The sequence below is a fragment of the Pseudohongiella sp. genome (assembly GCF_040877505.1).
Lineage (GTDB): Bacteria > Pseudomonadota > Gammaproteobacteria > Pseudomonadales > Pseudohongiellaceae > Pseudohongiella.
Genome location: NZ_JBBDNQ010000032.1, coordinates 1 through 115343, shown reverse-complemented (window position 1 = coordinate 115343; position 115343 = coordinate 1). Strand labels below are relative to the sequence as shown.

General features: G+C 56.0%; 106 protein-coding genes (1 of these 106 running past the window's edge). 52 read left to right on the top strand and 54 right to left on the bottom strand.

The annotated features are described in order from the left end of the window. Positions 1–927 carry the 5' portion of an AMP-binding protein gene (locus WD071_RS11750; RefSeq protein ID WP_368048573.1) on the bottom strand. Its footprint begins 585 nt before the window's first position, so 927 of the gene's 1512 nt are visible here — the first part of the coding sequence; its start codon is at positions 925–927; its stop codon lies beyond the left edge, outside the window. 228 nt (positions 928–1155) lie between these two features. On the opposite strand from WD071_RS11750, the gene WD071_RS11745 reads away from it, so the two are divergent. Then, positions 1156–2502: a serine hydrolase domain-containing protein gene (locus tag WD071_RS11745; RefSeq protein WP_368048572.1), complete on the top strand. Its 1347-nt coding sequence runs from the start codon at positions 1156–1158 to the stop codon at positions 2500–2502. A 32-nt stretch (positions 2503–2534) separates the two neighbouring features. Here the strand turns inward: WD071_RS11745 and WD071_RS11740 are convergent, their stop codons facing one another. From WD071_RS11740 to efp, 4 genes are all read right to left on the bottom strand, one after another. Then, positions 2535–2909: a VOC family protein gene (locus tag WD071_RS11740; RefSeq protein ID WP_368048571.1), complete on the bottom strand. Its 375-nt coding sequence runs from the start codon at positions 2907–2909 to the stop codon at positions 2535–2537. Between the two features lie 3 nt (positions 2910–2912). Beyond that, positions 2913–3227, bottom strand: coding sequence for a hypothetical protein (locus tag WD071_RS11735; RefSeq protein ID WP_368048570.1), 315 nt, complete (start codon positions 3225–3227; stop codon positions 2913–2915). Positions 3228–3326: 99 nt separating this feature from the next. Beyond that, positions 3327–4301 (bottom strand): EF-P lysine aminoacylase EpmA, encoded by a 975-nt coding sequence (gene epmA, locus WD071_RS11730; RefSeq protein ID WP_368048569.1) that lies wholly within the window; start codon positions 4299–4301, stop codon positions 3327–3329. Positions 4302–4343: 42 nt separating this feature from the next. Continuing rightward, complete coding sequence (gene efp / locus WD071_RS11725) at positions 4344–4913, bottom strand: elongation factor P (RefSeq protein WP_368048568.1); 570 nt, start codon at positions 4911–4913, stop codon at positions 4344–4346. A gap of 130 nt (positions 4914–5043) precedes the next feature. Here efp and epmB point away from each other — a divergent pair, with 130 nt between their 5' ends. Both epmB and WD071_RS11715 read left to right on the top strand, forming a co-directional pair. Beyond that, positions 5044–6063 (top strand): EF-P beta-lysylation protein EpmB, encoded by a 1020-nt coding sequence (gene epmB / locus WD071_RS11720; protein WP_368048567.1) that lies wholly within the window; start codon positions 5044–5046, stop codon positions 6061–6063. A gap of 98 nt (positions 6064–6161) precedes the next feature. Then, positions 6162–8216 (top strand): EAL domain-containing protein, encoded by a 2055-nt coding sequence (locus WD071_RS11715; protein WP_368048566.1) that lies wholly within the window; start codon positions 6162–6164, stop codon positions 8214–8216. 56 nt (positions 8217–8272) lie between these two features. Here the strand turns inward: WD071_RS11715 and parC are convergent, their stop codons facing one another. Continuing rightward, positions 8273–10525: a DNA topoisomerase IV subunit A gene (parC, locus tag WD071_RS11710; RefSeq protein WP_368048565.1), complete on the bottom strand. Its 2253-nt coding sequence runs from the start codon at positions 10523–10525 to the stop codon at positions 8273–8275. A gap of 197 nt (positions 10526–10722) precedes the next feature. On the opposite strand from parC, the gene WD071_RS11705 reads away from it, so the two are divergent. From WD071_RS11705 to WD071_RS11690, 4 genes are all read left to right on the top strand, one after another. Next, a complete protein-coding gene (locus WD071_RS11705) occupies positions 10723–11874 on the top strand; it encodes a PA0069 family radical SAM protein (protein WP_368048564.1) in 1152 nt (383 codons plus the stop codon). 29 nt (positions 11875–11903) lie between these two features. Further along, complete coding sequence (locus tag WD071_RS11700) at positions 11904–12665, top strand: exodeoxyribonuclease III (RefSeq protein ID WP_368048563.1); 762 nt, start codon at positions 11904–11906, stop codon at positions 12663–12665. A gap of 14 nt (positions 12666–12679) precedes the next feature. Continuing rightward, on the top strand, positions 12680–13903 hold the full coding sequence (locus tag WD071_RS11695; protein ID WP_368048562.1) for an NAD(P)/FAD-dependent oxidoreductase: 1224 nt from the start codon (positions 12680–12682) through the stop codon (positions 13901–13903). A gap of 65 nt (positions 13904–13968) precedes the next feature. Next, on the top strand, positions 13969–14535 hold the full coding sequence (locus WD071_RS11690; RefSeq protein WP_368048561.1) for a DUF1415 domain-containing protein: 567 nt from the start codon (positions 13969–13971) through the stop codon (positions 14533–14535). Here the strand turns inward: WD071_RS11690 and WD071_RS11685 are convergent. The 4 genes from WD071_RS11685 to WD071_RS11670 form a co-directional block, all read right to left on the bottom strand. After that, complete coding sequence (locus WD071_RS11685) at positions 14517–15095, bottom strand: DUF488 family protein (protein ID WP_368048560.1); 579 nt, start codon at positions 15093–15095, stop codon at positions 14517–14519. The two genes, WD071_RS11690 and WD071_RS11685, sit on opposite strands and share 19 nt — an antisense overlap. Before the next feature lie 57 nt (positions 15096–15152). Continuing rightward, complete coding sequence (locus tag WD071_RS11680) at positions 15153–15521, bottom strand: DUF1622 domain-containing protein (RefSeq protein ID WP_368048559.1); 369 nt, start codon at positions 15519–15521, stop codon at positions 15153–15155. A 125-nt stretch (positions 15522–15646) separates the two neighbouring features. Then, on the bottom strand, positions 15647–16417 hold the full coding sequence (locus tag WD071_RS11675; protein WP_368048558.1) for a glutathione S-transferase family protein: 771 nt from the start codon (positions 16415–16417) through the stop codon (positions 15647–15649). A 181-nt stretch (positions 16418–16598) separates the two neighbouring features. Beyond that, complete coding sequence (locus WD071_RS11670) at positions 16599–17333, bottom strand: SDR family oxidoreductase (RefSeq protein WP_368048557.1); 735 nt, start codon at positions 17331–17333, stop codon at positions 16599–16601. A gap of 201 nt (positions 17334–17534) precedes the next feature. Here WD071_RS11670 and WD071_RS11665 point away from each other — a divergent pair, with 201 nt between their 5' ends. Continuing rightward, positions 17535–18431 (top strand): AraC family transcriptional regulator, encoded by an 897-nt coding sequence (locus WD071_RS11665; RefSeq protein ID WP_368048556.1) that lies wholly within the window; start codon positions 17535–17537, stop codon positions 18429–18431. Positions 18432–18492: 61 nt separating this feature from the next. On the opposite strand, the gene WD071_RS11660 is transcribed toward WD071_RS11665, so the two are convergent. Next, a complete protein-coding gene (locus WD071_RS11660; protein ID WP_368048555.1) occupies positions 18493–20739 on the bottom strand; it encodes a DUF5916 domain-containing protein in 2247 nt (748 codons plus the stop codon). Positions 20740–21099: 360 nt separating this feature from the next. Continuing rightward, positions 21100–22269, bottom strand: coding sequence for a fumarylacetoacetate hydrolase family protein (locus tag WD071_RS11655; RefSeq protein ID WP_368048554.1), 1170 nt, complete (start codon positions 22267–22269; stop codon positions 21100–21102). Between the two features lie 251 nt (positions 22270–22520). Between WD071_RS11655 and WD071_RS11650 the strand changes: the two genes are divergently transcribed. After that, positions 22521–24068 (top strand): DUF222 domain-containing protein, encoded by a 1548-nt coding sequence (locus WD071_RS11650; protein ID WP_368048553.1) that lies wholly within the window; start codon positions 22521–22523, stop codon positions 24066–24068. A 46-nt stretch (positions 24069–24114) separates the two neighbouring features. Here WD071_RS11650 and WD071_RS11645 read toward each other — a convergent pair whose 3' ends face one another. Continuing rightward, positions 24115–24573 carry a helix-turn-helix domain-containing protein gene (locus tag WD071_RS11645; RefSeq protein ID WP_368048552.1) on the bottom strand — a complete coding sequence of 153 codons (459 nt, stop codon included), beginning with the start codon at positions 24571–24573 and terminating at the stop codon, positions 24115–24117. A gap of 79 nt (positions 24574–24652) precedes the next feature. Here WD071_RS11645 and WD071_RS11640 point away from each other — a divergent pair, with 79 nt between their 5' ends. Further along, a complete protein-coding gene (locus WD071_RS11640; protein WP_368048551.1) occupies positions 24653–25147 on the top strand; it encodes a DUF2938 domain-containing protein in 495 nt (164 codons plus the stop codon). Here the strand turns inward: WD071_RS11640 and WD071_RS11635 are convergent. From WD071_RS11635 to WD071_RS11625, 3 genes are all read right to left on the bottom strand, one after another. Beyond that, positions 25142–25504, bottom strand: coding sequence for a hypothetical protein (locus tag WD071_RS11635; RefSeq protein WP_368048550.1), 363 nt, complete (start codon positions 25502–25504; stop codon positions 25142–25144). The two genes, WD071_RS11640 and WD071_RS11635, sit on opposite strands and share 6 nt — an antisense overlap. Positions 25505–25596: 92 nt before the next feature. Continuing rightward, the gene (locus tag WD071_RS11630; protein WP_368048549.1) at positions 25597–26238 is read right to left on the bottom strand and encodes a hypothetical protein; all 642 of its coding nucleotides are present in this window, start codon (positions 26236–26238) and stop codon (positions 25597–25599) included. A 95-nt stretch (positions 26239–26333) separates the two neighbouring features. Next, positions 26334–27845, bottom strand: a complete 1512-nt coding sequence (locus tag WD071_RS11625) for a hypothetical protein (protein WP_368048548.1) — start codon at positions 27843–27845, stop codon at positions 26334–26336. A gap of 252 nt (positions 27846–28097) precedes the next feature. On the opposite strand from WD071_RS11625, the gene WD071_RS11620 reads away from it, so the two are divergent. Continuing rightward, a complete protein-coding gene (locus WD071_RS11620) occupies positions 28098–30002 on the top strand; it encodes a M61 family metallopeptidase (RefSeq protein WP_368048547.1) in 1905 nt (634 codons plus the stop codon). A 107-nt stretch (positions 30003–30109) separates the two neighbouring features. Here WD071_RS11620 and WD071_RS11615 read toward each other — a convergent pair whose 3' ends face one another. Further along, positions 30110–30946 carry an SGNH/GDSL hydrolase family protein gene (locus tag WD071_RS11615; RefSeq protein ID WP_368048546.1) on the bottom strand — a complete coding sequence of 279 codons (837 nt, stop codon included), beginning with the start codon at positions 30944–30946 and terminating at the stop codon, positions 30110–30112. A 126-nt stretch (positions 30947–31072) separates the two neighbouring features. On the opposite strand from WD071_RS11615, the gene WD071_RS11610 reads away from it, so the two are divergent. Further along, a complete protein-coding gene (locus WD071_RS11610) occupies positions 31073–31987 on the top strand; it encodes an alpha/beta hydrolase (RefSeq protein ID WP_368048545.1) in 915 nt (304 codons plus the stop codon). A 74-nt stretch (positions 31988–32061) separates the two neighbouring features. Here WD071_RS11610 and WD071_RS11605 read toward each other — a convergent pair whose 3' ends face one another. Beyond that, complete coding sequence (locus WD071_RS11605; RefSeq protein WP_368048544.1) at positions 32062–32910, bottom strand: DMT family transporter; 849 nt, start codon at positions 32908–32910, stop codon at positions 32062–32064. Positions 32911–32964: 54 nt separating this feature from the next. Between WD071_RS11605 and WD071_RS11600 the strand changes: the two genes are divergently transcribed. Both WD071_RS11600 and WD071_RS11595 read left to right on the top strand, forming a co-directional pair. Continuing rightward, a complete protein-coding gene (locus tag WD071_RS11600) occupies positions 32965–33261 on the top strand; it encodes an addiction module protein (protein ID WP_368048543.1) in 297 nt (98 codons plus the stop codon). Positions 33262–33263: 2 nt separating this feature from the next. Further along, positions 33264–33575 carry a hypothetical protein gene (locus WD071_RS11595; RefSeq protein WP_368048542.1) on the top strand — a complete coding sequence of 104 codons (312 nt, stop codon included), beginning with the start codon at positions 33264–33266 and terminating at the stop codon, positions 33573–33575. Positions 33576–33623: 48 nt separating this feature from the next. On the opposite strand, the gene WD071_RS11590 is transcribed toward WD071_RS11595, so the two are convergent. Continuing rightward, positions 33624–33830 carry a helix-turn-helix domain-containing protein gene (locus tag WD071_RS11590; protein WP_368048541.1) on the bottom strand — a complete coding sequence of 69 codons (207 nt, stop codon included), beginning with the start codon at positions 33828–33830 and terminating at the stop codon, positions 33624–33626. 114 nt (positions 33831–33944) lie between these two features. Further along, a complete protein-coding gene (locus WD071_RS11585; RefSeq protein ID WP_368048540.1) occupies positions 33945–34850 on the bottom strand; it encodes a LysR substrate-binding domain-containing protein in 906 nt (301 codons plus the stop codon). A 143-nt stretch (positions 34851–34993) separates the two neighbouring features. Here WD071_RS11585 and WD071_RS11580 point away from each other — a divergent pair, with 143 nt between their 5' ends. Next, complete coding sequence (locus WD071_RS11580; RefSeq protein WP_368048539.1) at positions 34994–35392, top strand: RidA family protein; 399 nt, start codon at positions 34994–34996, stop codon at positions 35390–35392. A gap of 124 nt (positions 35393–35516) precedes the next feature. Here WD071_RS11580 and WD071_RS11575 read toward each other — a convergent pair whose 3' ends face one another. The 14 genes from WD071_RS11575 to WD071_RS11510 form a co-directional block, all read right to left on the bottom strand. Then, on the bottom strand, positions 35517–35873 hold the full coding sequence (locus tag WD071_RS11575) for a DUF1840 domain-containing protein (RefSeq protein ID WP_368048538.1): 357 nt from the start codon (positions 35871–35873) through the stop codon (positions 35517–35519). Between the two features lie 136 nt (positions 35874–36009). After that, positions 36010–37401, bottom strand: a complete 1392-nt coding sequence (locus tag WD071_RS11570; RefSeq protein WP_368048537.1) for a CapA family protein — start codon at positions 37399–37401, stop codon at positions 36010–36012. 305 nt (positions 37402–37706) lie between these two features. After that, positions 37707–38573 carry a hypothetical protein gene (locus tag WD071_RS11565; RefSeq protein WP_368048536.1) on the bottom strand — a complete coding sequence of 289 codons (867 nt, stop codon included), beginning with the start codon at positions 38571–38573 and terminating at the stop codon, positions 37707–37709. Positions 38574–38756: 183 nt separating this feature from the next. Continuing rightward, the gene (locus WD071_RS11560; RefSeq protein WP_368048535.1) at positions 38757–39617 is read right to left on the bottom strand and encodes a hypothetical protein; all 861 of its coding nucleotides are present in this window, start codon (positions 39615–39617) and stop codon (positions 38757–38759) included. Next, complete coding sequence (locus WD071_RS11555; protein ID WP_368048534.1) at positions 39607–41319, bottom strand: AAA family ATPase; 1713 nt, start codon at positions 41317–41319, stop codon at positions 39607–39609. The genes WD071_RS11560 and WD071_RS11555 overlap by 11 nt, the downstream gene beginning before the upstream one ends. 80 nt (positions 41320–41399) lie before the next feature. Next, positions 41400–41849, bottom strand: a complete 450-nt coding sequence (locus tag WD071_RS11550) for a hypothetical protein (RefSeq protein ID WP_368048533.1) — start codon at positions 41847–41849, stop codon at positions 41400–41402. Next, positions 41836–43920, bottom strand: a complete 2085-nt coding sequence (locus tag WD071_RS11545; protein WP_368048532.1) for a GNAT family N-acetyltransferase — start codon at positions 43918–43920, stop codon at positions 41836–41838. The genes WD071_RS11550 and WD071_RS11545 overlap by 14 nt, the downstream gene beginning before the upstream one ends. A gap of 162 nt (positions 43921–44082) precedes the next feature. Then, positions 44083–44511 (bottom strand): hypothetical protein, encoded by a 429-nt coding sequence (locus tag WD071_RS11540; protein ID WP_368048531.1) that lies wholly within the window; start codon positions 44509–44511, stop codon positions 44083–44085. Between the two features lie 394 nt (positions 44512–44905). Next, positions 44906–46825 carry a DNA topoisomerase IV subunit B gene (parE, locus tag WD071_RS11535; RefSeq protein ID WP_368048530.1) on the bottom strand — a complete coding sequence of 640 codons (1920 nt, stop codon included), beginning with the start codon at positions 46823–46825 and terminating at the stop codon, positions 44906–44908. Positions 46826–46872: 47 nt separating this feature from the next. After that, complete coding sequence (gene cpdA / locus WD071_RS11530; RefSeq protein WP_368048529.1) at positions 46873–47700, bottom strand: 3',5'-cyclic-AMP phosphodiesterase; 828 nt, start codon at positions 47698–47700, stop codon at positions 46873–46875. A 3-nt stretch (positions 47701–47703) separates the two neighbouring features. Continuing rightward, positions 47704–48267 (bottom strand): DUF1249 domain-containing protein, encoded by a 564-nt coding sequence (locus tag WD071_RS11525; RefSeq protein ID WP_368048528.1) that lies wholly within the window; start codon positions 48265–48267, stop codon positions 47704–47706. 3 nt (positions 48268–48270) lie between these two features. Further along, the gene (locus tag WD071_RS11520) at positions 48271–48897 is read right to left on the bottom strand and encodes an NUDIX domain-containing protein (RefSeq protein WP_368048527.1); all 627 of its coding nucleotides are present in this window, start codon (positions 48895–48897) and stop codon (positions 48271–48273) included. 88 nt (positions 48898–48985) lie between these two features. Beyond that, positions 48986–49690: a ChrR family anti-sigma-E factor gene (locus WD071_RS11515; RefSeq protein WP_368048526.1), complete on the bottom strand. Its 705-nt coding sequence runs from the start codon at positions 49688–49690 to the stop codon at positions 48986–48988. Positions 49691–49754: 64 nt separating this feature from the next. Beyond that, positions 49755–50363 carry a sigma-70 family RNA polymerase sigma factor gene (locus WD071_RS11510; RefSeq protein WP_368048525.1) on the bottom strand — a complete coding sequence of 203 codons (609 nt, stop codon included), beginning with the start codon at positions 50361–50363 and terminating at the stop codon, positions 49755–49757. 210 nt (positions 50364–50573) lie between these two features. On the opposite strand from WD071_RS11510, the gene WD071_RS11505 reads away from it, so the two are divergent. From WD071_RS11505 to WD071_RS11475, 7 genes are read left to right on the top strand one after another with little or no spacing between them, the layout of a single operon-like run. After that, positions 50574–51032, top strand: coding sequence for a nuclear transport factor 2 family protein (locus tag WD071_RS11505; protein ID WP_368048524.1), 459 nt, complete (start codon positions 50574–50576; stop codon positions 51030–51032). Between the two features lie 58 nt (positions 51033–51090). After that, positions 51091–51858, top strand: a complete 768-nt coding sequence (locus WD071_RS11500) for an SDR family NAD(P)-dependent oxidoreductase (RefSeq protein WP_368048523.1) — start codon at positions 51091–51093, stop codon at positions 51856–51858. Continuing rightward, complete coding sequence (locus tag WD071_RS11495) at positions 51855–52622, top strand: DUF1365 domain-containing protein (protein ID WP_368048522.1); 768 nt, start codon at positions 51855–51857, stop codon at positions 52620–52622. Before WD071_RS11500 ends, WD071_RS11495 begins: the two co-directional genes overlap by 4 nt. After that, the gene (locus WD071_RS11490) at positions 52619–53983 is read left to right on the top strand and encodes a class I SAM-dependent methyltransferase (RefSeq protein WP_368048521.1); all 1365 of its coding nucleotides are present in this window, start codon (positions 52619–52621) and stop codon (positions 53981–53983) included. Before WD071_RS11495 ends, WD071_RS11490 begins: the two co-directional genes overlap by 4 nt. 9 nt (positions 53984–53992) lie before the next feature. After that, positions 53993–54538 (top strand): DUF2878 domain-containing protein, encoded by a 546-nt coding sequence (locus WD071_RS11485; RefSeq protein WP_368048520.1) that lies wholly within the window; start codon positions 53993–53995, stop codon positions 54536–54538. A gap of 19 nt (positions 54539–54557) precedes the next feature. Further along, positions 54558–55304, top strand: coding sequence for a hypothetical protein (locus WD071_RS11480; protein WP_368048519.1), 747 nt, complete (start codon positions 54558–54560; stop codon positions 55302–55304). Positions 55305–55362: 58 nt separating this feature from the next. Beyond that, the gene (locus tag WD071_RS11475) at positions 55363–55995 is read left to right on the top strand and encodes a DUF2889 domain-containing protein (RefSeq protein WP_368048518.1); all 633 of its coding nucleotides are present in this window, start codon (positions 55363–55365) and stop codon (positions 55993–55995) included. On the opposite strand, the gene pdsS is transcribed toward WD071_RS11475, so the two are convergent. Both pdsS and pdsR read right to left on the bottom strand, forming a co-directional pair. Further along, positions 55955–58162: a proteobacterial dedicated sortase system histidine kinase gene (pdsS, locus tag WD071_RS11470; protein WP_368048517.1), complete on the bottom strand. Its 2208-nt coding sequence runs from the start codon at positions 58160–58162 to the stop codon at positions 55955–55957. The two genes, WD071_RS11475 and pdsS, sit on opposite strands and share 41 nt — an antisense overlap. A 14-nt stretch (positions 58163–58176) precedes the next feature. Next, on the bottom strand, positions 58177–58893 hold the full coding sequence (gene pdsR, locus WD071_RS11465; protein WP_368048516.1) for a proteobacterial dedicated sortase system response regulator: 717 nt from the start codon (positions 58891–58893) through the stop codon (positions 58177–58179). Positions 58894–59141: 248 nt separating this feature from the next. Between pdsR and WD071_RS11460 the strand changes: the two genes are divergently transcribed. Beyond that, positions 59142–59804, top strand: coding sequence for a glutathione S-transferase family protein (locus WD071_RS11460; RefSeq protein WP_368048515.1), 663 nt, complete (start codon positions 59142–59144; stop codon positions 59802–59804). A gap of 135 nt (positions 59805–59939) precedes the next feature. Here WD071_RS11460 and WD071_RS11455 read toward each other — a convergent pair whose 3' ends face one another. Further along, positions 59940–61013: a 3-deoxy-7-phosphoheptulonate synthase gene (locus tag WD071_RS11455; protein WP_368048514.1), complete on the bottom strand. Its 1074-nt coding sequence runs from the start codon at positions 61011–61013 to the stop codon at positions 59940–59942. 75 nt (positions 61014–61088) lie between these two features. Beyond that, the gene (gene thiC / locus WD071_RS11450) at positions 61089–63002 is read right to left on the bottom strand and encodes a phosphomethylpyrimidine synthase ThiC (RefSeq protein WP_368048513.1); all 1914 of its coding nucleotides are present in this window, start codon (positions 63000–63002) and stop codon (positions 61089–61091) included. Between the two features lie 405 nt (positions 63003–63407). On the opposite strand from thiC, the gene WD071_RS11445 reads away from it, so the two are divergent. Then, on the top strand, positions 63408–64760 hold the full coding sequence (locus WD071_RS11445; RefSeq protein ID WP_368048512.1) for a TolC family outer membrane protein: 1353 nt from the start codon (positions 63408–63410) through the stop codon (positions 64758–64760). 10 nt (positions 64761–64770) lie between these two features. On the opposite strand, the gene hemH is transcribed toward WD071_RS11445, so the two are convergent. The 5 genes from hemH to WD071_RS11420 are packed head-to-tail and all read right to left on the bottom strand — an operon-like array spanning position 64771 to position 70399. Next, positions 64771–65850 (bottom strand): ferrochelatase, encoded by a 1080-nt coding sequence (gene hemH / locus WD071_RS11440; protein ID WP_368048511.1) that lies wholly within the window; start codon positions 65848–65850, stop codon positions 64771–64773. A 2-nt stretch (positions 65851–65852) separates the two neighbouring features. Next, complete coding sequence (locus tag WD071_RS11435; protein WP_368048510.1) at positions 65853–66284, bottom strand: hypothetical protein; 432 nt, start codon at positions 66282–66284, stop codon at positions 65853–65855. A gap of 3 nt (positions 66285–66287) precedes the next feature. Continuing rightward, a complete protein-coding gene (locus WD071_RS11430) occupies positions 66288–67565 on the bottom strand; it encodes an O-acetylhomoserine aminocarboxypropyltransferase/cysteine synthase family protein (RefSeq protein WP_368048509.1) in 1278 nt (425 codons plus the stop codon). Positions 67566–67583: 18 nt separating this feature from the next. Continuing rightward, positions 67584–69008 (bottom strand): DUF3482 domain-containing protein, encoded by a 1425-nt coding sequence (locus tag WD071_RS11425; protein ID WP_368048508.1) that lies wholly within the window; start codon positions 69006–69008, stop codon positions 67584–67586. After that, on the bottom strand, positions 69008–70399 hold the full coding sequence (locus WD071_RS11420; RefSeq protein ID WP_368048507.1) for a DUF2868 domain-containing protein: 1392 nt from the start codon (positions 70397–70399) through the stop codon (positions 69008–69010). Before WD071_RS11420 ends, WD071_RS11425 begins: the two co-directional genes overlap by 1 nt. 146 nt (positions 70400–70545) lie before the next feature. On the opposite strand from WD071_RS11420, the gene WD071_RS11415 reads away from it, so the two are divergent. The 8 genes from WD071_RS11415 to WD071_RS11380 are packed head-to-tail and all read left to right on the top strand — an operon-like array spanning position 70546 to position 77662. Then, complete coding sequence (locus tag WD071_RS11415; protein ID WP_368048506.1) at positions 70546–71106, top strand: Na+/H+ antiporter subunit E; 561 nt, start codon at positions 70546–70548, stop codon at positions 71104–71106. Further along, a complete protein-coding gene (locus WD071_RS11410) occupies positions 71103–71348 on the top strand; it encodes a monovalent cation/H+ antiporter complex subunit F (protein WP_368048505.1) in 246 nt (81 codons plus the stop codon). Before WD071_RS11415 ends, WD071_RS11410 begins: the two co-directional genes overlap by 4 nt. Next, on the top strand, positions 71345–71749 hold the full coding sequence (locus WD071_RS11405) for a cation:proton antiporter (RefSeq protein ID WP_368048504.1): 405 nt from the start codon (positions 71345–71347) through the stop codon (positions 71747–71749). The genes WD071_RS11410 and WD071_RS11405 overlap by 4 nt, the downstream gene beginning before the upstream one ends. Next, positions 71739–72707: a hydrogenase subunit MbhD domain-containing protein gene (locus tag WD071_RS11400; RefSeq protein WP_368048503.1), complete on the top strand. Its 969-nt coding sequence runs from the start codon at positions 71739–71741 to the stop codon at positions 72705–72707. Before WD071_RS11405 ends, WD071_RS11400 begins: the two co-directional genes overlap by 11 nt. Then, complete coding sequence (locus tag WD071_RS11395) at positions 72704–73003, top strand: NADH-quinone oxidoreductase subunit K (protein WP_368048502.1); 300 nt, start codon at positions 72704–72706, stop codon at positions 73001–73003. The genes WD071_RS11400 and WD071_RS11395 overlap by 4 nt, the downstream gene beginning before the upstream one ends. Then, a complete protein-coding gene (locus WD071_RS11390; protein WP_368048501.1) occupies positions 73000–74436 on the top strand; it encodes a complex I subunit 5 family protein in 1437 nt (478 codons plus the stop codon). The genes WD071_RS11395 and WD071_RS11390 overlap by 4 nt, the downstream gene beginning before the upstream one ends. After that, entirely contained in the window at positions 74433–75941 is a 1509-nt protein-coding gene (locus tag WD071_RS11385; protein ID WP_368048500.1) for a proton-conducting transporter membrane subunit, read from the top strand. The genes WD071_RS11390 and WD071_RS11385 overlap by 4 nt, the downstream gene beginning before the upstream one ends. After that, a complete protein-coding gene (locus tag WD071_RS11380; RefSeq protein WP_368048499.1) occupies positions 75938–77662 on the top strand; it encodes a complex I subunit 5 family protein in 1725 nt (574 codons plus the stop codon). Before WD071_RS11385 ends, WD071_RS11380 begins: the two co-directional genes overlap by 4 nt. 1 nt (position 77663) lies before the next feature. Here WD071_RS11380 and WD071_RS11375 read toward each other — a convergent pair whose 3' ends face one another. Next, entirely contained in the window at positions 77664–78158 is a 495-nt protein-coding gene (locus WD071_RS11375) for a lipocalin-like domain-containing protein (RefSeq protein WP_368048498.1), read from the bottom strand. A 206-nt stretch (positions 78159–78364) separates the two neighbouring features. On the opposite strand from WD071_RS11375, the gene tesB reads away from it, so the two are divergent. Continuing rightward, the gene (tesB, locus tag WD071_RS11370; RefSeq protein ID WP_368048497.1) at positions 78365–79249 is read left to right on the top strand and encodes an acyl-CoA thioesterase II; all 885 of its coding nucleotides are present in this window, start codon (positions 78365–78367) and stop codon (positions 79247–79249) included. A gap of 24 nt (positions 79250–79273) precedes the next feature. On the opposite strand, the gene dinB is transcribed toward tesB, so the two are convergent. Next, positions 79274–80380 carry a DNA polymerase IV gene (gene dinB, locus WD071_RS11365; RefSeq protein ID WP_368048496.1) on the bottom strand — a complete coding sequence of 369 codons (1107 nt, stop codon included), beginning with the start codon at positions 80378–80380 and terminating at the stop codon, positions 79274–79276. A 65-nt stretch (positions 80381–80445) separates the two neighbouring features. On the opposite strand from dinB, the gene pepQ reads away from it, so the two are divergent. Next, entirely contained in the window at positions 80446–81780 is a 1335-nt protein-coding gene (pepQ, locus tag WD071_RS11360) for a Xaa-Pro dipeptidase (RefSeq protein WP_368048495.1), read from the top strand. 23 nt (positions 81781–81803) lie between these two features. On the opposite strand, the gene waaA is transcribed toward pepQ, so the two are convergent. Continuing rightward, positions 81804–83090 (bottom strand): lipid IV(A) 3-deoxy-D-manno-octulosonic acid transferase, encoded by a 1287-nt coding sequence (waaA, locus tag WD071_RS11355; RefSeq protein ID WP_368048494.1) that lies wholly within the window; start codon positions 83088–83090, stop codon positions 81804–81806. Between the two features lie 136 nt (positions 83091–83226). On the opposite strand from waaA, the gene corA reads away from it, so the two are divergent. Genes corA through WD071_RS11340 form a run of 3 tightly spaced genes read left to right on the top strand, consistent with a single transcriptional unit; the run spans position 83227 to position 86371 of the window. Then, complete coding sequence (gene corA / locus WD071_RS11350; RefSeq protein WP_368048493.1) at positions 83227–84333, top strand: magnesium/cobalt transporter CorA; 1107 nt, start codon at positions 83227–83229, stop codon at positions 84331–84333. Beyond that, positions 84330–85562, top strand: a complete 1233-nt coding sequence (locus WD071_RS11345; protein ID WP_368048492.1) for an FAD-dependent oxidoreductase — start codon at positions 84330–84332, stop codon at positions 85560–85562. Before corA ends, WD071_RS11345 begins: the two co-directional genes overlap by 4 nt. Further along, entirely contained in the window at positions 85562–86371 is an 810-nt protein-coding gene (locus WD071_RS11340) for an aldo/keto reductase (RefSeq protein WP_368048491.1), read from the top strand. The genes WD071_RS11345 and WD071_RS11340 overlap by 1 nt, the downstream gene beginning before the upstream one ends. Before the next feature lie 4 nt (positions 86372–86375). Here the strand turns inward: WD071_RS11340 and WD071_RS11335 are convergent, their stop codons facing one another. Further along, on the bottom strand, positions 86376–88244 hold the full coding sequence (locus WD071_RS11335; RefSeq protein WP_368048490.1) for a hypothetical protein: 1869 nt from the start codon (positions 88242–88244) through the stop codon (positions 86376–86378). A 40-nt stretch (positions 88245–88284) separates the two neighbouring features. Next, the gene (gene sppA, locus WD071_RS11330) at positions 88285–90180 is read right to left on the bottom strand and encodes a signal peptide peptidase SppA (protein WP_368048489.1); all 1896 of its coding nucleotides are present in this window, start codon (positions 90178–90180) and stop codon (positions 88285–88287) included. Between the two features lie 174 nt (positions 90181–90354). On the opposite strand from sppA, the gene wrbA reads away from it, so the two are divergent. Then, on the top strand, positions 90355–90954 hold the full coding sequence (gene wrbA, locus WD071_RS11325) for an NAD(P)H:quinone oxidoreductase (RefSeq protein ID WP_368048488.1): 600 nt from the start codon (positions 90355–90357) through the stop codon (positions 90952–90954). A 103-nt stretch (positions 90955–91057) separates the two neighbouring features. Here the strand turns inward: wrbA and tal are convergent, their stop codons facing one another. Next, on the bottom strand, positions 91058–92002 hold the full coding sequence (gene tal, locus WD071_RS11320; RefSeq protein WP_368048487.1) for a transaldolase: 945 nt from the start codon (positions 92000–92002) through the stop codon (positions 91058–91060). Between the two features lie 219 nt (positions 92003–92221). Here tal and WD071_RS11315 point away from each other — a divergent pair, with 219 nt between their 5' ends. The 5 genes from WD071_RS11315 to WD071_RS11295 all read left to right on the top strand — a co-directional run bounded on the left by WD071_RS11315 (position 92222) and on the right by WD071_RS11295 (position 99407). Continuing rightward, entirely contained in the window at positions 92222–93088 is an 867-nt protein-coding gene (locus tag WD071_RS11315; protein ID WP_368048486.1) for a hypothetical protein, read from the top strand. Then, positions 93085–94161 (top strand): hypothetical protein, encoded by a 1077-nt coding sequence (locus WD071_RS11310; RefSeq protein ID WP_368048485.1) that lies wholly within the window; start codon positions 93085–93087, stop codon positions 94159–94161. Before WD071_RS11315 ends, WD071_RS11310 begins: the two co-directional genes overlap by 4 nt. A gap of 258 nt (positions 94162–94419) precedes the next feature. After that, complete coding sequence (locus WD071_RS11305) at positions 94420–96957, top strand: TonB-dependent receptor (RefSeq protein WP_368048484.1); 2538 nt, start codon at positions 94420–94422, stop codon at positions 96955–96957. A 50-nt stretch (positions 96958–97007) separates the two neighbouring features. Continuing rightward, the gene (locus WD071_RS11300; protein ID WP_368048483.1) at positions 97008–97913 is read left to right on the top strand and encodes a tyrosine-protein phosphatase; all 906 of its coding nucleotides are present in this window, start codon (positions 97008–97010) and stop codon (positions 97911–97913) included. Positions 97914–98114: 201 nt separating this feature from the next. Next, on the top strand, positions 98115–99407 hold the full coding sequence (locus WD071_RS11295) for an alpha/beta hydrolase family protein (protein ID WP_368048482.1): 1293 nt from the start codon (positions 98115–98117) through the stop codon (positions 99405–99407). Positions 99408–99411: 4 nt separating this feature from the next. On the opposite strand, the gene WD071_RS11290 is transcribed toward WD071_RS11295, so the two are convergent. Then, positions 99412–100320, bottom strand: a complete 909-nt coding sequence (locus WD071_RS11290; RefSeq protein WP_368048481.1) for a glycosyltransferase family 2 protein — start codon at positions 100318–100320, stop codon at positions 99412–99414. A 118-nt stretch (positions 100321–100438) separates the two neighbouring features. On the opposite strand from WD071_RS11290, the gene WD071_RS11285 reads away from it, so the two are divergent. Next, positions 100439–101206, top strand: a complete 768-nt coding sequence (locus tag WD071_RS11285; protein WP_368048480.1) for a 3-deoxy-D-manno-octulosonic acid kinase — start codon at positions 100439–100441, stop codon at positions 101204–101206. A gap of 33 nt (positions 101207–101239) precedes the next feature. Here the strand turns inward: WD071_RS11285 and WD071_RS11280 are convergent, their stop codons facing one another. Continuing rightward, positions 101240–102712: a flavin-containing monooxygenase gene (locus WD071_RS11280; RefSeq protein WP_368048479.1), complete on the bottom strand. Its 1473-nt coding sequence runs from the start codon at positions 102710–102712 to the stop codon at positions 101240–101242. A gap of 182 nt (positions 102713–102894) precedes the next feature. Between WD071_RS11280 and WD071_RS11275 the strand changes: the two genes are divergently transcribed. The 3 genes from WD071_RS11275 to WD071_RS11265 all read left to right on the top strand — a co-directional run bounded on the left by WD071_RS11275 (position 102895) and on the right by WD071_RS11265 (position 107052). Beyond that, positions 102895–104937 carry a PQQ-binding-like beta-propeller repeat protein gene (locus WD071_RS11275; protein ID WP_368048478.1) on the top strand — a complete coding sequence of 681 codons (2043 nt, stop codon included), beginning with the start codon at positions 102895–102897 and terminating at the stop codon, positions 104935–104937. 107 nt (positions 104938–105044) lie between these two features. Further along, positions 105045–105902: a c-type cytochrome gene (locus tag WD071_RS11270; RefSeq protein WP_368048477.1), complete on the top strand. Its 858-nt coding sequence runs from the start codon at positions 105045–105047 to the stop codon at positions 105900–105902. 325 nt (positions 105903–106227) lie between these two features. Beyond that, on the top strand, positions 106228–107052 hold the full coding sequence (locus tag WD071_RS11265) for a Crp/Fnr family transcriptional regulator (protein WP_368048476.1): 825 nt from the start codon (positions 106228–106230) through the stop codon (positions 107050–107052). A gap of 74 nt (positions 107053–107126) precedes the next feature. On the opposite strand, the gene WD071_RS11260 is transcribed toward WD071_RS11265, so the two are convergent. After that, positions 107127–107369: a helix-turn-helix domain-containing protein gene (locus tag WD071_RS11260; protein ID WP_368048664.1), complete on the bottom strand. Its 243-nt coding sequence runs from the start codon at positions 107367–107369 to the stop codon at positions 107127–107129. 265 nt (positions 107370–107634) lie between these two features. On the opposite strand from WD071_RS11260, the gene WD071_RS11255 reads away from it, so the two are divergent. Further along, a complete protein-coding gene (locus WD071_RS11255; RefSeq protein ID WP_368048475.1) occupies positions 107635–108417 on the top strand; it encodes a methyltransferase domain-containing protein in 783 nt (260 codons plus the stop codon). 79 nt (positions 108418–108496) lie between these two features. Here WD071_RS11255 and WD071_RS11250 read toward each other — a convergent pair whose 3' ends face one another. Continuing rightward, positions 108497–109279 carry a hypothetical protein gene (locus WD071_RS11250; RefSeq protein WP_368048474.1) on the bottom strand — a complete coding sequence of 261 codons (783 nt, stop codon included), beginning with the start codon at positions 109277–109279 and terminating at the stop codon, positions 108497–108499. A 270-nt stretch (positions 109280–109549) separates the two neighbouring features. Between WD071_RS11250 and WD071_RS11245 the strand changes: the two genes are divergently transcribed. Both WD071_RS11245 and WD071_RS11240 read left to right on the top strand, forming a co-directional pair. Continuing rightward, positions 109550–110143 (top strand): DedA family protein, encoded by a 594-nt coding sequence (locus WD071_RS11245; protein WP_368048473.1) that lies wholly within the window; start codon positions 109550–109552, stop codon positions 110141–110143. Next, positions 110131–110826, top strand: coding sequence for a glycosyltransferase family 2 protein (locus WD071_RS11240; RefSeq protein ID WP_368048472.1), 696 nt, complete (start codon positions 110131–110133; stop codon positions 110824–110826). The genes WD071_RS11245 and WD071_RS11240 overlap by 13 nt, the downstream gene beginning before the upstream one ends. Positions 110827–110892: 66 nt before the next feature. Here WD071_RS11240 and WD071_RS11235 read toward each other — a convergent pair whose 3' ends face one another. After that, positions 110893–112269, bottom strand: a complete 1377-nt coding sequence (locus tag WD071_RS11235) for an NAD-dependent succinate-semialdehyde dehydrogenase (RefSeq protein ID WP_368048471.1) — start codon at positions 112267–112269, stop codon at positions 110893–110895. Positions 112270–112556: 287 nt separating this feature from the next. On the opposite strand from WD071_RS11235, the gene WD071_RS11230 reads away from it, so the two are divergent. Both WD071_RS11230 and WD071_RS11225 read left to right on the top strand, forming a co-directional pair. After that, on the top strand, positions 112557–114542 hold the full coding sequence (locus WD071_RS11230) for a hypothetical protein (protein ID WP_368048470.1): 1986 nt from the start codon (positions 112557–112559) through the stop codon (positions 114540–114542). 88 nt (positions 114543–114630) lie between these two features. After that, positions 114631–115269 (top strand): hemolysin III family protein, encoded by a 639-nt coding sequence (locus WD071_RS11225; protein WP_368048469.1) that lies wholly within the window; start codon positions 114631–114633, stop codon positions 115267–115269. The last annotated feature ends 74 nt before the right edge of the window (positions 115270–115343 follow it).

Sequence of the window (115343 nt, the reverse complement as noted above, 5' to 3'; positions counted from 1 at the left end):
TTCAATAAAATGCAAAACACTACCGGGTGCAACATGGTCACCACCCACACAGACTGACCGTAGCGCTGACAGGTCCGGCTCGAAATCGGATCGGTTTCTCCCGTCATGAGCGGCCAGCGACAGCACCGCCGGTGGCGCACTGATAATTGTGCAGCCAAGACGCGAGGCCGCCTGCAACCAGGGCCGGGCGTCATCCAGGGCCTGCCTGAGCGGCAAAAAATATGAGCGAAGCCCCAGCCGAACGGGCAAAAGCACATGCAGAAGAAGCGCCATGCCATCGGCCAGGTCCAGAGATGTCAACAGACTGTCGGTCGAACCCGGACCAAGTGCCTGTATCAATCTGTCGACACTGGTCAGCAGATGACTATGTGACAACGCGACCGGCGCCAGCGGCTCATCACTGAGCAGACCCGGGTAGATAAGCGCCACATCGGTCGCCAGGAGCTGTGGCCGGCACCAGTCAGTCGCGGGCAACGGGTCGCTTGCCAGGTAAAGCAGGTTCTGGTGTTGTGTGTCAGAAAGCATGGCTGGCCTGAGCCGGCCTGATCTCAGGTTCTCCAGCGTTTTCTTTGGCCCAAGTACAGCCTCCACGCCGGTGTCAGCAATAATGTCGGCGATATTTGCCATGCCCAGTCTGCGACTGAAGGTGACCGGCACCGGCACGCAACCTGCCAGCATCACACCAAAAAGAGATTCCAGAAATGCCGGGCCATGCGGGCTCAGTACCAGGACCGGTTTCCCCGCCAGCACCTGTCCCTGAAGCAGGCCTGCTATTTGTGTTGCCTTACGCAACAGATCACTGCTGGTCAGCACCGCAACGCTTTTCTGCGCAGCATCAAGGAAGGTATACAGCGGGAGAGCAGGGTGCTCCCGGGCGAGATTTTCAAGCAGTGTTACGATGTGGTTCCGGTGGTGCGTCGAACTCATGCCGTCTCCATGGCATTCAGGGCTTTCTGTCAAGATCTTCGTTCAGGGCCTGCTTTCAGGGCTTTCATTCAAGGCCGGACAAATTTAAATGATCGTTTATGTTTGTGTCACATTATCAGTTTAGTTCACAGATCTACCCGCTTCCACTTTTTATGCCATAATCGGACACGGTGCACATCAGCACCGGACGAGAAGGCGTATATAAAGACGTATATAAAAAGGAGCCGCATGAAAAAGCTAATTGCCACTGTCATCATCGTGTTCGCCATCGCTTATGCGTTCGCCAGCGGCATCACGCCATCCTATGTATTCAATGCACCCGGTGTGGCATCGGGCATAGGCGCCAAGCTATTGTGCAGCTCGCGCTACGTCAGCGGGCTGTCGCCGGAGCAGTCATTTGATGACCTGGTCCAGTACTCGTCGATATTGCAGTACCTGGACGTTGACTACGATGATGACAACCGTGTTGTCACGACCTCGCTGTTCGGTCTGGCGCCGAGCACGGCAAGCCATCAACCCGGGCTCGGTTGTTATACCGAATATGACGGCTTTGCTGCCCGTGCCAGCGCAGAGCTGCAGCCCATGCCTGTGTTCAGCAGCCGCTGGCCACATGGCACACGGGTGGAGACGATTGACAACGATATACAGGCCCGGATCGATACCATGGTGAGTCAGGACAACGGTCAGGGCTTTAACACGCGGGCACTGCTTGTGGTCAAAAACGGCAATATCGTGGCCGAGAGCTATGCCCAGGGCGCCGGACCGGAAACCCCACTGCTGGGCTGGTCCATGGCCAAGAGCCTGATCTCGGTGATGCTGGGCAATCTTGAATACCGGGGCATGCTCGACGTGGACGAGACACCGGGTTTTGCCAGCTGGCAGGCGGATGAACGCGCTGATATTCGCATTCGTGATTTGCTGACCATGACCGACGGCCTGGATTTTTCTGAGCAGTACAATCCCGGCGATGATGCCACCGCCATGCTGTTTACCGAGCCCTCGGCATCCGGTTACGCCATCGCCAGGCCCGCATTGCATGCGCCGGGCACCCGGTTTAACTACAGTTCCGGCAGCGCCAATATCCTGTCCCGAATCTACTTTGAGCGCACTGGCGGCAGCCTTGCCGCGAGCATGGCTGATTACCGGCGCCACATCGCCGGACCACTGAGTTTCCAGCATGCCGTGTTTGAACCTGATGCCCACGGCGTATTGGTCGGCAGTTCCTATCTTTACGCGTCGGCCCGTGACTGGGCGCGACTGGGGCAGATGATGTTGCAGGGGGGTGTGCTCAATGGCAAGCGTATCGTCAGCGAAGCATGGGTGCAGCGATCAACCCAGGCTGCTAACAGTTCGGCTAACCACCAGGCCTATGGTTATCAGTGGTGGCTCAATACCGGCAACGCAGCACCGCGCTGGCCGGATCTGCCCGCCGATGCCTATGCTGCGCAAGGCAATCGACAGCAGAGCCTGACCGTGATTCCGTCGGAAGATCTGGTGATTGTCAGACTGGGCTGGACCTCAGGCCGGTATCCTGCCAATGAGCGTTTCGCAGAAATAGTCGAGGCGCTGCGCTAGCGCCCCGGCTCTTCACTGATGCGCCAACGGCCTTACTTGGTCAGGCAGAACACGGCCAGTTTGTTGCCATCCAGGTCGCGGAAATAACCGGCGTAGAAACCATCGTCGCCGCGCGGACCGGCAGCGCCTTCGTCCTTTGCATTAAGCGCCAGTGCTTTTTTATACACACGGTCCACAGTCTCCGGGCTGTCAGCAGCCAGCGCCACCATAACACCATTGCCCACGGTCGCGGCGTTGCCATCATATGGCTTGATGACGGATATCATGGGCTGCCCCGGCTTATTGCCCCAGGCAATAAAATTGTCCATTTCCATGAACCGCTTGCCGCCCAGTTCCGCCAGCAAGGCATCGTAAAATGCTGCCGCACGCGGAATGTCGTTGCTCCCTACGCTTACATATCCAATCATGATTTAACCCCGAGTCTGTTGTTTTAGAGACAAACCGCAATGCGCGCAATCGCGCCGGAACGGATTGAGAAAGTACTTTTTCACAAAAAACTGTTCATGGCAATCAGGGCAGCGACGTACCGACATGTTGATACCAAAGCCGGCATACAACGCCATATAGGCCAGCATTAACCAGGTAATATCCTGGCCTTGCCCGACCAGGCGCCCGACGGCGTAGACATAAACAGGAAAGGTCAGAAAACAGACCATCAAGCGGTTTTTCGATGTGCGGATTTTACGCAGGGCTTCGCTGTAAGCATCCTCGGAAGGGGCCGTCATAATGCATGCTCTTGACTGTGAATTATGGCTGCTACCCTACCATGAAGCGGCATTGCATGCATCGCCGGTTCATGTACTGCCGGTTCATGTACTGTCAGCTCACGCATTATCAGCAACAAAACTGATCACCTCGCGGATATGTCCGGCACCGGCCGCCAGCATCACCAGACGGTCGAAGCCCAGCGCGACACCGGCGCTGGGTGGCAGGCCATGAGCCAGTGCCGCCAGCAAGCGGGTGTCCGCCGCACGTACCGGTAATCCTGCGCGCTGTCGCTGCCGGTTATCCGCGTCAAAACGGCGCGATTGCTCAGTGTTGTCGGTCAGCTCAAGATAACCGTTGGCCAGCTCCATGCCGCCGACAAACAGTTCGAAGCGGCGGGCCACAGCACCCCCTTCATCATCCTGAGTGACCTGGGCCAATGCTGCCTGGCTGGCAGGGAATTCAGTGACAAAAACCGGTTCTCTCAACCGGGGCTCAATTGCCAACGACATTAACAGATGCAGCGTATCATCACGGCTCAAGGCCATCTCACCCACATCTGTATATTGTTCAACGCAGGCAAGCAGCTCTTTGTCACTGGCGAATAAAAGGTCCAGCGCCAGCGTTCGACGGAACAATTCGCGATAGGGAATCCGGGGGATTGTAGCCTGCCCTGCGAACACGTCCGATGGCAGGCAGGCTCTGGTCAGGGCTTCCACCTCATCCATCAGGCGGTGATCATCAAACCCCGGACGGTACCATTCCAGCATGGTGAACTCCGGGTTGTGGCGCTGACCGGTTTCATCCTGACGAAACGTTTTGCACAGTTGATAGATGGGCCCGCTGCCCGCCGCCAACAGACGCTTCATGGCAAATTCAGGCGAGGTGTGCAGAAAGCGCAGGTCTCCCGGCGTCAGCTCCAGCGCCAGTGCTTCCAGGTGGGGATCCGTGCCGGTCGCCTGGCACAAAAGCGGGGTCTCAACTTCGAGCACGTCGCGGTCGGTAAAAAACTGCCTGACTTGCGCCAGCATGCCGGCACGCAGACGCAGATTCGCCAGTGAGGCATCGGGCCTCCATTGTATGTCATCGGCCATACTCGATTCCTGCCTGGCGCTAGCCTGCCTGCATGCGTAACTCTACCTGACCCGGTTCTGATACTCACCCGTGCGCGTATCAACGCGCAGCACATCCCCGATATTAACGAACAGTGGCACCTTGACCACTGCGCCCGAGGCCAGCGTTGCGGGCTTGCTGCCGCCCTGCGCAGTATCACCTTTCAGGCCCGGATCGGTCTCCACCACCTCGATCTCAACAAAATTCGGTGGCGTCACGCTGATCGGGCTACCGTTGTAGAGCGTGACCACATACACGTCCTCTTCTTTCAGCCAGTTCAGGGCATCAGCAACGGCAGCCTTGTCGGCGGGAAACTGCTCAAAACTGCCGTCGGTTTTCATGAAATGCCAGAACTCGGCATCGCTGTACAGGTATGACATGTCGGTTTCCATGACATCGGCCGCTTCCAGCGATTCACCGGATTTGAAGGTGCGTTCCCAGACCCGGCCATTGAGCAGATTACGCAACTTGACGCGGTTGAAGGCCTGGCCCTTGCCGGGTTTGACAAACTCGTTGTCCAGAATGCTACAGGGATCGCCATCCAGTAACACTTTCAGGCCCGGTTTGAATTCGTTAGTGGAAAATGTTGCCATTGTGCCCTCTCAATTTAATGCCTGTTTGTTTATTGCCTTGGTAATGCCATGCCGCGGGTTTAACATGGCCGCCATGATATATGCCTGTATTAATTTTCAGGATTAACCCCGAAGCGAAGATGTGTTTACGATGTTGTCTCCAGTACTGACTCAGCGCCAACCCGATGACAGCGCTCAGCGCTGGCAGCAGGAGCTGTCAAACCTGATCACAGACCCGACGGAGTTGCTGCAACTGCTGGGCCTGAACCCGGATGACTTTGACATACCTGCCGATGTATTGCAGGCCTTTCCGCTCAAAGTGCCCCGGCCCTTTGTCGCCAGAATGCAGCATGGCAATGCCCGCGATCCGCTGTTGATGCAGGTGCTGCCTTCAGTCCGGGAAGGCGATGATACCCCCGGTTACGGCTTCGATCCACTTTCGGAGGCCGATTTTAACCCTCAACCCGGGGTACTGCACAAATACCAGGGCCGCGTGCTGGTGCTGGCGGCTCCGCACTGCGCCGTGCATTGCCGGTATTGTTTCCGGCGCCACTTCCCCTATCAGGACAAGGTGCCCGGTCGTCAGGTCTGGGAGCAGAGCCTGAACTGGCTCGCCGGGCAGCCTCAGATCAGCGAAGTCATCTACAGCGGCGGCGATCCGCTGGCAGCCAGCGACAAACACCTGGCCTGGCTGACAAATCGTATTTCAGAAATTCCGCATATCGGCCGATTACGTATACATACCCGGACACCGGTGCTGGTGCCCGCGCGCGTGGACAACAATTTGCTGGGCTGGCTTGGTGGCAGCCGATTGCAGAAGGTCATGGTCATTCACTGCAATCATGCCAACGAAATTGATGCTGACGTCATTGCTGCCATGGGCAAATTACGCGATGCCGGTGTGACCCTGCTGAACCAGAGCGTCCTGCTGAAGGGCGTCAATGAGTCAACGCAGGCCCTGGCCGACCTCAGTGAGGCGCTGTTTGCCGCCGGGGTATTGCCGTACTATCTGCATGCACTGGACAAGGTGCAGGGGGTGGCGCATTTTGATATTGATGAGGGGCGCGCCAGAACACTGATAAATGAGCTGAAACAACGGCTTCCGGGTTATCTTGTGCCCCGGCTGGTGAGGGAAATACCCGGCGAAGCGTCTAAAACCGGACTACTATAATCAGAGCTCCATGAATCAGAGCTCCATGAATCAGACAGACAGGAACCAGACAAACAGAAACCGGACAAGCAGAAAGCCAGGAACATATGGATATAACCGTGACACACCAGATACTGGTCAATCATTGCCCGTCAGGCAAAGCCGATAAAGTCATTGGCCTGTTGCGCCGTGCCGGTCTGAACATTCGCACGCGTGAATTCGAGGGCAACCATTTGCCTGACGACGTTCCCGGCTGCGATACGCATGACCTGATTCTGTTATTTGCCGACGTACCAGGCCAGGCCAATGAGGCCCTGCTGAGACAATTACAGACATCCCGCCGCGACATCCCCTGCCTGCTGATCTGCCGCGCGCCTGCACGTTGGCTGCCCATGCTGAATCTGGGCGCAGCAGGCCTTATCAAGGAGTCGCTACTGGACTCGGCCGCCGGGCAGGTCGAATTTGTATATCGCGTCAAGCGCGAGTTGGAACAACTGAAACTGCGCCGCGAATCCAGACGTGCAGCCAGCAGTCTGCGTGAGTTGCACCAGCGTTTACAGGTGTTCATGGACCACACGTCCGACGCCATCGCCTGCCTGCAGGATGGCCTGCATCAATACGCCAATCAGGGCTGGTTAAGCTTTTTTGGCGTCCCATCACAAAACGCGCTGCATACCTTGCCGTTTCTCGACCTGGTGGCAGACGAAGATGTCGAGCGGGTACGAGAGTTTTTGCGGCATCGCGTTGACGCCGGCCAACAGCGTTGCGAGTTTACCGCGCTGCGCCGTGACGGTACTGAGGTGCGGGCAGTGCTGGACAGCTCGGTTATCAGCATCAACGGTGAAAACAGCCTGCAGCTTCTGATTCAGCCCGCCAAGGGCAATACCGTCCACGGCAACAGCATCCGCGACGCCCAGAGCAAAGACATGCAAAGCGGGCTGCTGAACGAATCCGGCATTGGCCGCATGTTGAACCAGGCGATCAGCAGCGCTGTGTATCAGGGCCGCCACAGCGCCGTTATCATGCTCAGCGCCGCACAGTTCGCTGAGATTGCCGTGGTGCTGGGCAAAACTGACATGCACTTGCTGCTCGGCGAAATCGCCGGCATGCTGTCCGCCACATGTCCCGCCCAGTCGATGCTGGGGCGTCTCGACGCCGGTGACTTTATTGTGCTGTTGCCGGATGCCGACACCGAGAGCTGCCAGCAATTGATTGTCAAACTGGAAAGCATACAGGAAGCGATGTCAGCACTCGCGCCGTCGGGTACGCGCCTGCACTTCACTATCGGCGCCGCCATGATCACCGATGAAGCACCGGATGCCGATACCCTGCTGATCCGTGCCCGTCAGCACCAGACACTCAGACAGCATCAGCATGCCGGTGCTTCCGCCGCCGGCGAAAGCGGCGCCACGCTGGAACTGTTGCGGCAATCGCTGCACGATGAATCATTAGTGCTGGTATACCAGCCGACTGTCAGCCTGAAAGCAGATGCCTCCGAGCATTATGAAGTCAGAATAAGACTGCCGTTGGCAGACCGCATCATATATCCGGGCGAATTCCTGGACGCCGCCAATCAGCATGGCTACGGTGAACGCATCGATCGTTATGTTATCAGTCACGCACTGGGCGCCATCGCTCACCACGGCAATGCTCAGCTGCGGCTCACCATCAACCTGACACCTAATTCACTGCTGAGCCAGACCCTGCTGGCCTGGTTGACTCAGGAGCTGCGGCGGCAGCAACAGAGTCCACGGCGGCTCATTTTCCAGATCAGTGAGATGGATATTCTCAGCGCGCCTGACGAGGCCCGCCGTTTTTGTCTGCAGATACGGGATCTCGGGTTTGAACTGGCATTGACGCACTTTGGCTGCAGCCTGGACCCCTTCCGCATCCTGAGTCAGGTGCAGGCTGACTACGTCAAGCTGGACCGATCACTGCTGCAGCACATCGATCTGGACGCCGATCAGCGCGAACGCCTGCATGACGTGGTGAGCACGCTGCATGCCCAGGGTGTCAGGGTCATTGCACCGATGGTAGAAGATATCGAGGTATTGCCCCTGCTGTGGCAGAGCAATGTCAACTTTGTGCAGGGCAATTGTTTGCAGCAACCCGATCAGAGCATGGAGTTCGGACTGTTCCATGAAGAAGAGATCACCCTGGAATCAGTGGGCTGATCTCTTCTTCGGCCTCTTTATTCGGCCACTTTATTCGACCTTTCTATTCGGTCTCTCTATTCAGCCAATTCTACCCGGTCAACATTCTGGAAGCCGCGCGGCAGTTTGTTGCCCCGGCGCCCACGTTCACCATGGTAATGCGCCAGGTCTCCCGCTTTGAGCGTCAAGTGCCTGCGACCGGCATAAACTGTCACGGCGCCATCGGCCGGCAACACCGTCATTGACACCACAAACTCGAGCCGGTCTGCGACCCGGCCCGACGGAATACCAATGATCTTGTTGCCCTTGCCGCGCGCCAGCACCGGCAGCTCGGCAACCGGGAAGCACAACATCCGGCCTTCGTTACTCACCGCCACCAGCAGATCCGACTCCGGGTTCTGAATCAGGCCTGGTGGCAATACTCGTGCGCCTTTAGGCAAGGTCAGCACGGACTTGCCGGCCTTGTTCTTGCCTTGCAGATCACCGACCGTTGCCACAAAACCGTAACCAGCGTCACTGGCCATCAGAATGGGCTGCTTGTCATCTGCAAGCAGAACCCCTTCGAACGAAGCGCCCGATGGCGGCGCCAGGCGTCCCGTCAATGGCTCACCCTGGCCTCGCGCTGATGGTAATGTATGCGTCGGCAGGCTGTATGCCCGCCCGGTGGAATCCAGAAACACCGCCGACTGATTGCTCTTGCCTTTGGCGGCAAACTTGAATCCATCACCGGACTTGTACTGTAAACTTTCCGGGTCAACCTCATGGCCTTTGGCCGAGCGCACCCAGCCGCTTTTTGACACCACCACGGTAACCGGTTCTGATGAAATCAGTTCGATTTCACTGAACGCCTGCGCCTCCGAACGCTGTACCAACGGTGAGCGCCTGTCGTCACCGTATTGTTCTGCATCGGCGGTCAATTCTTTTTTGATCAGGGTTTTTAATTTACGCTCGGAACCCAGCAAACCTTCCAGCATTTCACGTTCTTTCGCCAGCTCATCCTGCTCACCCCGGATTTTCATTTCTTCCAGCTTGGCCAGATGACGCAGTTTCAATTCCAGAATCGATTCCGCCTGCACATCATCCAGACCAAACCGCTCCATCAGCACCGGCTTGGGTTTGTCCTCGGTACGGATGATATGGATGACCTCATCGATATTGAGAAAGGCCACCAGCAGGCCTTCCAGAATATGCAGACGATCCATCACTTTCTGCAGCCGGTATTGCAGACGTCGACGTACCGTTTCCGTCCTGAACGCCAGCCACTCCACCAGCAATTCCCGCAGATTCTTGACCTGCGGACGGCCATTGGTGCCAATCATGTTGAAGTTGACGCGGTAGGACTTCTCCAGATCCGTGGTGGCGAACAGATGCAGCATCAGTTCATCCACATCAATGCGGTTGGAGCGCGGCACAATGACAATACGCGTCGGATTTTCATGGTCAGACTCGTCGCGCAGATCCACTACCATAGGCAGCTTCTTTTTCTGCATCTGCGCGGCAATCTGCTCCAGTACTTTGGCGCCGGACACCTGGTATGGCAATGCGGTGATGACAAAATCGCCGTCTTCCACCTTGTACACCGCGCGCGCCTTCAGCGAACCGCGGCCGGTTTCATACAGCGTGCGCAGATCCGCCTGCGGCGTGATGACTTCAGCCTCAGTCGGGAAATCCGGCCCCTTGACATGCAACATCAGGTCCGCCAGCGTGGCCTTGGGCGAATCCAGCAGATGAATGCAGGCACTGACCACCTCCCGCATATTATGCGGCGGAATATCCGTGGCCATGCCCACCGCAATACCACTGCCACCGTTCAGCAGCACATTGGGCACCCGCGCCGGCAACATGACAGGCTCATCCATGGTGCCGTCAAAATTGGGTTTCCACTCAACCGTACCCTGACCCAGTTCGGCCAGCAGCAACTCGGCGTACTTCTGCAGCTTGGATTCGGTATAACGCATGGCGGCAAAAGACTTGGGATCGTCCGGTGAACCCCAGTTGCCCTGCCCGTCCACCAGCGGATAACGGTAGCTGAAAGGCTGCGCCATCAGCACCATGGCCTCGTAACAGGCCGAATCGCCGTGCGGGTGAAATTTACCAATGACATCACCGATGGTACGCGCTGACTTCTTGAATTTGGACGAGGCCTTCAAGCCCAGCTCTGACATGGCGTACACGATGCGGCGCTGCACCGGTTTCAGGCCATCACCAATATGCGGCAATGCGCGGTCATTGATGACGTACATGGAATAGTTCAGATAGGCCTGACGGGTATAACTGCTCAGCGCGATCTGTTCAGTGCCGTCGGCGTTGATGGTGATGTTCATGGTCATAAGCGGAAATACGTCGTAAGGATTAATGAGTTTTGATGGGCGTTTATAGCATATCCGGGGCGGGTTGCTGTAGTAACGGTTGGATCCAGTGTCAATTTGTTGCGCCCTTGCTCTCTACTGCCTGGCCCTGCTGCTTGACCCTGCATGGACTGACAACTATATTACTGTATATCCATACAGTTAATCAAAGGCGCATTGTGTCTATTCCCTCCAACTCGAACCCCGGCGAATCAACTCAAAGCCCCGCCGTCATCGCGATCAAAGGCCGCGGCGCCCTGTCCAATCTGCAGGGGCGTTTCGAGCACCAGTTGCGCGAGGATTTTCACGATGGCTGGGACATTGCAGAAGAAGAGACGAACGCGCCGCAGACGAATATCACCGAAGAAATAGCCCGCAGCATCCTGACCCGCAACCAGTCACCCGACATTCCGTTTAACGTATCACTGAATCCGTATCGCGGCTGTGAACACGGTTGTGTCTACTGTTTCGCCCGACCCACCCACAGTTATCTGGAACTGTCGCCGGGACTGGATTTTGAGACCCGACTGCTCGCCAAGGTCAACGCTGCCGATCTCCTGCGACGTGAGCTGGCCAGCCCGTCGTGGCGCCCGGAAGGTATCGCCCTGGGTGTCAATACGGATGCGTATCAGCCTTGCGAACGCAAACTGCGCATCACCCGTCAGGTGCTGGAAGTATTGCAGGAATGCGGCCAGCCAGTAGGATTGATCACCAAGTCGGCGCTGATCGAGCGTGACATCGATATCCTCGCGGCGATGGCGGAAAAACAACAGGTGGCTGTGACCATAACAATTACGTCACTGGACCATGAGTTATCGCGCAAACTGGAACCCCGGGCTGCGTCGCCCACACGGCGCCTTAAAACCGTGGCCCGGCTGGCAGCAGCGGGCATACCCGTTGGCGTGAACGTGGCACCCATTATTCCATTTATCACCGACCAGGATTTTGAACAGGTGCTACACGCGGCTGCAGATGCCGGCGCCAGCACGGCCGGTTACATTGTGCTGCGACTGCCCTGGGAGGTCAGCCCGCTGTTTCAGCAATGGCTGCACACACATTTCCCGGATCGCACTGAACGGGTGATGGGGCGGCTGCGCGATATGCGAGGAGGCAAGGACTACGACGCCAGTTATGGTACCCGCATGCGCGGCGAAGGTATCTGGGCGGAACTGATCCGGCAGCGCTACGAAATCGCCATGCGCAACTGTGGGCTGGCCAGTCGTCGGCAGGATTTTGCGGAACTAGACTGCAGTGGTTTTACACGCCCCGGGTACATTCCAGCCGCGTCAGCCAAAACCGATGGTTCGCCGCAACAACTGGATATGTTCTAATACACCCCAACTACAAAGGAAATAAACTCATGCGACTGATCTCCTGGAACGTGAACGGCATCCGTGCCGCAGTAAAAAAAGACTTCCTGATTTCGCTGGCGCAGATGCAGCCCGATGTACTGTGCATTCAGGAGACAAAAGCACAGGACGAACAGGTGCTGACGGCTCTGGGTGAAGAACACGGCTACGACGTGGTGCCACACTCCGCGGTACGTCCCGGTTATTCAGGCACCGCTGTCTTTAGCCGCGAGAAACCATTATCAGTCGATTTTGGTCTGGATATTGAGCAGCACGACCAGGAAGGCCGTGTAATCACAGCGGAGTTTGAGGCGTTTTTCCTGGTCACGGTCTACACACCAAACTCGGGCAGCGAGCTGAAACGCCTGGAGTATCGTGAGCAGTGGGATCGCGATTTTCTGAAACACGTCAAGGTACTGGAACAAAAAAAGCCCGTCATCATCTGTGGTGATCTCAACGTATGCCATCAACCCATCGACATCGCCCGACCTGATGCCAATTACAACAAAAGTGCCGGGTATACCCAGATAGAAATCGATGGCATAAGCAATCTCTTAAAAGCCGGCTACATTGACAGCTTCCGCCACCTGCATCCGGACACGGTAAAATACAGCTGGTGGAGCATGCGCGGTGGCGCCCGCGCCCGGAATGTGGGCTGGCGCCTGGATTATTTTCTGGTGTCGGAAAAACTGGCAGGACGCATTCAGGATGCAAAGATACTCAATGAGGTATACGGCTCGGATCACTGCCCGGTAGTGCTGGAACTCGACTGATACCGGACCCGCCCATGACAACGGAAACCCCAACAGACAGAGAATTCGACGTCGTGATCATCGGCGCCGGTGCCGCCGGACTGATGTGCGCGGCGGTGGCGGGTGCGCGCGGTCGACGGGTGCTGGTGCTGGACAGTGCCAACAAAGTGGGCAAGAAGATCCTCATGTCGGGTGGCGGGCGCTGTAACTTCACCAATATGCACTCGACGCCTGACAATTTTATTTCCGCCAATCCCCATTTCGCGAAATCGGCACTAAGCCGTTATACCCCCTGGGACTTTATTGCGCTGGTGGAAAAGCACGGGGTGCCCTACCACGAAAAGAAGCTGGGTCAATTGTTCTGCGACCGATCATCCAGCGACATCGTCCGCATGCTGCTGGACGAGTGCGAAGCGGTGGGTGTTCAGGTGCTCACCCAATCGCCCGCAAGTAATATCCGGCTGGGTTCTTCAAACTCGGCCCATTCGCCACGCTCCGCCCATCGCCTGCAAACACCGAAGTTCTCGGTCAGCTGCGAATCGCTGGTGATTGCCAGCGGTGGTTATTCGATTCCCACCCTTGGAGCGACCGGGTTTGGTTTTGATTTTGCCCGCTCACTCGATATTCCAGTGTTGGCCACGCGCGCTGGCCTGGTGCCGATCACTCTGGATGCAAAGCAGCTCAAGAATTTCCAGGACCTCTCGGGCGTGTCCGTGGACACGGTAACCGCCGCCAAAGGAGCGACTTTCCGCGAGAATATTCTGTTTACCCACAAGGGACTGAGTGGGCCTGCCATTTTGCAGGCCTCCTCCTACTGGCATCCCGGCGAGGCACTGGATATCGATCTGTTTCCAGACCTGGATCTGACGGAACACATTTATACAATGCAGCGGCAACGCCCCAAGCTGGAGCTGAAGAACCTGCTCGGTGAGCAGCTCACCAAACGGGTGGCCCAGCGCTGGTGTGATCTCTGGCTGGAGAACAAACCACTGGAGCAGCTAACAGCGGACGATATTCAGCGCGTACAGTCGGCCTGTAAACCCTGGAAAGTCTGGCCTGCAGGCACCGAGGGATACCGGACCGCCGAAGTGACGCTGGGTGGCGTGGACACCAACGCCCTGTCCTCAAAAACCATGGAAGCACGCAATCATCCCGGACTGTACTTCATTGGCGAAGTGGTGGATGTGACGGGACACCTGGGTGGCCATAATTTCCAATGGGCCTGGGCGTCGGGCCACGCCGCGGGTGAGGTTGCCTGACGACAGACACCGGGCGCACCCGACATACTTATCACTGGACGAAAACTAATTAGAGAAACATGGCTATGAACAAAAACACCGATAAAAAAAACGCCGACATCGAAGCCCAGATGCGAGAGTGGATTGCCCGCTTCGTGGTGGGCATGAATCTGTGCCCCTTTGCCCGCCAGCCGGTTGAAGGGGGGCAGGTAAAAATCGTGGTCAGTGATGCACGCAATGATGAGGCACTGCTGGAAGAGTTACAGAGGCAACTTCTGTGGCTCGACGCACAACCGCCGACGGCAACGGAAACCACGTTGATTGTGATCACAGAGATGCTGGGTGATTTTCTCGACTACAACGATTTTCTGGATCTGGCCGATGCCCTGCTGGACAACCTTGGCTGGAGTGGTCGATTTCAGTTCGCCAGCTTCCACCCCGACTATCAATTTGCCGGCACCGAACCCTACGACGCGGAGAATTATACCAACCGCGCGCCCTGGCCAACCCTGCAGCTGTTGCGCGAAGACAGCCTGGAGGCGGTCCTCGCCAACTACCCGGACCCGGAACAGATCCCCGAGCGCAACATAGACGCCATGAACAAACTGGGATCAGCGGCGCTGGCGGATTTGCTTCAGGAATGCCGACGATAGGCACACGCCCGGCACTGCTGCTGATACGCCAGTTGCAGTGCCGCCGCCTCGCCCGCCAGCAGATCGGGCACGGTATCGGTGAGCGTCATCAAGCGCTGCTCCAGCGCCGACTGTGACTCCAGTGCGCCGTCATGGGTAATGTGTTGCAGCTCGCAGTCATAATGATGCATCAATGACCAACCAACTAACAAACTACGGTGACAGATCGCCGGATCTTTGCAGGCGCAGGTCATGGCAATACAAAAGCCTTTATCAACGCCATCAAACAGCCGCTGCACACCGGATTTGTATAACGGTGCCTGCATCAGACGGTCAAACTGCACCTGCTGACTGTTGTCATAATGCGCCGGATCCTTTGAGCGCGGACCCAGCTCATCACCCAGGTACACATAACGCAGCCCGGCCTGCTGCAGATGCTGCCTCAGCGCCTCTTGGTGGTAGTCAAAAAACACCTTGCTGTAGGGCACCGAACGGACATCAGCCACCACGGTAACGCCATGTTGCTGCAACTGCTCAATGTACGTGGCAATGGGTTTGGTGGCGTAACCGATGGTGAACATGGGTGAATCCTGACGGGGTGTACTATGCGTCAATGAGAATCAGTACATTAATGGGACTCAGTTCTCAGTGTCTCTGTGATCCTCACCGTGCCAGGGCCAGCGTCCCGTCAACTCCACTTCCAGCGCGAAGCTGAGAAAGGTGCGTATGAGCACAACAAGTGCCAACGTCAATACGCTTTCAAGGGTCAGCTCGATGGCAACGGTATGAATAATGTCCGCCGCCACCAGGAACTCCAGTCCCAGCAAAATGCCCCGCCCCAGCGTTTGCCGGATCTCGCGGAATATTAAATCGGCCTTGCCCTGTCGTAGCAACAGAACCGGGCCAACCATCAACGCGTAAATGGCAAATACGCCGATAATCAGGATGCCGACTATCTCGATGACAGCCACACCCCATTCTGCAACTGGCGCTACGAATTCAGGCACATTGCCTCCGGTATGATAGACCTGCTTATGACACTACCATACCCCTGACACCGCTTGCGGTCAAAACCAGGCGTAATCGGTTGACGATAGCTCCGATTGCCCTTGCCATGCGACCGCCACCGTCACTAATCGCGTGGCGGGCGGGCGCTGTCGGGCAGCGGCTCTGGCGGACTGGGCATGCCATCGGGCTTGGACACTTCAGCCATGCGCTGGTAAGCCGGGCGCGACTCAACCCGCTGCATCCACTCATTGATGTTGGGGAATCGGCTCTGGTCCACAACATTGATCAGGAAACTGTAGTTGATCGGGAAGTGCATCATGATGTCAGCCGCGGTAAATTCCGAACCACCAAAGTAGGGATGACGCCCCAGAAAATCCTCGGCAAACTGCATGGTGTCCTGGATATTGCGCAGTGGTGAACGCCGCTCGGGTGGTTGCAACTGCCACACACGATAGTCAATGCCCATGCGCGCGGCAAGCGAGCCTTCCGCGTAGTGCATCCAGATCTGATGATAGGGATAGTCCGGGCTGTGCACAGGCGGTTGCAGTCTGTCCGGCGCATGGCGATTCAGAATCACATCAATAATGGCACCTGACTCCACCAGAATCAGATCACCGTAAATCACCGTGGGTGCCACCGGCATGTCGGGGTTCGCCTCGCGAATCGCCATCAGCGATGCACCCAGGTTGCCGCGCACAAATTCCAGTTCATAGGGGAATCCCAGCTCTTCCATCAACCACACGATGCGTTCCGAGCGACGCGCCTCAAGATGGTAGATGGTGATGGGCGGCAACGGCACAACTTCCCGGCCGTCCGCTGTTGTGGTGTTTGCGGACTGCGCCGACGCCGTGCCGGCAAACAGTAAACCAATAAAAGCAATCGCAAGATAACGCATGTGTGTTCCCCTGTCAGATACCTGATTTGAAGCTGCGTCTCTGTCTGTGAGCGCGATCTTCAGCATGTATCGGAGTGTAGGAGAATGCCTCCTCCCTGTCACCAGCGTTCATCGCACTATCAAGGCAGCGTGTCCCAGGGGCCGGGTAACGACTACCCGGCGCCGACGACGCCTCGGCGGATCAGTGAGTCGCTGAGGTCGGCTGCACAATGATCTCATCGACGTTAACGTCCGCCGGCTGGTCAATGGCATACGCAATTGCACTGGCAATGGCTTCGGGTTTCAACGCGGTTTTACGGAAATCCTCCAGCCACTCCCGGGCGGCCCTGTCAGTTGTCGTGCGCGCCAGTTCACTCTCCACCACACCCGGGGATATCGTGGTGACCCGGATCCTGTTGTTTTCAAGTCGCAGCCCATTGGAGATCGCCAGTACCGCGTGCTTGGTGGCACAGTATACGGCGGCCGTGGGGAACACGGCGTGCGCGGCAATTGAGGCCGTATTCACCACATGACCTTGTCCACGCGCCTGCATCAGGGGAAGTACCGCAGCAATGCCATTCAGCACACCCCGGATATTGACGTCGATCATCGTGTCCCACTCATCAACCTTGAGCGCAGCCATTGGCGCCAACGGCATCAGGCCTGCGTTGTTAACAAGGACATCAACGCAACCAAACGCCTGTGTGACATCCGCTACCACTGCTTCGAAATTTTCACGCGAGGTTACGTCCAGAGCATATGCAGAGGCGCTGCCGCCCGCAGCAGTGATTTCATCCTTCAGTGCATCAAGCCTGTCCTTGCGCCGCGCACCAAGAATGACAGTGTGCCCGGCGCCGGCCAATGCTCTGGCGGTTGCTTCACCGATGCCGCTGCTGGCACCGGTAACCAGAATAACCTTTCTGTTTGTCGCTGACATAAACCTGCTCCCTTATTGTCACGTTGATTGCATTACACGGAGATATCCGATGCAGGCCATGGTAGTTGGGCAGGTCATTTTCCGGTATACATAAACGTCCGGGATGATTGCCTGATTCTCCAGGCAACAATACTTTTAGTAGCATCTCTCTTCCAAGAACCTATAATAAAAAACAGTACTGGCACCGGAGCGTGGAACAAGATGGCAGATGCAATCAAAAGCGAACTGGTGAGCCTGGCAAACCGGTTTACTGACACTGAGGGCGCCAATACCTCGGCCATACCCACGCTCTCGTTTTACCGGATCACCCAGCGCAACACCATGATGCCGGCGGTCTACGAACCCTCCCTGTGCATCATTGTGCAGGGACGCAAGGACGTCCTATTGGGCAAGGATGTGTACCGCTACGGCGCCATGGAGTTTCTTATCGCTACAGTCAACCTGCCCATTATCGGGACCGTCGTTGAAGCGTCAGAAGCCCGACCCTACCTTGTCGTCAAGGTGGATATCGATATCAAGCAGATTTACGATTTACTTGTCCATATGGAGACTTCAGCCGTAGCCAGCAAACGCTCGGATCGGGGTCTGTTTATTGGAAAAGTGGATGCTGCCATGGCGGAAAGTGTGTGTCGTCTGGTAAAACTTCTGGACACGCCTGACGATATTCCCATCCTCGCCGAGCCCATGTTGCGCGAGATTCACTACCGCATATTACGCAGCGATTATGGCTCAGCAATTGCCCAGATCTTTCTCAAAGGCAGTCCCATGCAGCGTATTTCTGTGGCAATAAATAAGCTACGCAGTGACTACCACCTGCCCGTGACCGTGGATGAACTGGCCAGGCTTGCGGACATGAGCACGTCATCCTTCCACGCACATTTTAAATCCGTGACCAGCATGAGCCCGCTGCAGTTCCAGAAATCCATCAGGCTAGTGGAAGCTCGCAGCCTGATGGCCTTCGCCCACATGGATGCGGCCAGCACCGCCTACCGCGTCGGTTACGAAAGTGCGTCGCAGTTCAGCCGGGAGTATACCCGCATGTTCGGCAACCCGCCGGGGCGCGATATCAACCGGTTGCGGCCATCATCACCCTTGTGACTAACTTCTAAAGCTTGCGTCCCAGCTTGCGCTTGGCATGCAGGAGTGCCCGCGCGTTCACTTAAAACCGGAAGGTGTAGTTCACCTTCAACGCACCGCCCCTCGACAGTGTCGTAAACCGGCTGTCGCGCAGCGGCCCATCGTCATATAACCAGTTGTTGCTCCAGACCAGGAAGACGTCATTGCCCGGCTGTATGATCCAGCGCAGACGCGCATAAACACCCACCACCTCCGACAGGTCATCATACTGCACGTTGCCGGTGATGGCGGTCCAGGGGCTCAGGTTCCAGGCCCAGGTCAGGCGCAGCAGGTTGGTGTCAAAATCGCCCTGCGGCAGAGTCACCTCGTTGCGCTGATAGTTGGCTGACAGTGAGACGCCAATGCGCGGGCGGATGGTACCGGACAGTTCAATACTGTCGCGGTGCCCGCCCCAGAAACCGGCGTGTTCGAACTCCAGCTCACCGGACAGCATCCGGCGGCCGGTGGTCTCGACGCGGGCGGACCATCTGTCAGAATAATAATCACCGGGCAGAATACGGATGGCCTCATCACCACTGCCATAAATGGTAAATACGCTGTCGAGACGTTCAAAGTTGCGTCCGACTTCAACAGACACCTCGTCCCCGCTTTCAAAGTTTATCTGCAACGGGGTGATATCGATATTGCGTGTCAGCAGCCGATTGTCCAGATCCGTCAGGTGTTCATAATAAATCTGGTGTTCAGTCTGACGGATGGATTCCCAACCCTGCGGCCGGGGCGCAAACGTCAGCGTGGGCTGATGGCGCCGGAAACCGCGGCGGTCGGCAAACCCAACGGCCGGATCCCACTCCTCGCCAAATTCCCGGTGCGATGAATGCAGTCGAATCAGATCGTTCGGGAACGACCAGCGCACGCCGCGAGAGCGTCGGCTGGATGAGGTCAGGTCACCGCCCTCGACCGGGTCGGTGTGGTACGCCAGGAAACCTTCAAACTGGGCGTTGTACTGACCCAGAAACTGCGAGGTGTAGAAGTCGAAATCGGCACCCACGGTGTGGCGGTCAGCCAGCATCTCATCACCGGTAATGCCGTCCGAGGCACGTCGGGTATAGATCAACCCGACGTGTGATTGCTGGAACAGGCGGCGTTTCGCCCGTGCCACGGTAAAGTCCTCAGCGGCCCAGGGGCGCGCCGTACCGTCGCGGTTTTCCAGCGTGATATCGTCAGTACGCACCTGATAAAGACCCACTTCGTAGTCACCCACCTGGCCGCCCAGACGTGCGCCGAAGCTGATCGGCACTTCCTGGCCTTCCACAAGACCAATCCGGCGACTGAAGAACGGATCAGCCCAGTTGAATGAGAACACACCGGAGCCTTCCAGAAAGAACTCACGCTGTTCAGGGAAACGCAGTGGGAAACGGGTGAGATTGACCTGGCGGTTATCAACTTCCACTTCAGCAAAATCCGTGTTCAGCGTCAGCGCACCGCGCAGCGATGGCGTCAGTGAATAGGTGATATCAATGCCGACTTTGGCATCTTCGCCACTGTTGGCACCTGCTGCCGGACCCCGGTTCGAGGACGCATTAACAAAGGGTTTGAGTTCAATGCCCCGGCCCTGGCTGAGGCCGCTCAGGCCCAGCAACCGCCCGGTATACACAGGGCGGAACAATCCTTCGGTGCGCCGCCAGCCATTCCACAGAATCTCTTCGTTATAGCGCCGGATGGTGCGCTGGAAATTGATCCCCCAGGCCTCCAGCGACGGGTCGAAATTCAGCGTTGCAAACGGTATACGCACTTCCACAGACCAGCCGTCAGCCTGGATGGCGGTCCTGATATTCCAGAGGCCATTCCAGCGCTTGTTGAAACCGCCACCGCCTTCGATCAGACCGTCACCCAGCAGGCCGGCCGGGTTGGTCTCGAAGAAGTACCCGGTGCGATTGTCATCGAAGGTGCTGATGATCCACATAAAGCGGTCATCGGTACCCAGCCCGGCATCACGTTGCAGCTGGTAGGCCAGGATGCCGTCAGGATCAGAATCGTACATCATCGCACCGATGTACAAAGCCTCGTCGTCATACAGAATGCGGATTGCCGTCGGCTCGCTGGGCACGCCGCCTTCGACGGGCTCCTGCTGGCGGAATTCCGTGATGGGTTGCGCCAGCGCCCAGACTTCCTCGTCCAGAAAGCCGTCAAGTTGCACATCCATGTCGGCCGGCATCCGGCTTGCCAACACCGCAGGCCGGGTGTCGCTACTGGCAGCACCGGTCTGCGCATGGCTGGATGATGACAGCAGTGCAACGGCCAACAGCAAAGACAGAAAAAACAGGTACATCCCGTTACCAGGAACACACCAGTTCAGGAGGCCGGATCGCTTTCCGCACAACGTCCGCCAGGGCTCGTCTTCATTCTGCATTGTTGTGTCCTCACAAGGCCGTGCCTGCCCAGCAGGCTGTAAAACTATCTGCGTTGCCATTGCTTCGTTAAAAACAGCCTCTAAATGCTCATTTACTCCGTGTAAACTGCGCTTTCTCGCCTGTTTTTGCCTCGCACTGGCTGCCTCGAAAACGTTTTTCAATACCCTGCCAGGGTAAAAACGTTGAATATTAAGGTTTTTCTCCTGACAAAAAAAGCCCCGGCGACAGGCGCCAGGGCTTCGGTTTTTAACCTTTGCGGCATCGATCTCCGTGCGTTATCAGTCCCGATACGTGCTGGTTGGCGGCAACTGCGCCCCGGACAGATCATCCGGCACACTCTGCTCACGTACAACGCGGTGCGTCAGCGTCCCGATCCCCTCAATACTCGCACTGATGGTTTCGCCATCGATCAGATAACCGGAACCCGTCGCACGCTCAACCCGGCCTGAACCGGTACCGCCGGAGGTGCCGCTCTGCAGCACATCGCCAGGGAACAATGTGATCAGTGAAGACGCATACTCGATCAGTTCCGGAATGTTGTGGATCATGTCGCCGGCCCTGGCTTCCTGGACGGTAACGCCATCAACCACTGTGATCTGATGCAGCCGATCCATGGGGTCGCCGTAGAACTCCTTCGGCACAATCCAGGGGCCATGCGGAGCAAAGGTGTCGTGACCCTTGCCTACAAACCAGTCCAGACCGGAGCTGAAGCCGCCCGGTGGACGCCCGCCCCGGTCAGAGATATCCATCGCCACCATGTAACCAAAGACGTGGTCATAGGCGCGAGCGGCGGAGATATACTTACCTGAACGACCAAAAACAATGGCCATCTCGACCTCGTATTCAATCTCGTCACGGCCATAAGGCATGATCACGTTTTCGCCGTCACCGATAACTGCGCCACGGGTCGGTTTCAGGAACAGGTAGGGGACGCCGCGGTTTTCCCGGCGCTCACGGGTGCGCTCGGCCAGTTGTTCTTCGGTGCAGCCTTCGCAGGCGTGGGTGTAGAAGTTGACCGCCGCGTTCATGATCTTACTGGGGTACTGGATCGGCGCACGGATATCCACATCCTCAACGGCGTGGATGTAGTCAGGATGGTCGTTGCCATTTAACAGGCCAGATTGGACCAACGCATTAACGATTTCGTAGACCCGGTACTTCAATCCGTATTCATAGCGTTCGATCAGCCCCAGCACATCACCGGGCATGTCGACGCCAGGGTACTCAGGCATCAGCTCCAGCGCCTTGTTGGCTTCGACCAGATCCACAATCAGGGAATCATCACGCATCACCAACCCGGCAAACTGCTCATTGCCCACAGCAAAGGTGCCGACCTTGAACGGTTCCGCAGGTTGAATATTCGGCTGGGCCAGCACACTGGCCGGTATGGCAAGCAGCGACAGCATCGCCACGATTGCCAGGGTAAACAGGGATCTTCTTTTTTTCATTATCCTACTCCCTAAAAGCACGTCATTGTTGTTCTAACTTGGGAGATCAACGTTACCCCTATTCAGTGATCCTGTCCAATGGCCATAAGGCAAACCATGGTCAACACGACAACAAAAGCCAACACCAAAGCTGACGCCGCAGAGTGCTGCCAGGCCACAATAAAACATGGAAATAGCATAGATAGAACAGTCAGATAGCGCTATAATACTGTACATCCATACAGCTTTAATTCATGGCCCGGAGTGTCAATATGAACGCCACCACCCTTAACCAACACTGCCCCCAAACTGGCATCGACATCCCCGTCGACATTCCTTCCGACATTCCATCCAACAACGACGAACTGGTCGTTGCCATCACCACCCTGGCCGGTCATATCAACGCCGCCCAGCATCGCTTTTTGAAACTGCTGGCCGCACTTGTTGAACGCAACGCCTGGGGCGATGGCGGCGGCATCAAGTCGCCGGCGCACTGGCTCAATTATTATTGCGGCATTGATCTGGGCGCCGCCCGGGAGAAAGTACGCGTCGCAAAGTGTCTGGCAGAGTTGCCGCAAATTGATGCCGCCTTCGCCAGCGGCGCCATCAGTTACTCCAAGGTACGCGCCATGACCCGCAGCGCCACGCCGCAAAACGAAGCTTACCTGCTGAACATTGCCCGTCACGGTACCGCGCAACATATGGAAATGCTGGTGCGCAAATATCAGCGATCACAACGGCTGATGCAGAACCAGGGAAAGAATACCGATGGGGATACAGCCGCTGCCCAGTTTGCCGGTCGGGAGCTGCACTGGCACTACGACGACGATGGCATGCTTGTGATACGCGGCCGGTTGACGCCGGAAGATGGTGCGATGTTTATCAAGGCGTTGGACGGCGCGTTTGCGCAGCTGCAACCATCGGATGAAGAAAATGACTTAGAAAGCGACTTTGAAAGAGACCTTGAAAGAGACATTGAGAGCGGTCCGAAAAACGTTTCAGCGGAAACGTTTTCTGCCCACCAGGCACCGGTATCAGAACAAGACGTTTCCGCGGAAACGCCAGCGGATTCGCTAGCGTCAGAAGCAGATACCTTTCCCCAGAAACGTGCTGATGCACTGATGCTGTTGGCAGAACAAAGCTTTCTGAACAGCGCGAGCGACCTGACGCCACTGTCACCGCCACAGCGCCATCAGCTGGTAATCCATATTGAAAAGGATTCACTCAACCAGGGCGCCGCTCACCACTGCAGCATCGAACAGGGCCCTTTCCTGTCCCCCGCCATCGCCCGCCGACTGGCCTGTGATACAGGGCTACTGACGGTGCTGGAAGACAAAGAAGGCAATGTGCTCAATGTCGGCCGCAAGACGCGCAGTATCTCACCAGCGATGCGGCGCGCACTCACCCGCCGCGATTGTGGCTGTCGCTTTCCAGGCTGCACCGAAACACGATTTGTTGACGCGCACCACATCCATCACTGGTGCGATGGCGGCGAGACCCGCCTGGAGAACCTGGTGCTCTTGTGCCGACGTCATCATCGATTGGTGCATGAACAGAATTTTGAACTGATCAATCATGGCTCAGGCAACATTGAGTTTCGTCGGCCGGGTCAACAGGTATTGCCGCAGGCGCTGTTTCCTCAATTTGGCAAACAGTTCAGTGAACTGTTTAGTGACCAGGCGCCCGATGCCGAGCGTCTGGCGATTGAACGCCAGCATCAACACATGGGCCTGGATATCAATGAGTTCACTGCCATCACCCGGTGGCAAGGGGAGCAAATGGATTATTCCATGGCGGTGGCGGGAATGCAGAATCTCTGAGGACTTCCTGAATGATCAGCTCAAGGTGTCCACTAAATCGGACGCGTTACCTTGCCCTGGGCAACGTCTTTTTACTACGCTGCTTTTGTGGAAACGTCCGCACACCGTCACTACTAATGGCCCCATAAGCAGCCAATCCAAGCAGACGGCGAAACGTCGGACATTCCATATGGCTTGGCGCAGAACAAACGGCCGCATGCCGAAGACCGTCTCGCATCGCTGTCAGCTTTTTGATGGTTTTATCGAGTTCATCTGCCTTACTGACCAGCATTGCCCGGTCAATGTCTGGTTTGCCCTTGGTTGACCCCAACATCGGGGCGATTTCATCCAGCGAAAACCCCGCCGCACGCCCCAGCGCAATCAGCGCCAGCCGCTCCAGTATGTTAGCGCTGAAAACCCGGCGCAATCCGTGTCGGCCAATGGAGTTTATCAGCCCTTTGTCCTCATAAAAGCGCAACGTCGAGGCCGGCACACCAGAACGTTTGGCTACTTCTGCGATATCCATGATCAGCCCTTGACCTCAAGTCGACTTCAAGTTGTACGCTATCACCAGTTCCAGATCAAGACAACCTAAGGAGGAAACCATGAACAACCTGGTATTCGTACTAATCATCGGCATTGGCGCTACCGCAGTGATGGACTTGTGGAGCATCGTACGTAAATCTCTGCTCAGCATCGCACCCCCAGACTACGGCATGGTAGGACGCTGGCTGGCCCACATGGTTCATGGGCAGTTCCTGCATGACGCTATTGCCGCATCATCTGCCGTGCGCGGCGAACGTATCCTTGGGTGGACGGCCCACTACCTGACAGGCATCGCATTCGCTGCCATATTGATCGGTATCTGGGGGGACTCATGGGTTTACAATCCAACGATAGGTCCGGCGCTCACGGTTGGCATCAGTACCGTTGCCGCCCCCTTCCTGTTGATGCAGCCAGGCATGGGTGCCGGCATTGCCGCCTCCCGAACAAAAAACCCGGCCGCCGCCCGAGTGCAGAGCCTTATCACACATACCGTTTTTGGTGCCGGTTTATATGTCTCGGGCTGGGCAGTGCAAAGCTCGTTGAGCCAGCTATAAAAATGTATGAATGTCATCCAGATCTATATTCACGACCTTGTTCTCCGGGCCAATCTCTATCAGATAGATCACATCGCTTGATCCCATACCGAGCATAAAGGCCCCATCATTAACTATCCCCAGGAAGGCACCTCGTGAATTTTCTTTGAAGCATGTTCGTTCAGGAGACCCGGGGCGCTTTTCCAGTTCGTCACACGTCATAAAACCGTAATCTCGCCTGCGCGTATCCAGGAATGCCGCAACTGCATCTGCATCCAGGCCTTCTTCAATAATCAAGTCAAACTCATCGTATTCCGTGGTACAGCGCGCAACCTGAAGCGCCCAGAAAAAAACCAGTATGAATTTCAGGTTGATCATTGTGCTGATCCAAATTCGGGGCATCTACGCCGCAGTGCGCCTGACAAAAACAGTGGATTAGTCACTTTTCGATTGGCTGACAAACCGAGAGATCACAGTTGCTTATGCACGGTTCTCTCCATCTGCGTTGCCTTAAGGCAAATCGTGGAGTCCTCAACATGCAACTCACCAGGGAACGGCTTCTTTTCTGACTTAAATTCCCATAGAACGCTATAACGCTGACTATGCACCATCTCATCAAACGATTCCTGAAAAGCTTCGGGCGTGGGATTGCTTTCAGTCCTCAACCCATAGCCGATCAAAATTTCTCCATCTCCGGATGCGCCGACCATCGCTGGGTCATAAGATAGTGACACGCGTACTATTGGTGGCAATTGATTGTCAAAGCGATAGTACACTGAGGGCCAATTTACCGTCGTGTCCTCGGCATTTCTCCATATATTTCCACTGAGCAGCCATAATTCATCTGGATTACTTTTGAATCGAGCTCCAACAAATATATCGCCGGCTTTGGTTTGATTTTCGTTGGCGATGATTAAATGATGATTGAGACGGAGATTAAATCCTCCCTCAGTGTATTCTCTATGCAGAGATGTCTGCGCGAAGCAGTACTCTGCAGGTTCAGGGAACATCGTTGTTTCCGGGGGTTCTGAGATTACTACCTGTGCATGGGCTGTACCAAAACTCAGCAAGGAAACGATTGTGGGCAGCAGGATGTAACTATGGCGTTTCATGTTAGGATGCTCCTTATGTTCGAGTTTAAACGCCTAACAGTTTTATCGTGCGTCAGCACGAATAACGGGTGGCTAGTATGGTTCATCTACTTTTACTACTCTTCCAGACTGATCAGTTCAAAGGCCGGGGGTTCGGTTTCGGGCATCAGGCGAAAAGTTGCGCTAGCGGCCGATTCGGTGCCGTCGGCCTGCATCAGCACAAGGTCGGGCAGCATCAGCAGCCCGCTGCTTTCGTCGAAGCTCGCGGCATTGTCAGTCACTGGTGCATCGTTGGTTGAGGAGAGTTCTGTCAGGCTGCTCACCCGGAACATGCCCCGCTGGCTGTCTACGTTGGCGAGCACGGCGCGATAGAGGTTGTCACCGATCTTCAAGACCGGGACGAGCAGTTCGTCATCCAGATAGCTGGCCCTGTCGTCGGCCCGTTGCCGTTCCGGCGCGCCGCGCACCAGCCAGAAGCCGGGCATCGTCATCGCGCCACCTTCGTTATCGACCACGGGATGCCGGGTGGTCAAAAGCCCGATGCCGCGTCTATACGTTCCGGTCTGGGGCGGTCCTTCATATCCGTAGACACTCGCGGCACCGACAACGGGCAGATTGTGGCCCCAGATGCCGGGCTCATCGGCGGTGACGCCGTGCACGGCCAGTGCAGTCGCCGATATGCCGGGGGCCAGTAACCGCATAAACTCGGCAAGCGGGGCGCCAAACTCATGATCTGCCGAGGGCGCGCGAATGCTTAACGCTTGTGCCGCCCGGCCCTCCGCGTGCAGATAATTCAGCACTAATTGCTCAACCTGGGACGCTCTGGCCAGCTGGAATCCCTGCAGGTAGTCTTCGGTTGCCAGTGCATGCAACGCATCTTCCATGCGCAGGCCGACGGTTGCATGCAAGCGCATCCAGTCGTAGCCGGTGTTGGGGTCACGCACCAGCAGTTGGTCATCAGGTTCACGCAGGTCCGCCACTTGCAGCGCCTGGCGTTCCGGTACCGGCGAGAGAGCGGCGTTGGGTGCGGGCAAATCTGGCGGGTTATCAACGGCGATGGAAACACTGTCCAGAGTGCGGGAGGGCGTGGGCAGACTGACCCCGCTGTCAGTTGGCATCACTGCGAGCACAGGCTCAATCGTAACGCTGGGCATCTGCTGCAGCGTGGCATCGGCGTAATACATCTCGCCGACCGTGATATAGCGCGACTGCCCGGGCTCAATCGTTAATATGCCGCAGTTATTGCGGCACCGTTGCAGAACATACAGGTCGGCGTCATCCTGCTGGACGCCTATACTGACCAGCACACTCTGCTCATTGCCATTGTGCACATGGGCATGAAGCACAAAGGTCTCTCCCACGTCGATGGACTCGGGATAAATCAATTGCACCGACATTCTCTGCAACCACTGTTCAAGCTGCTCCGGGGGGACGGTATCAGAAATGAACTGCGCGACTGCCTGCATGGGCAGCATGAGTAGCACGGAAACGCTGAGCGCACACGCCCATGCCATCAGGAACCTGGCGCCTCGTATAGCTCGTAAAGTAAGAGAAGTTGTTCGGGTCTGGTCGGCAGAAGTACGACGGGATTGAATCAGGATTGGTGGTGTTGTCATGCGATCCGGCATGGTTAATCTCCTTGTAATTGGCCTGGTCAGGCGACGACTGTTTTCCTGTAAATTCCCTGCAAATTCCCTGCAAATTTCCTGCAACAGGCAAATGCACAGGTGAATACCGTTACTGAATGGTATAACGAAAAACTCGTTCTGATCATCTTCCCACCATTCCGGGTGCCAGACAAGACTGCTTCGCCGATGAAATGGGGCCGTGCCTGGACACCCGATTTTGGGTTATCCTTCAGGTACTTCGGAGGATAGTTTATGAACGTTACACAAACACACGTCAGCCCTGAACGCAAAACCCTGGCTGCGGCCCTGCTGTCGGTTGTACTGATCTGCCTGAGCTGGACAGTGAACGCCGCTGAAACCAGCTACCGGGTGGACCTGTCCGAGCGCGCCATGCAACAGGTGACCATCGAGGCCCGATTCAGCGAGGTGACGGGAGACACGCTGGATTTCCATCTGCCCGTGTGGCGCTCCGGACTGTATCTGGTGCTGGACTTTGTTGGCACCGTGTCCGGCCTGGAGGTCAGCGATGGTAATGGCGAGGCGCTGGCTTTCGAGCAGACCGCCAAGTCGTCCTGGCGGGTCAGCAGGCCCGATTCAGGTACCGGAGACGTCGTGGTGCGCTACCGTGTGTATGCGAACAGCCTGAACGACCGTACTCGCCATGTCGATAGCGAGCATGCCTTTCTGAACCCGGCCGCGGTGTTTGTTTATGCTGATCAGCTTCGCGACCTGCCCATAGAACTTACCCTCGACCTGCCAGATGGCTGGCAGGCGGCCAGCGGCATGGAACAGCCGGATCGGGGTCGCTTTGTCGCACCGCATTATGATCGTCTGGTGGATTCACCGATTGAGGCAGGCACCTTCGACCTGGTCACCTTTGAAGCGGCTGGCATGACCATCGATTTTCTGATCCACGGCATCTGGGATGGCGATGAAGAGCGACTCGCCCATGATATGGGCGCCCTGGTGACAGCAACGGCCGAGGTGTTTGCCAGCGCCGACCGGGGCCTGCCGACCGACTACTACCTGTTCATCCTGCACAGCGGCGACGGCCTGGGTGGAGGTACCGAGTACTACAACAGCACGCTGGTCCATACCGACCCGCGCGCGTTCTGGGACGAGGATCGCTGGCAGGGCTTTCTGGGACTCATGGCCCATGAGTTTTTCCACACCTGGAACGTCAAGCGCTTCCGGCCGGCCGCTATCGACCGCTATGACTATCAGGATATCAATTACACGGAACTGCTCTGGGTCGCCGAAGGCCTGACCAGTTATTACGATCAATTGCTGCCGGTGCGCGCAGGTCTGGTACCCGTGGCGGATTATCGTGAGCAGCTTGCCGATGCCATCAGCAGCGTGGTCGATGCGCCCGGTTACAGTCAGGACACACTGGCACGCGCCAGCCTGGAGGCCTGGACCAAAGGTTTTCACCGCGGTGCCGACCGGGCGCCGGACAAACCCAACCGGACGGTGTCCTTTTACAGCCAGGGCGGACTGCTGGGGCTTGTGCTCGACCTGGAAATTCGTCGGGCGAGTAACGACGGCCGCAGCCTGGATACCGTCATGACCTCACTGTATGACGACTTCCCGCTGGGCGGCGGTGGTTTTACCTATGCCGATTTTCGCGAGCGCCTGGCAGCGGCCGGCGGTGACGCATTGGCCGAACAACTGGACGGCTGGGTATACGACACCCAGCCACTGCCGCTGGCCGACGCCCTGCAATCGATAGGCTGGGTGCTCGACCGCGAGGATACCAGCGAGGCCGAGGTCCAGGTGTCCCTTGATGCATCGTTGCGCGGTAATCCCCCGGTGGTGTTTTCGCCCCGCCTGGATGGCGCAGCATGGCGCGCCGGTATCAATGCCGGTGACGAACTGATGGCGCTGGATGGGGTCCGCATCGGCAGCAACCTGGATGCCCTGTTCAGGCGTTACAGCCCCGGCGATGAGGTTGAGTTCACACTGTTTCGTGATGGCAGGTTAAAAACCGTACCGGTGACACTGAATCCGGTACGCGGCGATCACGAACTTGAGGTGGATGAGGATGCCAGTGAGCAGGTTCAGCGTGTGCGGACCGACTGGCTTGGTGGTGCTGAAGAGGACAGTGCTGAAGAAGACGGCGAAGAGGAAGACGGCGAAGAGGAAGACGGCGAAGAGTGATGTCCGGTACAAGCCCGATCGCAGCGCTGAGCTTTTGCCCCAGCGCTGCATCGGCCTGGTATATTTGGTCGCCGGTGTAGTGCATTTTCACCGGCAAAAGACTCTTGTCACTGGTGACCCAGCGCCGCCAGCACCAGGCGTGCCATTTCCTCATAACCCTCTGCGGTGGGATGGTAACGAACGCCACTGCTCGCCACAACATTGCCGTTAATCCAGCGCTCGGTCACGGGATCTGCGCACGGTCCATGACCTTCGCCCAGCACATAACTATCGGCAATCAGATTCTGTTGTGTGGCCGACACGTTCACAAAAATATCCTGAAGCGTTTGCCCGAGCGCTGCCAGATAACGCGTATCTTCTGCACTGAGTTCCAGCTCCGCACAACTGACGGCGTCGTCAGGAAATACCCGGGGATAGGTCACCAGCACAACAGCGGCCTGGGGCGCTTTGTCCCTGATGGCCTCAATGGTTGCCGCAAGTTTTGCGGGCAGTTGACTGACCGCGTCATTGATCGCGTCCTGGTTAAGATTGGCGGTGCAGTTTTCCTCTACCGACGTGCCAGCGCAGGCAAATGTCGACGCCGTGTAGCGGATGTCATTGCCACCAATGGTGACGGTGACCAGCATCGTGTCAGCCGTGACAGCATCGATCTGCGGAGCCGCCCCGTTCTGCGGCGTATGGCGGATGTTGTCCGTGGTAGCACCATTACAACTGACGTCAACCAGTGACAGGTCAAGCGCTTCGGCGACCAGGTTTGCGTAGTTGCGGCTTGAGCGACCGCAGTTGCCCAACTGCTCAGGTACCCCAGGCCCCGCTGCAAATGAGCTACCCAGAGCGACATACCTGGCACCCGGCTGCAAGGTGTCGACAAGTGCCTGGGCATGCCCCAAGGTAGCGGCAAGCAGGGCGCAGCCCAATGTGACGATCGTTGTTATTCTTGTCATTGCTGTCTCCGGATCTTTACCAATGATTTCACGCCTGCTCGCCGCCCGACACACCGCATCTGGACTTCGCCATTCAAAAATCCTATTCTGCAGGCATCTGTTTGCAAACAACCACAGGGAACCGGCATGCCCAATCTACTGCTAATTCGCTTTCTGTTCATCGCATTCCTGACCCTCGGTTTGCCTGTCACAGCGTTCGCTCAACAGCTGCCAACCAAACATATCATCAACTCAGACGGGCATCCAATGGCGCTCTGGGAAAAATCTGTGGCAGATCCGAAAGGCCACATACTGCTGCATCACGGGCGCACATGGAGCGCCCTGCCTGATTTTGACTTGCAGGTTCCCGGGGAAGATCTGTCACTGATGGCGGGCTTCAACGCCCTTGGCTATAGTGTCTGGGCCTTGGATGCGCGTGGTTATGGCAGCACGCCACGCGATGCCAGTGACTGGCACACGCCCGACAAGGCAGCCATGGATCTGGCGGTGGTACTGGACTGGTTGCAGGAGCGCACAGGGCAAAAGATTAACGTGTGGGGCTGGTCATACGGCTCCATGGTCGCACAGCTGACTGCCCAGCGTTTTCCCCAGGCCATTCGCAGTGTCACGCTGTTTGGTTACCCCACTGACCCCGATGCAGACGTGCCAGTTGTCGCTGGTCAGACTGAACCTGAGCGCCGCCAGAATACTGCCGAAGCGGCGGCCTCTGACTTTATTGTGCCCGGATCCATCAGTGAGGCTGCCATTGCTGCCTTTGTAGACGCAGCGCTTGCTGCAGACCCGATCAGGGCTGACTGGAACCAGTTGCATCAGTGGAACGCACTGGATGGTGAGGCACTGGATGTGCCTGTGATGTTGTTACAAGCCGAGTTCGACCCACTGGCAAACACCGATGCACATGCCCGCTTCTTTGTGAAGATTGCCAATCCAAACAAGCAGTGGGTCGTGCTTGCCGGCGGTGATCATGCAGCATTGCTGGAAACGCCGCGGGCGCGGTTGATCCAGGCGTCAGTGGATTTTATTGAATGGTTGGGGCTGTAGGCTTGTGGCTGAACCTGAAGCGCAGGACGAATTGTTTGCCGACACGAACAAGCTCTGGACCGGATTTGGCGTCACTATGACCGCTCCCAGAGCAAATTCATTAGATTGCCCGCAACGATCAATCCTGCGCCCACAGCCAGGTAACCGTCTATATGCTCACCGTATAGTGCATACCCCACTAGCGCTATGAGCGGCAGTCGCAGAAAATCCATCGGAATAACCAGCGTGGCATCTGCCAACATAAGGGCACGAACCATGCAGTAGTGAGCTGTAAGCCCGGTAACACCCACCACAATCAACCAGGGCCAGTGCGATGCTGTGGGAGTGACCCAATCAAAGACGGCGGGCAGTAATCCCAGAGGAAGCTGAATCAACATCATGTAGAAGAGGATGCAAAGCGTGCTATCACGACCGGAAAGCTTTTTCGTGAGAGCGTGCGACAATCCATAAGCGATGGCACCGCCCAGCATTGCAACAGCCGCCGGATGAATAACGGCCGACCCAGGGCGAAGAATAACCAATACACCTACAACACCCAGCACGATGGCCAGCACCCGCACCGCTGTGATGCGCTCGGCCAGGAGGGTTGCTGCGAACACAGCGGTCCAGATCGGTACTGTGAACTCAATGGCAAAGACAGCGGCTAGCGGAATAAAGGCAATGGCGTAGAACCAGCCAAATTGACCGCAGAAGTGAGCCACATTTCTAACGAGATGAACTTCAATATTCTTCAGGGAGATCTGCTGCCAACCCGTTCGACTTAGAATAACCGAGATGACCAACAATCCGATTAGACTGCGGATAGCCAGGATCTGGAAAGTGCCGAAATCTTCTGAAAGCTCACGCGCCGCAACTGCCATGGCCGCGAAGGAAAGCAGCGTGCCGCCCATCCAGGCAGTGGCAAGCAGAACCGGATGGTGCATTTTCTCTAGCTCCTCTCAACGCGCTCTAACGCCGCCACCACAAGCGGCCTTGTTATGGGGTATTTTTTGCTGCATCATTTAACCGATATCACTTTGTCCATTTTGGTAGATACGATGAATACAGCCCAACTTGAAAGTATCACGAGCGCCGCTATGACATTGTCTGAGCGGGAGCGGGCCAAACTTGCACACGATTTGGTAGCAAGTTTGGATGGCCCCGCCGATATCAGTGTCGCAGAGGCTTGGGATGCTGAAATTTGCCGTAGAATCAATGACATTGAAGCTGGCAAAACTGAACTCTTGGATTCAGATGAAGCCATTGCACGCGCCAGGGATCGGATAAGGAGCTGATTTTGAAAGTAAAGGTTAGCACGGAAGCTACCGAAGAACTGATCGAAGCTGCCGCTTGGTATGAGCTGGAAGTCCCCGGCCTTGGAGATCAGCTGATCGATACATTTGAGCAAGCGACAATCAAGCTCAGTGAACCCAATCCGCCACTTGTCCCCGTGGTTGGCGAAGCTGCCAGGATGGGAGCAAAAAGACTTATCCTTCAACGATTCCCTTTCTCCATTGTGACGATAGAAAATAGTCAAGCGATAACAATTATCGCTTTCGCTCATCACTCCAGAAAGCCTGGTTACTGGCACGAGCGAATCACCCCATAACACCCGCGCTCAACAGCGCAGTGAAACTGCGCCTGTTGCAATCGTTGGTTATGCGGCTGATTCATGCTCGACATCCCAGCCTGGAAATACCAATACGGCAGGATGACACCGCAGCGCTTTAGCAAAAACTTTTGCACGATCAACGCCAAGGCGTACGCGATTATTCTCAATAGCGGAAATTGTTGATTGCGCAATGCCCGTTGCAACAGCCAGGTCGTTCTGACTCATCTCTTGCAGCTCACGCAATATACGCAACGAATCCCCTACATACCAAATAGAGTATATACCATATAAAGTATGTCACGAGTGTTCGCTTAACCGCGATTGCGGAAGCGGGCCTGTCGCTGACGCATCCGACCATGGTCTTCGCTATCGCGCATTCGGCGACATCAAATCGACAACCCAATCGATAAACACGCGTAATTTTGCACTGACATGCCGGTTTTGCGGGTAGGCAACGTATAGCGGCATTGGCTCGAGCTGCCAGTCTTCGAACAAGGGGACAAGTTCACCGCCGCTCAATGCGTCCCTGGCCACGTAGGTAGGCAACGACAGGATGCCCAAACCGGCAAGACCGGCCGCCAGAAGTGCATTGCCGTCATCGGCCGACAGCAGGTATCGGCCTTGCACGGTGATGCTTTCACCCTGCTTTTTCAGGACATAGGGTAACGGCTTGCCGGTGCGCTCCCAGGTGAAACCAACCACGCAATGATCCGGACCTGCCAACTCCTTTGGGTGGGACGGAACACCCACCCGCTCCAGATAGCCCGGCGCAGCATAGAGGCCGAACGGCAAATCACCCAGACGGCGCGCGACCAGTGACAGATCGGTCAGTTCACCGCCACGCACTACGCAGTCGACGCCTTCGCCAACAATGTCCACTGCCCGATCGCTGACACCCAGATCGAGCTGTATATCGGGGTACTGTGCATAAAACTGCGGTAACGCAGGTATCAGAATAAAGCGAGCCAGCGGGCTTGGCACATCAACCCGCAACCGACCGCGGGGCGATGCAACCGCACTGGATACGCTGGTTTCGGCATCGTCCAGATCTGCCAGTAACTTTACAGCTCGCTCATAGTAGGCGGCGCCATCGGCAGTCACATTCACTTTACGGGTAGTGCGGTTGAGCAGCTTTACGCGCAGGCGTGCCTCCAGCTGCTGTATCAATTGGGTGAGGCTGGTCTTGTTCATGCGCAACGTTTCTGCCGCTTTGGTAAAGCTGCCTGTTTCGACCACCCGAACGAAGGCTTGCATGGCGTTGAACCGGTCCATTGTTACTCCAGACTCATTTGGATTGTTTGGATTATACAAACAATGTTAATGGGAAGGGGCCGTTTATTGATCATCAGTATCCATCTAAAGTACCTCCATCATTCACCACGGTCCATGACGACCAATCAATGACGGAGCTTCACATGACAAAACGTGACGTTGTTTTCCCACCCGGCAGGCAAGCATTGTACGAGCAGAACCGCTACTCGCCGGCACTGCGTTCCAATGGTTTTTTATTTGTATCTGGCCAGGTCGGTAGCCGCGAGGACGGCTCGCCCGAACCGGATCTGGAAAAACAGGTGCAGCTCGCCTTCGATAACCTGAATGCCATCCTCAAAGCGGCAGGCTGTACATTTGAGGATGTGGTCGACACCACTCTGTTCGTTGTCGACCCGGAGTCGAATTTCGACAAGGTCATGAAAGTTGTGCATGACAACTGGGGAGACGCACCCTACCCAACACTGACCGGCATTGGGGTGACCTGGCTGTTTGGATTTCAGTTTGAAATCAAAGTCATTGCGCGACTGCCAGAGGCAGATTGACCACTTGCCTGTGCTGTTGCTACAAGCCGAGTTTGACCCACTGGCAAACACCGATGCCCATGCCCGCTTCTTTGTGAAAATTGCCAACACAAACAAGCAGTGGGTCGTGCTTGCCGGCGGTGAATCAATCCGGCCGCCACATCACGTAGCCGTCAGCATCCCTGGCTCGACGCAGCATTGTGACCAGTGGCTCGGCCCGGGCTGGCAAAGGCACCTCTTTGGGTTCATCACTTTCCTCATCGTCATCCCAGCCATCGCCCTCCTCCGGCTCATCAGGGCTAGCGTTGGCTGGACTGTCCTGCCCACGCGCCTGTACCCGCGCAATTGTTGACACCAGTCGTTCCAGTGCAGAGGCCAGCGCCTCACCACTGACCGACCCCTCCGTACTGCCACCGTGACCCATCATGGTCAGCAGTTGATCGGCGGTACTGCCAAGCATGACAAATTCCGCTGACTCCTCACTGTAGAATTTGATTAGCATCGGTGTCGCTCCTGAAGTGTTTAGTGCAGACAGCGCTGAATTGATAGGGATAGCGCCCAACAAGCCGGCTGTGGCCCTAAGGAAATTGCGGCGCTGCATAGCTAATGGCTCCAACTGATGAAGGGGGGGCAAATGCTTACGGCCGAATAATGCCAATTCCGTTTTCAATAGTAATGGTCGTTCCTAATGGTTCCGAAAGCCTCTGCAGGCGCTCAAGGATGCGCTGAGCGACCTCTGGGGGTGCGATTACCGGAATGCCTCGACGGGCAAGTTTCTCTTCTTCGTAGCCCAGTTCTATCGGATGCAGCCGAACTTCGTAGAGTTCATTATTGCGAAATTCATTTACAGCAATAATGCTTTCATATTTGACTGGTATTTCCTCGAATCCCGGTGGGCCGACTGCCCGGCCGGGCGCGCCGCGACCTGCCAACCCGATCACATCCATCTGGCGGATAAATTCATTCAGACCGTAGAAGATTGGCCGATTTTTGTAGATCTCGATTCCACGCAAGGTGTGCACACCTGTGCCCTGAATGATGTCCGCACCATTGTCGATAGCCTGCCGGGAGAATTCAGGGAGGTAACCGGGAATACTAGGATTGGTATCCAGATGCTCACCTTCGTCCAGACCTTCACCACGAAACCCGCCGCGTGAGTCATGAAAATGGTGGGCATGAATCGCGACAGTGATAAGGTCGGAGATTCTTTTTCCTTCAGTAACTGCGGTCATGATGTCGCGCACGTCGCCTTCGTTTACTTCAAATGAGAAGTAGGGTTCAGTAACATCCGGCGCTGCCTTACGGAAACTCTGGCCAAGAAATTGAATATGGTCGTCAGTGTTGGCCCCGCGTGCAAAATGGCTTGTGCCATTAGGGAAAAGATCTCGCAAAGTGCTTACTGCATGCCAGTCGCTTTGTGGCACCATAAACTGTCGCTGCACCCGCAATGGACTCAGTCCACCTCGGCCGGGCCACTCCCCGCTCATCGGAGCCGCGTACGGCTGATAGTCAGAGGCTGCCACCATACCCACACGCCCCCGTTCGCTACTGACAAACCGGGCTGCCCGAGCGGCCCAATACGTCTCCCCGTAGCCGGCGTGCTGAATGCCGACGCGTTCAAGGTGCTTACCTGTTTCTTTCAAGCCTTCGATGCCGAAGTCATTAGCGTGATTATTGGGCCGCGCAACGATGTCGATACCCATTTCTTTCAGCCACTGTGCAGCCGCCGGCTCAGCACCAAAGCCACCCGGGGCTGACCCGCGGAAGGTACGCCCATCAATAATCTGTGTCTCAAGGTTGCCGGATACAACGTCCACGCTATGCAACAAATCAACCACCTCCGAAAAACCAGGCGTGTTCAACATTTGCTCCAGTGAGTATGCGATGATGATGTCACCGACCACTGCAATCGTGAAACCGTCATCTACCGTGGTGGCGAGTTCCGATTGCGGGACTTCCTGCGCCACCACGCTGCCTGCGAAGAACACAGGCAACAGTGGGGCAATTGCTTTCCTTAGAATCCTGGACATGGAGATGACTCCTGTATTTTTGATTGTTCTTATTGATACATGGTGAGGATACCTTACTCCTTCACGATGTGCAGGGAATCAGTCGTTATAAAAACGTTTCCGCTGAAACGTTTTTGAGGCAGCTCTAGTCCACATCTTTCGCACTAACCACCCGAAACTGCATCGGATCAGTACCCGGAACCAACACCATCTGCACATCAAAATAGACAGTGTCGTCGGGGAAGACAAAATAGCCCAGGCGCGGGATCTGCAGGATCACGTTGATATGGATATCATCCGCGTACGCATACGCCGTGCGCCCCAGGCTATCGGTGACAATGGCATGCGGGCCCCTTGATGTGCAGATTGCCGGAGAACAGGTAATCATCCTCATAGTACATCTGCCAGAACAGCACATCGATGCTGTCGCCCCGGTTGAGCGGGAACTGACCGTTATACAGACACTTGAAGCGACAGGAAATCTGCCGGAACGCGCCGACATGACTACCCAGATGACGATCGGAGCCAAGAATAAAATGCCCGGCAATAGGCTCATCACCCTGATTGTGCAAGGTGCCTGACACCTCGATATGACTGCCGGCACTCACCGTGTCAGGATAGTCCAATACCAGCGAGGCTTTGATGTCTGCCGAACCCGCTTTTGCATTGGTAGTGTTTAACGCGTTGAGCGCAGCGGGATCACCCTGCCCGTCGGGCGCCACAATCGCCACGAAGTCACGCCGTAGGTGCACGTCATTGATGCTCCTGTACTCAGTGCCGGAGAGTTTCAGGCTGATGTTGGAAATCCTGATCATATGACCAGCAGGTGCACCGGCGCTGACCTGAAGCGTATTCCAATAGAATTGTGCTGAGGTGCCGGGGTGGAGCGGAAAGCCTAGGGCGGAATCGACCGGGCAGAGTGGCTGACCACAGGTGTTATTTACCTCCAGTTCCGCGTATGGCTGCAATTGCCCGTGGTTGGAGCTGTAACCGCCACCGCCGTAGCGTTCGACAGATGTGCCGGAGTCTGCGGGGTTGGTGATTTCGATGTCCAGCGTGGTTTCGCCGCCGGGGGTAATGTAGGTGCGATCGGTTATCAGGTCGGCGGTGATGGGGCTTTGGGCAGTGGCTTGGAATGGCAGGACAGTTAGGAGTAGCAGGACGGCGACTCTGGTAATATTAAGTGTGTACATGGGTTACGTCCCTATATTTTTGTGAGCATTGGAATGTAACATTGCAGCGTTTGGGCTAGGGTCAAGATTAGAAGTCTGACTCGTATTCGTCCTTGAAACCTAACGCCTCGCTCACCGGACAATTAGAATCGAAGCGAGTAATTTATCCGAGTGAAGCGCTTTGCTATACAACTTTAAGCTATGCTATAAGTATTCAGGTAAAGGGTCATTCTCTAAGTACCCCATGAGTTCATCATTTGCTAAAATCGATCTGTATAGTACAGCATCCCATGAGTTGATAGATTTTTCTTCTTCCATTTCTAGAAATATAGAGAAAAGACACCATAAGCTTTCGCTTTCATTCTCCCGAGAGGCTTTAGCTCTCCGCAGAACACTTATATACCTTGTTTTAAAATGCTCTTTGAATCGATTGAGAAAATCTATTCCTTCCAAATGTGACTTAACAAGCAAACTTAGCTCTTCTGGCAATTCTTCATTAACAGAAATATGAATTGAAGGAGTCGCAAATGGAGTCGTAAAAGTTATTGAGAACAAAGGTCTGTCTACATCATCGAAATAGGGGTGAATGTACCTCTTTTTTCCATCTTCGGTAATATAGCCCGTGAGCTTTTCACCCTGACACCAGTCACACATAGGCGTTAAGTTCAGCAGCAAAACTGAAAGCTCAGGAAACATATCTTTTGGAAGGTAATGATCTAGAGTTCTTGGCCGTCCAGGCTCTCCACAGCTAGGGCAAACAACTAGCCCATTCCGTTTCCGAATGGCCTCCAACTGCAGAAAGGGCAGCTTTCCCTTCTTAGGTGAGTATAAGCCAATCAAGGATTTCTTTCGTTGACTGGCCTCTTCTTCACAATCTGTATAGTCATTAAGATCAAGAGGAGTGAGCATTAATGGATTACCATTTTGCTCTATAAAAATTTCAGCTTGCGCTACAAGGTCATGCGCTATCCGATCATAGAATTGCCTATAGTTACGCCTCTCCGCCAGTATATTTCTCAATACCTCAACGGAGTCTTCTTCGGGAAGCTGTACTTTAGATACCATCAGGCTTCCTTGAATTGAGCAATTTTATCAAAATCTCCTCATTAATCTCCCGCCCAAGCTTGTCAATAATAACCTGGGGGTCGGCATAGATTGCCAGCTGGTCTTGTATCCATCTATCAAACGGCTTAGTAATAGAGTTATCGCCAAAGACATACGAAGAAATTCTTTGCATGTCTCCCCCAAATGTTTCAAAGGGAGGGTGTTCGACTTCGACTATATCATTCTGTTTTCGGTAGACGTGAACACATTTGGCTGGAACCTCCCTAGTAATCGCTAAAGAATGTGTAGCCAAAATTGCTTTAGATGAAAATGCTTTCAAAACCTTTTTAAGAAGCTCAATAAACTCTATCTCAAGTGAAGGATGTAAGAAAAGCTCTGGCTCATCTATCACAACCAAACTGTCTTTCCTTATTTGTCCGACAACGTTAACTACAATATAACAAAACAATCTTTGCCCAGAGCTGATTTCAATTTTCTCATTGTTCTTTATGAAAACCGCACCAGATTCGAATTTAATATATTCATCTAGATTAATTTTCCACTCATCTATTTTCCCAATTACATTCTTATTAATTTTCAGGTATTTATTATCTATACCGACTACGAATTCAGAAAAATCCGGTATCTGATCGAAAAGATCGATATCTTCGATAATTTCAAACGCAATATACTCAAATTCAATCGCTGACTTTAGTACAGAAAGTATAGTTTCGAACTTATTTGTCCAATTTATAAGTTCGCCAAACTTTATATCGTCATAGAGTGATCTTAGAATTGACGACACAGAATCGCTTGCTGGTAGATTTCTACTAATACCTATTCTTTGGTTACCGTCTGGGTCCTCAACAAGCCGACGAAAGCCAAAGTATCTATACGCATTCTTATCTTTCAGGCTGGTCTCGGACAAATCAATTGTAAACTCCTCGAACGGGCTATAAGAGATAAGGATTAATTTAGAAATATTTGGATAATGATCGAATGGTTCATGCTGCATTTCATCAAGCGCAGGCTTGCTACCCCGATCCACGCCAAGCCAGTATTCAACCAAGGACTTTAGGGTATAAGATTTCCCGATCCCGTTTTCACCGATTAGAACGTTAATGTCGTAAGGGAGTAATTCAGAGTTAAATCTGAAATGCACAGGCTCAATCAAACCATCCCTTCTTATAGTATTGAGAGTGAAGTCCTTTATACTCGACTGCTCCTCATTGAACAACTTCCAGCCGTCTTCATAAGCTTTTCTTGCCCCAGCCTCCCGAAGAGGCGATGTGGAAAAATTATCATGCTTGATCAAGCGAATTGCGCTTTGATCCCCTATGATATTCTCGAGATAACCGGCATCTCTTATAAGATTAAGGGCATCTATTGCCTCATCCATTCCAACTTTGGCGATCAACGCGCCATAAAAATCAATATCACTCGGAACCGATACATAATTCAGCTCTGGAATAGGAAAAAACCCTTCCCAGCCCCCCTCACATAGCTCGTTCAGTTTCGTTGGCGAATCAATGTCATTTTCAATTAGAAGCTTTAGACCAAATTCGAAATAATTTTCCCCGTCAACGTACAGGACGGCATTAAGTGTAGTGCATATTCCATAGTCATTCCAATTATTGAATGACAAGGAAAGCATGGTACTTTCAGATAGTAGCTTAGCCGGTGAAGCACGCCAATTACTGCCTTTCTGATACAGCACTTTCATTTATAGCTTATTCCTTTTTTTTAGGCTAACAAATAAGTTGCCTTGTGCTAGCCGCTGAAATTCCACATTCTCAGCATATATTAAGCTTGGGCAGCGCCCTGGGAAAGTAGCATTCCCGTTTTATCTTGGCATAAGTATCTATAGCTTTGAGGAGGCTCAATTTTATTCTTAGACCTAAGCTGCTTTAACGTAACCCTTTGCTCCAAGTCCCAATATTGTAAAATCTCTATAGCCGATGCTAGATCACATCCACTAAAGTACTCCAAAAACTCCTCTCGACTAACCCCGGATTGATTTCCAACTTTCTTCCAAAGTAATAATGGTTTTTCCTGAATGATGTTGCCGATAACAAATGCACCAACCAAACACATGGTCGGGCTTGATTCATAAACTAAAGCCAAATCCCCAGCACTTACTCTGGGGCACTTCCTTCTTAACTCATATATTTTTTCTCCACTAGAGATAAGAGACACATATTTTGGCTTAATCGAGAAAAGTACAGCTTTGTTTTCCACTTTAATTTGTTCCATCAATGTATATATTCATGAACTGCTCATTTGTGATTTTTTTGGGGCCAAAAGGCTGTCCGTTAATTCCATAATTCAAAAAATCTTTTAGTTCAATCGGCCTCTTAAAATACTCAGTTTGATAGAATCTAATGGCCATCACTTTTCCACTAGGATCATCTTTAGTAATCTCCATTAGATTACTCCACTCATAGATACCAAGTCGCTTATATTTTTTGAATAGTTTTTTTGCGGCATCAGTCTCGGAAGAAATAAGCCTTGAGCAAGCACGAATTTCGCTCACTTTATTTGCTCCGTGACTACTTACATACCACAGAATTCTAGCTCCAGCGACCATGTTAAATTTTTTAGGGGATCTGTAATACACATTTTCAATATTAAAGTGCTTCGTAGGATCGGCACCCCATAGCTCTTTTTCAGCAAGAGCTTCATCAAACAAGTGAAGTGCCCAGATAGGCCTAATAGGTATCAAATAGGTAGGAATGTCCCCATCGGTGACTTTAAGTGGCCAAAAAGCTTCCTCATAGAGAGCTGAATTATCTGCCTCAGTCAAGAAGGCAGATAAGTTATCCTTAACTGGCTCAGTTATCTCAGTTAATTTGGCGAAAAATCCACCAATGCTTTTCCTTGCTGTTTCTAAGTCACACTTCATGTTGGCAGAAATTCGGACCCAGCCACCATCCGACTTAATAAAGCCCTTCGCTTGAAATAGATCATCATTTTGGAAACCAGAAACATCATCGGTGTACTTAATAAGCGACACCTGCCCATCTGCATGGGAGAATATTTCTGCCCAAGAAAAATTTTGAGCGATAGTTTTTGATGTTAGATCTCCGTTATGGCGCATAACATCAATTGATAGTTCGTCTTCAACTTTTTTAAAACTTAGAAAAGCTATTTTTTGTTTATTGTCACTTGAGATCAACAGCACTTTATATTGATCGGGGTTTGCTAAAGCAGTTCGCAGTTTAGCCTCTAAAACCTTCCTTTTTTCTCCATGCGAAGGAATGCAAAAATGCTCTGCTATTTCAGTAATTTCACTACTTGACGGGCAACGAACATGATATTGCGTTCGTGAAATCGAGCGAGGTGTATATTTTTCCAAATTCTCAATTTGATCTAGCTGAGTTATGAATTCAACTGGCCTCAACGGCGAAATATTACATACTTCATATATTTCACTAGCTTTATCTAGGATCCCTGTGTCCTGGGTTATAAAGAATTGGAATCCTGCCGCTGCTGAATATGCGATGTGATGTAAATCCGAGCGATCCCTATCGTTTAATTTACTTCCCCACAATGGAGCCAAGGAATCACGGTAATTCTCAAATGAAGATCTTTTAACCTCAACTCTCTCAAAATTATTAGCAAAAGCATTGCTGCGCTTTTTGTCTTCAATATTCTTCTTTCTTTCTGTTTCAACATAAATTTCAGGAGTAACAAAATATCTTACATAAGATGCCATTGTGTCAGAAATTAAAGCAAGTGCTTCCTCATTCTCCGCTTTCTGGGGCTCGCTCATCTTAAACACGATATTGGCATCAAGCACCGCCCAAGTTAGGTCATCATCATTATGCTTAGGCATCATTTCATAGAAGAAATCGGGTATATCAAACTTAAAATACCAGATGGTTAATTCTGAGCCTCCCTTAGCTTTTCCCTGCATATGCCCTACACATTCAAAGCCAAGGCTAGGCCACATTCTACTGATTTCGTAGTCGCTCCTGCATCGAACCTCAATGCCCTTGCAATGGCCATCATCAACTCTACGCCTAAGGGCCTCAAATAGAACCCGAGCACCACCTCTGCCTCGTATTTCATCCGAAATACAGAGATGAGAAATAACGACACGCCGTCTAGCAGACCTGTATAAAAGGTATCCTTTAACTATTCCGCTATCCAAGAGATATAGAATTAAATTCTTTCGGGCATGTTCTTCAAAAGCACCTCTCGGAAACAGGCCTAGTGTAGCTCTATTCTTTTTCCAAATATTGATTGCTGACTCAAACTGTTCTTTAACAGATGAGTCTGCGCTTATACTGAAGTCATGTCTGCTCGGTGAAGTGTCTAACATTTCTTTATGCGTTTCTATTCTTAATAAATGGAGAGTTTTAATGTCCGCTTTGGGCCGAAAACGGATTTACTAAGCCCACTCTATAACGCCCGCAATAAATGGCGTGAGCAACGAGCATCCGGCAGTCGCAGGGAGCGAATTTAATTCGCTTGGTTAGCCATTCTAGACCCACTGATTTTCATAAATCGTTCTTCTAAGCGCTCGGGCGGCGAACAGTGCCATTACTTCTAGCTCTTTTTCCGACTCTTCAGGAGCATCAATCAGCTTCTGATCATCCCATGGGTAATTTACATGCACCCACTTATTTCGATACTTCCGTAGCTTGTGCAAATCAGATCGAAGATCGTCAGCTATAGGAGAACTTTCAATTAGCTCGAAGAGGCTGTTACGTGCTTTCTCGGAATACTCGGAGCGAAGATAGGTTTCGATTCCAGAAACTGCCGTCAGTATTGATGCCAAGCTTGCTCCATGCACAAATGCCTGGTCAGATTCTCGCACAATAAAAGAGCACCACTCTGACAGGATGACCCCGCCTTTTAACAGCTCTTCATCAAGCGAAACTATGTGGTTCCAGCGTTCTTCTTCGTTCACATAGCTAACATTTATATCGTGTACAAGCACGATTCCTGGTCATTTCTGCACGCTATCTCAATACAGCAAAACAACGGCCGTATCAGCTAAATTATTGAGTCGAACCAACATCTCAAAAACTCTGGGCTATAGAGCGTCAATATGAGAGCGCACACCTATCCGGATACGCGTACCTACCTGCTATCTCCGACCTGATGGCTTGTTGGCTCTTCAACCACGCTACCAACCTCAGGTGCTATCGCGTATTTGACAAGTAGGGAGTCAGGCCATTGACCGATATCAACAGATTCAAGGGGATAGCACAAGTAGCCATAGGGCTAATATGGGGCTAATTGCGACGAGGGACACGTTTTTAGGGGAGCAGGCGCCCTGACGGGCACCCTTTCACAACTGTTTAGTCGACTTCCGCCAAATTCCCATACTCCTCCAACCAACTCTTCCGATCCCCCGCCCTCTTCTTCGCCAGCAACATATCCAGCGCCTCATCGGTGGTGCTATTACCAGCAACAACATCATCATCAGGCAACGTCAGCTGCACCAGACGCCTTGTATCGCGGCTCATGGTAGTCTCACGCAGCTGCAATGGGTTCATCTCACCCAGCCCCTTGAAGCGCTGTACGTTGACCTTGACGTTTTTCTTTTCGGCGGCGATGCGGTCCAGAATACCGATACGCTCATCCTCGTCCAGTGCGTAGTGGACGTCTTTGCCGGCGTCGATGCGGTACAGGGGGGGCATGGCGACGTAGATGCGGCCGGCGGCGACTAGGGGTCTGAAATGTCTGATGAACAACGCGCACAGCAGGGTGGCGATGTGCAGGCCGTCGGAGTCGGCGTCGGCGAGAATGCAGATCTTGCCATAGCGCAGCCCGGTGATGTCATTGGCGCCGGGGTCGACGCCAAGTGCCACGGAGATGTCGTGGACTTCCTGGGAGGCGAGGATTTCGTTGGAGTCAACTTCCCAGGTATTCAGGATTTTGCCTCGCAGCGGCATGATGGCCTGGGTTTCACGGTCCCGCGCCTGTTTGGCGGAGCCGCCCGCTGAATCACCCTCTACCAGAAACAGTTCGCCCGCCATCACATCCTGCGTTGAACAGTCGGCAAGTTTGCCGGGCAGCGCGGGGCCGCTGGTCACACGTTTGCGTTCCACCTTTTTGCTGGCACGCATGCGGCCCTGGGCGTTGTTGATGCACATCTCGGCCAGCAGTTCGGCGTCGGCGGTGTGCTGGTTCAGCCACAGGCTGAAGGCATCCTTGACCACGCCACTGACAAAGGCGGCGCTCTGGCGTGACGACAACCGTTCTTTGGTCTGTCCGGAGAACTGCGGGTCTTTCATTTTGGTGGAAACCACATAACTGCAGCGATCCCAGATGTCTTCCGGGGTCAGCTTGACTCCGCGCGGCATCAGGTTGCGGAATTCACAGAATTCGCGCATGGCATCCAGCAGGCCCGTGCGCAGGCCGTTGACATGGGTGCCGCCCTGCGCCGTGGGAATCAGGTTGACGTAGCTTTCCTGCAGCAGCTCACCGCCCTCCGGCAGCCATAGTACGGCCCATTCGACCGCTTCGTCATTGCCTTTCATGTCACCGGCAAAAGGCTCTACCGGCAAGGTAATGGAATCACCGGTGCCTTGCAGCAGGTAGTCGATCAGCCCGTCCTGATACAACCATTCTTCGCTCTGGGCTTTGTCTTCATCAACGGTGTTGTCGATAAACACCACGCGCAGGCCCGAGCACAGCACGGCCTTGGCGCGCAGCACATGTTTCAGGCGGGTGATGGAGACCCTGGCGGAGTCAAAATATTTTTCATCGGGCACGAAGCGCAGCGTGGTGCCGGTCTGGCGCTTGGCGACGGTGCCGATCTGTTTCAGCTCTGTGGCCTTGTCACCGTTCTCGAAACGCATCTGGTGCACTAGGCCATCACGCCGGACAGTGACTTCCACGTAGTGCGACAAGGCGTTAACCACGGACACGCCGACACCGTGCAGACCGCCTGAAAAGTTGTAGTTCTTGTCGCTGAACTTGCCGCCTGCATGCAGGCGCGTCATGATCAGCTCGATACCGGAAACTTTTTCTTCCTTGTGAATATCCACCGGCATGCCACGGCCATCGTCTTCGACTTCGATGGCGCCGTCTTTGTGCATGGTCAGGGTGATGGTTTTGGCGTGACCGGCCAGGGCTTCGTCGACGCTGTTGTCGAGCACTTCCTGTACCAGGTGATTGGGCCGTGTGGTGTCGGTGTACATGCCGGGACGTTTGCGCACCGGGTCGAGCCCGGTGAGTACTTCAATGGCATCGGCGTTGTAGTTGTTGCTCATATCCTGCTTCTTACCTTGTGTTTTTGCTCTGGCCGGAGAATGGCCAATCAGTAGCCACCGGCCTGTTCGTCCACCTTGACTTCGTAGTCCTGCAGGCGCTCTACCTGGGTCTCAATGCGACCGTCAGGGTGCAGATCAAACCAGCGGTAGGCCGGGCTGCGCAGATCCAGGGCAAAATCCTCGACACCGGGTTTGAACTGGATACAGGTCGACGGTGTACAGAAAAAGCGCAGGCCATGTGCTTCGAAGTCCAGAGTCTGATGAATGTGGCCATAAACAATACCACGCACATGATCATGGCGCTGGAGAATTTCAATCAGGGCATCTGCATTGTGCAGACCAATGTCCTGCATCCAACTGGCTGTGCCCGGCACCGGGTTGTGGTGCAGGCATACCAGCGTATGCATCAGTGTGTCATCGTTTGCCACGCTGGCCAGGCTGGCCTCCAGATGCGCCAGCTCATGCGCTGACAACAGACCATGTACTTCACCCGGCACGGCGGTATCGAGCATGATGATCTGCCAGTTGGCCAATTGTACGCGTTCGACAAATGCTGCCTTGAAGGCCGGCGTGCTGAGCATCCCGGAGCGCCTGTCATGGTTGCCGGGGATCCAGCTAAACGGGGCGGGAATGCGGGCCATGGTGTCGGCAAAGCGTTGGTAGGCTTCGGATGAAGCGTCCTGGGCGATATCGCCGGTGGCCACTATCCAGTCGGGTTCGGGCTGCTGGCGGGCGATCAGATCGACAACACGAACAAAGCTGTCCTGCGTGTTCAGACCAAGCAAGGCTGCATCCGGATTCCTGAACAGGTGCGTGTCAGTAATCTGCAACAGTCGTAACGGCTTTGCCCGATATTCCCCTGAAGGTTTCTGCATAATCTACCCGATACAAAGAAAATCTGCTGTTCGTGCACTGATGCCTGAACTCAAGCACAGGCGCAGCCACTCTGCCAGAAACTCATTGATCTGCCTCTTCTCATCCTGATGATACATGTCGCCGTTGGGAACAGCACACCGGGCCGGAATCTGTCGATGGCCCTGATAGCTGATCGGTTCGGCGGTATTGGCGTCGTGGTACATCCTGACCACAATCACGGGTGCCGGACTCCAGGCAGGAAATCCACTTTGCACCTGAATTTCGATGGTGCTGGTGTATGCAAATGCCTCTACCAGACTCACTTTGATGCGAATCGGCGGTCGGCCAGCATGGCTGGGCTTACTCCGGCGGTCGGAGCCTATCAGGAACTCCCATTCTTTTATGTCGTCCAGTTCACATTTCGGACAATCCGGATCAAGTTTTCCACTCTGCCCCGCTCTTCCGGATTCTAGAGCAGGGATCAACCGTAGTAAACGAATATAGTTTTCGTCACAGGTCTGCATGTAAGCGGTCAGATCGACGCGGTAACGCGAGCGCGCCTGGTGTTTGTCGAGAATGGCTGCCATCGTCTATTCAACCACCGTCGCACCGATGCCGGCCCGCTTGAGCCGCAGCCATTGCAGGGCAATGATGGCCATCGCATTATTGATACGTCCGCACCGCAACGCTGCCCAGGCATCGTCAAAGCCCAGTACAACCACCCGGATGTCCTCATTCTCGTTGGCCATGCCATGAAATCCGCCCGCCTGTGCGGCATCAACCTCGGCGTAGAACAGACTGATGCGCTCGGTGCTGCCACCGGGGCTGTTGAAATAGTGGCAGATAAACTCAGGCGCTGCGATAGTCAGACCGGCTTCTTCAGTGACTTCGCGTCGCGCCATTTCCTGCGCCGACTCGCCCTCATCGATAATGCCCGCCACCAGCTCAAGCGCCCAGGGACTTTGATCCATGCTATCCAACAGGCCGACCCGGAACTGCTCTACCAGCACCAACTGATCATTGACCGGATCAAACAGCAGCACACCGGCCGCCTGATCGCGACGGAACAACTCGCGGTTGAAATCCGGGCTCCAGCCACCGGCAAACAGGCGATGACGCAGCACAATACGGTCAATGGCAAAAAAGCCCTGATAGGCGGTATCTCGGCTGACAATCGTCACATCCTGACGATCGTAGACCGGTCGATAAGAGGACATCGGGATTCCTGTCACTGCTGCGGCAGTGGATGCTGAGTGATTTATCTTAACAGTCAAACAGCATTATGCCGCAGCAAACGTTCCGGGGCTAGTTGCTCAGACTTGACAGGCGATACTGGACCAGGGGCTCAAGCAGGCGATACCAGATGGAGCTGGGCTTGACCGGTTTCTCCAGGCTGACCAGACAAATGCAGTCGGTATCAAGCGTTGCCGTTGGCTGGTGACGTTCCCCCACGTGGCGTACAACAAAATCACCCTTAACGTACTTGCCTTCGGCATCGGAGAAACTGCCTTTCAGCAATACCGTAATCTCTTCACCCCGATGCTCATGCTCAGGCATGCGGCCACCGGCTTTGATATCGTAAATGGCGGTCTCGCGTGACTTCTCACCGATATTCACCGGCGCAATACGCAGAGATTTGCCAAACTGCGCCCATTTCAGGCCGTGCAGGCCATCGGCGGCCAGCTTTTGCACCACACGGGGCAGGCCCGACGTGTTAGCCGGGCTGATACGGGCGGCCTCAGCCGCGGCCGGCGCGACCGCCGTGTTATCTGCACCCGCGTCACCGGTTTCGATGCGCGCCATCAGCTTGTCGAAGCCACCGTCATCGGCAGCCACATCCGGCTCCAGACGGACCATCAACTGGCCGCCAAGATCACTTAGCTGCTGTGCATGACTGCGGCATTTTGAACAGAATTCCAGGTGCGCCGCGACACAGATCGCCTCGGACAACGGCAGATTGCCGGCAGCAAAGTCGGTCAGAAATTTAGCGTCAGGATGAAAAGAAACCATAGTATTACCTGAAAGTTGAGTCCCGTTTCGGGCGAATCTCTCTGAGTATGTGTAATTTGTGTGTCTAACGGTCTATCAGTATCTGCATTTTGCTAAGCGCCAGCCGGATTCTCGATTTCACTGTTCCCAGCGGCAAACCAAGTTCCTCAGCCACTTCGCTGTGTGACTTGCCTTCCATGAAGGCTTTATACAGCACCTGAACCTGCTCATCCGGCAAAGACGCCATCGCCTGCTTGATCACCTGTTCCGACCGGCGTTGCTGCAGATCAACCAGGGGTTCGGGCGATTCCGGCTCATGCCAGATATCTTCGATATCAATTTTCCTTTCGTTGCGGTCATTACGACGAATGAAATCAATCCGGGTGTTTCTGGCAATGGTAAATATCCAGGTGTTGACACTTGCCTTGCTGCTATTAAAGGACGCAGCTTTGTTCCACACCTTGATCAGGACTTCCTGGGTGATCTCCTCGGCCTCAGACCTGTTGGCACCCGCCCCCATGCTTTTCAGCAGGAATGCCCGAATCATGGGTGTAAAGTGCCTGTACAGTGCCTGGAAGGCCACCCGGTCGCGTGCTACCGCCACCCGCCTGACATTTTCTGCCCACGGATCCGGCACTGAGCTACGCCCCGGCTGCACACTTGCTGTCTTTTCCATGTCGTCGTTATTGTCCACTGATAATCCGGTCTACCTGGCTGATTTACCGCGATTTTTAAGCTTCTCGCAGGCTTTTACGCCGCTATCGCCGACGCGGATCACTGTTGCTCGTTTACTGACGGTTGTCCGTCGGCAGTCGGGTAACGTTGATCCAGCGATATGGCCCACTCGTATTCAGAGGAACAAGCATACGCGCGTTCTGCGACGGCCGACAAGCGAGAGTCAATCATGGCAAGCGACATGAATACAGTGAGCAGCAACCTGCGGGCGGCGCTGATCAGTGACTTCAAGGATTTTTACCGGACCCCGGACATCGCCGGGCTTGAAGGCATTGACCGTATTTATACCCAGGACGTTGAACTTCGGGACCCGATACACGCAGTCAACGGACGCCTGGCATTAAAAAACTATCTGCGCGGCATGTACGAAGGGGCTCATGAAATGAGCTTCCGCTATCTGGACGACCAGATCTCCGAGCATACGGCTACCATCACCTGGGTTATGCGCTTCAGTCATGGCCGCCTCAACGGTGGCAAACCGATTGACGTCACTGGCGTGACAGTGATCCACTTTACCGACCGGATTTATTATCAGGAAGATTTTTACGACATGGGCGCCATGCTCTACCGCCACATCCCCGTGCTGGGATCCCTGATTCGCTTCATCAACAAGCGCCTGGCAGCCTGAAATGCCGACATGCTGAGGTCATCACCACCACTCGGCTACAATAAGACGGAGCACGAACATGCAAATATGGATTACCGGCGCAGGTTCAGGTATCGGCAAAGCACTGGCCTTGCGTTACGCAGCGGGCGGGCACCATGTTGTGATCAGCGGCAGAACGCTGGACAAGCTGGAGGCGGTGCGGGATGAGGCCGGGTCACTGTCCGGCAGCATCATGCCCATGACCTTTGATGTCACCGACGATCATGCGACCGGGAGCAGCAGCGCACAGTTGGCAAACCTGGTGTCGCATCTGGATCTGGTGATCATGAACGCCGGCGCGTGTGAATACATCAAAGGCCAGACGCTTGAACCTGACATGTTCCGGCGCGTCATGGATGCCAATTTTTTTGGCATGATCAACACCACGAATGCGGCCCTGCCATTGTTGCGCAAAGCCCCGCAGCGCCCGGTGCTGGCCGGCGTCTGCAGCCTGGCCGGATTTATCGGTTTCCCGCGCGCAGAAGCCTACGCCGCATCCAAAGCCGCCAGCCGTTACCTGATGCATTCCCTGCGCATCGACTTCAGTGATTTTGTTGACGTATGCGCCATCAATCCGGGTTTTGTCGAAACCCCGATGACCGAGCGCAACGACTTCCCCATGCCCTTTCTGATGACCGCTGATGAGGCTGCGGGTCGTATTCAGGAAGGCCTGAAAAAGCGTCCGCGTGAACTCAATTTCCCGCGCCGGCTAACTTTGATGTTGCGCCTGGCGCAGCTTTCCGGTGGCCTGTGGTATGCCCTGATGTCCCGGCAGCGGCAAAAACAGATGCGGAAAACCCCAGCATGAGCAAGCGCTTCCCTGCCGAGCACAGCGCAATTTACACCGGCACCGTGCGCCATCGACGCCTGGGTCGGGTGCTGCATCATTTTCGTTATCGGGTGTTCATGATGTATCTGGATCTGGATGAATTGCCCACCGTGCTGTCACGCAGCCGCCTGTGGTCGGCCAAAGGACCGGCGCTGGCGTGGTTTCGCCGTCGTGACTATCTGGACCCGGACGTTGAGTCGCTGGATACCGCCGTGCGCCAGCGCGTGTTCGCGGCCAGCGGTGAGCATGTGAGCGGCCCGATTCGGGTGCTGACCAATCTGCGCTACTTTGGTTACCTGATGAACCCGATCACCTGTTATTACGTGTTCGACAGCCAGGACACATTGCGTTTTATTGTCGCCGAAGTGACTAACACGCCGTGGGGAGAAAGTATCCCTTATGTCATCCCCTGCGATCCGCAAAGCGATGTCTGCCAGCATCAGTTTGACAAACAGATGCACGTGTCGCCTTTTATGCCAATGGACATGCAGTACCGGTGGTACAGCACCACGCCGGGCGACACCCTGAATCTGAATCTGCAGAACTGGCAACTGGGCAGGCAGGCGTTTAATGCCAGTCTGTCATTGCGACGCCAGGAGGCCACTGCCGGCAACCTGAACCGCATACTGCTGCAGTTTCCGCTGATGACCGCAAAAGTGGGTTTCGGCATTTACTGGCAGGCACTGCGCCTGTGGTGGAAACGGGTACCGATACACGCACATAGGAGAATAACAGCACCATGAAATCACCAGGCAACCGCCAGACCGGGTCGGTACAGACAGGCACGCTGGCTCAGAACTTTAATCTGGGTAAAGCGTCCGATGCCAACAGGACAACTGCCAATCATGTCATGGCGCTGGCCAGCGGCCAGCAGAAGCTGGCGCGCGGCCTGCTGTTCCGCCAACTGCACAAAATCACCAAAGGTCGTATCGTCATCGATGAGGGGCACGAGGTGCATCAATTCGGCGAGAACGGCGATGACGTGTTGACCGCTCACCTGGTCGTCACCGATCCTGCTTTTTACCAGGCGGTGGTGTTTAATGGCAGTATCGGAGGCGGTGAGTCCTATATGAAGGAGCACTGGCACACGCATGACCTGCTGCCGCTGGTGCGTATCATGGTGCTGAACATGTCAGTGCTCAAAGGCCTGGACCGGGGCAAGTCCCGCATCGCCCTGTTCATGAACAAGCTGTTGCACCTGCGCAATCGAAACTCCGTGGCGGGCTCACGTAAAAATATCTCCGCGCATTACGACCTGAGCAATGATTTTTTTGCCACCTTTCTCGACCCCAGCATGATGTACTCATCGGCAATCTTTCGTGATGACACCCAGACGCTGCACGAAGCCTCGCTGAACAAACTCAGCCATATCTGCGAACGGCTGCAACTGACAGCAGACGACCACTTGCTGGAAATCGGCACCGGCTGGGGCTCGATGGCGATTCACGCCGCCAAGCACTACGGCTGCCGTGTGACCACGACCACCATCTCACGCGAACAGTACAATCATGCCCGCCAGCGTGTTATCGAAGAAGGCCTCGAAGACCGCGTGGAGTTGCTGCTCAATGACTATCGCGACCTGCAAGGTCAGTACGACAAACTGGTCTCCATTGAAATGATCGAGGCCGTGGGCCACGAATACTTTGCCACCTACTTCGCCAAGTGTTCCTCACTGCTTAAACCATCGGGACTGATGCTGATTCAGGCCATCACCATTTCCGATCAGCGTTACGAAGACGCCAAACGCACCGTGGACTTTATTCAGCGTTACATTTTCCCCGGCGGCTGCCTGCCCAGCAACAGCGCCATTGCTCATCACGTGGCCCGCGACACCGACCTGCAGATTGTCGGGCTGGAAGATATTACCCAGGACTATGCCATGACCCTGGCGCGCTGGCGCAAAGCGTTTCTGGAACGTACCCGCGATATTCAGGCCCAGGGCTTCGCCAACGACTTCATTCGCATGTGGGACTACTATCTGGCCTACTGTCAGGGCGGTTTCATGGAGCGGGTTATCCACACCGCGCAGATCGTCATGGCAAAACCTGACTACCGGATGGCGCCGTTGCACGCGCGTATTCAGCCAGCCGGCGCTGGACAGTAGGTGACCGCTGTGGCCACTCGTCCGGTCCTGCTGTTCGGCAAGCTCCATTTGTCGGAGCGTCAGTTTATTGTGTTCAATGCCGCCGTTTTTCAGGTGGCGTGGCCAGTATGCGTGCTGGGTGGTTCGTGGATTGCCGCAGCGTTGACCGTGCTTGTTGTGGCCCTGCACCTGAAGGCGGTGCCCGACACCCGGCGCGAAAGCATTTTCCTGCTGCAGTGCGCCGCCGCCGGATTCATGTGTGATCTGGCACTGATACAGATTGGCGTGATTGATACCGGCGGTCATCTGCCTCCGGTCTGGCTGACCTGTCTGTGGGTGCTGTTCGGCACCACCGTGGGTTATGCACTCAGATTCTTTCATGGCCGGCTGGCACTGTGCGTTGCCGGCGGCGCCATCTTTGCGCCCCTGTCGTACTATGGTGGCGCCAGGCTGGCCAACGTCATCCTGTTTGAGCCGACCTGGGTCGCCATGCTGATTATTGCCCTGGTGTGGTCGGTGATATTCCCGTTGCTGATCCATTTTTATACCGTCAACAAGATCAAACCCGCACTTTGAATTCTGACAGGAGGATGCTGTGAAAAAACTGTTGCCTGGTCTGTCATTGATGAGCGCACTTGTGGCCGTCTGCCCGGCTGCGGCTGCAACCGACGAGACCCAGCCCTGGGCCATCGGCACCGCCTGGTCAACCGACAAATCGGAGATCCTGTACCGGGAGGTTCACTTTGCCGGGGATCCGGATCATGACCTGACCACGCGCGTGGAGTATCGTCGCGACAATGATGAGGTGTTCGCCGAGAAAGACATCGACTATTCGGTATCAACTACCGCACCGGCGATTTCACAAATCGATCACCGCAACCAGGCACGCATTGTCACCCGCCATCCGAACCCGGAACCCGGCCCGGTGGTGGAGCTGGAGGTCCGCCCCCACGACAGTGACGAAATCCGCACCCAGGCGTTTGACTACGAAGACGGCCTGATTATTGATGCTGGCTTTGACCCGTTCATCCGTGAGCACTGGGACCGTCTTGCTGAGGGTCGCCGCGTCACCACCGACTTTCTGGTGCCCGCGCGCATGGATACCGTGCACATCAGTATCAGCAAGACCGATAACAGTGAATGCAATTTCCCGTCGCAGAACATGCATTGTTTTGTGATCAAACCTGCGGGCCTGCTGCGCATGGTGAGCTGGTTTGTCGATCCGATCAGGATCGCCTATGACACCGAATCGCGTCGCCTGCTGATGTTTGAGGGCGTCAGCAACCTGCGCGACGATGCCGGCGAGCCACGCAACGCGCTGATACATTTCGAATATTTCTGAAAAAACGCCAGAGCCGCTTTTGCTGTATAATCCTCCGCCCTTAGCGGAGGAAAGTTTAATGCCATTGACACAAGCGGTACGGCGCGAACATATCCATACGCGCCAGATCAACTTCACCGGATTTGAGCGCGAAGACGGCTGGTTCGATATCGAGGCGCACCTGATCGATACCAAAACCTACGCCTTCAGCAACAACTGGCGTGGCAGCATTCAGCCCGGTGAAGCACTGCATGAGATGTTGCTGCGTGTCACCATCAACGACAAGTTTCAGATTCAGGACATTGAGGCGGCAACAGACAACAGCCCGTTCTCCATCTGCCCTGACATCACACCTGTCTACAAGGCTCTGATCGGCGTAACCATGGGCCCGGGCTGGCGCAAAGTCATCCGCGAACGGGTGGGCGGCATGCAGGGCTGTACGCATCTGACCGAGCTGCTGTACCCGATGGCAACCGTGGCGATTCAGACCATCAAGCCACTGCAGAATCACCGGCGCAAACTGGCGGACTCTGACAGCAAATCACATGTCGGACGGCCGTTTGTGCTCAATACCTGTCACGCCTGGGCCGAATCCTCACCGGTCGTCAAGGAGAACGCACCCGACTATTATGTACCGCCGGGAGAGAGTGAACGCATCAAGCTGAAAGCGCTTAGCGATGCGGATCCGGTAGCAAAGGAATCAACAGAGTAATCGCCACACCTTCAAATTCGGCAACATTTTCCGCGCGAATCTGCCCCTGGTGAAATTCAGTCACCAGGCGGGCAATGTGCAGCCCCATGCCCAGGTGCGGCTCGCGCTGTTTTTCCTGTGGCCGCACCGAGATCATGGAATCAAACAAACGGCCCTTCATTTCCTCTGGCAGATACGGACCGTAGTTTGTCACTCGCAACACCGCCCTGTCCCTGATGGCCCGGCAAAAGACGGTAATCGGCTTCTTCGGATAACTGAATTCGACCGCGTTGGCGATCAGTTTGTCCATCAACTGCGCAATATACTCCGGTACGCCATTGATCATCGCGGGCCCTGCCAGATCAGATTTAATGACGACATCCGGGTAGGCCAGGCGATAACCTTCCACACAGCCGGCAACGACCTTCTCCAGGTCGATCACCTCTTTCTCAGACGTCTGCAGCATCTGCTCCAGACGTGTCGCTTCACTCATATTGGTGAGGATCAGGTTCAACCGGCTGATACCCTCTTCTGCCCGCTGAATGTAAATCGACGATTCCTTGTCATGAGCGGTCATGCCCAGATTTTCCAGCGATGAGCGCACAACAGTGACGGGCGTTCGCAGCTCATGTGACAGGCGCGATGACATATTCTCCAGATAATTGGTGTACTGCCCCAGCCGCTCAACGATATTGTAGAAGCTGCGCGACAGATCACCTATTTCGTCAGAATTGCGGCTGGCCACGATGGTGTTTTTCAGGCGGCCGTTGTCATCAATAATATTCTCGGCCTGATTGCGCAGCGCCCGTATTCTTGTGGAAATCCTGGAGGCAAAAAAGAACAGACCAAACGCCACCAGCAGCATGACACCAAGAATGGTATTGAACAGGGTTTCCAGCGCCTGGTTACGGAACGTTCGTATGCCATTCATGTTCTGATCAACCACCACCGCGCCCATGATCGCACCGTCGGCGTAGATCGGATACGCGGCTTCCAGTATCCGGGTCTGATCATCATCAATGGCACGGAACTGGGTCATGGGCTCACCATCCAGGGCGGCACTCAGATGCGCGCCCGCCAGCGTGCTGCCGATATACAGGTCATCGATAAAGTCATTGGACGGCTTGGTCAACACCCGGTAATAAACGGGATGCAGAATATTATCTTCAATATATTGCCAGTATTTATTGATGGGCTCCGAACGTGGCTCCGGCGCAATGCTCAGCCCGCCGGCAGACTGAATATCGCCCACACTGAGCAGTACCCGGCTGCCCCGGTCCACCACCTGTATTCGCGAATTTGTGTGGCCCATGCCCTCGACGATCTTGTCAATTTCCGGCGTCGGCCGCAGCAGGGATCCCAGACGCTGTGGATTGTTGACATCGGAAGTCGCCACCACGGCGGTGACATCACGCAAATCAGGATTATCGACATCATAAATCGCCAGGCCAAGCTTGTCGCCCAGCATTGTCAACGGCATGCGCAGCTCTACGATATATCCATCGTCGGTTTCGTACCACTGCCCGCTGATACGTTCTTCATGGGTCAGCGCGCCGATATCCCGAAGGTCATCACCGATTTCATAAGCGTAAATAAATTCCGGGCTACGCGGCGAGATCACGTAACGTTGCAGCTGATTGTCGCGCGTCACCATGGACACTTGCAGGAAGTCACTGCGGTGAATGCTCAGACTGTCGGTTGAGCGATATACAATGTTGTTGTCCACTACCTTCAGGTAGGCGTACAGAAACCGGTTGTGCTCACCCAGCAGCAGCTTGAAGTTCAGCGACTCATCGTTGTGGTAGTAGCGGGAGAATTCACTTTGCGGGTTCAATTGCGTGGCGATGGTATTGGCACGCCCATAGGACAATTCATAACGCTGATAATCGCGCCAGTCGATCAGTGTATTGTCATCCAGCGATAACGGCGAATATATGGGGTAGACATACAGGTTCTCACTGCGCCGGGCCGGACTGAAGGTGCCTTCATCAAACAGCTCCGGCCGCTCGTTAAGCGCTGTTGCCAGCGCCCGCGCGGTGCCCAGCACGACCTGCTCCTGGCCGCGGCGCAGATAGTCTTCCATCTCCAGGATGTATTGGTAGCCCAGCCAGGGTATGACCAGCAGAAAGCTGGACAGAAAGACCAGCTTCGAGCGAATACCAAACGGATTTTTCAAGGCGCCGGCCATGTCTGGTCCTGTGTTCAGCTCTCGGGACTGGCGGTGGTCATTGTTGTGTTCCAGCGATAACCCATACCATAGACGGTTTCGATGCAATCAAACGCGGCATCGACCTGGATAAATTTACGCCGGATACGCTTAACGTGAGACGTTATCGTACTGCCATCAACAAAAATCTTGGATTCCTGCATCAGTACCTGACGACTTTTGACATGACCGGGAAACTTCACCAGGGCGTGCACCATCCAGAACTCAGTCACTGTCAGCGGCACCGGGGTACCATCCCACTGCACCGTCAGACGCCCGATATCCAGCACCAGATTGTCGCGTTGCAGCAGGTTCTCGGGAGACGTGGGCAGGTTGAGTGCATCCTGGCGACGAAACAGGGCCGCGATACGGGCCGACAGATGCGGCAGACTGATGTCCTTGGTCAGATAGTCATCCGCCCCCATGCGCAGGCCACTGACGGTATCAAAATCATTGTCGCGCGCGGTCAGGAAGATAATGGGCAGGGTTTCCGACATCGAGCGCAGGCTTTGGCACAGAGTGAAACCACCGTCGATCTCGTTCTCCAGACCAATATCGATGATTGCCAGATTGGGCAGACGCAAATCGAACGCCCTCATGGCCTCCCGGCGATTGGCGAAGGTCTGCACTTCGTAGCCCTGCTTGCGCAGGACATCGGCATAGTTCTCCCGGATCGCTGATTCATCTTCCACAATAGCAATGCGTCGCGCCATATATCACCTTTCTCACCTTCCACACCCTTTATCGCCCTGCGGTAGCAGGGCTTAGAGCGCTGAATATACCTTATTTATCCGGTATTTAAAGCCCGCGCCGAGACCACCGGCACCGTTGCCACTATTCTGCCATATTTAGTCAGCACAAAGCCCTGGTTTGTACCTGCCACTGCAATAAACCTCAGGTCTAATTCAGTATGCAGACATCAAACAGCAGCCTGCTGTTTATTGAGATGGAGTGATTCCGGATGAGCAGTACCAGACTTGTCATCGGCAACAAGAATATTTCGTCCTGGTCCATGCGGCCCTGGCTGCTACTCAAGCACTTCGGCGTGCCTTTCGAGGAGGTCAATGTCGCTCTGTACCAGCGCAACACGGCCGAAAAGCTCGGCCCGTTGTCACCGTCATTAAAAGTACCTGCCCTGATCCATCACGAAACCACCGTCTGGGACTCAATCGCGATCTGCGAATATGTCTCCGAAGCGCTGCTGGATGGCAAAGGCTGGCCTGCGAGCCCCCGCAAACGCGCAACCGCACGATCTGTCTGCGCCGAGATTCATGCCGAGTTCCCGCATTTGAAAAAAGACTGGCCAATGAACTGCAAAGCAACGGTGAAGCTGTTTGTATCCGAGTCCATTGCGGAAGAAATCGCCCGTGTTGATGCGATCTGGAGTTGCTGTCGGCGCAAGCACGGGCTGGGCGGCGAGTACCTGTTCGGCCGCTTCTCCATTGCCGACTGCATGTATGCACCCATGGCCATAGCATTCAAATCCTACGGCGCGGTACTCAGTGCGGAGGCACAGCGCTACGCGGATACCCTGCTTGCGCACCCATCCGTACAGGACTGGATTCGCCAGGGCCAGGCTGAGGATGAGCCAGGCCTGGCGCTGGACTTCGCCAGCAATATGTGAGAGTTCCGGGCAACGCCCTGAGCCTGCGCGCCAGCCGGTAAAGCACTCAGGACGACGCCGTTGGCGTCTTTATTGTCCTTCGTATTTCACCGGCTACCACACAGGCTCGGGGCTGGTGGGTCCCCATCGTTGCCATCAAGAATTGCGGGCGGGCAGCACATCCTTCAGCTTTGCGGCCATCTCCTTGATGCTACGTTCGGTTTCCGCCCAGTCGATGCAGGCATCGGTCACTGATACGCCGTATTTAAGCTCGCTGAGGTCCTTGGGGATCTTCTGGTTGCCGAAATTAATGTTGCTCTCCAGCATCAGGCCAATGATGGACTGGTTACCCTCCAGGATCTGATGTGTCACGTCTTTTAATACCAGCGACTGGATTGACGGATCCTTGTTGGAGTTGGCGTGGCTGCAATCGATCATGATGTTGGTGTTAACGCCACCTTTGCGCAACGCTTCCTCCGCCTGCGCCACATGCACTGAGTCATAGTTGGGACCGGCATTACCACCGCGCAGCACCACATGTGCGTACGGGTTGCCTTTGGTCTTCACCACGGCTACCTGACCTTCCTTGCTGATGCCCAGGAAACGATGCGGATGGCTCACCGACTGCATGGCGTTGACCGCCACGGTCAGACCACCATCAGTGCCATTCTTGAAACCGACCGCCGATGACAGGCCGCTGGACATCTCGCGGTGGGTCTGCGATTCCGTGGTACGCGCACCAATGGCCGACCATGAAATCAGATCCTGCAGATACTGCGGAGAAATCGGGTCCAGTGCCTCGGTGGACGCCGGCAGCCCCATGCCAACGATATCCAGCAACAGCTTGCGGCCCATACGCAGGCCTTCTTCAATCTGAAACGTGTCGTCCATAAACGGGTCGTTGATCAGACCTTTCCAACCTACTGAAGTACGCGGCTTCTCAAAGTACACACGCATGACCAGGTAGATAGTGTCCTTGACCTCGTCGGCCAATACTTTCAAACGCCTGGCATAATCCATGGCCGCTTCCGGGTCATGAATCGAGCAGGGCCCGACGACCACAAACAGGCGCGGGTCTTTGCGATCCAGGATATCAAAAATGGTCTGCCTGGCATCTCGCACTGACGCCAGTGCTGCGCCTTCCAGCGGCAGGTCAGCCTTCAGTTGCTGCGGTGTCATCAGGGCCTCGATGGCCTCGATGTTTAAATCGTCTGCTTTTATATCCGTCATGCTCTTAAACTCTTATTCAATTATTTTTTGAAACGTAACCTGAACAGGCTTCCGGAAAACCGCCAGTGGCGTAACTCACACTTTGTGATACAGCTGACGCCCGGTCTTGTTGTACTCCTCTGCCATCTGTTCCATGCCAGCATCAACATCCACCACCCCGACACCATTGGCTTCTTCCTGGGCGGCGGCAAAATCACGCACTTCCTGGCTGATCTTCATGGAACAGAACTTCGGTCCGCACATGGAACAGAAGTGTGCCACCTTGCCGGATTCCTTGGGCAGGGTCTCATCGTGATAGGCCCGTGCGGTGTCCGGGTCCAGACCCAGATTGAACTGATCGTCCCAGCGGAATTCAAAGCGCGCCTTGGACAGGGCGTTGTCACGCAACTGCGCACCCGGATGACCTTTGGCCAGATCAGCTGCATGCGCCGCAATCTTGTAGGCCATCAGTCCTTCCTTCACATCCTGCTTGTCCGGCAGGCCCAGGTGTTCCTTAGGCGTCACGTAGCACAACATGGCGCAACCGAACCAGCCGATCATCGCCGCGCCGATGCCCGAGGTAATATGGTCATAACCTGGCGCGATATCGGTGGTCAGCGGCCCCAGGGTATAGAACGGCGCTTCGTCACAGACCTCAAGCTGCTTGTCCATGTTTTCCTTGATCATGTGCATGGGCACGTGACCAGGGCCTTCGATCATGCACTGCACGTCATGCTTCCAGGCGATCTTGGTGAGCTCACCCAGGGTTTCCAGCTCGGCGAACTGTGCTTCGTCGTTGGCATCGGCGATGGAGCCGGGACGCAAACCGTCACCCAGCGAGAAGGACACATCGTAGGCCTTCATGATTTCGCAGATGTCTTCAAAGTGCGTGTACAGGAAACTTTCCTTGTGATGTGACAGACACCACTTGGCCATGATGGAACCACCGCGGGAGACAATGCCGGTAACACGCTTCGCAGTCATTGGCACATAACGCAGCAATACCCCGGCGTGAATGGTGAAGTAATCCACGCCCTGCTCTGCCTGCTCGATCAGGGTGTCACGGAAGATTTCCCAGGTCAGGTCTTCGGCCACACCGCCGACTTTTTCCAGCGCCTGGTAAATCGGCACCGTGCCAATAGGCAACATGGAATTACGGATGATCCATTCACGGGTTTCGTGGATGTTCTTGCCGGTGGACAGGTCCATCACGGTGTCGGCGCCCCAGCGTGCCGACCAGGCCAGTTTTTCGACCTCTTCTTCAATAGACGAAGTCACCGCCGAGTTACCGATATTGGCGTTGACCTTGGTCAGGAAGTTGCGGCCGATGATCATCGGTTCGATTTCCGGATGATTGATGTTCATCGGGATGATGGCCCGGCCACGGGCCACTTCGTCACGCACAAATTCCGCGGTAATCTCTTTCGGAATGGCAGCGCCAAAAGACTGCCCCGGATGCTGGAAACCCAGGTCGGTGACATCGCCCTTTGCGGTCAGCATTTGCTCCTGCATCTGGGCGATGCTCATGTTCTCGCGGATGGCGATGTATTCCATTTCCGGCGTAATGATGCCCTGCCGCGCATAATGCAGTTGCGTCACATTGGCACCGGCTTTGGCACGACGCGGCTTGTGCAGGTGCTCAAAGCGCAGGTGCGCGGTCTGCACATCGTTCTGGCGCTGACGGCCAAATTCGGAGCTCACGCCCGACAACAATTCGGTGTCGCCACGCTCATCAATCCAGGGCGCACGGATGGCCGGCAGCCCGGTGCGCAGATCAACCTCGGCGGAGGGATCGGAATACGGGCCTGAGGTGTCATAGACCCGAATCGGCGGGTTCACTTCCCGGCCTTTTTCGGTCAGCGTGTCGGCCTGGCGGATTTCGCGCATAGGCACCTGGATGTCAGCCCGGCTTCCCTGCACGTATACTTTGCCGGAACTGCTGAACTCATAACGGGTTCTGTCGTCCAGTTCGGTAATTCTGTCGAGAAAGTGTTCTGGCTTGGCGCTCATTGCTCTATCCTAAGTGTGGCCTGAGTCACGGGCGTGGGTCGCGGGTGTGAGTCACAGGCGTGAATAACAACAACATATTATGCCTCAAACGCGGACAAAGTGTTACCGCTGCAGCCAATCCGGCCCGCAGATCAGGGCCGTACAGTAGAGTTTGGATTTATCAGGTTGCAATTATGCCAAACTGTTATTTGGCTCCTTTGGTAACACTGTGTAGAATGCTGACTGTACCAGCCAGACTGTTCCTTGCCATCCTCTACGGACGGGCGTCTGCGCGCCATGATCGGCAAAATGTCTGCTGTAGAGCAGGCGACGGATTTTAGGAAAAGAACCGTACAACAATGACCTGCGCCAAAACGCAGGTGTGGATAGTTTCAGTCAACGATTGTTCTGACAGGATTTCTGATTATGCGACGTTTTTCCCGCACGCTGGCTCTCGCGGCCGGGCTGCTTGTTTCCGCTCAACCCGCCCTCGCAGACGATCTGGTAAGCATTCTTGAGCTTGCCATGCGCAATGACCCGACCCTGCGCCAGGCCCAGGCGCAGCTTCGGTCCGGCCAGCAGCAATTGACTCTGGCCCGATCCAGCCTGCTGCCGCAGGCCAATGCCAACTTTACCGAACAGCGGCAGGCAACCGGGCCTGAGGGGGACGTCAGCCTGACCGACCTTGATTCCGAGTCACGCCGGTACGGCATCAGCGTCAGTCAAGCCCTGTTAAACCTGCCAGACTGGTATAGCTATCAGGGCGCCAAGGAGGCCGACCAGGCTCGGCTGTTCAACTTCGCGGCACAGGAACAGGCCCTGATTATCCGGGTCGCTACCGCTTACTTTGATGTCCTGCGCAATATTGACCAGCTGGACACCCGCCGCCAGGAAGAGGAAGCGTCACAGCGTGAATTCGAGCGCACCCAGCAACGCGAGGAAGTTGGGCTGGTGGCGATCACGGAAGTATATGAAGCACAGGCAGTTTACGACCTGGCACGCAACAACACTCTGCTGGCCGAAGACGCACTGGCCAGCAGCTATGAAGCACTGGAAGCCATTACCGGCCAGCCGCATCCGAACATTGATGTACTGAGTGAAGACTTTCCGATCGTGGAAGCGGAAGGCAATATGGACAGCTGGGTCAATGAAGCACTCAACAACAACCCGCAATTGCTCGCCGCGCGTTACAACGTTGAAGCCCAGTCACAGATCGCGAAATCACGCAGCAGCGAGCGCTGGCCAACAGTCTCGTTGCAGGGCGGCTATTCCAACAACGAGTCCAACAGCACCCAGGGCACGGATGGTGGCGTGCGCTCCGCAGGCGCTATCGAAGGTGTCAGCGTGGCCCTGCAGGTGAGCATTCCCCTGTATACCGGTCACAGGCTGAGTGCACGCCGCCAGCAGGCCGAATATGACCTGGTGGCGCAGCAGGAACAGGCCAACCTGATCCGTCGTACCACAACCCAGGACATCCGTAACGCCTTCCGCAGCGTCAACACCGATGCCCTGGTCATCGCCCAGCGTCAGCAGGCCATCATCTCGGCAGAAGCAGCGCTGAATGCCATTGAAGCCGGTTATGAAGTGGGTACGCGCAATATTGTGGACGTACTGCAGGCGCGCCAGCAACTGTTCGTGGCGCTTCGCGACTTTGCCGATGCGCGTTACAACTACGTCATCAATACCCTGGAACTGAAGCGCACGGCAGGCGTGTTGACGCCACAGGACATCATTGACCTGAACGAATGGCTGGAGGCCGAGGCGGCAACTGCGCAGTAATGCGTTGATGCTACTCGGCAGCGCCCAGAGCGCGGGCACGTGCCTGGCGCTCGGGGTCAGCCTCCGGCGCTTGCCAGCCTGACATGTGTAATTGCACAAGATCGGCCAGCGCACTGATGTGTTCCGGCCGGTCGTTCAGTGCACTGATATATTCATAACGCTCACCACCCGCGTGCTCGAAGTACTCCCGATTCTCTTCGCCGATTTCTTCGATGGTTTCCAGGCAGTCTGCCGAAAACCCCGGACAGAAAATCTGTACCGATTTAACCCCCTGCCCCGGCAACGCTTTCAGCGTCTCATCCGTGTACGGATTCAACCACTCTTCCCGGCCAAAACGCGACTGGAACGTGGTCATCCACTCATCGGCCTTCAGGCCCAGGGCCTCGGCCAGCAGGCGCGAAGTCTTGTGGCATTCGCAGTGGTAGGGGTCGCCGTTGAGCAGGTATTTTTTGGGCACACCGTGGTAGGAAAACAGTAATCGATCAGCGCGACCATGTTCGTCCCAATGAGCCTGAATGCGCTGTGCCGCTGCCGCGATAAAAGGCGGAAAATCGTGGTAATGGGTGACAAAGCGGAACTCCGGCATCAGGCGCCTGCGGGTAAAATCAGCGCTGATGGCATCAAAAGTTGACGCGGTGGTAGATGCGGAATACTGCGGATAAAGAGGCACCACCAACAATTTACGCACACCTTGCTGCATCATGTTTTCAAGCACCGACGGAATCGAGGGATTGCCGTAGCGCATGGCAAAATCCACCACCAGATCTTTCTGCCCACGCAACTGCAATTCTGCACTCAGCGCCTGCGCCTGATTGCGCGTATGGAACAGTAATGGCGAGCCCTCGTCGGTAAACACCGTGGCGTAGGATTTTGCCGAGCGTTGCGGGCGGATGTTAAGAATCACGCCATTAAGAATCAGCCACCACAACGGCCTGGGCAATTCAACAACACGCGGGTCCCACAGGAACTGCTTGAGATAGCGCCGCAGGGCCGATGTTGTGGGCGCGTCAGGTGTCCCCAGATTGGTTACCAACACGCCAATGCGCTCATGTTGTGCATGGGTAAAACCCGGACTGCCTTGAAATTTCATGATTAATCCCGTGGTGATGAGTCGTCAGTGGTGGCACTGTGTTCTGGTTTGTTGCCGGTCGCTTCCCTGGCCAGTGCAGCCCGGGCGCCCAGCGTCCCCGCCACAAACTGCGGCGCAGACAACAGGGTCACAAACAACATGGCCTGCAGTACAAAACTTGCGTTGCCAAAAAATATCGATGAAAACACCTGGCCCAGCATCATGCTCAGGGTCCAGCGCCAGCTGTTGTGCGGATAGATCCGTGCCAGCAGATACACCACCGCGCACATCACCGGCCAGCCCAGGGCAAAATAGACCGGTGTTGCCCAGGCCACCGGGTTGCCGCTTATATAAGCGACAGCAGTGGCGACGATAAACCCGGCAACGGCGGCGGTCAGGTGAACCCTGCCATCGCGCAGCAGCGGTTTTTTGAGTGCTGGTGCTGGCTCCGTCATGGGTTAGGCCGACACCTTGTCCAGGGCCTGATTGATGTCTGCCAGGATATCGTCAATATGCTCGATGCCCACAGATATGCGCACCAGATCTTCACTGACGCCTGCGCGCGCCAGCTCTTCCGGATTGAGCTGCCGGTGTGTGGTACTGGCCGGATGGCAGGCCAGTGATTTGGCGTCGCCGATATTCACCAGACGCAAAATCATCTGCAACGCATCAATAAACTGTGCACCTGCAGCGAGCCCTCCGGTGATGCCAAAACTCAGGATACCTGACGCCCGGCCGCCGCAAATCTTCTGACACACCGGGTGGTAGGGACTGTCGTCAAGCCCGGCGTAATTCACCCATGCCACCTTTGGATGCTGCTGCAGATGTTTTGCAACTGCCAGCGCATTTTCACAATGTCTGTCTATACGCAGGCCGAGCGTTTCCAGACCTTGCAGAATCAAAAAGGCGCTGTGCGCAGAAAGCGCAGCGCCGGTATTGCGCAGGGGTACAACGCGGCAACGGCCGATATAAGCTGCCTCGCCTAGTGCTTCGGTGTAAACCACACCATGGTAGGAAGGGTCCGGCTCATTGAGCATGGGAAAGCGCGCCTTGTTGGCGACCCAGTCAAACTTGCCCGAATCAATAATGATGCCGCCAACCGTGGTGCCGTGACCGCCAATGTATTTGGTCAGCGAATGCACCACGATGTCGGCACCATGATCAAATACCCGGCACAGATAGGGCGTCGCGACAGTATTATCCACAATCAGCGGCACACCATGACGATGGGCGATCTCAGCCAGTCGCCTGATATCCACAACATTGCCGGCCGGATTGCCAATCGATTCGCAGAACACCGCCTTGGTGTTGTCATCTATCAGTTTTTCCAGCCCCTCGAAGTCCTCGAACGATGCCATGCGCACATCCACACCCTGCGTCGGCAGCGTGTGCGCAAACAGGTTATACGTGCCCCCATACAATTGACTGGTACTGACGATGTTGTCACCGGCGCGGGCAATGCACTGAATGGCATAGGTGATAGCTGCCATACCTGAGGCCAGCGCCAGTGCCCCGATGCCGCCTTCCATTTCTGCCAGCCGCTGTTCCAGAACAGCATTGGTGGGATTCATGATCCGGCTGTAGATGTTTCCCGGCACTTTCAGGTCGAACAGATCTGCACCGTGCTGGGTATTGTCGAATGTATACGACGTCGTTTGATAAATAGGAACAGCAGCCGCTTTGGTGGTTGCCTCGGATTCATACCCGCTATGCAGGGCCAGTGATTCGAGCTTCATGTTTTCTCCCATGTCTGATTATTTTGTATCTGTTTTTGTTGCCAGAATTTGCGCCAGTTCATCAATGGCATATTGACGCCGGTCTTCAAATTCGAACGATGGTTTTGTGTTCGCCTCGTGCGCCCAATCCGGATTGGCCTGAGCCTGGCGCAAGGAGGCAGGCAAACGCTGACCCGCAAATACCGTATCGGCCGCATCAGCGGCCATTATTTTGTGTTGCGCCGCATGTCCGCGTGACTCCAGAGCCTGAAGCAAATGGCATTGCCGCGCCGCCAGCGCGCGCAGAATATTATCATCAATACGTAATATTTTTTCGCCGGAGATCAGGCCCATCAAATGACTGCCATAGTGCCGCAGGGTTTGCAGCCCGCCCCCGAGCAATGCGCCAATCGCTGTTGCCAATCCCAGCGTAATACCACCCACCATCAGATCAATGCCCACACCCGCAACCGCGCCGGCAGCGGCTCCGCTGCCCAGCTTCAGCCCCATGGCCTGCAGGGTATAGGGGTCAAAAAGGTCCTGCTGCCAGCGCCCCTCAACAAGCGGCAAGGCGGCGTTTTCGATGTCATCCGGGTAAAACCGGTACAGGCTCAGCAGGCGCTCGACACTCTCCTGCTCACGCGCACGCACCCTGTCATTAAGTGTCACCGAGGCCTTTTCGAGTTCCTGCGCATCCAGCGATGACACACGCTGCTGCAGCGCGGCGACCTCAATCAGCAACTCGGCAATCAGCATCAATGCGGACTGATGCCGGTCATGGGCATCTTCGGCGTGACTGGCGATCAGGGCATTAAGTGTGTTGCTGTGTGCGTCCAGCAAATTGGCGAGCTTGGAGTACAGTAAACGCTCACCATCCTGAGTCGGCGCCACCGTATCAAAGCGCACAATAGCGTGCAGGCCCAGTCCGGCCAGAGCATCGCGCCATTCATCCTCACGCGCACCCGGGTCAGCAACAAAGTTGAGCAAGGGCAATAAGGGCACGCCGCACAGGCGCAGAATCTCCAGTTCGTCGCGGTGCTTGGCCAGCACCGGATCCCTGGCATCAAGCACGTAGAAAGCGGCATCACTTTTCATCAATTGCCGCAGCACCTTGGCTTCCTGTTCAAAACGGGTCTGCGCCGGCTCGGTCTCCAGGAAACGACGGATACGCGCGCGGCCGTCTTCATTGCCGGTGCCGCTGGCCTGTTGTCCGAGCAGGGCCAGCAGATCAATCGGCTCTTCCATACCCGGGGTGTCGAACAACTCTAGCAGGACCCTGCCCTTGACCAGCAGCCGCGCCGCTTCCACATGACGGGTGGTGCCAGGTCGACCGGATACCTCGCCGAACCGGGCATCACGCGTCAATGTCCGTAACAGCGAGGTCTTGCCGGTATTGGTATGGCCAGCTACGGTAATCCGCAATGGTTCATCAATTGCTTTCAACAAGTGTTCATCAAGCGACATCAGGATGATTCCCCCACCCAGGCCAAGGCCTTGTCATCAGCATCAAATATCATTTGCGCCGAGATACCCAGGTCCAGCAAACACTGCCGCCAGATGGCGAGCCGCTCGACCGATGCCCTGTCGGCTCCCATCAGCCAGACCGCAACCGAGGAGGTCTGGCTGGCTGCCTCCGCCAGCCAATGCAAGGCGCCCCGGTCCGGCGATTGCGCAGCCACACAGGCCAGCAATAATTTGTGCGGGGGATCCACGCCGAGTTGCTCCAGCACATATTCACGTTGCTGGCGACTGTCGACCAGATGTGTTTGAACCCGGTCCGCAAGGCCTCCCGGTGGCCAGGGCAGATCGCTGGCGATCTCCAGCCCGACCAATAAACTGGCCTCACCGGCACGACCCGGGCGAGTACGCCGCCGGAACGAAGGCAGCGACACCGGCGCCGGATCGGTCACGCCGGCCTTCTCGCTGTCCGGGGCCAGGCGACCTGCCAGTGACACCCACGCCAGTGAGCTGGTCTGCAAACGGATATTGCGCAGGCCGAAGGTCAGACGAAGCCAGCACACCACACTCAAAAGCAGACGCGGCAGGATGCCATATACCAGTAAACAGCCGGTCAGCCAGGAGGCCCATGCACGACGCTGCAGATCACTCTGGGCAGCCATTATTGTCTCTGTCTGTGCGCCGCTGATGGCGATGGCATCGGGAGAGGGCGTGGCAAAACCAAGCATTCCGGGCAGCACACCCAGCGATTCAACCAGGCCGATAAAAACCGATGTCGGCAGGATAGTGGTCTCCCACACAAACACATAGCTGCGCAGCGCCAGCGCCAGCATCAAACCTGCCAGCACACCCAGCATGATGCTCAGCCAGCTCAGGTGGCTGACCACACTCAACCACCAGCGGCTCAAGCCCGCCTTTGCGGTCAAGGTCGTAAAGGCTTGCGTTATCGCAGCGGCACTGCCACTTTTCTGCAAGCGTTTCTGAAACGCGACTGTCATCAGATACCAGAGTCGCCCCAGCGAGCCTGCCTGGGTGTTGGCACTGAAACTCAGTAACCAGACAAGCAAAAGCAACAGATTGATGCCCAGCAGACTGCCGAGCGCCCAGATCACATTGACCGGAGAGCTGCTGTCACCAAGAACCGCCAGCGCGGCCGCAAATCCGCTCAACAGACCCAAAAGCAGCAAACCCAGCAACGCCCAGCCCGCACTGTGTCGCCACGCCTGCAACCTGTCCTTGAGGCCATCGCGCTCGGCGATAAACTCGGCCCACGCCAGAATGCGCTGTTCAGCATCCCCTGTGAGGCTGCGGGCGTGCTTTTCAGCCACCTCGTCCCGGGTATCCGTCCTGTTGCGTCTGACTGCGTCAGCGAGCCAGCGTTTGTTGAATTCCGACATCAATAGGTCTTTTATTTGCGTTTGAGTGCAATTGGCGCGCTTCGTATCTGTTTGTCGATACCTGTTTGTCTGTCATTCTATCCGATACACGTCAGACACTGTAACTTTGTTAACATGGCTTGTCAGCAGCATCCGCTGGCGGTACTTTGAACCGCGAAGCGGTGATAGACGAAGCAGCGACCGGCAGCGAACCAACAGCAAAGGGAGAATTTGTGGCACGACCTGGGTCCAGACAGCAACGATTGACCACGATACTGGTGCTTGCCGTCCTGTATGCCGGGCTCTGGTTGCTGCTCAGCAACAATCAGGGCTGGGCCTTTGGCTCAGTCTTTGTTGTGCTGGCGGTGGTATGCGCGCTGTCGGCCAGCTTGACGCTGCCTCAGGTACGCTGGCGCTATGTACCGGGATTCCTGTTTTTTTTCCTCAGTCGAATGTTGATGGGTGGCATTGATGTCGCACGACGCACCCTCGGTAAATCCGATGTCGCGCCCGGTTGGGCTGAACACCCGCTGTCGGATTCATCTGCCTTTGCACGCCTGATGCTGTCAGCCATCACCGGCCTGTTACCCGGCACTCTGGCTGCCCGTATCGACGGTGACATCATGCGGGTTCACACCCTGGACACCCGCCGCGACTGGCAAAGTGATGTTGCCTTGCTGGAAACACATTTGTCCCGGCTGTTCCCGCCTGCGCAGGCCCCGTCATGATCTGGCTGGCAAGTATCATTCTGCTCAGCGCGCTGGCCGGACTGTGGCGCATGACCCATGCGTCAACCATCGCTGACCGCCTGCTGGGCCTGCAAATGCTCAGCACCACCGGTATCGCATTCCTGTTATTGCTCGCTCACTGGCAGAACAACGCCATCTGGCGCGATGTCGCACTGGTGCTGGCCTTGCTGGCCGCTGTCATAACAGTGGCACTGGTACAGATGCTGCGGAGGCGGACATGATCAGCACAATCGCCTTGTTTGCAGGCTGGACCTTTATGCTGGCAGGTTGCGTGTTCTTTATGACTGCAGCTCTGGGCCTGCTGCGTTTCCCCGACCTGTACAGCAGGTTGCACGCGGTGACCAAGGCTGACACGCTCGGGCTGGGGCTGCTCGCACTGGGGCTGGTGTTGCTGGATCCAACGTGGCGCAGCGCTTTGCTGCTGATGCTGGTATGGATACTGGTGATGGCCTCGGGCGCAGTCAATTGCCAGCTCCTGGCTCGCTTCAATCTGGAGCAGCATCCGGCACCCGCCGGGACTGATCCCGGGACTGATCCCGCGCCTGATCCCGCGCCTGATCCCGCGCCTGATCCCGCGCTTAATCACAACGCTGACCAGGGAGATACATCCGGTGTCTCTTGAGTTACTGCCTGACCTGATACTGACAATGCTGTTGCTGATCATGGCATGGGGCGCCCTGTATGCCCCGCAACGGGCTGATGCCATGACGCTTTTTATCGGCTTTGGGGTGGTTGTGGCACTCACCTGGGCGCGGCTGGATGCACCGGACCTGGCGCTGGCCGAAGCCGCCATCGGCGCCGGCCTCACCGGTGTCTTGTTGATGCACGCTGCCCGGGCGTTGCCCGCTGAATTGCACCAAAGCAACAGAACGGCGACCTACTGGGGCGCCCTGGCCTTTGCTGTCGTGGCCAGCCTGATGTTCCTCACGCACTTGTTGTATGACGATTCATTGCTCAGCGCTGGCCTGCTCGACGCTGAATCCGACATGACGCCGCGCTTGCGTACCCTGGCGGATGCTGCGGTGGCTGACAGTGGCGTCGAACACCCGGTGACCGCCGTACTGCTTAACTTCCGTGCCTGGGACACCTTGCTGGAACTGCTTGTCCTCCTGTTTGCGCTGAACGGTCTGCGGCAGTTGTTTCCCGACAAGCGATCGGGCGACAACCACGCAACCTCACAATGGCCCGAAAGCCTGGCCTTGATGTCGGCCTGGGCGCGCGTGCTTGCGCCGCTGCTGGTGGTCACCGGTGGTTATCTGCTGTGGCGCGGTTCCAGCGAGCCCGGCGGTGCATTTCAGGCCGGTTCCCTGCTGGCGGCAGCTGCGGTGATCCTGCGCCTGACCGGTCTGTTGCCGGCGCTGCGCTGGTCATCCGTGCTGCTGCGCCTGTCGGTGGTTGCCGGTGCCCTGTTTTTTCTGGCAGTGGCAGCCGCCACAGCGATCTGGGGCGACGGCTGGCTGACATACCCCGACGCCTACAGCGGCCTGCTGATCATTGCGATAGAAGTCTTTGCTACGCTGTCCATCGCCATCACCCTGAGCCTGCTGGTCATTGGTGAACGGGAGGATCTGCGCACATGAGCGCTATCGAGTTATACCTGACTCTGGGTGTCGCGGTTTTTTTACTGTCCCTGCATGGGCTGATGACATTGCATGATCCGATCCGGCGCCTGATCGCAGTCAACCTGATGGGCGCAGGGACTTTTTTGGTAATGGTCAGCCTGGCAAAACGCTCGGCAGTACCCGACCCGGTGCTGCACGCACTGGTTGTCACCGGGCTGGTGGTCGCAATCAGCGCCACCGCGTTTGCACTGCGCCTGATTATCGCAGCAAGCAAGCACGATGAAGAAAACAGCGAGGACAGCGAACAACCATGAACTTCGCCCTGATCAGTCTTGCCGTCCCGCTGTTTGCCGGTTTGCTGCTGCTCCTGTGTGGGCACGCGCTGAAAACACGCACCACAGGTTTTCTGGCCATTGCCAGCACGGTTGTCAGCCTGGCAGCTGCGTGGTTTGCGCTGCAGACGGTGGCCAACGCTGGTGCTTCAATCATGCTGGATCTGGGTGGCTGGGAAACCGGACTGGCTATCCGCCTGCGGCTGAGTTCACTGAGCGCCCTGCTATTGCTGTTTACCGCGCTGATGCACTTGCTGATTGGTCTTTATGCCGGCTTCAGCCGCCAGGGCATAGCCCGGGACTTCTGGCACCTGAGCTGTTTTCTGCATGGCTCGCTGGCGGCGCTGTGGCTGTCCGCTGATCTGTTCAATCTGTATATCACGCTGGAATTGCTCGGACTGACGGCGGTGGCCATGGTCGCACTGTCGGGCAAAAAAGCCTACCGGCCTGCCGCCAACTACCTCATTTTGTCACTGGCGGCCTCCCTGTTCTATCTGCTCGGCGTTGCCTTGCTTTATGGCCGCTACGGTGAGCTGGATGTGTTGCTGCTGGCGCCACGGACGGAAGCGGATGTCATTACCCGCCTCGCCCTGTTGTTGATGACAACGGGGCTGATGCTGAAAGCTGCATTGTGGCCCCTGCACTTGTGGCTGCCGGCCGCACATGCCAGCGCGCCAACCGCCGTCAGTGCGCTGCTGTCCGGGCTGGTGGTGAAGGGCCCGCTTTTCATTTTATGGGTATTATGGAGCGAGGTGGCACCTCCGGCACTGGCACAACAGATTGGCCCGGTGCTGGGCATTGCCGGCATGATCGCGCTGACCGCCGGTGGCCTGTCCGCCATGCGCAGTCCCTATATCAAGACCCTGGTTGCCTATTCGACGGTCGCGCAGCTGGGTTATGCCTTGATGGCACTGGGCCTGCTGTTGACCTGGCAATTACCGCAAATGCATATTGCATTGTGGTTGTTCGTGATTGCCCACGGGCTGGCCAAAGCGTCATTGTTTCTCGCGGCCGGCGAAATGCAGTCCACTCTGGGCACCCGCCGCGTTGACGGCCTGCGCGGCGCCACTCAAACCGTGCCGGTTGCCATGTTTGCCTTTGCCGTGGCCGGTGGCAGCCTGATCGGCCTGCCGCCCAGTGGCGGTTTTCTGGCCAAATGGGTGTTGCTTGAACCTCTGCTGAGCGAGCCCGGCAACTGGCCATGGGCCATTGGTGTGCTGCTGGGCACACTGGTGTCAGCAGCGTACATTTTTCGTGTTGTCGCGCTGGCGTTCGACCGCGCGCGTATCAACCCGCCTGACACCCGCACGGGTCGTGCCGGACACTGGCTGGCGCTGCTGCCAGCCCTGATGGTCTGGGGCATGGCGCTGTCCGGGGAATGGCTGATTCAGCTGCTGGCAGGGGGTGGTGTATGACACTGAGCTGGACCACTGTGTTGCCCGTGCTCATTATTCTCAGCTCCCTGATACCCGGTTTGTTGATTTTTGCCACGCCGGAAACCGCCGCACGCAGACGCACCATCCTCAACCTGTCCGGCATCTTTCTAAAGCTGATATTGGTCGGTTTGATGCTGGCTGGCGTAAGCCAGGGCCTGCAATTCCGTTTTGCCATTGCCTTTTTGCCAGGCGCCGAACTGGTGCTGCAAGGTGATGCGCTGGCGTTGCAGTTCATCACCCTGTCGTCAGTGCTCTGGTTGATGACCACGGTATATGCCATCGGTTATCTGGAGAACTCACCGCTGCGATCACGTTTTTTCGGCTACTTCAGCTTGTGTGTCAGTGCGACGGTAGGGCTGGCGCTGGCTGGCAACATGATTACCTTCCTGTTGTTTTACGAATTGCTGACACTGGCTACCTTCCCGCTGGTCGTGCATCGCGGCACACCGGAAGCACTGCGTGCGGGCCGGATATATCTGGCCTACACACTGGGCGGCGGCACGGTGCTGTTGATGGGCATAGCCCTGCTGCATTCCATCGCCGGTACACCGGATTTTGTACCTGGTGGTTATGTTACCAGCCTGATCGAAGGCAACAGCCTGAGCCTGCGTATTGCCTTTGGCCTGATGATTGTCGGGCTCGGGGTGAAAGCTGCGCTGGTGCCACTGCATGGCTGGCTGCCCCAGGCCATGGTTGCCCCGGCGCCCGTGAGCGCCCTGTTGCACGCGGTGGCAGTGGTCAAGGCCGGTGCATTTGGCATCATCCGTGTGGTTTATGATGTGTATGGCATTGAGGCAACAACCCTGTTGTCGCTGACCCGACCCCTGATGTGGCTGGCAGCCGTCACCATCATTTTTGCCTCAATCCGCGCCTTGCAGCAGCAGGATATCAAGAAACGACTGGCATACTCGACGGTGAGTCAGGTGTCCTACATCACGCTGGGCGTGTCGCTGGTGGGTCCTGTTGCGGCCGTGGGCGCCATTGTGCACCTGGTGCATCAGGGGCTGATGAAAGTCACGCTGTTTTTCTGCGCGGGCAACTTTGCCGAAACCCTGGGCATTCACAAGATTCAGGAAATGGACGGACTGGGCCAGCGCATGCCCTGGAGCATGGCAGCCTTTACCGTCGGCGCACTGGGCATGATCGGTGTGCCGCCCATCGCCGGTTTCATCAGCAAATGGTATCTGGCCACCGGTGCCCTGGAGGTCAATCAGGATTGGGTGCTGTTGGTGCTGGCAGGCTCTGCCCTGCTCAATGCGGCTTATTTTCTGCCACTGATCTATCGGGGCTGGTTTCGCGCAACGCCGGCAGGTGGCTGGCATGAAAACAATTTCGCCGGGCAGCGCCTGGAAACGCACTGGATGCTGTTGCTGCCACCCTTGGTGACAGCGCTGTTGTCCATCCTGGTCGGGATTTTTGCGGGCAGCATTTTCAGCCCGCTGGGCTGGAGCCAGTTTATTGTTAACCGGGAGTTTGGCCTGTGAATGCCTGGATCTGGCTGAGCGTTCCTGTCACACCGCTGCTGGCGGCGCTGTTATTACTTGCATATCGCAAGCGGGTGCAGACACTTGCTCCCTGGCTGAGTCTGAGCGTGCTGCCCGCGCTGTTGGCCAGCGTCACTTACAGCCCTGCCTTCATACCGGATGCCGTGTGGGAAGGCGCGCGCTGGGCAGCTGACAGCACGGTGACACGGCCGTGGCTGACCTTCACTGCCGTGCTCTGGGGGATCGCCGGCTTCTATGCCGGCTACAGCCAGCGCGACGATCCCGGACTGCTGCGTTTCTGGTTATTCTGGCTGGCCGCACTGAGCGGCAACCTGCTGCTGATCATTGCCCAGGACGCCCTCAGCTTTTATGTGGGTTTCTCCATGATGAGCCTGTCGGCTTATGGCCTGGTGGTGCACAGCGGTAAACCACAGGCGCGGCGCGCCGGACGACTCTATCTTCAGCTGGCCATCTTCGGGGAAATTCTGTTGCTGGTGGGCATGGCCTTGCGTGTGCATGCTGCCGACGGCTCTCTGTTATTCAGTGACTGGCTGAACACACCGGCCGCACCCCTGAGCACTGCAGTGCTGCTGGTTGGCCTCGGCCTGAAAGCCGGTTTCTGGCCGCTGCATGTGTGGTTGCCACAGGCACATCCGGTGGCACCGGCACCGGCCAGTGCCGTGCTGTCGGGCGCCATGCTGAAAGCGGGCATTCTGGGTTTGTGGCAATTTCTGCCCGGTGTAGCACCCGTTGCCGAAAACTGGTCGCTACAGGCCTGGGCGCAGCCTGTGATGACCATCGCCGTGATCAGCATTGTGCTCGGCGCCCTGCTCGGCCTGACCCGACAGGATGCCAAACAGGCGCTGGCGTATTCCTCGGTCAGTCAAATGGGCTTCCTGCTGTTCCTGATTGCCCTGGACTGGTTGCTGCCCGGACAACGCGGGACCATCGGGGTGGCGCTGACACTGTACGCGGCACATCACGCCTTTGCCAAAGGCGCCCTGTTTCTCGCCGCCGATGTTGTCAAGGCAGGCGGTGCACCCGCCCGCCTGCATCAGGGCTGGCTGATGGCCGCTATTGCGGTACCGGCGCTGGCGCTGGCCGGTCTGCCACTGAGCAGCGGCGCAGCTGCCAAGACAGCGCTGAAGGCTCTGCTCGACGATCCGGCGCTGTCACACTGGCTGATCTGGCTGCAGATCGGTGCGCTGGGCACCCTACTGGTGGTAGGCCGCGCCGGCTATCTGCTTTGGCAATTGCGTCAGCAGGCGGCTGCCAAAGCGCCAGGCCAAAACATACCGCTCAGCGCTCTGCTTGCCTGGCTGGCGCTATGCGCGGCGCCTTTGGTATTGCCGTGGTTGTGGCCGCTGATGCTACCTGCCACCAGCGACAGTCTTCCCTTATACAAATGGGTCGAGCTGGGCTGGCCCATTGGCATTGGTTTGTTGATGGCTGCGGCCGGCCTGCACTTCCACTGGCAATCGCCCGGGCTGTTGCAGACCCCGCATACACCGTTCCTGAGGCTGTCTCTGAGTTTTAAACGGCGCTTGAATAAAGCGTTGTTGCCCTCCATCACGTCAGCATGGCTGCGACGTGACTGGCGACAGTATGAACGGCGCTGGAGCCGACTATGGCAGGGTCACACCGTCAACAAAAGCGCGACCCTGCTACTGGTTTTCATGGTGATTGCCAGTCTGACCATTTTTCGTGCGGCGCCCTGGTGATTCAATCGCCGATACGGCGCCAGGTCAGGGTTCCGGTGGTGCGGCCATTATCATCACGGATCGACAGCTTCAGCAGTCCATCCTCGGTGAATTCGTAGTAGCGCACGTTATCCTCGCCCACCCAGCTGCCGCGGGTGGGTGACCCTTCAACGTGATGGGTGACCCGGTTATTGTCGACATCCCAGGTGACCGGGCCCCAGTAGGCAAAACCGCCACGAACCAGTTCGCTGGTCTGCGCGGCACGCGCCGGCAGGTCTTTGGGCATGCCCTGGGCCGACATATGGTCATGTTCATCGTACATGATGCGGCCAATGTAGTTGGCGTCCACTTCGCCGCCTTCGGCCGGATACTGGATAAAACTGACCAGCTCATAGTGGCCGACAAACTGTTGTTTGACCGCGTCGAGGCGGGCTTCGCTGGCAGAGGTGGTCTGCATCCATGTGGCCGCCGCGGCGATCGTCGCAACGGCAGCAAGAATCAGGGTCTGGTGTCGCATAGCAGTCTCCTGTGAGAGAACGGTTGTTGTTATTGTGTTCAGCGACCTGATCATACGCCCGGCACATAATGGGGTAAAGGCTGTCGGCGATGACTATCGAGGCGAGACTGCTATCGGAGAGTGACTGCTATCGGAGAAAACCCGGATAGCTGCTAAACTTACCCCCCTGACAGACAGAATTGGCTTTATAACAGAGAACCACGCACATGGCAGTCACCCCGGACGCACAGGAAAACCAACAGCTACAACAATTGTTCAATCATCTGGAGCTGGAAAAGCTCGATGAAAACCTTTATCGCAGCGCGCACAAAAACGAAGGCTGGTTTCGCGTCTATGGCGGTCAGGTTCTGGCGCAGACCTTGTTGAGCGCCAGCCAGACCGTGCCCGAAGATCGGCATGTGCATTCCCTGCACGCCTATTTTCTGCGCCCCGGCGACCTCGATCACCCGATCATTTTCCAGGTGGACCGTATCCGCGATGGCAAAAGCTTTACCACCCGCCGCGTGGTGGCGATGCAGCATGGCAAAGCCATCCTGAACATGGCGGCGTCATTTCAGATTCCGGAAGAAGGGCTTTCACATCAGGCGCAGATGCCGGACGTGCCGCCGCCCGAAGAGTGCGCCAGCCGCAAGGAGATGGCCGAGCGCTTTCGCGGCAAGATCAGCGAAGACCTGCTGGAACGATTCTCGCGCCAGTTTGCCGTTGATCTGCGCCATGTCGACATCAACAGCCTGTTCGACAATACGCCGAAGGAGCCGGTCACCAGTGTCTGGTTCCGCGTCAACACCGAGTTGCCGGCGGACTATGACCGCCATGCCCACCTGTTGGCCTATGCCTCCGACATGACCTTGCTGCAGACCAGCCTGCGCCCGCACGGTCAGAGCCTGTTCGATCCCAAACTGCAGATTGCCAGTCTGGATCATGCCATGTGGTTTCACCGCCCGTTCCGCACCGACCAATGGCTGCTGTATGCACAGGACAGCCCGTCTTCGTCACAGGCGCGCGGCTTCAATCGCGGCAATATCTTTACCCGGGACGGGATACTGGTGGCGTCGGTCTGTCAGGAAGGTCTGATGCGGGTGCGGGGCTGACGCGTCGGCACTGACTCGACAGCCTCAAGGCGCTGAATCGGCATCAAGGGGGAGCGCCAGTTGGTCGGCGGCCCGCTCGTCCCTGGGCCGGAGCCGCACGCCAACACCGATCAGGCGTACCGGGCGCTGGTGCCGGGCCCAGGCCTGCTCCATCAGGGCCGGGAACAAACCCAGCTCACATGAGTCAGCGCTTTGCTCCGCCGTGGTGGAGACAAAATTGTCGAACTTCAATTTTACAAAGGTGCCGCCCACCTGATATCGCGTCTGCAGGGGCTGCCAGCGTTCAAGCATCTGCGCATGCAGCTCATGCAGACGCTCAATGCAGGCAGGCAGGTCTGCCAGGTCGTGCGCAAACGTATTTTCCACACTCAGGGATTTACGCTGGCGCTCGACTTTCACTTCCCGATCGTCAATGCCGCGACTCAACTGGAACAGCCGGGTACCAAAGCTGCCGAACTGCGCCAGCAGGGACTCCTCGCTGAATTCGCGCAGGTCGGCGCAGGTCTGCACCCCCATGGTGTGCAGGCGGGCCGCCGTCACCTTGCCCACACCGAACAGTTTTTTTACTGGCAATTGCAGGACAAAGGCATCGATCTGCTCGGGCCGGATAACAAACTGACCATCGGGCTTTTCCCAGTCACTGGCGATCTTGGCCAGAAATTTGTTGGGGGCAATGCCGGCTGACAGGGTAATGCCCAGCGTTTCGCGCACGCGGCGGCGGATATCCTGAGCAATCAGCGTGGCACTGCCCCTGAAAGCCTGCGTCGCACTGACATCGAGATAGGCTTCGTCCAGCGACAGCGGTTCGATCAGCGGCGTGTAGTCGGCAAAAATCCGCTGAACCTGGCGCGAGACCCCCCGATATATCTCCATGCGCGGCGGCACCACGATCAGATCCGGGCAACGACGCAAGGCGGTAGCGGTAGGCATGGCTGAATGAATGCCAAAACGACGCGCCTCATAATTGCAGGTCGCCACCACGCCCCGACGTTCGCTGGCTCCACCAACCGCCAGCGGCTTGCCGACCAGCGCGGGGTCATCACGCATTTCAATGGCCGCATAAAAACAGTCGCAATCACAATGAATGATCTTGCGCTGCCGGGGCAGGGCCTGTGTGTCTTCGGACGTCATCGGGCGACAGTATTTCCTCTACGGGACGATGTACCAGGCAAGAATTTCGCGTATTATCCCACAGCATGGACACACAAACGTTATTTCAGCAACATATCACCGAGCTTCAGCAGGGCTGGAACGCGGCATTGCAAAACACCCAGCCTGGCTGTGACGCCATCCTGATCCACAGCGGCAGCAGCCACAACTATTTTGCCGATGACCATGCGCCGCCGTTCAAAGCCTGGGGACACTTCCTGCGCTGGGCACCCGTCGACCGGCCCGACCAGTTTGTGCTGCTTGTCCCGGGACACAAACCGCGCCTGCTGGCCCTGGTGCCACGCGACTTCTGGCACGACCAGTCTCTGGAGACGGAGCGCTGGTGGGCAGACTGCCTGGACATCACCTTCATGGAGAACCTGTCGGAGCTGGCCACGCACCTGCCCGGGGTCACAACGCTGGTTTTTCTGGGGGAGAATCAAAAACTGGCTGCCGACCTGGGCATTCCGGCACAACAGATCAACCCGGCGTCGCTGCTGTCCTGGCTGGACTATGACCGGGCTGTTAAAACCGACTATGAAATTGGCCGTCTGCGCCAGGCCAATGCTCACGCCTTGCTCGGGCACGGTGCCGCCGAGCAGACTTTTCGCGACGGGGGTGACGAATACGATATCCATCACGCCTACCTGGCGGCCTGCCAGGTGCTGGATCAGGAACTGCCCTATTCCAATATTATTGCGTTGAATGAGAAGGCAGCAATATTGCACTACCAGAACAAACGTCGTTACCTGAACAGTGCCGGCAAACCACCCAATAATGTATTGCTGATAGATGCCGGGTGTCGCGCCTACGGCTATTGCTCCGATATTACCCGCACCTGGGCTGCTGAGGATGCACACCCGGTGTTCCACGAATTGTTGAAACGCATGCAGGCCTTGCAGGCGTCACTGGTAGACAGCGTGGTGCCGGGCGTATCGTTCGCGGACCTGCACCGCAAGGCACACCTGGGGGTGGCCCAGCTACTGACAGACACCAGCATTTGTTATGGCAATCCGGGCACGCTGGTCGACGATGGCACCAGCACCCTGTTTTTCCCGCACGGCCTGGGTCATCTGCTGGGCCTGCAGGTTCACGATGTGGGCGGGCGACTTGCCAACCGCAGCGGCGATATTGCCCCACCGCCGGAGCAATGGCCGGGGCTGCGCAATACCCGCACACTGGACGCCGGTGCGGTGGTAACCATAGAGCCGGGCCTGTATTTTATTCCGGCCCTGCTGGAACCGGCACGCAGCACAACAGCAGCAAAATCGATCAACTGGACACTTGTCGAGGAATTGATACCCTTTGGTGGCATTCGTATTGAAGACAATGTGCTGACCACTGACGAGGGCGCAGATAATCTGACCCGCAACGTCGCCTGAAGCAGGGGCGCCGGTCTCTGCTGTCAGGCAGGCAGATACCGGACCGTCAGATCATAAATGCGTTCGAGCGCACCTTTGTTGGCCGCAACCGCCGTCCTGCCTTTTCCACCCATCACCTGACGCGCGTCATCGTCCTGCAACAGGCGCACAACTTGCCGGGCAAGTTCGTTTTCATCACCGACCGTCCGCAACGCACCTACCTCGGTCAACTGTTCACAGATGGTCTGGAAATTGAATTGCGAGGGGCCTACGAGCACGGGTAAACCCAGTGCGGCGGGCTCCAGAACATTCTGGCAACCCGTATTGACCAGGCTGCCGCCGACAAAAGCCAGCTGAGCCAAACCATAGTAGGCCAGCAACTCACCCATGCTGTCACCCAGAAATATGTCAGTCAGCGCATCAATCTGTGCGCTGTCGCTGCGCCTGACGACCTGCAGAGAGTGTTTGTGGCACAGGCGCTCCACCGCGGCAAACCTTTCCGGGTGACGTGGCACTAAAATCAGAAGCGCAGTTGGCAGCTCCCGCTTGACGAGCTTGAACGCGGCCAGAACCTTCTCTTCCTCGCCATCGCGGGTACTGGCGGCGATCCAGATGAGCCGCGTACCTTCTATACGCTGGGCCATCCCGGCGGTCTGCGCCGCCAGGTTATCGGGCAGACTGAGATCGAACTTCATGCTGCCCGTGATATGCAGCGCCTGATCTGACACGCCCAGACGCCGGAAGCGCTCAGCGTCGGTTTCCGCCTGCGCCGCGATACAATCGATTTTTTGTAACATGGGTTTACCCAGCGCAGAAAATTTCTGGTAACCACGATAGGATTTCTCCGACAACCGGGCATTGGCAACCATGATGCTGGCGCCGCTCCTTTTACTGTAGTGCACCAGGTTGGGCCACAGCTCGGTTTCAACCAGAATGACCAGCGCCGGCTGAAAGGTTTTCAGAAAGCGTTTTACCGCGCCTGCGTAATCGTAGGGCGCATAAACATGGCAGACATCGTTGCCAAACAACTCCTCTATGCGTTCAGATCCTGTGGGCGTCATGGTGGTAACAACGATGCCCCACTCCGGCCGCTGCTGACGCAGGCGGATAACCAGCGGAGAAATCGCCACCGACTCTCCTACCGATGCGGCGTGAACCCATATCCAGCGCTGTTCTTTGCGATGTGCGTGAGCCAGATCAACAAAGCCCAGGCGCTCACCCCAGCGCTTGGCGTAGGCAGGCGACGGCAGCACCAGCGCGCGAAATAGCAGGCGCAACACAATGATGGGCAGCAGCAGATAAAAGGCGAAGTTGTAAATTGCTCTGTTCACGCGGAGTCCCTTCGAGTCAATGCGTACAAATGCACGGGCGTGATACCATTATCGCCACACCCACGCACCAGAGTACAGTAAACTCACTAAAAAGACCGCCTGCTCGAATCGAGCGGACACTTGTGAATCCAGGCTCATGTCAAAACATCACGGTACGCCAAAAGTCAGTCGCCCGCGCCAGCTCAACCGCCTGATCAGGAAGCGCGGCAAGAAGGTCGGGGCCGCCCCTGGCACCCTGATCCACATCGGCCCGGTCACCGCGGATCTGCCCCGAATAAGTCAGATTCACTACAATCAGACCGCTATCGACGAGTCCACACTGACAAATGCCACAGATTGTCAGCCCCCTGCGCCCGATACTACCGTGGCCTGGTTCAATGTCGATGGCCTGAGCAACCCGGATTTAGTCAGGATTCTTGGGGAAACGTTTAAACTTCACCCCCTGGTTATGGAAGACATCCTCAATACCGATCATCGACCCAAGATCGAGGTCCATGACAATTACCTCTATATCGTGATCAAGATGTTGCAGTTCCGGGAAGACAGTACGTCGATCACCATTGAGCAGGTCAGCCTCATCGTCGGGGACAACTACGTGCTGTCATTCCAGGAACGCCAGGGCGATGTGTTCAACAGTGTTCGCGAGCGCCTGCGCAGCGGACGGCGCATCAGACAAATGGGTGCCGACTATCTGGCCTACGCCCTGATTGATGCCGTGGTAGATAATTATTTCCTGATACTGGAGAACCTGGGCGACGCCATCGAAGACCTGGAGCAGGAGTTAATCGACAAACCCACGCCGACAACCCTGCACAGGATCCATCATTTCAAACGCGAGATGCTGCTTTTGCGCAAGGCAGTGTGGCCGCTGCGCGAGGTCCTGAGCAGCCTGAGCAGGGACGAGGATGTGGTCATCAACAGCGAAATCCGTCTGTTCCTGCGCGATGTGTATGATCACTCCATTCACATCATGGATAACATCGACACCCTGCGCGACCTGCTGACGGGCATGATCGACCTGTATGTGTCCAGTGTCAGTCAACGCATGAACGAAATCATGAAAGTGCTGACCATTTTTGCCAGTATCTTCATGCCACTGACATTTATCGCCGGTGTTTATGGTATGAATTTCGAGTACATGCCGGAACTGGCAATCCCCTGGGCTTACCCGCTAACTCTATTGTTCATGCTGGCCGTGGGTGTCGGGCTTGTTTTGTACTTCAAATGGCGCAAATGGTTATGAGCACCGAACTCAAGGTACAGATCGCGATTATCGGCGGCGGTATCGCCGGCCTATGGCTGCTCAACCGCCTCAATCAGGCCGGTTACGACACCATTCTGCTGGAACAGGATGCCATGGGCGGCGGACAGACCCTGGCATCGCAGGGCATTATCCATGGGGGGCTGAAATATGCGCTTAATGGCGCTCTGAGCCCGGCCAGCAGTGCCATTGCCGCGATGCCCGACCGCTGGCGGGCCTGCCTGCAAGGCGAAGGGGAACTGGACCTGCAAGGCTGCCAGGTGCTGTCGCGGCATTATTACATGTGGTCCAGCGGCAGTTACCGCTCGCGAATGAAAGCGTTTTTGGGCAGCAAGGCCCTGCACGGGCGCATTGACGCCCTCAAACCGGCGCAGTATCCGGCGTTCTTTCGCGACAGCGGCAGTCACCGGGTTCAGGGCACGGTTTATCAGTTAACCGATTTTGTTGTTGATACCCCATCTCTGCTGAGGACACTGACTGCGCCCTGGCGCGACCGCCTGTTCCAGTGCCGGAATATTCAGCTGACCAGTGACGACGACAGTACCCGCCTGCAGCTGGACACCGGCACCGACACGATCGACCTGCGCGCAACTCGTGTCATCCTGTGCGCGGGCGAAGGCAATGAAGGGCTTCTGAACGACTGGCAGCATCCGGCTACGATGATGCCACCGCTCATGCAGCGTCGCCCCCTGCACATGGTCGCCGTGAGAGTTTCGCACCCGGCCCCGCCCTATGTGCACTGTATCGGCGACAGCTTTGGCATGACACCGAGGCTGACTCTGACGGCTCACCCGTGCAAAGAGGACGATGGCCTGCACTGGATCTGGTACCTTGGCGGTGAACTGGCAGAATCGGGTATGAACCGCAGCGAGCCGGAACAACATGCTTTCGCTCGGCGCGAACTGGAATCCCTGTTCCCCTGGATAGATTTCAGCCACTCCATATGGAGCAGTTTCTTCATCAACCGCGCCGAGCCCAGAGTGGCCGACCGGCAACGTCCCGACAACGCCTATGTCGAAGACTGCGGTCCGTTAATGGTTTGCTGGCCGACCAAACTGACTTTGTGTCCCGACCTGGGCGACACGGTTGTGACCCTGCTTGATGCACAGTCGCTTATTGGCAACGACGACTCATTACCCACCCTGAAAGCACTAAATGAGCTGTTACCGACACCGGGCATTGCACCTCCCCCCTGGGAGAACCTGCGCTGATGTTGACGCTGCCTCATCGCACGCTGGGAAGCACCGGCATTGATGTTTCTTGCCTGGGCCTGGGCACAGTCAAGATCGGACGCAACGAAGGCGTCAAGTACCCCGAAAAATTTACTATCCCCGACGATTCAGCCGTTCGCAATCTGCTGCGCCAGGCGCAGGAACTGGGCATCAATTTCATCGACACCGCCCCCGCCTACGGCAGCAGCGAGGAGCGCCTGGGCAAACTCATGCAGCGACGCCAGGAATGGGTTATCTGCACAAAAACGGGTGAAGAGTTCAGCGGCGGGATCTCCGGGTTCGATTTCAGTGCGCAGCATACCCGGCACAGTATCGAGCGCAGCCTGAAACGCCTGCGGACCGACTACCTGGACCTGGTGCTGGTGCATTCCGACGGCAACGACCAACACGTCATCGAACACACGGACTGTCTCGACACGCTGATGCGTTGCCGCGAGCAGGGACTGATCCGGGCAGTCGGTTTTTCTGGCAAAACCGTTGATGGCGGTTTGCTGGCGGCAAACCTGTGCGACCTCGTCATGGTGAGCTATAACCCGCAGCATACCGCTGAAGTCGATGTCATTGATCACGCCCACAAACTGCACAAGGGTGTATTAATCAAGAAGGCATTTGATAGCGGGCATGCCATCGTCGGGCAGAATAATACGGAAGATGCTGTGACACAGAATATGCGGTTTGTTTTTTCCCGGCCGGGTGTGTCAGCCATAATCGCCGGCACTATCAACCCAAAGCATTTGCAGCAGAATGTCGCCGCCGCCACGCGGGCTCTGTCAACAACATCGGCATAAACGGCTATTGGAACGCATCGCGATTAATATTGAAGCGTCGCTGCTGATACGCTTCAATGTCGGCAAACGTTTGCTGCGCAGCACTGGTGTACGCTTCTTTCAACGCCGTTTTCAATGCCGCTTTGTCCTCCGCCAATACCGCCATCATGTCGGTCCGCATTTGCGCCCGATTCAATGATTCGTCAACCTCATTGATCAGCAGATCGGTACCCACCCAGGTTGCGGCTGCCAGTGCCGGTGCACAAATAATCACCAGCGGCCCGCACAAAGTACCGGCACTGCCTGCCGCGGCACTGCTCGCCAGCCTGCCGGTCAGGCGGGCAAAACCACTGGAGATGACCCGTTTCGTCGCCGTGCGACTGACCACTCGGGAGCCCATGCGCATACTGGCGCGTGCCGCCAGCACGCCAGCGCCAGAACCGGCACCCACCAGCGATTTACTCATGTACTCGTCCAGCGCCAGCGTGGGTTGTGGCAATGTCAGACAATCCGCTGTCGACAATAATTGCGCCATCAGCGCATCCTGCATTTCGTACAGCTGCCGCACCTCGGCATCAAAGCTGCCGGCCAGGGCTTCAGTAATGTCCGCCACTCCCGGCGCCACCGTCGTGCTGACATAGGTATCAATCCGCTCACCGATATAGTCAGCGAACGTGGTTTCAGCCATCGCCGAACGGCCCATGAACGCCAGCTGGGTATATTGTCCGCGTAAACTGAAATTCCAGTCGAGGAAACGCTCTACACCGGCTGCGGCCGGGGCGAAAGCCCGCTCTACCTGCTCATCAATGTTCGTATTTATCCGGGCCAGCATGGCCTGCTGTTGCCCGGACAGAACCTGTTGCGCCTGTGCGGCGAGGTCTTGCTGTTGCACCTGTTGCTGCGCCGGCGTGATATTGCGGCAGGGGTCGATCGGCCCCATCGGCAAGGCATTGTGCGGGCCGACATCTACTGTGCGCTGAGGCATCAGATATGAACCAACATTTACCTGTGTCAACACCAGGTAAATCAGCAGCATCACGATCATCGCGACACTGAAGTAACGTGCAAAGGGTGAAGCACCCAGCACTGGTTGAGCCGCTTCTTTACGTCCGGCTACCAGGGTAATCCATCCCAGCAGCAGTACCCAGATTGACCCCAGTTTCAGCGCATTGACCAGCAGAAACACAAGCCAGGCACTCAATTTGACCGGCGCCAGCAGCGCATCACTGTCCGATGCCATCTGCATCAGGTGCCACATACCATCATTAAGAGCGGCATTGATACCTAACAGCGCACCAACAGGTGCCAGCGCAGCCTGGCCAGCCTCCTGCTGATACGCCGCTTGCGTCACCAAGGCAAAGTTCAGGTGTCGGGTATCAGGTACATCAACAAGGTAGAACTGAAGCAGGACCAGCACCACGGCAGCGACGCCCAGGGTACAGCGATGACTGATTCTCAGCAGTACCGGCAAGCGATACTGAGGCGTCAGTTCAGCCGCGAACCAGCGGTGGCTGAGCCAATAGAACAACAGGAATAACGGCAGGCTGGAAATAATGACAAACCATTCCAGATTTGTCAGCTCGCTGGTCATGGTCAGCGCAATCAGCGCACTTGTCAACGCCACAAGCATCAACAGCAAGCGCTGAAGATAGCTGTCCCAGAACAGCCGTCTTAGCAGACTGCCGTCACCGGTCACATGGCTCAGCAGGGCATGACGGCGCATCAGATTGACGCGGGACAGATACTGAAACGCCAGCCATGACAACACCAGCACGACCACCAGCAAACCGGAAACATTCATCGCGGCCAACGGATAGTAGCGGATTACGCCCAGCACCAGCAGAGAACCGGCCAGGGCGTAAAGGCCGGTTTTGATGGAGCGCCTGTCTGACATACCGCCTCCAGCGACGGCTACTTTACCAATATCGGGATATTCAGTGCGGCGTCATGACACAGACGTTGCACACCAGCAATGTGCGCAGACGTTGCGCGGGGTAATCCTGTGGCAATATCAGATCCATCATCGATTGCCAGCGTTGCACTTCGTGTGCAGGCACACCCGCGAGTACGCGGGACAGATCAAGCGCACCATGCGCCGGGGAATTACGCAGCCCACTGACAACGCCATCACGAACAGTTGCCAGGACCTGCGTCGCGCCCATGCTGTCCATCATCTGTATCAACATCTGTTCGCCAAAGCTTAACGGTTGTTCCACATACACTTCCTGCCAGGCCTGCAAACCGGCCAGCTCTGCGGCTGATGCGATCGCCTGCTCCAGGTCACCCAGTTCATCAACCAGATCCAGCTCAAGTGCCTGCGCACCCGTCCATACGCGCCCCTGGGCCAGCGCATCGACTTCCGCCAGCGGGATATCACGGCCATCAGACACCAACTGAATAAATCGCTGATAGGCGTCATCAATGGTGCTCTGATAAATTGTGGCCAGTACGTCGTCCATACCACTCAGGGGATCACCGGCCCTCGACATGGCTGTGGTGCCAACCCCGTCAACGCCGATGCCCAGGTTGTCCAGTGCCTCTTCAAAGGTCGGTATCATACCAATGACCCCGATGGAGCCGGTGATGGTCGATGACGAAGCCAGAATTCTGTCAGCGGTCGCGGCAATCCAGTAACCGCCTGATGCTGCCGTGCTGCCCATGGACACAACAACAGGACGCCCCGACTGCTGAAACTGGGTCAACGCGGCGCGAATTTCCTCGGATGCCAGCGCCGCACCGCCGGGAGAATCTATACGCAACACCAGTGCTTTAACCGCGTCACTTTGCTGCGCGATGCGCACCAGTTCCGACACATCGTCAGCGCCTATCAGACCTTGCGGCTGCTCCCCGGGCATGATGGTGCCTTGTGCCACAATCACCGCTACCTGGTCATTCAAAGGCGGGATTATACGGTCGGTAGCACCCAGATAGTCTTTGTAGTGAATCTGCCGGAAACTGCCATTGTCATTGTCCACGCCCACACTGGCAGCTACCTGCCGTCGGAAACTGTCAATGCCGGCGATATTGTCAACCAGCCCCTGCTCGAAGGCCACACGCGACATATCACCACTGGCTGCCATCAGTAATTCAGGAAACCGGTCCGCATAGGCCTGCAGCTCAGCAGGGCTGCGCTCCCGGTTCGGGGCCACCCGCGCCAGGAAGCCTGACCACAGTTCCCCCATCAACGTCTGCGCGTCGGCGCGTGCCTCGTCGGACATATCCATCCGGGTGAACGGCTCCGCTGCAGACTTGAACTCACCGACGCGAAACACATGTACATTGATATTGAGTTTGTCCAGCAGATCGCGGACAAAAAGCTGATTGCCGCCATAACCGGTGATCATCACGCTGCCCATCGGGTGCAGGGTAATGGTATCCGCGTAAGACGCCAGGGCATACTGGCCTTGCGAAAAATAGTCGCCGTAAGCATAGATGAGCTTGCCGCTGTCCTTGAAGTCAGCCAGGGCATCGCCCAGAATTTCAATATGAGCAGGGCTGACACCCAGCAGGTCCTCCAGATCCATGACCAGTGCCGTGATGCGGTCGTCTTCGCCGGCGCGCTGCAACGCATCCACCAGATCCTGCAGCACTGAATTCTCCGGCATCGCCGGCCCCAGCAACAGGTCGGCAGGGTTAGCCTGGCTGCGCTGCTCCGTGATGACACCGGACGGTGACCACACCAGCGCCGCCTCGTCAGGTACGGTCATCGGCTCAGGCCCGGAAAACACTGCGTACAATACAACACCGATGATCAGCAGGAAAATCAAACGCCCCAGCACCACCCGCACCGCGTCAATCATCCGTCCCAAAAACGACAATAGTCTTTTCATACCCGTTTTATCTCCTTATCTGCCGGTGTCTGTTTCCCACGAATTGGTTTGAACCACTTGAGGAGCTGCGCCCATCCATCAAATTTATTGATGCATATGCGCCAATTATTGCGTCATTCATCGAATCTGTTTTGGTTATGCTGTCTTCAGTCATTTTAGCAGGAGGAATCATCCATGACTCGAGTATTAGTGCTTTATCATTCCATGTACGGCCATATTGAAACCATGGCGCAGGCAGTTGCCGAGGGCGCAGCTCGTGTCGACGGCGCTGAGGTTACCATCAAACGTGTTCCTGAAACCATGCCGACAGAGGCCTTTAAAGCCGCCGGTGGCAAGACTGAGCAGGCCGCTGATGTCGCCAGCCCGGCTGAGCTGGGTGATTATGATGCCATCATCCTTGGTGTGCCCACCCGGTTTGGCAACATGTCGGGGCAGATGCGCAATTTCCTGGATCAGACCGGCGGTCTGTGGGCCAAGGGCGCGCTGGCAGGAAAAGTCGCCAGTGTGTTCGCCTCGACAGGGACCGGCGGTGGTCAGGAAATGACCATCACCTCAACCTGGACCACATTGGCTCACCACGGCATGGTCATTGTGCCATTGGGTTATACCGCACCAGAGCTGTTTGATATTTCCCAGGTCAGCGGCGGCACACCCTACGGTGCCACGACCATCGCCGGTGGCGACGGTGCGCGGCAACCCGATGATCGCGAGCTGGCGATTGCCCGCCACCAAGGTGAACACGTCACCCGTATCGCAGCAAAACTGACAGCATAACGTCTCCGCCAGTTGAAGGTAGCTCCAAATGCCGGTCGCGATATGACCGGCACTGACGGCCAGGGTGTCATTACATGCCCTGGCCTTTTTTTGCCCTTCTTTTTTAACGCGTTTCCAGCACCCGACGCAGTGCCAGATAGTCGGCATGAAATTTACGAATCCCTTCTGCCAGCTTTTCCGTCGCCATGGCATCTTCATTCAACTGCCAACGGAAATTGGCCTCCGGCAAACTGATGCGCTTTTCGTTGCTGACCTGCGCCGGGTCCAGCGCGCGCGGCAAATCACCGTCATCCGCCGCCAGTTGTTCCAGCAGAGCAGGTGAAATGGTTAAACGATCACAACCAGCCAGGGCTTCAATCTCGCCGGTATTGCGGAAACTGGCACCCATGACGATGGTCGGGTACCCATGCGTTTTATAATAGCGGTAGATTCGCTGCACCGATAACACGCCCGGGTCATCCGCTGCCGTGTAGTCCTTGCCGGTGCTGGCCTTGTACCAGTCCAGGATGCGCCCGACAAACGGCGAAACCAGGAACACGCCCGCTTCGGCACAGGCGATTGCCTGGTTGAAACCGAACAACAGGGTCAGATTGCACTTGATGCCGTCCTTTTCCAATTGGCGCGCGGCCTGAATACCTTCCCAGGTCGCCGCTATCTTGATCAGTATCCGCGATGTATCCACGCCGGCCTGGGTATAGAGCTCCAGCAACCGATTGGCTTTACGTATGGTGCCTTCAGTATCGAATGACAGGCCGGCATCCGCCTCGGTTGAGACATAGCCAGGCACCGTAGCAGCAATGCGCTGCCCGAAGTTCACTGCCAGCTTGTCCATGGCGGCATCGGTGCGCGCCTCCGCTGTGCTGCCGGTGCGCTGCCCGAACGCCACGGCGTCTGCCACCAGATCGTCATATTGTGATTGCTGCGCCGCGTTCAGCAGCAGCGATGGATTGGTTGTTGCATCCTGCGGCGTGAACTGCCGTATTGCTTCAAAATCGCCCGTATCTGCCACCACCGTGGTCATTTTCTTGAGGGCGTCCAGTTTGCTCATAACAATATCCTGTTGAATCCTGTGAATTTCCGGTCATGTAAAGCCAGACTCCGAATATCCTGCATATCCACACCTGACGTCAATGTAATAAAACTGCAACAAACATGGCTTAGGCTAAACATCTTCCCCAAAGAATACGAACCAACACGCTATCTGAAAACATAGCCGAGCTCCGGAAAAACATACTCGAGGCAGTCAGTGCGAGGCAAAGCAGGCGATATGAAGCCAGGCAGTCTATGGCCTACCAGACCCCGATTGTTAGCGGGCAGCGCTTTCCTGCTGATAGCCATTGTGTTGTCCGGTATTTTGTCACACCAGAATGCGCGCATCAGCCTGGGCGAATACTACCAGTACCGCTGCTCCACAGGTCTTGCGTCCGGTCCGGAGCTGAGAATTCTGTCAGTGATTCCCACCTATGCTGCCGAGATGGCGCAAAAACTTTGCCGTTCGCCGGCGATCAGCGAGGAATTCGCGTCGGTGAAAGTGTCATGGAAGCCGCGCACCCTGCTCAGCACCGCGGATCTGGTCAACCAGCGCTATGACGTGATCTGGAACCGGCACCATTTCCTGACCGGTTTGATGCCCGACTTTGACGAGCATTACGATACCTTGCTGCACTACGATAACTATTCGGTGTTCTGGCTCAGCCTGAACAACACGCCACAAATGACGGCGGAGTACTTTCAGGGCAAGCGCATTGGCCTGCTCGCTGACGACAGCAGCCATACCCATAATCTGCTGCCATTGACCTCCCTGGCCACCATCGACACATTGGGGGAAAACTACGTACCGGTGTATTTCGCCAACACTGGCTCCCTGTATGACAGTTTCTATCGTGGCGAGCTCGATCTGATCACCGGCGGGTTGAATCTCGCAATTGACAGGCCGGTATTTCGCACGCTGGTCGACAACTCGGCAACAGCGGCAACTTTTTTTGTGCGCCAGCCACTCGAAAGCCCGGCCCAGCGCTGCGAGATCGTAGCCGCACTCAGGTTATTGACCCAACTGTGGCAGGGCATAGAAACGCACCAGAACATCAACGGCGTTGCCACACACGGCAGCGATGCGGCGGGCAGTTGCCGATGACAACATTATCTGTGTCTACTGACTTTACGCACAAAACGTCCGTGGTCGAATCGCGCTCAAAAGCCACGTTGTGCTGGCTGATGCTTACCGTGGTGCTGTCCTTGGCCGGTGCAGGCGTTGCGCTGTGGTCAGCAAAAACCAGCTTGCAGGACACCCTTGCCGAGCAGTTGCCCCGCAGACTGGCTGACGCGCTGCAATTCAGTTTTGTGTCAGACGCGGACACCATCAATCTGGTCAGCAATGCAGTGGATCAGGATCTGGGCTCGCTAAGCGTTGCCGGACGCTCTGCGCTGTTGCACAACTGCAGCGCCCAACTGATCCGGCTGCTGTCCTCCGCGCCGCAACGAACAACAACACGCTCAGCCCGACTGCTCCCCGTAGCAACCACAATACGGGTGGACTGGCACCACGGTCAGTCCCCGGAAGTCGCCAGCTTTCAGCTGCAATGTACGCTTGATGTGCCAAGACTGCTGGGTATCAATGCCTTTCTCGCGCTCGTATCTGTTCTGCTGATGCTTCTGCTGCCACCCGTCATGTCACGGCGCCTGCCCTGGCTTCTGCTGGGCATCAAACAGCATGGCTACAGCGCTCGTGGTCTCAGACAGGCTCTGGCAATCGCATTGGCGCCGGCCACTATGCGGTTTGATCACCAGCGGCACAGTGTCACCCTGCATGGCATCACCCTGACATTGCCCAAAACCCCTTATTTTTACTACGTCTGGTACGCGCGTCTGCGCCTTGGCTCTGCCCGGGTTTCTGGCGCCAGCCCCGGCGACAACAGTGAAGGCTGGCTGCTGAACCCGGCGACCGACCGACCCGACCGGGTGTCAGCGACATTTTTGATCGAACTCATGACCGCTTGCGGCGGTCACCAGAAAGCCATCAATGATCTGACGGAACACGGTTTGCGCGCAAAAATACTCGACCAGAACCGCAACAAAGTGAAAGACGAGCTTTGTCGCGTGCTGGGCGAAACTCTGGCTGCGCCCTACCTCTTTGAATCAGAGCGTGACCCCCGCACCGCACGCTATCGACACCGGCTTGCCTGCGCACCAAACCTGATAGTGCTGTAAATACAAGCGCCTTTTTCTCCGGACGCAAGCGCCTTTCTCTTTAAGTGCAAGCGTCTACGTCAACTAACCACCTGGTGCATCTTGTTGATATTAAAAACATTCATGTTTAAGAGATATCTCATTTCCGGCAGCAGGGTGTTTTTCACGTAAGCGTCATACAAGCGGCTCAAGATGCCACGGGTCAGGCAGTTCAGCTAGCCATTACCAGGCTGGCAGCTGATGCCTTGTTGAAACAACTTACCCCGGAGCACCCTGGACATGAGCACTAAATTTTCTCCCCAACGTAAACTCGTCTCTGCCTTGATTGCCGCATCTATTGGAGCCTCAGTCAGCTCTATGCCGACACTGGCACAAGACAGCGAAATCACCGAAGTGATCACCTTCGGCAGCCCCATTCGTGACAGCCAGAAAGCCGCCATCGAAGAAAAACGTAACGCCGACAATTATCTGGATGTGGTCTCTGCCGATACCATCGGCCGTTTTCCTGACCAGAACCTGGCCGACTCGCTGGGTCGCATGCCGGGGCTGGCCATTGAACGCGACCAGGGCCAGGCGCGTTATATCAACTTCCGCGGCGCCCCTTTTCGTTATACCTCTCTGGCCATTGACGGGCTGACCATTCCGGGTGCGGAAAATGGCCGGGTGCCACGCTTCGACGCCTTCCCCGCCGTCATTACCCGTCGCATCTCGGCAAATAAGGCAATCACGCCGTCAATGCCCGGCGAGGCGGTATCCGGCTTTATCAATATCGAATCTTTTAACCCGTTTGATGCCGAAGGCTGGTCAGCATCCAGCGACATCGGCACCGGGCGACAGGAACTGGGCGATGGCGATGTCGCGCGCTACAGCCTGCGCCTGTCATGGTCGGACGAGAATATTGGTTTTTCTTTATTCGGTTCACACAACAGCCGCGAACAGGTGACCGACAATCGCGAATTCGACCTCGCCATTGACCCCGCTTCCAACGAACTGCTGCTCAACGAAATCGATTACCGAAGCTACTTTGTAAACCGGGAAGACAATGCCTGGGGCGGACGGCTTGAATACCGGCCGAGCGGCAGCATGAACCGATATTTTTTCTCCACGCTGTACAGCGAGTTCATTGACGAGGAAGAGCGCAACCAGCACGTGTTTGATTTTGCGGGTGGCGCTGAAGCCGCCGGCACTGACCGTGTCATCGGCGATTCGGGATACCAGCCGCTGGTGCTGGCAAGTCGCTACCTGCAAAACGGTCGCTACAATAACTCAGCCCTGACCAACACCCTGGGCGCCGACTTCAGCGTGGGCAACTGGTTCATGGAAGCGCGCCTGAACCAGACGGCAACCGAAAACAACACCTTCCTGCCCATTCCCTTAAGTGTTGGCGGCGCCGCCTCGGCCAGCTTTGACATCAGCGATGTCAAAAATCCGATCACCAATATATCTTCTCCTTTCAGCACCAATCCGATGAATATTGCCGACATCAACTATGCCGTCACGCTTGGCATTATCATCGACTCCAATCTGGACATTGACGCCGACAAAATCAAACTCGACGCGGAGCGCAACATCTCCCTGTTCAACCGCAATGCCTTGCTTGAGCTTGGTTTTGAACATGATATGCGCCAGGGACGCGGCACTGGTTTTGCAGTTGCGCAAGGAGCCTTCCCGCAAAATGTGGATATTGACGCCTTTAACAGCGGCTCGCCCTGGATAACGGATTTCACCAACAGCATCGGCGGCACCTATTACGACAACCCGGGTGTATTTCAAGCCTGGTCTGATGCGGTCGGGGGAGTCAGCGTGACGGCGCCGGCTGATCAGATTGTGGCCATCGATGAGGACATCACAGCCGCTTACGGCATGACCACGACTGACTTTGCCTGGGGCAACATCGTGGCAGGTGCCCGCATTGAGCGCACCGACTATAGCAGCGAAGGCCCGCTGGCATCCTATAGCGATGACTTTGTCCATGTGCTGCCCAGTGCGCACGTCAATATCGACCTGCGCGAGAACGTCAAACTGCGCCTGGCCGCCACCTCCGCCATCAGCCGCCCCACCTACAATGAATGGCGCGCCTCCGCCATCGTCAGCCCGGTTGACCAGGCCGTTACCGGCGGCAACCCCAGCCTGGAACCGGAAGAAGCCATGGGCCTGGACGCATCACTGGAATGGTACTACGGCGACGCCAGTCTGATCTCCCTGGGCGCCTTTCATCGCGATATCGACAATGTGATCTACGCCGATTCCTCAACCATCGACGGTGGCATCTACCTGCCCTCCGCAGCAGGCCAGCGCTGGACCTACACCGGCTTCATCAACGGCGACAGTGGTTCGTTGACCGGTGCCGAGTTCAACCTGATCGCCCAGGTCTCCGACTTTGCCCCCGGCCTGTTGAATGGCCAGCTTGATGGCCTGGGATTTAATGCCAACCTGACTGTGCTGGACAGCGAGTTCACCACCGAGGGCGGCAACCGCTTCAGCCTGCCGGGCACTTCGGAAATGATCTACAACACCTCGGTCTATTACGAGACCAACCGCCTGTCACTGCGACTGAACTACCAGTTCCGTGACGACTGGTTATCCACCACCGAAAACGACGCCATGGCTGAATACTGGGCAGCGCAAAAACGCCTGGACCTGTCTGCCAAGTACGACCTGCCCTGGCAGATGGCGGGCGCAGACCTGTCGGTTTACCTCAACATCAACAACCTGAATGATGCAATTGATGTGCGCTATTCCGGCACCGAACGCACGCCGAATCAGGTTGAGCGTTACGGCCGCTATTACATGGCTGGCATACGCGCCAACTTCTGACATTCATCGGAACACACAACGAATCACATATCATGAAGAGGATACGACACATGTTAAGGCAAACGAGTTCATTCGCCCTGTACGCTGCCCTTGGCGCGACCCTGCTTTTTATGCTCGCTGTCAGCGTCAACGCACTGGCTGCGACGCCTGAGCAGCGCGCACTGATAGAGAGACACCTGATCCCCATGGAAGGCGGGCGTAACTTCCGTGACCTGGGTGGCTACCAGACCGAAGATGGCAGACAGGTCAAATCCGGCCTGCTCTACCGCTCCGGCGTTCTGCATCATTTGACTGATGCCGACTACAAAAAAATAGACGCACTTGATATCCAGACCGTTGTCGATTTTCGGGCCATTGAAGAGCGTCAGGATGAACCAACAAACTGGAAGGCCGGTGACGTCAATATCATGACCTGGGATTACCATATGACCTTCGGTGAGGGCAACGATGTTCTTGGTGCGTTTGCCAATCCGGATCTCGGCGGTCCGGAGGCCGAGGCTTTGATGGCCGAACTGTACCGCCAGATGATTGATCAGCAGCAACCCCACTACGCGGCCATGTTTGATCAGTTGGCCAATAACGATGAAGCCCTGCTGTTTCATTGCACGGCCGGCAAGGATCGCACCGGCATCGCCGCAGCCTTGCTGCTGACCGCACTGGGCGTTGAACGGGAAACTGTCATCGCCGACTACACACTGTCTGAAACCATCGCCAGCCTGCCTGAGTATCAGACGGCAGCGCCAGCGCTGACTGACGACATGGATGAGACTTACAGCTTCCTGGCCTCGATGTCGCCTGCCGCCCTCGACGCGCTGATGGGAACACGCCGCGCCTATATCGAAGCTGCCCTGGACGAGATGGCGACGCGCGCCGGTTCGGTTGACGCCTATATCCGTAATGACCTGGGTGTGAGCGAGCAGGATCTTCAGCAATTGCAGGCCACGTATCTGGAATAAGCCAGGCAAGGATCAAAAGCCCGTTGTCAACGAGCGACAACGGGCTTTTTTTTACTCTGATTTTCACGGAAACTGACCAGCATTGCTGACACAATGATACCGCTGAGGTATTGTTTCGGTCAGCCAACAACACAAACAACGTCAAACCGGCACTGGGCAAGCACCGTCACGGGCTGGTATAACTCACCCTTGGTATCACCTATGAGAACCCTGATCGCAAGCCTGCTTATGACCATTATCAGCGCCACCCTGCACGCCCAGACCAACCGGATTGATCTGATCCGCCCGGATGCCCCTGAACTGGCACGTTTTGGTGCTTACGACATCGGTGTACGTACCCTTGAAGTCACTGATGTCGATCGCCCCGACGTTCTCAATATGCGCAGAGACGAGGAAACCCCGCTTTATCAGCGCAGTCTGACACTGGAGATCTGGTACCCGGCGCAGCTCGCTGCGGATCAGACACCAGGCACTGAATATCAGACCCCCACCCGTAATTCCGCGGTGACTGCCACCCTGCACGGACGTGCGGTGCGTGATGCCGATGCTCTGCAGGATCCCGGCGCATTCCCCCTGATCATCATCTCCCATGGTTATCCCGGTAACCGCTACCTGCTCAGCCACCTGGGTGAAAACCTGGCCAGCAAAGGCTACGTGGTGGTATCAATCGACCACCGCGACAGCACTTACGAGGATCAGCAGAACATCAACAGCACGCTGTACAACCGTGCCATGGATCAGCGCTTTGTACTGGATGCGATTGCAGGGCTGGCCGACGTCAGCGATCACTTTCTGCACGGCGTCGTCGACAGTGACAACACGGCGTTGATCGGTTACTCCATGGGGGGCTATGGCGCCGTCAATAACCTGGGGGCCGGTTACAGCGATGCGGGCGTGGGTTTCATTGCTGCGCCGCCCAATGGTCTGCTGAACGAGCTGGCAGCATCAAACCCCGACTTTGCCGGCAGCATTGACCCGCGTATCAAGGCCGGTATTCCGATCGCACCCTGGGGCATGAACACAGGTTTCTGGGATGCCGACGGCCTGGCCGGCATCACAGTACCGACGCTGTTTGTGGCCGGTGATGCTGACACCACGTCAGGCTATGAAAACGGGATCAAGGCCGTTTACGACGGCGCCGTGAACAGCGACCGCTACCTGCTTGTGTTCAAAAATGCAGGTCACAGTGCAGCCGCGCCCATCCCCCTGCCTGTTGAATTTCTCGACCGCGAAGACACCACCGGCGCCGGTCATTACACGGACCCGGTGTGGGATACGCTGCGCATGAACAATATCCTGCAGCACTTCGCGACTGCTTTTCTGGATCTGCATTTAAAAGGCGACGCTGACAAAGCCACCTACCTGGATGTCATCGAGGATGGCGCCGAAGGCGTCCATGCAATCAATCCCAACGGTGAAGCGCGCCCTGAGCACACTTACTGGAAAGGTTTTGGCCAGGGCTCAGCGGTCGGTCTGAAGCTGTATCGTAACTGAGTCTTTAGCCTTTCAGCCTGGCGACCAGCCGGCGCAGGCCGCTGCGCACACCGGTATTAAGTCTGCTGCCGGTGTAGCGGCCCTTGGCGACATGCCGTATGCGGAACACGCCAGGCACCTCAATCGGCTCGCCCTGCGTTCTCAGCAACCAGCGAAAAGCGCGATCCTCATAGGCCTTGCACCAGGTCTCTGAGGGCCTCTGGTAATAAGGCAGGCTCTCGCAATAACCTACTGCCCGGGCGACATCGCCATGGGTAATCTGCAAAGGCCCGGTCGCCCGATCGCGCGGAAAGCGTGAAAACAGCCCCGGATCAACATCCAGCACCTGCAGCGGTGCCATCACCGGCGATAACAACGGCGCATCCGGGGGCAGCAGCGCCGTGCATTGCTCTGCTGACGGAAACACCAGCGTGTCTCGCCGCCCCTGCAGCGCAGCGGCCAGACCATCAAGGCAGCCTTCGCGAAACAGCAGGTCACAATCGGTAAACCACACCCAGTCGGCCGTGCTTTCCCGGGCCGCCAGATTGCGACCAATGGCACGCCGGAACAACGCCTGGCGCGGCAGTTTTTGCCAGTTCCAGCGCACACCGGGCACATTGTGTTGCGCAATATGCTCCAGTAATGCCACCGTCAGGCCATCTTCTTCGCCGTAATAAACCGTCATCGTGACATCCACGTTCTGCGGCGGAAACAACACCAGTGAACTGAGCTGGTACACCAGCATGTGGGCGTAGTTCCAGCAGTGGCTGACGATTTCAATATGCAGCCTGCCCTCACGCGCAGCGCGCTGTTCCGGACCTGGCAGGTCGGGTAGAAACCAGCGCGCAGGGATCAGACCACTGGCCGCCAAACGTAAAAACCGCCCTTGCAATGGATCGCTCCAGCGCGGCTCAGGTACCTTGAATTCATTCATATTGCGTTGCTTTACGGCAAAAAGGACTATCTTAGCGGAAAAATGCAGGTTAATCTCTCATGTGAAAGTCATCACGTTTGTCACTTTGCTGACAATATCAACATGCTATAGTGAAGCGATGCGATATACACAATACAAAAGCGGCAACCAATACGTGCTGTTCAATCAGAATGTGCTGAACGCTTTTTGCGACTCCATCTTTGAGACCTGCCCCGAGCACGTCACGCATATCTGCAGTGATGCGCAGGGCCGCGGAACAGTTGTGTTTTTTGAGCACGAGGATCGCGAACTGGTGCTGAAACGTTATCATCGCGGCGGCCTCATCGGCCGTTTTGTCAACTGCACGTATCTGTTCAGTGGCTTGAAAAAAGTCCGTATGTGGCAGGAATTCCAGTTGCTGGCACACATGCGCGATCTGGGCCTGCCAGTGCCACGGCCAATAGCCGCGCGCTGCATCAAGACCTCGCCGTTAACCTATCAGGGTGACGTTGTTGTTGAACGAATCTGCGGTGCCCAGACCCTGGCAGAGATCTTGTGCAAGGACGCCTTGTCAGAGAAGACCTGGGAAGCAATTGGCCTGGTGATCCGCCGTTTCCACCAGCACCATGTTGATCACGCCGACCTCAATGCCTGCAATATCATGCTGACTGCATCGGGACAAATCTACCTGATCGACTTCGACAAAAGCCACATCCGTCCAGGCAAGGATCAGGGCTGGCGCCAGGGCAACCTGAAGCGTCTACGCCGATCCCTGCAGAAATGGCAACAACAGCAAGCCGGGTTCCATTTTGAATCCCGACACTGGAAGGCTCTGGAACGTGGCTACCAGGGGGCAAAAACCCAGCCCATGCGCTCGTCACAGGCGGCAGAGGCGCTAAGCCGTTAGCTGTAAAAGTGCCGTTAGCTGTAAAAAGTGTCGTTAGCGAAACCTCAACACCCCATCCTCAAGCTTACCGCGACGCAACTGTTTGCGATCGCGCCGGTAGTCCTGCGTGTTCAACCACGGTTCACGGTCACCCTGTTTCGGGAAACGATGCATCATACGCTGCATGTAACCAGCTGAAAAATCATCAATAAAAGGCCTTGGCGTCATCTCCCGGTCCTCATCACGCAGTTCGGGGCGACAACTGCGGGTGCCGGTCGCGTCCATATGATTGATCAGGCGACAGAAAAATTCTGCGATCAGATCGGCACGCAAGGTCCACGAAGCATTGATGTAACCAAAGGTGAACACCAGGTTGGGCACGCCCGAGTACATCAGTCCTTTGTATGACCAGGTATCGGCGAAATCCAGTGGCTGTCCGTCCAGACTGAAGGTAACCCCGCCCAGCACCTTCAGGTTGAGACCGGTCGCGGTGACAATCATGTCGGCTGGCAGTTCTTTACCGCTTTTCAGCAAAATACCCTGCTCAGTGAAACGTTCAATATGATCGGTCACCATGTCGGTTTCGCCGGCTTTTATGGACTTGAACAGGTCCGCATTGGGCACCAGGCACAGACGCTGATCCCAGGGGTTGTAGCTGGGCGTGAAGTGCGTGGCAACATCGTAGTCCGATCCCAGCTCCTTGCTCACCATATGCAACAACTTTTCCTTCAGCTGTGCCGGTTTTGTGCGTGAGCGCCGGTAGATGAACTGCTGCAGCACAACGTTTTTCCAGCGGGTAGTGGCATACGCCCAGGTCTCCGGCAAGACCTTGCGCAAGGTGTTGGCAACGACATCCTTGTCCGGACGTGACACCACGTAGGTGGGTGAACGCTGAAGCACGGTGATCTGGGCGGCCTTGCCGGCCATGGCGGGTGCCAGCGTCATTGCGGTTGCACCCGAGCCAATGATCACCACACGTTTGTTGCGGTAATCCAGGTCCTGCGGCCAGTGCTGAGGGTGTATGACCGGGCCCTTGAAGTCCTCGCGGCCCTCAAAGTCCGGCGTGTAGCCCTGTTCGTAGTTGTAATAACCGGAACACATCAGCAGCATGCGACAGCGCAGCGTAACCGGTGCCTCAGCGCCGGTATCGATGCTCAGAGCCCACAGCGCGTCCTGCTCCGACCAGTCAGCTGTCAGCAGCTTGTGGCGGTAACGGATATGTTTGTCGATGCCGCGCTCTGCTGCGGTTTCTTTGACATAGTCGAGGATGGCAGGCCCGTCGGCAATCGCCTTGGCTGCACGCCAGGGTTTAAAACGATAGCCAAGCGTATGCATGTCGCTGTCCGAACGAATGCCAGGATAACGAAACAGATCCCAGGTTCCGCCCATATCAGCGCGGGCTTCCAGAATCCGGTAGGTCTTGCCCGGGCAATTTTCCTGCAGGTGCGCCGCCGCACCAACCCCGGACAAGCCAGCGCCCACAATCACCACATCCAGCGCTTTGTCTTTCTCTGCTGTACCTGCCACTGAGCCTTCCTCTTTTTTTGTTTTCTGCAAGTATATCGAACAAGCATCGCAACTATATCAGTTGTCTTGCTGCACAGTTACCTACACGGCTACCGGCACTGTTACCAATTGGCACTTGCAGACGCCTGCGGACAGGCATAATCTGCGGCATGTAACAAAAAATAAAAACAGGAGTTACGCTAATGACAATAAAAAACCGGGTCGGCCCTGGCTTGCCGGATATGGACCTGCCTCGCGCGAAACTGCGCCTGGCCAGCGCGCTGACGTTGACCTTGGGTCTCGCAGCCTCTGCTGCGCTGACCGCGCAGGAAAACATTGAGTGGGTTACCCTGGGCGGCGACCACGCCCATACCCGCTATACACCCGCTGATCAAATCAACCCCGACAACTTCACTGAACTGGAAACCGCCTGGGTCTGGGATGGCGCCAGCTTCAATTCCTCCAGCGGCCGCTCCACCCCCAGCTACGTGGATGGCAAACTGTTCACCGTGGCTGGCGAACGCCGCCATGTGGTCGCCATTGATCCGGAAACCGGCGAAACCATCTGGTCTTACCGCGAACCGCATACCTTCCGCCACGAATACTCCATGCGCAAGGACTACGGCAAGGGCGTGGCGTATGGCGAGGTCGATGGCAAAGGTGTCATCTACATCATCAGCCCGGCGTTTTTCCTGACCGCACTGGACGCCGAGACCGGCGCACCGCTGGAAGGGTTTGGCGGCCCGGTGGGCCTGGAAGGTTTTCCGGAGACCGGTGTTGTCGACATGCAGCGCATTATCGCTGAATACATGGGGTATGACTTTGACCCCTACTACGGCATTCCGCTGGAAGAAGGGTATATCACCGCTTCGTCGCCACCCATTGTGGTCAACAACACCGTGGTAGTGGGCAACTCCGCCGAGCAGGGTTATAACCAGACCCGGATTGAAAATATCCCCGGCGACATTCTCGCCTTCGACACCAGAACCGGTGACTTTAAATGGAAGTTTAATGTCATTCCGGAGGCCGGTGAGTTTGGTATCGACACCTGGGAAGGCGTCCCCAATCCGCGTGAACTGACGGGTGAAGTATCGCCCTGGGCGCCGCTGTCCGCCGATGTCGAAGCCGGCATTGTGTACGCGGTCACCAACCCGCCGACCATTGACTACTACGGTGGTCACGCCCCCGGCGACAACCTGTTCGGCACCAGCATCATTGCCATGGATGCGGAAACCGGCGAACGCGTGTGGCATTTCCAGTTTGTACATCACGACGTGTGGAACTACGACACGCCAACCGCACCGGTGCTGATGGATGTGGAAATCGATGGCCGTACCGTGCCCGCCATCGCGCAGGCCACCAAGCAGGCCTTTGTCTATGCCTTCAACCGATTGACCGGCGAACCGCTGTGGCCGATTGAGGAACGCCCGGTACCGCAATCCCGTATCCCGGGTGAGCAGCTGGCGGCCACCCAGCCCTTCCCGACCAAACCAGCACCGTTTGACATGCAGGGTCTGACCGAAGATAACCTGATCAATTTCACGCCGGAGTTGCGTCAGCAGGCGATTGAAGCGATCGCCGATTATGAAATCGGCCCCCTGTTCAACCCGCCGCTGCACCGCGACAATGACATCGGCAAAGTAGCCGCGCTCTGGTGTCCGGGCGATGGCGGCGGAGCCAACATTCCTGGTCCGGCGGTCGCTGACCCGATCAACGGCATTCTTTATGTCACTTCGCGCTCAGCCTGTTCATCACGCATGGTAACAAGTTCCCAGGAACGCGACGCCATGATTGAACTGCCAACGGGTACAACGTTCTCACGTTACGCCTCACTGCGCGCACTGCCGGTGCGTGGGCCTCAGGGCCTGCCTTTGTATCAGCCACCATACAGCCGCATAACGGCCATCGACATGAACACCGGTGAGCACCTGTGGATGATCCCGGTGGGTGACACCCCCGATCGCATCAAGAATCACCCGGCACTGGCAGGTGTGAATCTTGGCAACACCGGCACCGGTGCCCTGGCACCGATGACAGTGACGCCAAGCATGCTGCTCTACGCCGGTCTGGGCGCGGGTGACACGCCCTACCTGTTCGCCGTCGACAAGATGACCGGCGAAGAGATTGGCCGCGTGGAAGTACCCGCCAACAGCAACTTCGGCATGTCCAGTTACATGCACAACGGCAAGCAGTATGTGATGCTGCAGACCGGCAGCACGCTGACCGCCGTTGCCCTGCCCGACTGACAGCGAACCGGCATGATCAAAGAGGCGGAAAGCAGATGTTTTCCGCCTCTTTTTTATGTAGCATGCAAACGAAACTGCACTCGATCATTTCGCCTGAGAGGTAAGGATTGTCAAATATCCGATGGCTGTTTATCCTGATCGCGGTGGCCGGTGTGGCTATCGCTGCCCTGATGCGCGCGCCTTCGATACCGGCTGTTCCCATACCTGAGGACGACGACAGTATCGAGCGTGGACGTTATCTGGTCCATGCTGGCGGCTGTATCAGCTGCCACCAGGATGACAATGGCAGCCTCAGTGGTGGCCTGGCCGTCGAGTCACCTTTTGGTACCTTCCATGCCTCCAATATTACACCTGACCCCGACACCGGCATCGGCAACTGGCAAGGCAGCGATTTTTTGCTGGCGCTCAAGCATGGTCGCACACCTGAGGGCAGTTATTATTTTCCCGCGTTTCCATACCGGTCCTATGCCGGTGTGACCGATGATGATGTGCTGGACATGGCGGCCTACCTGATGTCACGGGATCCGGTGAACGCAACACCCCCTGCACATGAATTGCCAGGCTGGGTGAGTCGCTGGCAGATGGCTGGCTGGAACCTGCTGGCCAACATTGCTGAAATGGACCCGGCGCGGCACAACGATCCGCAAATTGCCCGCGGCGCCTACCTGGCGCAAGATCTGGGCCATTGCGGCGAATGTCACACGCCGCGCAATGCATTCGGCATCAGTCGGCAGGATCAGGCATTTGCCGGGGCCAACATGCCTGACGGATACGTTGACGCCATCGATGCCGATGCGCTCGCCAACTGGTCAGAAGATGACCTGGCACTGTTCCTGTTTATCGGCCTGAAACCCGATGGTGAATACGTCGGTGGCAAGATGGAACCGGTGATCGAACACAACACCAGTCAGCTGACAGATGCAGACCGGGCGGCGATGGCTGCATTTCTCAAACGGGGTCTGTAGCAGAGATCCGGCACGCGAAACAATCCTCCCAGTTTTTCCAGATCACCTCGTTCGACACGTATGCTGGGGCCTGCCACCAGCACTGTCGGGCCAGCCAGACAATAAATACTTAAAATATCAACACGTTAATAACTCTCCTGAAAAATGTGTCTGGGCTGACCTACGTTACAGGCATATTCCACGTGCTCAAACCAGCGCGTTTTCCGCCCGGAACGCGGGTTTCCGTAGCCCGGAGCCTGCATGGCATGAAATCTGCAACTACTTGACCAAGCGCTGCCCTGAACAATCACACAACTATCAGCGGCATGACAAAGGAGTGTAGCGTATGCTCAACCAAAATTTATTGGGAACTCGCAGCATTGGCAAAAATCACTTGCTTGAGGCGCTTTCAGCGCAAGCTCTGCAGGACATTGTTCCGCACCTTGAGCTGCTGCAGTTGCAGCCGGGAGAGATCATCTGTGACAGTGGACAAAAGCTGACTCATGCCTACTTTCCCACCTCAGCAGTGGTGTCCTTACTGCATATTCTGGAAGACGGTGCATCAACCGAATTCGGCATCGTAAGTAATGACGGTATGCTGGGTATGGCACTCATCATGGGTGGTCACACCATGCCGCATCAGGCAATCGTTCAAAGCCAGGGGTTCGCCTACCGGTTGCCAGCTGGTATTTTTAAGCACGAATTCAAACGATCTCATCAAATGCAGGAATTATTACTGCGCTATGTTCAATACCTGTTTATACAGGTGGCACAGATGGCGGGGTGTAACCGTCGCCACTCCATAGAGCAGCGACTTGCCCGCCTGCTGTTAATGTATCTGGATCGCGCGAACAGCAACGAACTGCACATGACTCACGAAACTATCGCCACTATGCTGGGCGTGCGTCGCGAGGGGGTGTCCCAGGCAGCCGGCAAACTGCGCTGCCGTGGGGCAATCACATACAATCGTGGCCGTATTTCCGCGCTGGATCGCGAGATTCTCGAGGAGACTGCTTGCGAATGTTATGACATGGTGAATCAGGAATATCAGCGGCTTATGCCGATCACACGAAAGGCAAATGTGCGACAGCCTATGAGTTATCTTGGCAGGGCAAGAGAAACTACCCGACAGTCTGTTCAATTTTCACGGGCTGATGCTATTGGCTGCTGATCACCAAACGCAATGATCAGACCAGGCTCAGGCCGACAATAGTAGAGCGGAAAAGTATCTGACAGATCGGGTTGTCATAAATGATGCATTTTGCTTGGATTGACACCAAAACACTGCTTGAACGCGCGCGAGAATGCCGCAGGCGACTGATAACCCACCAACAAGGGGATTTCTGCCAGCCGCGTACCCTCTTGGAGGTATTTCCAGGCCAACTGCATTCGCCACCAGCGGACGTACTCCATCACTGCCCAGTCACTCAAGGTTTTGAATGTTGATGCAAACGATGTTCTGGACTGCGCTGCTTCTCGGGCAAGCAGATCCAGCGTCCAGGGAAAATCGGGCTTTTCATGGATTGCATCGATGGCACGGCCAATGCGCGGGTACTGTTGCTTCGTGCCCGGCTAAAATTGTTTGCTGCAATCAACGCCTATCTGGAGTCAGGGGAATGCTGACGTGTCGTGAAGTTGCGAACATGGCAAACGCCGCCTCTGCAAAATAGCTCAGCCAGCACCGTTCCTACCATCATGGGTTTGCGGTACACTGGGCCGGATAGCAAAATCCCAAGAGCTTTCTGACAACCCCATGACTGACCGAAATTTTGATGATCTGGCGAGCCGGTTGCAACGCAATGTGTACCAGGGATTAAAGGGCTCAATACGGCAGCAAGTGATTCAGCGCGACTTGCAGGAATTTTTACCCAACTCAGCTTCCGGTTTGAGGATACTGGATGCCGGTGGCGGTCAGGGTCAGATGGCCTGTTACCTGGCTGCCCAGGGGCATCAGGTGACCTTGTGCGATATCTCCGGCAATATGCTGACGCTGGCGCAGGCGGAGTTCGACAGGCACCCGTTTCGTTATCCGGTTACGTTGTATCACGGTTCAATCCAGGATTTTTCCCGACAGAATCAAACACCATTCGATGTCATAACCTGCCATGCGGTGCTGGAATGGGTGAGCACACCACAGGATATTCTGCGACATTGTCGCGACCAGCTCACCACCAACGGTATCCTGTCGGTAGCCTATTACAATTTCGACGGACTCATCTATAAGAATTTGCTACGCAAAAATTTTAAAAAAGTACGCAAGGAACAATGGTACGGAGATCAAGGTAGCCTGACCCCCACCACACCCGTGCAGCGTGATGATTTCCTTGGCTGGATCAACAAGCTTGGTCTCAGTGTGCTTTGTGAAAGTGGCATTCGCGTGTTCCATGATTATATTCTCGACCCGATTGCACGTAACAGTGATCACAAAGAAATTCTGGAAATGGAACTCCAGTTTTCACGGCAGGCACCCTTCAAATATATGGGCAGGTATAGCCATTTCCTGCTGAGTGCTGCCAATGCCGATCAAAAATCATAACGTACAATGGGTCACATGATGACGCCACCCATACTGCTACTGTGCCCGCTGACCGGTAGTCGCAAAACCCGACGGATCTTCAGGGAATGCTTATTTCCCGGTGATACCAAGGCGTAGACGTCACTCCGGTGACCACTTCGTTGCCATCGAACAGACGGGAGAACAGCGGTCCTTCTGCTATAAAGCTGAATGACTCGATGCGGCTGTCAGCGACACCGGGCGCACCCAGCGCATCATTGGCCTGATCGATGGCATAGGTACGGGTGTAGCCAGTGTTCCTGCCGGAGCGGATAACAACATTCGACTGCCGTCGTGTTGGCACAGATTGCTGATAACGCAAGGTCAGACTGGCGGCGTCGCCGCTGTCGGCCACCATCTCCCAGTTTTCCTCCACATGCGCATTGCTGTCGCCCTGCCCACTCAGCGACCGTTCTGCTATCGCAACGACAGCCGGTTGATAAACCTCGTAGGCGCCCGTGCCTTCCGGTGAAATCCCATTGATGATCAGTATGCTGTCTTCGCCTTGCGCATTGCGTGCCAGCACCGACATCACCATGTAGCGGCTGCTGCCGGTACCGACCGGCTGGCCTTGCGGGTCCAGAATCACGTGACGATCCATGAAGGTAACCGTCAGGTTGACCTGCTCCGGTGCCCCGGCAGCCGCGGCGACTGTCCAGTTCCCGGGCAACAAAGACCGGACCGCGTCGCCATTGACGCGCATGCCAAGTGACATGCGGGTTTCCGCACTCCATTCCTCGTATTCACTGGATTCACTGGCAGAGACCGCGGCCGGCCCAGCGACCAGCGCGCATGCTGTTGCAACGAGCACCAGCCGGGTGAAAGTGGATCGTATTGAGTTCATATAAAAAGCCTGCGCACGTAATATGACGTCTGAAGAGTACAGAAAGGACAAAAGGTATCACCTGGTCAGGGTATTGTCGATTTTGGTGGCAGGCAGCAGCGAGGAGGCAACACAAGCGCATGGATAGTAAAGGTGATCAGCGGCCAACGTCGCCAGTAGAGTTGATCCGGGCCTGAGTTTGATACCGCACAGACCGCCCACTACCCTTTAATGAACCATGCGAACCAAGATTGCAGGAGTTTGTTGTCATGTCACGGAGCGCACTACACCATGCAAATCATTCAAGACACCATGCCCACTCTATCGGCAGCGCTGTCTTCCTATCCTTACCTGGCAATCTTTGTCGGCTTGCTGCTCATGGGAGAAATGGTGTTGCTACCGGCTATATACATGGCCGTCACCGGCCGCATTGATCTGGCCGCTGTGATTATTCTTGCGGTGCTGGCGACACTGATTTCTGATTATCTCTGGTATGCTTTGAGCCGCCGATTCCCCAGCGCAATGCTCAAGCGCAAATCGGGACATGTCAGCGGCGAGTTCCTCGCCAGACTGGAACAGGCATTCAATGCACGAGCCGGAAGAGTGCTGTTTCTATCCAAGTTTGTTTATGGCACACGCACGCTGGTCCAGGTTCTGGCCGGGATTCATGGCATGCCATTTCGCATCTACAGTCTCGTCAATACCGCCGGCGTGCTTGCGGTTACAGCCAGTCTTGTTCTCCTGGCCTATGCGATCATTGGCAGCACGTATCGACTGAACGAGATTGTGGAGCAGATAGAGATTGCATTTCTTGTGTTCGTTATTGCCGCTGTGGCCGGATACATTCTGTTGGGAATAAAGGTGAAACAGCAATGGTATCCATAGTGATCCCCGCATTTAATGAAGCGGCAACAGTAGGGTCTTGTGTTAACGCCAGCCTGCATCATCCGTCTGTGGTCGAGGTGATTGTTGTGGATGATGGATCATCAGATGGTACCGGGGAGGCAGCTATGGCAGCCGGAGCGAAGGTCATCAGACTCGATAAAAACGGCGGCAAGGCTGCTGCAATGGACGCTGGCGTACGCGCAGCCAAACACAATATCATCCTGTTCCTTGATGCCGATGTAACCGGCCACACCGAACAGATGTTGACCCGCGTAGTGAAGCCGGTGATTGATGGTCAATTTGAAATGTATGTTGGTGTGCGCGCGCGGAAAACGATATGGCTTAACCGGCTGCTGCGCTTCTTCCCAATCATTAGCGGTGAAAGAGCCGTGACGCGACGACTGTGGGATGCAATTCCGATACAAAACCGGGAAGGTTTCAAGATTGAGATTGCGCTCAATCACGCATCCAAACAGTTCAAGCGGGGCATGGGGTTCGAACTCATCGCTGGTACCCGGCACCACATCAAAGAGAGAAAATATGGGCTGCTTATGGGATTCTGGATGCGTATTAAGATGACAGCAGAGTTGGTGATAATTTCTTTTCGACTCTACCTGCTGGAGCCCTGCCTCAGCAGCCTGAGACGCGCTTGCTTAAAAATAGTCTCGCTGGGCAGATCGTAATATTCAACGCCGCGCGAGTGGCCTGGTCAATAAGATACTGAACCAGATGGCAGGATCGGACCCCGCTCAAGGCAGAAAGATCGACTTTACGTTGACAAATTCCTTCATGCCAAAGCCGCCGTGTTCACGTCCGTAACCGGAATTTTTGACGCCACCAAACGGCATATTCGGATCAGCGGCCCCGAACGAGTTGATGCGAATCATGCCCGTGTCGAAATGATCGCGGGCCAGCTTGAGTGCGCGCTCCTCGTCTTTGCAAAAGATGCCGCCACCCAGACCATAGCGGCTGTCATTGGCCAGTCGCATGGCATCCTCATCATCTTTGGCGAAAATGATCGACGCAACAGGGCCGAAGATTTCATCGTCGTAGGCGGGCATGCCCGGCGTGACATCTGCCAACACGGTGGCAGGGTAATAGGCGCCGGTGCGTTCGGGTGCATCTCCACCACAGAGGATTTTTGCCCCTTTGGCCACACTGGCATCCACCTGTTCTTTCACCGTCTCAAACTGATCCTGGCTTGAAAGCGGTCCAAGCTGGCTATCCTGATCGGTAGGATCGCCCATGACGATGTCTTTCATTTTCGTCACGAAAGCATCCACGAAGGTGTCATAGACTTTGTCGGTCACTATGAAGCGCTTGGCGGAAACACAGGTCTGTCCGTTGTTGTACAGCCGTCCCATAACCGAAAACTTCACCGCTGTTTCAATGTCGGCATCCTCAAGCACCAGGTAGGCATCGTTCGACCCCAGCTCCAGCACAGTTTTTTTTAATTCCGTGGCGGCCACAGCACCCACGTGTTTCCCGGCCCCGTCGCTGCCGGTCAGCGTGACACCGCGAACCTTGGGGTGAGCAATCAGCCTGTCGCTGGTGTCGTGATCAATCACGATGACCTGAAACAGATCTTCGGGCAGACCTGACTCAATGCACAATTCCCGCAGGCGCAATCCGGATCCGGTACAGATGCTGGCGTGCTTCAGAACGCAGCCGTTGCCTGCCATCAGATTTGACGCCAACACCCGAACCGGCTGGTAGATCGGAAAGTTCCAGGGCTGAATTGAATAGACAACCCCAATAGGCTGATAGCTGACAATGCCACGCTTTCCAGTGAGACCCTGCTCACGCTCCTCGTCCGCCAGAATCCTGGGGCCGTTTTCCGCGGTGTAGTCAAAGATAGCTGCACAGAGTTCAATCTCAACTAGCCCGTCTTTTAAAAGCTTGCCGGTTTCATTGGTCATCAAGGCGGCCAATTCATCAGCGTTGTCACGCAATGTCTGACCGATCTTCCTGAGATACGGGGCCCGTTCCTGATGAGTCAGTTTGCGCCATTGCAGAAATGCCGAATGACAGGCATCGAGTCGTTCCGTCGCCTGCTTTTCAGTCATGACGTCGTAATTCTGAATTGTTTTTTCGGTGGCGGGATTAATAGTCTTGATTGTCGGCATGAATGCTCCTGGCGGATTTGCGTGAGGGAACGCCGGGCGGTGCCATGCGCTTTTTTCCCAATCAGACGCGGATGCTTTTAATCGCCGTTATTGGGCTCGAGGTATTGATTTTGATGCTGTTGGCGGGATCCGTCTGTTCGATAACGAACGCTATTCGCTGCCCCGCTATCGCAGCAGTTCAGTTAAGGTGGCTCTAAATCGGACGCAAACCATTTGCTTCCGCAACGCCGTGAGTGCATCTTGATGGCCAATCTCGAACAGCATAACCAGTGGGTAAGGAAAAGAGTGTGACTAATACAGTAATCGATGAAAACTCCAATGGTCTCACGAGCTTTGATGAGGCACTGGATCAGCTCGCTGTTGCTCGCCAGAGCGATCCCAGGGCATCCAATGCAGAGGTACTGGAAGCCGCACTTCGTGTTATGGCCGCACCTGAAGGTTTGGGTGCGTTGTACGCCCGGGTAGCGACCATAGAAAGCAAGGGTGTGTTTACCAACGGTGACTGGGGGACACCTTCCATCCTGCAGCCCCCCCTGGCTGTGCGAACGCTACGGCAGGGTTCGCCGGACTTTACCGCCATTGAAGCCCTGAGTGAGCTTCGTTTGCTGGCAGTTGCCATGGGGGACTATCATCATCCCGGCATTTCTGCCGAACAGGCCAGAAACTTTCTGACTCAGGTAACGGCACTGAATCTGGACCTGCTATCCGGCCAGATGAGCGAAGCAGATCGGGAGCGGCCTCAAGGCCTGGGGCAGACCGTCAATTCACTTTACCAGTTCCTGCTCAGCCGACTGGGATACGAGAGCATACTCGACAGCCTGGTGGATGAAGTGCTCCGCCTGCTGGCTCAGCGCCCGATACAGACAGACAGTATCAAGCGCATGGTCAGCCAGATTGCCTTGAGTCTGTTTGACCCGGAAATCGATACCTCGGGCATGCATAAAGCTGCGCGTCTGGTCCGCGCCCTGTTCGGTCCGACGATTGGCTGCCACGATGATCCGGGGCTGGGCGTGTACGGTGAACGTCTGGCTACCATGGACGAAATTGCGTTAACGGAGGAGGCTGAGGGTTTTGCCAAGGCCATGCATGAGACGGGCATGGTATCTGCCTATCATCCGATGCTGTTGCGTCACCTGCGCGGGCTGCGGGACGATCTGATACCGCAGGCGCTGGGCCTGAGCATCACCGGCAACGATGTGCTCCAGTGCTATCAACAGATCGTGTTTGAACTGATCGATCAGGCGATCCATCCTGAAACCAGTCAGGCGGTGTATGGCCTGACCATGTTTCTTGAACGCGCCTCCCTGTTTACCACACCCGTGGCTTCGGGTCTGTGGCGCCATCTTGAATTGACATTATGCCCGTCGGCGTCGGAAAAAATAGCGGCGGTTTTTGGTGACGCGCACCCACCACGGGTGTATTTGCTGGCCGGTGTACTGAGCCTGTTGGGCCAGCCACTGGGGATCGGGCAGGGTAACAATCCAACCTGCCAGTCAGTAATCGGTCTTTCCATGTGGGCCTTCAATGATGCGGACTACCTGTTACAGCTGGTGGCCTGGGCGGCCCGGGATGATGACATTACCATGCGTTTTGAGGGTCAGCACATCAACTCACAATATCTGGACGTCGGCCTGGCGAAAGAACCGCCAACCGATGTGGATCCGGTTTCGCTGATTCTGATACCCCACCTTGATCGTATCTATGGTGAGATGGGACGCCTGTGCGGCGTGCGCGACGATGATCTGCACCGCTGGATCAATCCGGAGATGTACGGCTGGTGGGTCGGCCATGGTTTTCTCAGCATCACGGATAGAGAGACCGGGAAAATCCATGATTATGAAAATTTTATTCGCCACTTCTACGCGTGTTACCACCCCTATTACAACGGCAATATTCCCGTTATCCATCCGCAACCAGCCGGCATTGCTGTCACCGATAGCGGCGGACGCCTCGTGGGGCGCCATGCCATCACGCTTATCCGGGTGAACCTGGATCGCGATGGCGAAATGCGGATCTATTTTTTCAATCCCAACAATGACAGTGGCCAGGACTGGGGTCAGGGCATCGAATGCTCAACCCAGAGCAACGGCGAACGCCATGGCGAGGCGTCATTGCCGTTTGCCGAGTTTGCCTCGCGCCTGTGGGTGTTTCATTACGACCCGCGGGAGCTGGGCGATATAACGCTGGTTCCGGAAGCGGACGTTGGCCGCGCGACCGAACTGGGGCGTAACAGCTGGGCGATTGGACTCGATGCCGGACGAAGCTTTGTTTGATTCAAGTGATCCAGATGCAGGCATGCCCTGATGCCCTTTCATTTGTTAAAGTGCAAGTACCCTTTTAGGCCAATACGACTGAACTCTTATGACTGGCTATCCGAAATACTCACAGACAGAGGAACGACTTAACGTTGGCTTGCACGCACTCGGTTTTCTGCTCAGCGTTGCGGCATTGATCGCATTGCTGCTGCGCGCAAACGCCCTGGATTCAATCCTGGTGCTGGTGAGTTTTGCTCTGTTCGGTGTCAGCCTGGTGCTCCTCTATGGCATATCCACGCTTTACCACAGCGCGCAGAATCCGCGACTGCGCAGCCGCCTGCGCATTGCCGACCACGCCAGCATCTATGTGTTGATTGCCGGTACCTACTCTCCTTTTGCACTGGTTGTGCTGCAAGGCAGTGTCGGCTGGAGCATATTCGCCGCGTCCTGGTCCATGGCACTGGCCGGTATTGTTCTGAAGTTGTTTTACACCGGCCGATTTAATGTGTTATCAACACTGCTCTACGTCTTTATGGGCTGGATTATCCTGTTTGCGATCAATCCGTTACTGGCCCAGTTCGACACCCCAGGTCTGTTATGGCTGGTCGCGGGTGGTATTTCCTACACCCTGGGCGCGATACTTTACAGCATCAGGCGACTACCGCTTAACCATGCCATCTTTCATCTGTTTGTCTTGCTCGGCAGTTGCTGCCATTTTGTGGCGGTGTACTTTTATGTCGCCTGAGCTGCGGCGCCCGACTTAACAGGCTGTTGAAAAACTATCTCGGCTTTGGCGTCCTGCGTCGCTCTAACTCCTGC

Bases quoted from the DNA above. Each gene is read 5' to 3' on its own strand.
- tesB (WP_368048497.1), top strand. From the start codon at position 78,365: ATGGCAGTCACCCCGGACGCACAGGAAAACCAACAGCTACAACAATTG.
- WD071_RS11405 (WP_368048504.1), top strand. From the start codon at position 71,345: ATGATCAGCACAATCGCCTTGTTTGCAGGCTGGACCTTTATGCTGGCA.
- WD071_RS11665 (WP_368048556.1), top strand. From the start codon at position 17,535: ATGGCAGATGCAATCAAAAGCGAACTGGTGAGCCTGGCAAACCGGTTT.
- thiC (WP_368048513.1), bottom strand. From the start codon at position 63,002: ATGAGCGCCAAGCCAGAACACTTTCTCGACAGAATTACCGAACTGGAC.
- WD071_RS11525 (WP_368048528.1), bottom strand. From the start codon at position 48,267: ATGGCAGCCATTCTCGACAAACACCAGGCGCGCTCGCGTTACCGCGTC.
- WD071_RS11645 (WP_368048552.1), bottom strand. From the start codon at position 24,573: ATGGATATCGCAGAAGTAGCCAAACGTTCTGGTGTGCCGGCCTCGACG.
- WD071_RS11655 (WP_368048554.1), bottom strand. From the start codon at position 22,269: ATGAAAAAAAGAAGATCCCTGTTTACCCTGGCAATCGTGGCGATGCTG.
- WD071_RS11240 (WP_368048472.1), top strand. From the start codon at position 110,131: ATGGTATCCATAGTGATCCCCGCATTTAATGAAGCGGCAACAGTAGGG.
- WD071_RS11575 (WP_368048538.1), bottom strand. From the start codon at position 35,873: ATGCTAATCAAATTCTACAGTGAGGAGTCAGCGGAATTTGTCATGCTT.
- WD071_RS11285 (WP_368048480.1), top strand. From the start codon at position 100,439: ATGCGATATACACAATACAAAAGCGGCAACCAATACGTGCTGTTCAAT.
- WD071_RS11580 (WP_368048539.1), top strand. From the start codon at position 34,994: ATGACAAAACGTGACGTTGTTTTCCCACCCGGCAGGCAAGCATTGTAC.
- corA (WP_368048493.1), top strand. From the start codon at position 83,227: ATGTCAAAACATCACGGTACGCCAAAAGTCAGTCGCCCGCGCCAGCTC.
- WD071_RS11290 (WP_368048481.1), bottom strand. From the start codon at position 100,320: ATGAATGAATTCAAGGTACCTGAGCCGCGCTGGAGCGATCCATTGCAA.
- WD071_RS11225 (WP_368048469.1), top strand. From the start codon at position 114,631: ATGACTGGCTATCCGAAATACTCACAGACAGAGGAACGACTTAACGTT.
- WD071_RS11735 (WP_368048570.1), bottom strand. From the start codon at position 3,227: ATGACGGCCCCTTCCGAGGATGCTTACAGCGAAGCCCTGCGTAAAATC.
- WD071_RS11425 (WP_368048508.1), bottom strand. From the start codon at position 69,008: ATGTCGCTTGATGAACACTTGTTGAAAGCAATTGATGAACCATTGCGG.
- WD071_RS11420 (WP_368048507.1), bottom strand. From the start codon at position 70,399: ATGTCGGAATTCAACAAACGCTGGCTCGCTGACGCAGTCAGACGCAAC.
- WD071_RS11630 (WP_368048549.1), bottom strand. From the start codon at position 26,238: ATGAAACGCCATAGTTACATCCTGCTGCCCACAATCGTTTCCTTGCTG.
- WD071_RS11625 (WP_368048548.1), bottom strand. From the start codon at position 27,845: ATGCCGGATCGCATGACAACACCACCAATCCTGATTCAATCCCGTCGT.
- WD071_RS11615 (WP_368048546.1), bottom strand. From the start codon at position 30,946: ATGACAAGAATAACAACGATCGTCACATTGGGCTGCGCCCTGCTTGCC.
- WD071_RS11695 (WP_368048562.1), top strand. From the start codon at position 12,680: ATGACAACGGAAACCCCAACAGACAGAGAATTCGACGTCGTGATCATC.
- WD071_RS11430 (WP_368048509.1), bottom strand. From the start codon at position 67,565: ATGAAGCTCGAATCACTGGCCCTGCATAGCGGGTATGAATCCGAGGCA.
- WD071_RS11445 (WP_368048512.1), top strand. From the start codon at position 63,408: ATGCGACGTTTTTCCCGCACGCTGGCTCTCGCGGCCGGGCTGCTTGTT.
- WD071_RS11690 (WP_368048561.1), top strand. From the start codon at position 13,969: ATGAACAAAAACACCGATAAAAAAAACGCCGACATCGAAGCCCAGATG.
- WD071_RS11460 (WP_368048515.1), top strand. From the start codon at position 59,142: ATGAGCAGTACCAGACTTGTCATCGGCAACAAGAATATTTCGTCCTGG.
- WD071_RS11570 (WP_368048537.1), bottom strand. From the start codon at position 37,401: ATGTCCAGGATTCTAAGGAAAGCAATTGCCCCACTGTTGCCTGTGTTC.
- WD071_RS11640 (WP_368048551.1), top strand. From the start codon at position 24,653: ATGAACAACCTGGTATTCGTACTAATCATCGGCATTGGCGCTACCGCA.
- WD071_RS11660 (WP_368048555.1), bottom strand. From the start codon at position 20,739: ATGTACCTGTTTTTTCTGTCTTTGCTGTTGGCCGTTGCACTGCTGTCA.
- WD071_RS11555 (WP_368048534.1), bottom strand. From the start codon at position 41,319: ATGAAAGTGCTGTATCAGAAAGGCAGTAATTGGCGTGCTTCACCGGCT.
- WD071_RS11635 (WP_368048550.1), bottom strand. From the start codon at position 25,504: ATGATCAACCTGAAATTCATACTGGTTTTTTTCTGGGCGCTTCAGGTT.
- WD071_RS11500 (WP_368048523.1), top strand. From the start codon at position 51,091: ATGCAAATATGGATTACCGGCGCAGGTTCAGGTATCGGCAAAGCACTG.
- cpdA (WP_368048529.1), bottom strand. From the start codon at position 47,700: ATGCAGAAACCTTCAGGGGAATATCGGGCAAAGCCGTTACGACTGTTG.
- WD071_RS11275 (WP_368048478.1), top strand. From the start codon at position 102,895: ATGACAATAAAAAACCGGGTCGGCCCTGGCTTGCCGGATATGGACCTG.
- WD071_RS11305 (WP_368048484.1), top strand. From the start codon at position 94,420: ATGAGCACTAAATTTTCTCCCCAACGTAAACTCGTCTCTGCCTTGATT.
- WD071_RS11375 (WP_368048498.1), bottom strand. From the start codon at position 78,158: ATGCGACACCAGACCCTGATTCTTGCTGCCGTTGCGACGATCGCCGCG.
- WD071_RS11650 (WP_368048553.1), top strand. From the start codon at position 22,521: ATGAACGCCACCACCCTTAACCAACACTGCCCCCAAACTGGCATCGAC.
- WD071_RS11345 (WP_368048492.1), top strand. From the start codon at position 84,330: ATGAGCACCGAACTCAAGGTACAGATCGCGATTATCGGCGGCGGTATC.
- WD071_RS11675 (WP_368048558.1), bottom strand. From the start codon at position 16,417: ATGCGTTATCTTGCGATTGCTTTTATTGGTTTACTGTTTGCCGGCACG.
- WD071_RS11560 (WP_368048535.1), bottom strand. From the start codon at position 39,617: ATGGTATCTAAAGTACAGCTTCCCGAAGAAGACTCCGTTGAGGTATTG.
- WD071_RS11565 (WP_368048536.1), bottom strand. From the start codon at position 38,573: ATGTACACACTTAATATTACCAGAGTCGCCGTCCTGCTACTCCTAACT.
- pdsR (WP_368048516.1), bottom strand. From the start codon at position 58,893: ATGGCGCGACGCATTGCTATTGTGGAAGATGAATCAGCGATCCGGGAG.
- WD071_RS11390 (WP_368048501.1), top strand. From the start codon at position 73,000: ATGAACTTCGCCCTGATCAGTCTTGCCGTCCCGCTGTTTGCCGGTTTG.
- WD071_RS11455 (WP_368048514.1), bottom strand. From the start codon at position 61,013: ATGACGGATATAAAAGCAGACGATTTAAACATCGAGGCCATCGAGGCC.
- WD071_RS11545 (WP_368048532.1), bottom strand. From the start codon at position 43,920: ATGTTAGACACTTCACCGAGCAGACATGACTTCAGTATAAGCGCAGAC.
- WD071_RS11250 (WP_368048474.1), bottom strand. From the start codon at position 109,279: ATGAACTCAATACGATCCACTTTCACCCGGCTGGTGCTCGTTGCAACA.
- parE (WP_368048530.1), bottom strand. From the start codon at position 46,825: ATGAGCAACAACTACAACGCCGATGCCATTGAAGTACTCACCGGGCTC.
- pdsS (WP_368048517.1), bottom strand. From the start codon at position 58,162: ATGGCCGGCGCCTTGAAAAATCCGTTTGGTATTCGCTCGAAGCTGGTC.
- WD071_RS11520 (WP_368048527.1), bottom strand. From the start codon at position 48,897: ATGTCCTCTTATCGACCGGTCTACGATCGTCAGGATGTGACGATTGTC.
- WD071_RS11745 (WP_368048572.1), top strand. From the start codon at position 1,156: ATGAAAAAGCTAATTGCCACTGTCATCATCGTGTTCGCCATCGCTTAT.
- efp (WP_368048568.1), bottom strand. From the start codon at position 4,913: ATGGCAACATTTTCCACTAACGAATTCAAACCGGGCCTGAAAGTGTTA.
- WD071_RS11550 (WP_368048533.1), bottom strand. From the start codon at position 41,849: ATGGAACAAATTAAAGTGGAAAACAAAGCTGTACTTTTCTCGATTAAG.
- WD071_RS11235 (WP_368048471.1), bottom strand. From the start codon at position 112,269: ATGCCGACAATCAAGACTATTAATCCCGCCACCGAAAAAACAATTCAG.
- WD071_RS11315 (WP_368048486.1), top strand. From the start codon at position 92,222: ATGAAGCCAGGCAGTCTATGGCCTACCAGACCCCGATTGTTAGCGGGC.
- WD071_RS11605 (WP_368048544.1), bottom strand. From the start codon at position 32,910: ATGCACCATCCGGTTCTGCTTGCCACTGCCTGGATGGGCGGCACGCTG.
- WD071_RS11475 (WP_368048518.1), top strand. From the start codon at position 55,363: ATGCCATTGACACAAGCGGTACGGCGCGAACATATCCATACGCGCCAG.
- WD071_RS11385 (WP_368048500.1), top strand. From the start codon at position 74,433: ATGACACTGAGCTGGACCACTGTGTTGCCCGTGCTCATTATTCTCAGC.
- WD071_RS11340 (WP_368048491.1), top strand. From the start codon at position 85,562: ATGTTGACGCTGCCTCATCGCACGCTGGGAAGCACCGGCATTGATGTT.
- WD071_RS11245 (WP_368048473.1), top strand. From the start codon at position 109,550: ATGCAAATCATTCAAGACACCATGCCCACTCTATCGGCAGCGCTGTCT.
- WD071_RS11295 (WP_368048482.1), top strand. From the start codon at position 98,115: ATGAGAACCCTGATCGCAAGCCTGCTTATGACCATTATCAGCGCCACC.
- WD071_RS11490 (WP_368048521.1), top strand. From the start codon at position 52,619: ATGAAATCACCAGGCAACCGCCAGACCGGGTCGGTACAGACAGGCACG.
- epmB (WP_368048567.1), top strand. From the start codon at position 5,044: ATGTTGTCTCCAGTACTGACTCAGCGCCAACCCGATGACAGCGCTCAG.
- hemH (WP_368048511.1), bottom strand. From the start codon at position 65,850: ATGAAATTTCAAGGCAGTCCGGGTTTTACCCATGCACAACATGAGCGC.
- WD071_RS11435 (WP_368048510.1), bottom strand. From the start codon at position 66,284: ATGACGGAGCCAGCACCAGCACTCAAAAAACCGCTGCTGCGCGATGGC.
- WD071_RS11515 (WP_368048526.1), bottom strand. From the start codon at position 49,690: ATGGTTTCTTTTCATCCTGACGCTAAATTTCTGACCGACTTTGCTGCC.
- WD071_RS11670 (WP_368048557.1), bottom strand. From the start codon at position 17,333: ATGTCAGCGACAAACAGAAAGGTTATTCTGGTTACCGGTGCCAGCAGC.
- sppA (WP_368048489.1), bottom strand. From the start codon at position 90,180: ATGAAAAGACTATTGTCGTTTTTGGGACGGATGATTGACGCGGTGCGG.
- WD071_RS11610 (WP_368048545.1), top strand. From the start codon at position 31,073: ATGCCCAATCTACTGCTAATTCGCTTTCTGTTCATCGCATTCCTGACC.
- WD071_RS11410 (WP_368048505.1), top strand. From the start codon at position 71,103: ATGATCTGGCTGGCAAGTATCATTCTGCTCAGCGCGCTGGCCGGACTG.
- WD071_RS11740 (WP_368048571.1), bottom strand. From the start codon at position 2,909: ATGATTGGATATGTAAGCGTAGGGAGCAACGACATTCCGCGTGCGGCA.
- WD071_RS11310 (WP_368048485.1), top strand. From the start codon at position 93,085: ATGACAACATTATCTGTGTCTACTGACTTTACGCACAAAACGTCCGTG.
- WD071_RS11265 (WP_368048476.1), top strand. From the start codon at position 106,228: ATGCTCAACCAAAATTTATTGGGAACTCGCAGCATTGGCAAAAATCAC.
- parC (WP_368048565.1), bottom strand. From the start codon at position 10,525: ATGACCATGAACATCACCATCAACGCCGACGGCACTGAACAGATCGCG.
- epmA (WP_368048569.1), bottom strand. From the start codon at position 4,301: ATGGCCGATGACATACAATGGAGGCCCGATGCCTCACTGGCGAATCTG.
- tal (WP_368048487.1), bottom strand. From the start codon at position 92,002: ATGAGCAAACTGGACGCCCTCAAGAAAATGACCACGGTGGTGGCAGAT.
- WD071_RS11395 (WP_368048502.1), top strand. From the start codon at position 72,704: ATGAGCGCTATCGAGTTATACCTGACTCTGGGTGTCGCGGTTTTTTTA.
- WD071_RS11685 (WP_368048560.1), bottom strand. From the start codon at position 15,095: ATGTTCACCATCGGTTACGCCACCAAACCCATTGCCACGTACATTGAG.
- wrbA (WP_368048488.1), top strand. From the start codon at position 90,355: ATGACTCGAGTATTAGTGCTTTATCATTCCATGTACGGCCATATTGAA.
- dinB (WP_368048496.1), bottom strand. From the start codon at position 80,380: ATGACGTCCGAAGACACACAGGCCCTGCCCCGGCAGCGCAAGATCATT.
- WD071_RS11620 (WP_368048547.1), top strand. From the start codon at position 28,098: ATGAACGTTACACAAACACACGTCAGCCCTGAACGCAAAACCCTGGCT.
- WD071_RS11255 (WP_368048475.1), top strand. From the start codon at position 107,635: ATGACTGACCGAAATTTTGATGATCTGGCGAGCCGGTTGCAACGCAAT.
- WD071_RS11585 (WP_368048540.1), bottom strand. From the start codon at position 34,850: ATGGACCGGTTCAACGCCATGCAAGCCTTCGTTCGGGTGGTCGAAACA.
- WD071_RS11300 (WP_368048483.1), top strand. From the start codon at position 97,008: ATGTTAAGGCAAACGAGTTCATTCGCCCTGTACGCTGCCCTTGGCGCG.
- WD071_RS11505 (WP_368048524.1), top strand. From the start codon at position 50,574: ATGGCAAGCGACATGAATACAGTGAGCAGCAACCTGCGGGCGGCGCTG.
- WD071_RS11335 (WP_368048490.1), bottom strand. From the start codon at position 88,244: ATGTCAGACAGGCGCTCCATCAAAACCGGCCTTTACGCCCTGGCCGGT.
- WD071_RS11600 (WP_368048543.1), top strand. From the start codon at position 32,965: ATGGGGTATTTTTTGCTGCATCATTTAACCGATATCACTTTGTCCATT.
- WD071_RS11700 (WP_368048563.1), top strand. From the start codon at position 11,904: ATGCGACTGATCTCCTGGAACGTGAACGGCATCCGTGCCGCAGTAAAA.
- pepQ (WP_368048495.1), top strand. From the start codon at position 80,446: ATGGACACACAAACGTTATTTCAGCAACATATCACCGAGCTTCAGCAG.
- WD071_RS11495 (WP_368048522.1), top strand. From the start codon at position 51,855: ATGAGCAAGCGCTTCCCTGCCGAGCACAGCGCAATTTACACCGGCACC.